General features: G+C 71.2%; 104 protein-coding genes (1 of these 104 only partly in view). 38 read left to right on the top strand and 66 right to left on the bottom strand.

What is annotated here, in order from left to right; genetic code table 11:
- Positions 1-200: 200 nt before the first annotated feature.
- From AB0I15_RS07810 to AB0I15_RS07825, 4 genes are all read right to left on the bottom strand, one after another.
- On the bottom strand, positions 201-1,517 hold the full coding sequence (locus tag AB0I15_RS07810; protein ID WP_358091600.1) for a DUF5719 family protein: 1,317 nt from the start codon (positions 1,515-1,517) through the stop codon (positions 201-203).
- Positions 1,510-4,365: a glycosyltransferase family 2 protein gene (locus AB0I15_RS07815; protein ID WP_358091602.1), complete on the bottom strand. Its 2,856-nt coding sequence runs from the start codon at positions 4,363-4,365 to the stop codon at positions 1,510-1,512. The genes AB0I15_RS07810 and AB0I15_RS07815 overlap by 8 nt, the downstream gene beginning before the upstream one ends.
- A gap of 192 nt (positions 4,366-4,557) precedes the next feature.
- Positions 4,558-4,818 (bottom strand): WhiB family transcriptional regulator, encoded by a 261-nt coding sequence (locus AB0I15_RS07820; protein ID WP_020546325.1) that lies wholly within the window; start codon positions 4,816-4,818, stop codon positions 4,558-4,560.
- Between the two features lie 318 nt (positions 4,819-5,136).
- Positions 5,137-7,383: a hypothetical protein gene (locus AB0I15_RS07825; RefSeq protein WP_358091604.1), complete on the bottom strand. Its 2,247-nt coding sequence runs from the start codon at positions 7,381-7,383 to the stop codon at positions 5,137-5,139.
- A 180-nt stretch (positions 7,384-7,563) separates the two neighbouring features.
- Between AB0I15_RS07825 and cofD the strand changes: the two genes are divergently transcribed.
- From cofD to AB0I15_RS07840, 3 genes are all read left to right on the top strand, one after another.
- Positions 7,564-8,502: a 2-phospho-L-lactate transferase gene (cofD, locus tag AB0I15_RS07830; RefSeq protein ID WP_358091606.1), complete on the top strand. Its 939-nt coding sequence runs from the start codon at positions 7,564-7,566 to the stop codon at positions 8,500-8,502.
- Positions 8,499-9,845: a coenzyme F420-0:L-glutamate ligase gene (locus AB0I15_RS07835; protein WP_358091608.1), complete on the top strand. Its 1,347-nt coding sequence runs from the start codon at positions 8,499-8,501 to the stop codon at positions 9,843-9,845. The genes cofD and AB0I15_RS07835 overlap by 4 nt, the downstream gene beginning before the upstream one ends.
- Positions 9,846-9,935: 90 nt before the next feature.
- Positions 9,936-10,676, top strand: a complete 741-nt coding sequence (locus tag AB0I15_RS07840) for a lytic polysaccharide monooxygenase (protein WP_358091610.1) — start codon at positions 9,936-9,938, stop codon at positions 10,674-10,676.
- 60 nt (positions 10,677-10,736) lie between these two features.
- Here AB0I15_RS07840 and AB0I15_RS07845 read toward each other — a convergent pair whose 3' ends face one another.
- The 7 genes from AB0I15_RS07845 to AB0I15_RS07875 all read right to left on the bottom strand — a co-directional run bounded on the left by AB0I15_RS07845 (position 10,737) and on the right by AB0I15_RS07875 (position 20,182).
- A complete protein-coding gene (locus AB0I15_RS07845; protein WP_358091612.1) occupies positions 10,737-12,485 on the bottom strand; it encodes a substrate-binding and VWA domain-containing protein in 1,749 nt (582 codons plus the stop codon).
- Between the two features lie 81 nt (positions 12,486-12,566).
- Positions 12,567-15,113: a bifunctional FO biosynthesis protein CofGH gene (locus AB0I15_RS07850; protein WP_358091614.1), complete on the bottom strand. Its 2,547-nt coding sequence runs from the start codon at positions 15,111-15,113 to the stop codon at positions 12,567-12,569.
- Positions 15,114-15,162: 49 nt separating this feature from the next.
- A complete protein-coding gene (locus AB0I15_RS07855) occupies positions 15,163-16,059 on the bottom strand; it encodes a DNA-3-methyladenine glycosylase 2 family protein (protein WP_358091616.1) in 897 nt (298 codons plus the stop codon).
- Between the two features lie 69 nt (positions 16,060-16,128).
- Complete coding sequence (locus AB0I15_RS07860) at positions 16,129-17,220, bottom strand: NDP-sugar synthase (protein WP_358091618.1); 1,092 nt, start codon at positions 17,218-17,220, stop codon at positions 16,129-16,131.
- A 20-nt stretch (positions 17,221-17,240) separates the two neighbouring features.
- Complete coding sequence (locus AB0I15_RS07865; RefSeq protein WP_358091620.1) at positions 17,241-18,356, bottom strand: glycosyltransferase family 1 protein; 1,116 nt, start codon at positions 18,354-18,356, stop codon at positions 17,241-17,243.
- Between the two features lie 93 nt (positions 18,357-18,449).
- On the bottom strand, positions 18,450-19,358 hold the full coding sequence (locus AB0I15_RS07870) for a lysylphosphatidylglycerol synthase domain-containing protein (RefSeq protein ID WP_358091622.1): 909 nt from the start codon (positions 19,356-19,358) through the stop codon (positions 18,450-18,452).
- Positions 19,355-20,182: a class I SAM-dependent methyltransferase gene (locus tag AB0I15_RS07875; protein ID WP_358091624.1), complete on the bottom strand. Its 828-nt coding sequence runs from the start codon at positions 20,180-20,182 to the stop codon at positions 19,355-19,357. The genes AB0I15_RS07870 and AB0I15_RS07875 overlap by 4 nt, the downstream gene beginning before the upstream one ends.
- Before the next feature lie 213 nt (positions 20,183-20,395).
- On the opposite strand from AB0I15_RS07875, the gene AB0I15_RS07880 reads away from it, so the two are divergent.
- Positions 20,396-21,355 (top strand): lysylphosphatidylglycerol synthase transmembrane domain-containing protein, encoded by a 960-nt coding sequence (locus AB0I15_RS07880; protein ID WP_358091626.1) that lies wholly within the window; start codon positions 20,396-20,398, stop codon positions 21,353-21,355.
- On the opposite strand, the gene AB0I15_RS07885 is transcribed toward AB0I15_RS07880, so the two are convergent.
- The 3 genes from AB0I15_RS07885 to AB0I15_RS07895 form a co-directional block, all read right to left on the bottom strand.
- Complete coding sequence (locus AB0I15_RS07885) at positions 21,256-22,317, bottom strand: glycosyltransferase family 4 protein (RefSeq protein WP_358091628.1); 1,062 nt, start codon at positions 22,315-22,317, stop codon at positions 21,256-21,258. The two genes, AB0I15_RS07880 and AB0I15_RS07885, sit on opposite strands and share 100 nt — an antisense overlap.
- A gap of 2 nt (positions 22,318-22,319) precedes the next feature.
- Complete coding sequence (locus AB0I15_RS07890; RefSeq protein WP_358091630.1) at positions 22,320-23,213, bottom strand: glycosyltransferase family 2 protein; 894 nt, start codon at positions 23,211-23,213, stop codon at positions 22,320-22,322.
- 99 nt (positions 23,214-23,312) lie between these two features.
- Positions 23,313-25,319 (bottom strand): glycosyltransferase family 39 protein, encoded by a 2,007-nt coding sequence (locus tag AB0I15_RS07895; RefSeq protein ID WP_358091632.1) that lies wholly within the window; start codon positions 25,317-25,319, stop codon positions 23,313-23,315.
- 177 nt (positions 25,320-25,496) lie between these two features.
- Here AB0I15_RS07895 and AB0I15_RS07900 point away from each other — a divergent pair, with 177 nt between their 5' ends.
- From AB0I15_RS07900 to AB0I15_RS07915, 4 genes are all read left to right on the top strand, one after another.
- Positions 25,497-26,990, top strand: a complete 1,494-nt coding sequence (locus AB0I15_RS07900; protein WP_358091634.1) for a hypothetical protein — start codon at positions 25,497-25,499, stop codon at positions 26,988-26,990.
- Positions 26,991-27,134: 144 nt separating this feature from the next.
- Positions 27,135-28,772: an LCP family protein gene (locus tag AB0I15_RS07905; protein ID WP_358091636.1), complete on the top strand. Its 1,638-nt coding sequence runs from the start codon at positions 27,135-27,137 to the stop codon at positions 28,770-28,772.
- Between the two features lie 173 nt (positions 28,773-28,945).
- Positions 28,946-30,193, top strand: a complete 1,248-nt coding sequence (locus AB0I15_RS07910) for an acyltransferase family protein (RefSeq protein WP_358091638.1) — start codon at positions 28,946-28,948, stop codon at positions 30,191-30,193.
- A 56-nt stretch (positions 30,194-30,249) separates the two neighbouring features.
- Positions 30,250-31,212: a glycosyltransferase gene (locus AB0I15_RS07915; protein WP_358091640.1), complete on the top strand. Its 963-nt coding sequence runs from the start codon at positions 30,250-30,252 to the stop codon at positions 31,210-31,212.
- On the opposite strand, the gene AB0I15_RS07920 is transcribed toward AB0I15_RS07915, so the two are convergent.
- Together AB0I15_RS07920 and AB0I15_RS07925 are read right to left on the bottom strand one after the other, a co-directional pair.
- Positions 31,209-32,120, bottom strand: a complete 912-nt coding sequence (locus AB0I15_RS07920) for a hypothetical protein (protein ID WP_358091642.1) — start codon at positions 32,118-32,120, stop codon at positions 31,209-31,211. The two genes, AB0I15_RS07915 and AB0I15_RS07920, sit on opposite strands and share 4 nt — an antisense overlap.
- Positions 32,113-32,574, bottom strand: a complete 462-nt coding sequence (locus AB0I15_RS07925; RefSeq protein WP_358092186.1) for an RNA polymerase sigma factor — start codon at positions 32,572-32,574, stop codon at positions 32,113-32,115. Before AB0I15_RS07925 ends, AB0I15_RS07920 begins: the two co-directional genes overlap by 8 nt.
- A gap of 90 nt (positions 32,575-32,664) precedes the next feature.
- Here AB0I15_RS07925 and AB0I15_RS07930 point away from each other — a divergent pair, with 90 nt between their 5' ends.
- Entirely contained in the window at positions 32,665-33,378 is a 714-nt protein-coding gene (locus tag AB0I15_RS07930; RefSeq protein ID WP_358091644.1) for an acetoacetate decarboxylase family protein, read from the top strand.
- Positions 33,379-33,396: 18 nt separating this feature from the next.
- Here the strand turns inward: AB0I15_RS07930 and AB0I15_RS07935 are convergent, their stop codons facing one another.
- From AB0I15_RS07935 to AB0I15_RS07960, 6 genes are all read right to left on the bottom strand, one after another.
- Positions 33,397-34,281: a glycosyltransferase gene (locus tag AB0I15_RS07935; protein ID WP_358091646.1), complete on the bottom strand. Its 885-nt coding sequence runs from the start codon at positions 34,279-34,281 to the stop codon at positions 33,397-33,399.
- A 183-nt stretch (positions 34,282-34,464) separates the two neighbouring features.
- A complete protein-coding gene (locus AB0I15_RS07940) occupies positions 34,465-35,232 on the bottom strand; it encodes a CDP-alcohol phosphatidyltransferase family protein (protein WP_358091648.1) in 768 nt (255 codons plus the stop codon).
- Entirely contained in the window at positions 35,210-36,250 is a 1,041-nt protein-coding gene (locus AB0I15_RS07945; RefSeq protein WP_358092188.1) for an iron-containing alcohol dehydrogenase family protein, read from the bottom strand. Before AB0I15_RS07945 ends, AB0I15_RS07940 begins: the two co-directional genes overlap by 23 nt.
- A gap of 28 nt (positions 36,251-36,278) precedes the next feature.
- Positions 36,279-37,013: a phosphocholine cytidylyltransferase family protein gene (locus tag AB0I15_RS07950; protein WP_358091650.1), complete on the bottom strand. Its 735-nt coding sequence runs from the start codon at positions 37,011-37,013 to the stop codon at positions 36,279-36,281.
- 103 nt (positions 37,014-37,116) lie between these two features.
- Entirely contained in the window at positions 37,117-37,725 is a 609-nt protein-coding gene (locus tag AB0I15_RS07955; protein WP_358091652.1) for a DUF5941 domain-containing protein, read from the bottom strand.
- Between the two features lie 11 nt (positions 37,726-37,736).
- Positions 37,737-39,152 carry a CDP-alcohol phosphatidyltransferase family protein gene (locus tag AB0I15_RS07960; RefSeq protein WP_358091654.1) on the bottom strand — a complete coding sequence of 472 codons (1,416 nt, stop codon included), beginning with the start codon at positions 39,150-39,152 and terminating at the stop codon, positions 37,737-37,739.
- A gap of 112 nt (positions 39,153-39,264) precedes the next feature.
- On the opposite strand from AB0I15_RS07960, the gene AB0I15_RS07965 reads away from it, so the two are divergent.
- Both AB0I15_RS07965 and AB0I15_RS07970 read left to right on the top strand, forming a co-directional pair.
- Entirely contained in the window at positions 39,265-40,536 is a 1,272-nt protein-coding gene (locus AB0I15_RS07965; protein WP_358091656.1) for a bifunctional cytidylyltransferase/SDR family oxidoreductase, read from the top strand.
- 26 nt (positions 40,537-40,562) lie between these two features.
- Positions 40,563-42,302, top strand: a complete 1,740-nt coding sequence (locus tag AB0I15_RS07970) for a CDP-glycerol glycerophosphotransferase family protein (protein WP_358091658.1) — start codon at positions 40,563-40,565, stop codon at positions 42,300-42,302.
- Between the two features lie 82 nt (positions 42,303-42,384).
- Here the strand turns inward: AB0I15_RS07970 and AB0I15_RS07975 are convergent, their stop codons facing one another.
- Complete coding sequence (locus tag AB0I15_RS07975) at positions 42,385-43,401, bottom strand: glycosyltransferase family 2 protein (protein ID WP_358091660.1); 1,017 nt, start codon at positions 43,399-43,401, stop codon at positions 42,385-42,387.
- 80 nt (positions 43,402-43,481) lie between these two features.
- Between AB0I15_RS07975 and AB0I15_RS07980 the strand changes: the two genes are divergently transcribed.
- The 5 genes from AB0I15_RS07980 (at position 43,482) to AB0I15_RS08000 (ending at position 47,898) form a co-directional block, all read left to right on the top strand.
- Positions 43,482-44,927 (top strand): LCP family protein, encoded by a 1,446-nt coding sequence (locus AB0I15_RS07980; RefSeq protein WP_358091662.1) that lies wholly within the window; start codon positions 43,482-43,484, stop codon positions 44,925-44,927.
- 34 nt (positions 44,928-44,961) lie between these two features.
- A complete protein-coding gene (locus tag AB0I15_RS07985) occupies positions 44,962-45,309 on the top strand; it encodes an STAS domain-containing protein (protein ID WP_358091664.1) in 348 nt (115 codons plus the stop codon).
- A 66-nt stretch (positions 45,310-45,375) separates the two neighbouring features.
- Entirely contained in the window at positions 45,376-46,221 is an 846-nt protein-coding gene (locus tag AB0I15_RS07990) for a GNAT family N-acetyltransferase (RefSeq protein WP_358091666.1), read from the top strand.
- The gene (locus AB0I15_RS07995) at positions 46,218-47,057 is read left to right on the top strand and encodes an LLM class flavin-dependent oxidoreductase (RefSeq protein WP_358091668.1); all 840 of its coding nucleotides are present in this window, start codon (positions 46,218-46,220) and stop codon (positions 47,055-47,057) included. The genes AB0I15_RS07990 and AB0I15_RS07995 overlap by 4 nt, the downstream gene beginning before the upstream one ends.
- Positions 47,058-47,172: 115 nt before the next feature.
- Positions 47,173-47,898, top strand: coding sequence for a DUF4097 family beta strand repeat-containing protein (locus AB0I15_RS08000; RefSeq protein ID WP_358091670.1), 726 nt, complete (start codon positions 47,173-47,175; stop codon positions 47,896-47,898).
- Between the two features lie 92 nt (positions 47,899-47,990).
- Here AB0I15_RS08000 and AB0I15_RS08005 read toward each other — a convergent pair whose 3' ends face one another.
- The 3 genes from AB0I15_RS08005 to AB0I15_RS08015 all read right to left on the bottom strand — a co-directional run bounded on the left by AB0I15_RS08005 (position 47,991) and on the right by AB0I15_RS08015 (position 53,474).
- Complete coding sequence (locus tag AB0I15_RS08005; protein WP_358091672.1) at positions 47,991-48,815, bottom strand: hypothetical protein; 825 nt, start codon at positions 48,813-48,815, stop codon at positions 47,991-47,993.
- A 128-nt stretch (positions 48,816-48,943) separates the two neighbouring features.
- Positions 48,944-50,083: a hypothetical protein gene (locus tag AB0I15_RS08010; protein WP_358091674.1), complete on the bottom strand. Its 1,140-nt coding sequence runs from the start codon at positions 50,081-50,083 to the stop codon at positions 48,944-48,946.
- Positions 50,084-50,195: 112 nt separating this feature from the next.
- Positions 50,196-53,474, bottom strand: coding sequence for a hypothetical protein (locus tag AB0I15_RS08015; RefSeq protein WP_358091676.1), 3,279 nt, complete (start codon positions 53,472-53,474; stop codon positions 50,196-50,198).
- A 387-nt stretch (positions 53,475-53,861) separates the two neighbouring features.
- On the opposite strand from AB0I15_RS08015, the gene AB0I15_RS08020 reads away from it, so the two are divergent.
- Entirely contained in the window at positions 53,862-54,065 is a 204-nt protein-coding gene (locus AB0I15_RS08020; protein WP_358091678.1) for a hypothetical protein, read from the top strand.
- Here AB0I15_RS08020 and AB0I15_RS08025 read toward each other — a convergent pair.
- Together AB0I15_RS08025 and AB0I15_RS08030 are read right to left on the bottom strand one after the other, a co-directional pair.
- Positions 54,052-54,462: a VOC family protein gene (locus AB0I15_RS08025; RefSeq protein WP_358091680.1), complete on the bottom strand. Its 411-nt coding sequence runs from the start codon at positions 54,460-54,462 to the stop codon at positions 54,052-54,054. The genes AB0I15_RS08020 and AB0I15_RS08025 overlap by 14 nt on opposite strands.
- 9 nt (positions 54,463-54,471) lie before the next feature.
- Positions 54,472-55,287: a hypothetical protein gene (locus AB0I15_RS08030; RefSeq protein ID WP_358091682.1), complete on the bottom strand. Its 816-nt coding sequence runs from the start codon at positions 55,285-55,287 to the stop codon at positions 54,472-54,474.
- 250 nt (positions 55,288-55,537) lie between these two features.
- On the opposite strand from AB0I15_RS08030, the gene AB0I15_RS08035 reads away from it, so the two are divergent.
- Positions 55,538-55,906, top strand: a complete 369-nt coding sequence (locus AB0I15_RS08035) for a hypothetical protein (RefSeq protein WP_358091684.1) — start codon at positions 55,538-55,540, stop codon at positions 55,904-55,906.
- Positions 55,907-55,961: 55 nt separating this feature from the next.
- On the opposite strand, the gene AB0I15_RS08040 is transcribed toward AB0I15_RS08035, so the two are convergent.
- From AB0I15_RS08040 to AB0I15_RS08050, 3 genes are all read right to left on the bottom strand, one after another.
- A complete protein-coding gene (locus AB0I15_RS08040) occupies positions 55,962-56,294 on the bottom strand; it encodes a DUF4326 domain-containing protein (protein ID WP_358091686.1) in 333 nt (110 codons plus the stop codon).
- 6 nt (positions 56,295-56,300) lie between these two features.
- A complete protein-coding gene (locus tag AB0I15_RS08045) occupies positions 56,301-56,822 on the bottom strand; it encodes a hypothetical protein (RefSeq protein WP_358091688.1) in 522 nt (173 codons plus the stop codon).
- 743 nt (positions 56,823-57,565) lie between these two features.
- Positions 57,566-58,057, bottom strand: a complete 492-nt coding sequence (locus AB0I15_RS08050; protein ID WP_358091690.1) for an NUDIX domain-containing protein — start codon at positions 58,055-58,057, stop codon at positions 57,566-57,568.
- A 265-nt stretch (positions 58,058-58,322) separates the two neighbouring features.
- Between AB0I15_RS08050 and AB0I15_RS08055 the strand changes: the two genes are divergently transcribed.
- The gene (locus AB0I15_RS08055; protein ID WP_358091692.1) at positions 58,323-58,652 is read left to right on the top strand and encodes a helix-turn-helix transcriptional regulator; all 330 of its coding nucleotides are present in this window, start codon (positions 58,323-58,325) and stop codon (positions 58,650-58,652) included.
- Positions 58,653-58,997: 345 nt separating this feature from the next.
- Here AB0I15_RS08055 and AB0I15_RS08060 read toward each other — a convergent pair whose 3' ends face one another.
- Positions 58,998-60,161 (bottom strand): acyl-CoA dehydrogenase family protein, encoded by a 1,164-nt coding sequence (locus AB0I15_RS08060; RefSeq protein ID WP_358091694.1) that lies wholly within the window; start codon positions 60,159-60,161, stop codon positions 58,998-59,000.
- A 125-nt stretch (positions 60,162-60,286) separates the two neighbouring features.
- On the opposite strand from AB0I15_RS08060, the gene AB0I15_RS08065 reads away from it, so the two are divergent.
- The gene (locus tag AB0I15_RS08065) at positions 60,287-61,600 is read left to right on the top strand and encodes a UDP-glucose/GDP-mannose dehydrogenase family protein (protein WP_358091696.1); all 1,314 of its coding nucleotides are present in this window, start codon (positions 60,287-60,289) and stop codon (positions 61,598-61,600) included.
- A gap of 141 nt (positions 61,601-61,741) precedes the next feature.
- Here AB0I15_RS08065 and AB0I15_RS08070 read toward each other — a convergent pair whose 3' ends face one another.
- The 3 genes from AB0I15_RS08070 to AB0I15_RS08080 are packed head-to-tail and all read right to left on the bottom strand — an operon-like array spanning position 61,742 to position 64,337.
- Entirely contained in the window at positions 61,742-62,623 is an 882-nt protein-coding gene (locus AB0I15_RS08070) for a GNAT family N-acetyltransferase (RefSeq protein WP_358091698.1), read from the bottom strand.
- A 41-nt stretch (positions 62,624-62,664) separates the two neighbouring features.
- Positions 62,665-63,192 (bottom strand): 5-(carboxyamino)imidazole ribonucleotide mutase, encoded by a 528-nt coding sequence (purE, locus tag AB0I15_RS08075; RefSeq protein WP_358091700.1) that lies wholly within the window; start codon positions 63,190-63,192, stop codon positions 62,665-62,667.
- Positions 63,189-64,337, bottom strand: coding sequence for a 5-(carboxyamino)imidazole ribonucleotide synthase (locus tag AB0I15_RS08080; protein WP_358091702.1), 1,149 nt, complete (start codon positions 64,335-64,337; stop codon positions 63,189-63,191). The genes purE and AB0I15_RS08080 overlap by 4 nt, the downstream gene beginning before the upstream one ends.
- Before the next feature lie 403 nt (positions 64,338-64,740).
- Between AB0I15_RS08080 and AB0I15_RS08085 the strand changes: the two genes are divergently transcribed.
- On the top strand, positions 64,741-65,223 hold the full coding sequence (locus tag AB0I15_RS08085) for a GtrA family protein (protein WP_358091704.1): 483 nt from the start codon (positions 64,741-64,743) through the stop codon (positions 65,221-65,223).
- Here the strand turns inward: AB0I15_RS08085 and AB0I15_RS08090 are convergent.
- Complete coding sequence (locus AB0I15_RS08090) at positions 65,207-66,484, bottom strand: ATP-binding protein (RefSeq protein ID WP_358091706.1); 1,278 nt, start codon at positions 66,482-66,484, stop codon at positions 65,207-65,209. The genes AB0I15_RS08085 and AB0I15_RS08090 overlap by 17 nt on opposite strands.
- A gap of 3 nt (positions 66,485-66,487) precedes the next feature.
- Complete coding sequence (locus AB0I15_RS08095; protein ID WP_043620820.1) at positions 66,488-67,156, bottom strand: response regulator transcription factor; 669 nt, start codon at positions 67,154-67,156, stop codon at positions 66,488-66,490.
- A gap of 272 nt (positions 67,157-67,428) precedes the next feature.
- Between AB0I15_RS08095 and AB0I15_RS08100 the strand changes: the two genes are divergently transcribed.
- A complete protein-coding gene (locus AB0I15_RS08100; RefSeq protein ID WP_358091708.1) occupies positions 67,429-68,118 on the top strand; it encodes a GNAT family N-acetyltransferase in 690 nt (229 codons plus the stop codon).
- A 36-nt stretch (positions 68,119-68,154) separates the two neighbouring features.
- On the opposite strand, the gene lgt is transcribed toward AB0I15_RS08100, so the two are convergent.
- A complete protein-coding gene (gene lgt, locus AB0I15_RS08105) occupies positions 68,155-68,985 on the bottom strand; it encodes a prolipoprotein diacylglyceryl transferase (RefSeq protein WP_358091710.1) in 831 nt (276 codons plus the stop codon).
- A gap of 112 nt (positions 68,986-69,097) precedes the next feature.
- Here lgt and AB0I15_RS08110 point away from each other — a divergent pair, with 112 nt between their 5' ends.
- Together AB0I15_RS08110 and AB0I15_RS08115 are read left to right on the top strand one after the other, a co-directional pair.
- Positions 69,098-70,237: a sensor histidine kinase gene (locus tag AB0I15_RS08110; protein WP_358091712.1), complete on the top strand. Its 1,140-nt coding sequence runs from the start codon at positions 69,098-69,100 to the stop codon at positions 70,235-70,237.
- The gene (locus AB0I15_RS08115) at positions 70,234-70,866 is read left to right on the top strand and encodes a response regulator transcription factor (RefSeq protein WP_358091714.1); all 633 of its coding nucleotides are present in this window, start codon (positions 70,234-70,236) and stop codon (positions 70,864-70,866) included. The genes AB0I15_RS08110 and AB0I15_RS08115 overlap by 4 nt, the downstream gene beginning before the upstream one ends.
- 150 nt (positions 70,867-71,016) lie before the next feature.
- On the opposite strand, the gene bfr is transcribed toward AB0I15_RS08115, so the two are convergent.
- The 7 genes from bfr to AB0I15_RS08150 form a co-directional block, all read right to left on the bottom strand.
- Positions 71,017-71,502, bottom strand: a complete 486-nt coding sequence (gene bfr, locus AB0I15_RS08120) for a bacterioferritin (protein ID WP_358091716.1) — start codon at positions 71,500-71,502, stop codon at positions 71,017-71,019.
- A gap of 25 nt (positions 71,503-71,527) precedes the next feature.
- Positions 71,528-71,704: a (2Fe-2S)-binding protein gene (locus AB0I15_RS08125; protein ID WP_358091718.1), complete on the bottom strand. Its 177-nt coding sequence runs from the start codon at positions 71,702-71,704 to the stop codon at positions 71,528-71,530.
- Positions 71,705-71,820: 116 nt separating this feature from the next.
- The gene (locus tag AB0I15_RS08130) at positions 71,821-72,441 is read right to left on the bottom strand and encodes an MBL fold metallo-hydrolase (protein WP_358091720.1); all 621 of its coding nucleotides are present in this window, start codon (positions 72,439-72,441) and stop codon (positions 71,821-71,823) included.
- Positions 72,438-73,526: an S-(hydroxymethyl)mycothiol dehydrogenase gene (locus AB0I15_RS08135; RefSeq protein WP_358091722.1), complete on the bottom strand. Its 1,089-nt coding sequence runs from the start codon at positions 73,524-73,526 to the stop codon at positions 72,438-72,440. Before AB0I15_RS08135 ends, AB0I15_RS08130 begins: the two co-directional genes overlap by 4 nt.
- A gap of 15 nt (positions 73,527-73,541) precedes the next feature.
- Positions 73,542-74,516, bottom strand: a complete 975-nt coding sequence (locus AB0I15_RS08140) for an adenylate/guanylate cyclase domain-containing protein (RefSeq protein WP_358091724.1) — start codon at positions 74,514-74,516, stop codon at positions 73,542-73,544.
- A 69-nt stretch (positions 74,517-74,585) separates the two neighbouring features.
- Entirely contained in the window at positions 74,586-75,098 is a 513-nt protein-coding gene (locus tag AB0I15_RS08145) for a PH domain-containing protein (protein WP_358091726.1), read from the bottom strand.
- 25 nt (positions 75,099-75,123) lie between these two features.
- Positions 75,124-75,945, bottom strand: coding sequence for a biotin--[acetyl-CoA-carboxylase] ligase (locus AB0I15_RS08150; protein ID WP_358091728.1), 822 nt, complete (start codon positions 75,943-75,945; stop codon positions 75,124-75,126).
- A 143-nt stretch (positions 75,946-76,088) separates the two neighbouring features.
- On the opposite strand from AB0I15_RS08150, the gene fdhD reads away from it, so the two are divergent.
- Both fdhD and AB0I15_RS08160 read left to right on the top strand, forming a co-directional pair.
- Positions 76,089-76,925 carry a formate dehydrogenase accessory sulfurtransferase FdhD gene (gene fdhD / locus AB0I15_RS08155; protein ID WP_358091730.1) on the top strand — a complete coding sequence of 279 codons (837 nt, stop codon included), beginning with the start codon at positions 76,089-76,091 and terminating at the stop codon, positions 76,923-76,925.
- Between the two features lie 91 nt (positions 76,926-77,016).
- On the top strand, positions 77,017-78,096 hold the full coding sequence (locus AB0I15_RS08160) for an epoxide hydrolase family protein (RefSeq protein WP_358091732.1): 1,080 nt from the start codon (positions 77,017-77,019) through the stop codon (positions 78,094-78,096).
- Positions 78,097-78,101: 5 nt separating this feature from the next.
- Here AB0I15_RS08160 and AB0I15_RS08165 read toward each other — a convergent pair whose 3' ends face one another.
- The 3 genes from AB0I15_RS08165 to AB0I15_RS08175 form a co-directional block, all read right to left on the bottom strand.
- Positions 78,102-80,723, bottom strand: a complete 2,622-nt coding sequence (locus AB0I15_RS08165) for a phosphoenolpyruvate carboxylase (RefSeq protein WP_358091734.1) — start codon at positions 80,721-80,723, stop codon at positions 78,102-78,104.
- 148 nt (positions 80,724-80,871) lie between these two features.
- Complete coding sequence (locus AB0I15_RS08170) at positions 80,872-82,437, bottom strand: hypothetical protein (protein ID WP_358091736.1); 1,566 nt, start codon at positions 82,435-82,437, stop codon at positions 80,872-80,874.
- Positions 82,434-83,213: an ABC transporter ATP-binding protein gene (locus AB0I15_RS08175; RefSeq protein WP_358091738.1), complete on the bottom strand. Its 780-nt coding sequence runs from the start codon at positions 83,211-83,213 to the stop codon at positions 82,434-82,436. Before AB0I15_RS08175 ends, AB0I15_RS08170 begins: the two co-directional genes overlap by 4 nt.
- Before the next feature lie 36 nt (positions 83,214-83,249).
- On the opposite strand from AB0I15_RS08175, the gene AB0I15_RS08180 reads away from it, so the two are divergent.
- The 3 genes from AB0I15_RS08180 (at position 83,250) to AB0I15_RS08190 (ending at position 86,082) form a co-directional block, all read left to right on the top strand.
- Positions 83,250-84,836: an acyl-CoA carboxylase subunit beta gene (locus tag AB0I15_RS08180; RefSeq protein WP_358091740.1), complete on the top strand. Its 1,587-nt coding sequence runs from the start codon at positions 83,250-83,252 to the stop codon at positions 84,834-84,836.
- A complete protein-coding gene (locus AB0I15_RS08185) occupies positions 84,833-85,033 on the top strand; it encodes an acyl-CoA carboxylase subunit epsilon (protein ID WP_358091742.1) in 201 nt (66 codons plus the stop codon). The genes AB0I15_RS08180 and AB0I15_RS08185 overlap by 4 nt, the downstream gene beginning before the upstream one ends.
- Before the next feature lie 107 nt (positions 85,034-85,140).
- Positions 85,141-86,082, top strand: coding sequence for an NYN domain-containing protein (locus AB0I15_RS08190; RefSeq protein WP_125632505.1), 942 nt, complete (start codon positions 85,141-85,143; stop codon positions 86,080-86,082).
- Here the strand turns inward: AB0I15_RS08190 and AB0I15_RS08195 are convergent.
- Positions 86,040-87,044: a DUF5937 family protein gene (locus tag AB0I15_RS08195; protein WP_358091744.1), complete on the bottom strand. Its 1,005-nt coding sequence runs from the start codon at positions 87,042-87,044 to the stop codon at positions 86,040-86,042. The genes AB0I15_RS08190 and AB0I15_RS08195 overlap by 43 nt on opposite strands.
- 61 nt (positions 87,045-87,105) lie before the next feature.
- Here AB0I15_RS08195 and AB0I15_RS08200 point away from each other — a divergent pair, with 61 nt between their 5' ends.
- The 4 genes from AB0I15_RS08200 to AB0I15_RS08215 all read left to right on the top strand — a co-directional run bounded on the left by AB0I15_RS08200 (position 87,106) and on the right by AB0I15_RS08215 (position 90,636).
- Complete coding sequence (locus AB0I15_RS08200; protein ID WP_358091746.1) at positions 87,106-88,395, top strand: MFS transporter; 1,290 nt, start codon at positions 87,106-87,108, stop codon at positions 88,393-88,395.
- A 114-nt stretch (positions 88,396-88,509) separates the two neighbouring features.
- On the top strand, positions 88,510-89,922 hold the full coding sequence (locus tag AB0I15_RS08205; RefSeq protein ID WP_358091748.1) for an AlkA N-terminal domain-containing protein: 1,413 nt from the start codon (positions 88,510-88,512) through the stop codon (positions 89,920-89,922).
- Positions 89,919-90,431 (top strand): methylated-DNA--[protein]-cysteine S-methyltransferase, encoded by a 513-nt coding sequence (locus tag AB0I15_RS08210; protein ID WP_358091750.1) that lies wholly within the window; start codon positions 89,919-89,921, stop codon positions 90,429-90,431. Before AB0I15_RS08205 ends, AB0I15_RS08210 begins: the two co-directional genes overlap by 4 nt.
- 31 nt (positions 90,432-90,462) lie before the next feature.
- Complete coding sequence (locus tag AB0I15_RS08215; RefSeq protein WP_358091752.1) at positions 90,463-90,636, top strand: hypothetical protein; 174 nt, start codon at positions 90,463-90,465, stop codon at positions 90,634-90,636.
- Between the two features lie 5 nt (positions 90,637-90,641).
- Here AB0I15_RS08215 and AB0I15_RS08220 read toward each other — a convergent pair whose 3' ends face one another.
- On the bottom strand, positions 90,642-91,796 hold the full coding sequence (locus tag AB0I15_RS08220) for an MFS transporter (protein WP_358091754.1): 1,155 nt from the start codon (positions 91,794-91,796) through the stop codon (positions 90,642-90,644).
- Positions 91,797-91,886: 90 nt separating this feature from the next.
- Between AB0I15_RS08220 and AB0I15_RS08225 the strand changes: the two genes are divergently transcribed.
- Positions 91,887-92,318 (top strand): MarR family transcriptional regulator, encoded by a 432-nt coding sequence (locus AB0I15_RS08225; RefSeq protein ID WP_358091756.1) that lies wholly within the window; start codon positions 91,887-91,889, stop codon positions 92,316-92,318.
- A gap of 3 nt (positions 92,319-92,321) precedes the next feature.
- On the opposite strand, the gene AB0I15_RS08230 is transcribed toward AB0I15_RS08225, so the two are convergent.
- The 13 genes from AB0I15_RS08230 to AB0I15_RS08290 all read right to left on the bottom strand — a co-directional run bounded on the left by AB0I15_RS08230 (position 92,322) and on the right by AB0I15_RS08290 (position 102,676).
- Positions 92,322-93,254 carry a hypothetical protein gene (locus AB0I15_RS08230; RefSeq protein ID WP_358091758.1) on the bottom strand — a complete coding sequence of 311 codons (933 nt, stop codon included), beginning with the start codon at positions 93,252-93,254 and terminating at the stop codon, positions 92,322-92,324.
- Positions 93,251-93,844 (bottom strand): hypothetical protein, encoded by a 594-nt coding sequence (locus tag AB0I15_RS08235; protein ID WP_358091760.1) that lies wholly within the window; start codon positions 93,842-93,844, stop codon positions 93,251-93,253. The genes AB0I15_RS08230 and AB0I15_RS08235 overlap by 4 nt, the downstream gene beginning before the upstream one ends.
- Positions 93,841-96,633, bottom strand: coding sequence for a BTAD domain-containing putative transcriptional regulator (locus AB0I15_RS08240; RefSeq protein ID WP_358091762.1), 2,793 nt, complete (start codon positions 96,631-96,633; stop codon positions 93,841-93,843). The genes AB0I15_RS08235 and AB0I15_RS08240 overlap by 4 nt, the downstream gene beginning before the upstream one ends.
- Before the next feature lie 69 nt (positions 96,634-96,702).
- On the bottom strand, positions 96,703-97,119 hold the full coding sequence (locus AB0I15_RS08245; protein ID WP_358091764.1) for a pilus assembly protein TadG-related protein: 417 nt from the start codon (positions 97,117-97,119) through the stop codon (positions 96,703-96,705).
- Positions 97,116-97,508 carry a TadE family protein gene (locus AB0I15_RS08250; protein WP_358091766.1) on the bottom strand — a complete coding sequence of 131 codons (393 nt, stop codon included), beginning with the start codon at positions 97,506-97,508 and terminating at the stop codon, positions 97,116-97,118. Before AB0I15_RS08250 ends, AB0I15_RS08245 begins: the two co-directional genes overlap by 4 nt.
- A complete protein-coding gene (locus tag AB0I15_RS08255) occupies positions 97,505-97,936 on the bottom strand; it encodes a TadE family protein (protein ID WP_358091768.1) in 432 nt (143 codons plus the stop codon). Before AB0I15_RS08255 ends, AB0I15_RS08250 begins: the two co-directional genes overlap by 4 nt.
- On the bottom strand, positions 97,933-98,172 hold the full coding sequence (locus tag AB0I15_RS08260; RefSeq protein ID WP_358091770.1) for a hypothetical protein: 240 nt from the start codon (positions 98,170-98,172) through the stop codon (positions 97,933-97,935). Before AB0I15_RS08260 ends, AB0I15_RS08255 begins: the two co-directional genes overlap by 4 nt.
- Positions 98,169-99,092, bottom strand: coding sequence for a type II secretion system protein (locus AB0I15_RS08265; RefSeq protein WP_358091772.1), 924 nt, complete (start codon positions 99,090-99,092; stop codon positions 98,169-98,171). Before AB0I15_RS08265 ends, AB0I15_RS08260 begins: the two co-directional genes overlap by 4 nt.
- Entirely contained in the window at positions 99,085-99,252 is a 168-nt protein-coding gene (locus AB0I15_RS08270) for a hypothetical protein (protein WP_358091774.1), read from the bottom strand. Before AB0I15_RS08270 ends, AB0I15_RS08265 begins: the two co-directional genes overlap by 8 nt.
- The gene (locus AB0I15_RS08275) at positions 99,245-100,093 is read right to left on the bottom strand and encodes a type II secretion system F family protein (RefSeq protein WP_358091776.1); all 849 of its coding nucleotides are present in this window, start codon (positions 100,091-100,093) and stop codon (positions 99,245-99,247) included. Before AB0I15_RS08275 ends, AB0I15_RS08270 begins: the two co-directional genes overlap by 8 nt.
- Before the next feature lie 3 nt (positions 100,094-100,096).
- Positions 100,097-101,392: an ATPase, T2SS/T4P/T4SS family gene (locus AB0I15_RS08280; protein ID WP_358091778.1), complete on the bottom strand. Its 1,296-nt coding sequence runs from the start codon at positions 101,390-101,392 to the stop codon at positions 100,097-100,099.
- A complete protein-coding gene (locus AB0I15_RS08285) occupies positions 101,389-102,105 on the bottom strand; it encodes a hypothetical protein (RefSeq protein ID WP_358091780.1) in 717 nt (238 codons plus the stop codon). Before AB0I15_RS08285 ends, AB0I15_RS08280 begins: the two co-directional genes overlap by 4 nt.
- A gap of 1 nt (position 102,106) precedes the next feature.
- Positions 102,107-102,676, bottom strand: a complete 570-nt coding sequence (locus AB0I15_RS08290; RefSeq protein ID WP_358091782.1) for a hypothetical protein — start codon at positions 102,674-102,676, stop codon at positions 102,107-102,109.
- A 408-nt stretch (positions 102,677-103,084) separates the two neighbouring features.
- Here AB0I15_RS08290 and AB0I15_RS08295 point away from each other — a divergent pair, with 408 nt between their 5' ends.
- A complete protein-coding gene (locus tag AB0I15_RS08295) occupies positions 103,085-107,794 on the top strand; it encodes an FtsK/SpoIIIE domain-containing protein (protein ID WP_358091784.1) in 4,710 nt (1,569 codons plus the stop codon).
- A gap of 9 nt (positions 107,795-107,803) precedes the next feature.
- Here the strand turns inward: AB0I15_RS08295 and AB0I15_RS08300 are convergent, their stop codons facing one another.
- A complete protein-coding gene (locus tag AB0I15_RS08300) occupies positions 107,804-108,370 on the bottom strand; it encodes a helix-turn-helix domain-containing protein (protein ID WP_358091786.1) in 567 nt (188 codons plus the stop codon).
- Positions 108,371-108,449: 79 nt separating this feature from the next.
- Between AB0I15_RS08300 and AB0I15_RS08305 the strand changes: the two genes are divergently transcribed.
- The 3 genes from AB0I15_RS08305 (at position 108,450) to eccB (ending at position 112,399) form a co-directional block, all read left to right on the top strand.
- Positions 108,450-109,862: a prolyl oligopeptidase family serine peptidase gene (locus tag AB0I15_RS08305; RefSeq protein ID WP_358091788.1), complete on the top strand. Its 1,413-nt coding sequence runs from the start codon at positions 108,450-108,452 to the stop codon at positions 109,860-109,862.
- An 84-nt stretch (positions 109,863-109,946) separates the two neighbouring features.
- A complete protein-coding gene (locus AB0I15_RS08310) occupies positions 109,947-110,855 on the top strand; it encodes a M23 family metallopeptidase (RefSeq protein WP_358091790.1) in 909 nt (302 codons plus the stop codon).
- A gap of 128 nt (positions 110,856-110,983) precedes the next feature.
- Positions 110,984-112,399 (top strand): type VII secretion protein EccB, encoded by a 1,416-nt coding sequence (eccB, locus tag AB0I15_RS08315; RefSeq protein ID WP_358091792.1) that lies wholly within the window; start codon positions 110,984-110,986, stop codon positions 112,397-112,399.
- Positions 112,400-112,407: 8 nt separating this feature from the next.
- Here eccB and AB0I15_RS08320 read toward each other — a convergent pair whose 3' ends face one another.
- Both AB0I15_RS08320 and AB0I15_RS08325 read right to left on the bottom strand, forming a co-directional pair.
- Complete coding sequence (locus tag AB0I15_RS08320; RefSeq protein WP_358091794.1) at positions 112,408-113,247, bottom strand: hypothetical protein; 840 nt, start codon at positions 113,245-113,247, stop codon at positions 112,408-112,410.
- A gap of 6 nt (positions 113,248-113,253) precedes the next feature.
- Positions 113,254-113,310, bottom strand: the end of a protein-coding gene (locus tag AB0I15_RS08325; protein WP_358091796.1) for a hypothetical protein. 1,068 nt of this gene lie beyond the right edge of the window; the window shows 57 of its 1,125 coding nt (coding positions 1,069-1,125); its start codon lies off the right edge, out of view; it ends in the stop codon at positions 113,254-113,256.

The following is a 113,310-nucleotide window of genomic DNA, read 5'->3' on the forward strand; positions in this document are numbered from 1 at the left end:
CGCCTGGCGTCTCGCCGGCCCGCGTGGGGGGGGGGGGGGGGCGGGGGGGGGGGCGGCCCCCCCCCCCCCCCCCCCCACGGGGTGTGGGGGCTTGCCCCCACAGGACGCGGCCCGAGCTTCCATCGCGCGTAGCGCGCCCTCATGGCGAGGACCATGCGGTTTCCCCCCGACCCCACGGGGTCCCTCGGCCCTTGGGGTCGTTAAGGGAGGACGACTCGTTCTGTGTTGGTGAGGGGTGGGAGCATTGTCCACATTCGGGCCGGGGCCAAGGGCTGGGTGGTGAGCAGGGTGCCGGATTTGAGGCGTTCCTCTATCACCCTGCCGCCGTACACCTCCCCCGACACCGGCGTGACCACCACCGCGAACTCGCCCTTCGCCTTCAGCTTCACGTCTCTCGTCCGGCCCGCCGGCACCTCGACCTCGAACGGCTGCTCCGCCGTCCCCTTCCCCGGCACCACCTGCACCTGCACCTTGCCCGGTCCCCCGAGTGCCGTCAGGACGAGGTGGGAGCCGGGGCCGTTGCCGGCGACCGCGCTGCCCAGGCTCAGGCTCGGGGTGCCCGCCGTGTACGCCACGTCCGATCGAGGACCCGTACCCGTGATGGCCACGGCGGCCACGATCGGGGTGGGTGAGGTGAGGACCAGGGCCGCGGAGGAGCCGGCCACGCCCGTGGTGACGTCCACGGACACCACGGCGCCCGCCGGTACGTCCACCGACTCCCGGCCCTTCATCGCGTACTCGGCGTCCTTGCTCACCGCCTTCAGCGTCACCACCGCGTCCGTCTCCCCCGGCGCCGCCACCAGGAGCTCGCGGCGGCCACCGCCCCCGGGTACGCCGGGCACGACCACGCGGGTGGCGGGCGGCGCGGCGGGCGGGAGCCAGTCGACGCCTCCGGTCTCCGGGGCCGAGCCGGCGGCCACGGCGACGCGGCCGAAGATCGTGGTGACGCTCACCGCCATCACGTCGGCCGAGGGGGCGAGGGTCGTGAGGTCGATCTCCCGGTGCTCCCCGGGGGCGATCTCCAGGCCGACGCCCTTGTCGCCGGAGATCGGGCCCTCTGCCGCGTACACCTGTACGTCCACCAGCGCCGGCGCCTTGTCCGCGTTCGTGAGGTGCAGGCGTACGTCGGCGTTGGCCGGCCCCGGGCCCAGCATCCAGGTCGTGGCGGCGGGCTCGGTGCAGCGGACCCCGGCCAGGCCCCGGGCGGCGCCCTTGGTGGCGCGGGTGAGGTAGCCCGCCTCCAGGCCGGCGGGGCCGTTGGTCACGTACGGCTTCCCGTCCTCCATGGACTCGCCGTTGAGGGAGCCGGGCAGGTACACGCTGACCTGCTCCCCCTTCGTCCCTGGACAGACCGCGGTGACCGTTTCGACCGCCACCTTGCGGGGGCCCTGCGGAGGCGGCGGGAGGGGGGCGGGCCTGGTGAGGTACGCGAGTCCGTACATGGCCGACAAGGACACGATCACCAGGACGAGCAGTCCGAACCGGTTCTCCACGAACGTCTTCACGGTGTCACGCACCCGCCAGGGCGACGGCGGGCGCCTCGACGACCTCGGGCGAGCGCCGTCCCGGCGCGGCCAGGAGCGCCACCAGCAGGACCAGCGCGCCCTGGGCCCAGAGCCACGGCGTGTGCAGGACGCTCACCGGCTGGGCGGGTACGCGGGTGACCGGTTCGGCCAGGCCCCACAGACCGCCCGCCTCTGAGAGGCTCAGCCGCTGGAGCGAGGGCTGCGAGTCGAGTGTCCTGGCGAGCTGGGGCGAGACAGGCGGCGCCACGGCGATCATCGCGATGCCCTGCTGGGCGAGGGTGGCCGCGTCCCCGCCGCGCCCGCCGACCAGGCCCTGCGCGGCGGTGGCGATCCGGGTACGGCCGTCGGCGGGAGAGGCGGGGAGTTCCGGCTCGCCCAGCAGCGGGGCCCGGCCGTGCAGGATCGTGAACTCCGACCCCTTGATCACCAGTGTTCGCTCGCCGTTCGTGGTGCGGGAGGCAGCCAGCGCCGGAAGAACGTCGGGGGCGTCGGCCACGAGAGGGCCGCTCACTCCGCCGGCCACCCAGTACCCGGCCGCCAGCAGCGGCGTGCTGAACGCCACCGCCACCACCGCCGTCGCGACGAGCCGCCGTAACCCGCCGCCGGCCCGTAACTCCGACAGCCGGTGGGCGGACAGGCCCACGAGCACCACCAGGCCGGTCCCGGCGAAGGCCAGCGGCACGCCGGGCCACACCCGGGCCCCTTCGACGGTGACGCGGCTGACCAGGATGGCCGCCAGGATCCCGTAGAGCGCGACTCCCCAGCCCATGGCGACGATCATGCGCTGCCGGCGCATGAGCAGCGCGGCCAGCGCCGCCGCCACCAGCCCGGCGGTCACCCAGAACGGCGGCAGGCCGGGACCCCCGGGGCTGAGGGTCAGCAGCGACTCCGGGGCGAGGGTGGGGTCCACCAGGGCGGGGTCGTGCAGGCCGGCTTCGAGGAGGAGTCTGCCGGGGTTCGTGGTGATCAGGCCCGCCAGCCAGGGCAGCAGGAGCACCAGCGGCACCGCGAGCGCGATGGCCATGGACGTCACGACGCCGCCCCGGGAGCCGCCGCGCCGCCGCGCGAGCCGTCTGCTCCGAAGGACGCGGGCGCCGCCGCCGCCGAAGGCGACCGCGCCCAGGACGCCCAGGATCGCGAACAGGGGATAGACGAGGGGGACGAACGACGTACCGACCGCCAGGAGCAGGCCCAGCGCCCAGGCGGCGCGGCGGGCACGGCGGGGTTCGGCGGACAGGAGCGTGGCGGTGAGGGAGGCGTACACCGGGACCAGCACGAACACCACCGCCGTGCCCAACCGGCCCGCCGCGATGGCGCCGGTCGCGACGGGCAGCAGCGCGTACGTGCCCGCCGCCCACGCCCGCGCCGGCACCGCCGGGATGACGTGCCGCGTGGCCAGGTACGCCGTCGCGCCCGCCAGCGGCACCGACCCCAGCAGCAGCACCGACACCGCCACCCACGTCTCGCCGAACGCCAGCGTGGACAGGGCGGCGAGCACGGCCACGTACGGCGGCGCCCAGGCGGTGGAGCCCAGCCCCACGTCGTGGAAGCCCTCGGTGTAGAAGGCCCACAGGTCGCCCGCGCCGCCCGTCACCGGGATCAGTGCGCCCCCGCCGAGCCGCTCGCCGCCCAGCAGCGACCGCTCGGCCACGAGCGACACGAGGGTCAGCGCGATCATGAGAATGACCCCGGGGCGGGCGAGGAAGCGCTTGACCGCGCCCGTGTCGGGCGGCGGGGCGTACTCCTGCTCCTCGTCCGGGGCCGCCTGGTGGTGGTGCCGGCCGGAGGAGTCGACCGGGGCCTCGCCGGCGAGGAAGCTCTGGATCATGTCGGTGAGCCGCCGGTAGGCCGCGCCGCGATGGGTCATCAACCGCTTTATGCGGATATATCCCCTCTTGCGGCCGTGGCGACGGGCGCGACGCGCCCGTCGCAGCCGGAACGGGTGCACCAGGATCGAGCCCATGGCCACCATCTCGTCCAGCGCGTTCGCCGGCTGCTTGCTCACGATGAACAGCAGCGTGCGGAAGGCCGAGCCGAGCACGTTCCGCAGCAGCGCCCAGAGCATCGCGGAAAGCGGCAGGTTGGCCATCACCACGAAGATCGCGTTACGCCGGTCCAGGCGGCGCGGATGGTCACCGCTGACCGTGATGCGCCGCCGCCTGCGGGCCGCCGCCTCGGCGTGCCAGGCCACGGCGGAGGTCACGTTCAGGACCTTGTGACCGGCGTTGCGCACCCGCCAGCACAGGTCGAGATCGTCGCGGAACAGCGGGAAGAACGGGTCGAGGCCGCCGGTCTCCTCCCACACCTCCCGCCGGATCAGCATCCCGGCCGTGGACACCGACAACACGTCCCGCGTCCCGTCGTGCTGCCCCTGGTCGAACTCGCGCGGCTCCAGCCCCGTGTCCCTGCGCCCGGTGCGGCCCACGGTCACGCCGATCTCGAGCAGCCGCCGACGGTCGAGCCAGTCGCGCAGCTTGGGGCCGAGCACGGCGGCCTTCGGATCCTGCTCGGCCGCGTGGAGCAGCGCCTCCAGCGCGCGCCTGTCGGGGGTGCAGTCGTCGTGGAGCAGCCAGATCCATTCGTCACGCCCGGCGGACGGCATCCGGTCCAGCACCTCGGCGACCGACTCGCCGAACCCGGTGGAGCGCGGCAGGGAGATCACGTTGCCGGGGCCGAGCGTCTGGACGAGCAGGTCGGCCGAGCCGTCCCTGCTGCCGTTGTCGACACCCGCCACGCGGTCGGGCCGGCGGCTCTGGCTGACCAGCGCGTTCAGCGTCTCCCCGAGCCAGCGCGCGCCGTCGTGGGCGACGACGATCACGGTGACGTAGGGGCGTGCCATGAATGGTGACTCCTGGGGGGATGATCAGGCGCGCCCACCATACTGCGAAAGCCGATCAGGAGATGCGAAAAGGGTCACACGGCTTCCCGTGTGACCCTCCCGCCCCTTATACGAACAAGAAACCCACTGGTCAGACCGCCGCCCATGGCCTAGGCCACGGCGGCTCGGTCACCCAGCAGGGTCCTCGTCGGTCTAAACGGCTTGGCGCTTGATCCGTCTGCGCTCCCGCTCGGACAGTCCACCCCAGATGCCGAACCGCTCATCGTGCTCGAGTGCGTATTCGAGGCACTCGGCACGGACTTCGCACGATCGGCAGACCTTCTTGGCCTCTCGGGTGGAGCCGCCCTTCTCCGGGAAGAACGCCTCTGGATCCGTCTGCGCGCACAACGCGCGCTCCTGCCAGCCGAGTTCTTCAGCGTCAAGCTGATCCTGTGCGATGACCGGATCGGTCACTGCACACCTCCCTGCCGCCCGCCCGCAATGGAGCCCCCCATGGACGCCTTCCTTACTACCCACCCACTGGAAGGCGTAACAACATGGTTGTAATTACACGCGTGTGCCGTACGTGGCGTCAAGCGGCATGCGGGTATCCGGGGAAAGACCAGATCTCGCCCCGGTGTGCTCGGCATGTGATGTTCGCACCACGCCGGCGCCCTGTGCACATGGCGCCGACCTGGGTTGTTCAACGCTGTCAGCGGTCGGAACCGTACCAGGGCGGTGTTGACGCCCGCCCGTGGCCCACCTTCTCTCTAGCCGTTCATTGCCGGTCCGTTACCTGCGTGGCTCGTTGGGGGTGTATATGGCGGTTGGGTCGATCGGGTCGTCTCCGGGACGGCGCTGCTCGCCGCCGAAGCCCGATCCTCCCTGGATGGCGGAGGGGTCGAGCCGCATCGTCGACTCGCCCTGCGCATCCTGCCAGCCCGTCGAAGCCTGGTGGGTGGGCTGGTACTGGCCCTGCTGGGGCTCGTAACCGCCGCTGTGCTGAGGGGCCTGCTGCTGCTGCGGGTGGCCGAACGGGTCGAACGGCCGGCCGGGCTGACCGGAGTAGTCGGGCAGCCGGAGGTCGGGCTGCTGACCGCCATTGGAGTGCTGGTACGTCTCCGCCTGCTGATAGGCGTCCATGAGCTGCTGGGAGCGCGGGTCCACGGGCGGGTCGGGCTCCTGGTACGCGGACGGGGTGGCGTACTCGTGGCCCGAGTACCCCGAGAACGGCTGGCCACCCTGCTGCTGACCGGCCTGCTGCTGCTCGGGCGCGCTCTGGCCGAAGAACGACGGCTGCTGCTGACCGTAGGAGGGCTGGTCGGCCTGCGGGTACTGGACGCTCGGCGTGGTGTCACCCGACGGGTACGACGGGTCCACCGGGGCGGCGAACGGGGCGGCGAAGGCGTTGGGCGCGGTGTCGGCCGGGGGCGCGTACGGGTTGGGCTGGTCGGCCGGCGCGTACGGGTTGGGGCTCGGCTGGTTGTACAGGTTCGGCTGGCTGTCCGCCGGGACGTAGGGGGCGGGGGTGTACTCGCCGGCGGGCGGGGTGGAGTATTCCGGGACCGAGGGGGCCGTGTCGGCGGGGGCGTAGGCCGACGAGCCGAAGCCGGAGTCCTGGCCGAAGCCCTGCGGCGGGAAGGCCGGCTCGGGCTGCTGCTGGTCCGAGGGGGCGGCGGGGAGCGCACCCCTGATCGGCTGGGGCGGCGGCGCGTAGGCGGCCGCCTGCGGCTCGGGCTGCCCGCCGAAGCTCGGCGGCTGCTGGCCATAACCGGGCTGCTGACCCGACGGCTGCCCGAAGGCACCCGGCTGCTGATCCTGCGACCCGAACCCGGACTGGTCCTGCTGGCCGTACGCGGGCTGGTCCTGCCCGCCGAACCCGGGCTGATCCTGACCCCCGAAGCCGGGCTGCTGACCCGTCGGAGGCTGCTGCCCGTAGCCGGACGACTGCCCGTAACCAGACTGCTGCCCGTAATCCTGCTGCCCCGACGGCGGCTGCCGGCCGTAGTCCGGCTGCTGACCCGAGGGCGGCTGCTGGCCGTAACCGGGCTGCCCGGACATGGGCGGCTGGCCGGACATGGGCGGGAGCTGCTGGCCGGAGGGCGGCTGCTGACCGTATCCCGGCTGCTGACCGGACGGCGGCTGCTGACCGTACCCGGGCTGCTGGCCCTGCGGCCCGAACCCGGACTGGTCCTGGGACCCGAACCCGGACTGATCCTGCTGACCGTAGCCGGGCTGATCCTGAGCGCCGTAGCCGGGCTGGTCCTGCTGGCCCGAGGGCGGCTGCTGGCCGTAAGGGGCGGCGGCCTGGTCCTGGGGGCCGAAGCCGGGCTGCGGTTGCTGACCGGACGGGGGCTGCTGGCCATAGCCCGGCTGCTGGCCCGACATGGGCTGCTGGCCGTAGGCGGCGGGCTGGTCCTGGCCGTAGCCGGGCTGCGGGCCCGCCGGACCCTGCTGGCCCGCCGGACCGGCGCCGTAGGGGGACTGGCCGTAGGCGGGCTGGGGGCCGGGCCCCGCCTGCGACTGGTCGGGCTGGCCGTACTGCTGGGGCGGCCCGTCGAAGAACCCGCCGTTCTGCTGGCCGAACTGGCCGTGGTAGACCTGCGCGGCCGGGCGCTCGGGCAGGATCTGCGGAAGGAGGTAGATCAGGGCGATGGCGGTCAGCGCCAGCGTGGGCACGCCAAGGAGCAGGAGCTCGATCGTGTCGCGCACCCCGGCGCCGGCGAAGAGGCCGAGCAGCAGCGACAGCAGACCGAAGACCGCGGCCAGGCCCAGCCCGGCCACCGCCCCGAACATGATCGGCTTGGCCTTGGGCGACGGCTCCCCCACCTTGGTGACGAGCAGCACCGCGCCCAGCAGCAACGCCGTCACGACCGGGTTCGTCAAATCCGAGAAATGAGACGCCGCGCGTTCCATGAAGGACAAACTGGACGTGGCGATCAGGATGCGGCCGATCGCCAGCACCACGGTCAGCAATCCGGTGACGAGCATGATCCAGGCGGCCGGCTCTCTCAGCCGGGCAACGTCAAATTTGCTCACAACTACCCCCATCGGACCCTTTAGCCCGAAGGGAGTTTGCCACATCACCGTCTCGCCCGGCGGGAGTCCCAGGAACCTCTTGCATATCAAAACACCTCATACCTGGAAGTTCTCCCTACTAAATAGGAGAAAACCACTCCCAAGACGGCGTTGTCGGAGCCCGGTGAAAGACTGGGCCGCATGCACATCGTGTCACTCGCCGGCGGCATCGGCGGCGCCCGCTTCCTGCGCGGACTCCGCGCCACCGCACCAGACGCCTCCATCACCGTCATCGGCAACACGGGCGACGACATCACCCTGTTCGGGCTCCGGGTCTGCCCCGACCTCGACACGGTGATGTACACCCTGGGCAACGGCATCGACGAGGAGCAGGGCTGGGGCCGGGCCAAGGAGTCCCACGTCGTCAAGGAGGAGCTGGCCGCGTACGGCGTGGAGCCGCAGTGGTTCGGGCTCGGCGATCGCGACTTCGCCACCCACATCGTCCGCTCGCAGATGCTCGAGGCCGGCTACCCGCTCTCGCAGATCACGCACGCCCTGTGCACGCGCTGGCAGCCGGGCGTGCGGCTGCTGCCGATGACCGACGACCGCTGCGAGACCCACGTCGTGATCGAGGACGAGCAGGGCAAGCGCGCGATCCACTTCCAGGAGTGGTGGGTGCGGCTGCGCGCCTCCGTCCCGGCCCAGTCGTTCGCGCTGGTGGGGGCCGACACCGCCAAGCCCGCCCCCGGCGTGCTGGAGGCGATCGAGCAGGCCGACCTGGTGATCCTGCCGCCGTCCAACCCGGTCGTGAGCATCGGCACGATCCTTCAGGTGCCGGGCATCCGCGACGCCCTGCTCCCCAAGACCGTGGTCGGCGTCTCACCGATCATCGGCGGGGCGCCGGTCAGGGGCATGGCCGACGCCTGCCTGACGGCCATCGGGGTGGAGACGACCGCCCAGGCCGTCCTGGAGCTCTACGGCGCCGACCTGATCGACGGCTGGCTGGTCGCCGAGGAGGACGATGGGGTCGCCCTCGACGGCGTGCGCGTGCTCGCCCGCCCGATCCTCATGCACGACGCCGACGCCGCGGCCGACATCGCCCGCACCACCCTCGACCTGGCCCAGGAGCTCGCCCGATGACCGCCCCACGTCCCGGGGCCCACGCCCCTGCCACCCCTCAGCGGATCGAAGTGCTCGCCGTGACCGGCATCGGCGAGGTGCGGCCGGGCGACGACGTGGCGGCACTGCTGACAGCGGCCGCCACGGGCACCGGCGCGGAGGCTGACGCAGCGGCCGGCGTTGGGCTGCGTGACGGTGACATCGTGGTCGTCACCTCGAAGATCGTGAGCAAGGCCGAGGGCCGGGTGCGTCAGGCCCCCGACCGCACCCAGGCGATCATGGACGAGACCGAGCGCGTGGTCGCCCGGCGTGGCGACACGGTCATCTCCCAGACCCGCCACGGCTTCGTCATGGCCGCCGCCGGCGTCGACGCCTCCAACACCGACCCCGGCACCGTGCTGCTCCTGCCCGAAGACCCCGACGCCTCGGCCCGGCGCATCAGGGCGGGGCTGGGCGGGCGCGTGGGGGTGATCGTGTCCGACACGTTCGGGCGGCCGTGGCGCAACGGGCTCACCGACGTGGCCATCGGCGCGGCCGGGGTGCGCCCGCTCGACGACTTCCGCGGCACGTCCGACACCTACGGCAACCCGCTCAGCGCCACGGTCACGGCGCTGGCCGACGAGATCGCGGGCGCGGCCGAGCTGGTCAAGGGCAAGCTCGACGGCGTGCCCGTGGCGATCGTGCGCGGGCTGTCCCACCTGGTCACCGAGGACGACGGGCCCGGGGTCACGCCGCTGGTGCGGCCGGCCGACGAAGACCTGTTCCGCTACGGGTCGCGCGACGTGGTGTTCGCCCGCCGGACGATCAGGGAGTTCGCCGACCGGCCCGTCGATCCCGAGGCCGTCCGCCGGGCGGTCGCGGCGGGCATCGCGGCGCCCGCGCCGCACCACACGACGCCGTGGCGGTTCGTGCTGCTGGAGTCGCCGGAGACCCGGACGAAGCTGCTCGACGCCATGCGCGAGGCGTGGATCGACGACCTGCGCGGCGACGGCTTCGGCGAGCAGTCGATCGCCAAGCGGGTCAAGCGCGGCGACGTGCTGCGCGAGGCGCCCTATCTGGTCGTGCCGTGCCTGGTCATGGAGGGCTCGCACACCTACAGGGACGACCGGCGCAACGCCTCGGAGCGGGAGATGTTCATCGTGGCGACCGGCGCCGGGGTGGAGAACTTCCTGATCCAGCTCGCCGTCGAAGGGCTCGGTTCGGCGTGGGTGTCCTCCACGATGTTCTGCCGCCCGATCGTCCGCGAGGTGCTGGATTTGCCCGAATCGTGGGATCCGATGGGCTGCGTGGCCGTCGGGCACGCCGCCGCGCCGCCGCGCGACCGGGCGCCGCGCACGCCGGAGGATTTCATCCTGACGCGTTGACTCCGTGCTAACCGGCGGTCAATCGGGCGTTTACCGTTAGGAAAGTTTCCTTTACATTCGAAGCATCCCCCCATGTAAAGGAGCAACTCCATGCGAAGGATGCTCACGTTAGTCACCGTGGTGGTGATAGCGGTCGCCACCACGGTCTTCAACACCGCGCCGGCGTTCGCTCACGGGTACGTCAACTCGCCCCCGAGCCGCCAGGCCAACTGCGCCCAGGGCAGGGTGGCCAACTGCGGCAACATCATCTACGAGCCGCAGAGCGTCGAAGGGCCCAAGGGCCTGCGGAGCTGCCACGCCAACCTGGGACAGTTCGCGCAGCTCAGCGACGAGAGCAAGCCCTGGCCCCGGGCCTCGGTGGGCACCACCGTGACCTTCAACTGGACGTTCACCGCCAGGCACGCCACCTCGAACTTCGAGTACTTCATCGGCAACACCAAGGTGGGCTCGTTCGGCGGCAACAACCAGCAGCCGCCGCCGACGGTCTCGCACACGGTCAACCTGTCGGGCTTCTCGGGCCGGCAGAAGGTGCTGGCCGTCTGGAACATCTCCGACACCGCCAACGCCTTCTACTCGTGCATCGACCTGCAGATCGGCGGCGGAGGCGGCGGCAACCCGACCCCCACGCCCACTCCGACGGTCACGCCGACCCCCACCCCGACGCCGACCGTGCCTCCGACCACGCCTTCGGGCACGTGGCGGGCCGGCACGGCGTACGCGGTCGGCAACACGGTGACATACAACGGCGGCACGTACCGCTGCCTCCAGGCGCACACCGCCCTCGCCGGGTGGGAGCCGCCCAACGTACCGGCGCTGTGGCAACGCGTGTGAGACAGCTCGGATGAGAACCGAAGGGGGCGCTTCCTGGCGCCCCCTTCTTCGCTGGGCGCGTCAGGCCGTCGGCTTGCAGGTCGGGTGGCAGAGCCTGCGGGCCAGGGCGGAGAGGAAGACGTCGATGATCTCGCCCGGCTCCTGGGCCTCGTGCAGCGAGCCGTTGGTCGCGGCCGTGATCTGCGACAGGCTCGCCCGGTCGACGCCCTTGCCGAACGCGATCACGATGATCTGGACCGGGCGGTCGGGGTTCCACTCACGCCGCAGCCTGTCCAGCAGTTGCGGCAGGTTCGTGCCCTTGCCGTCGTCGCGGCCGGCCGTGATCACGAGGAGCGCGTTGTTCATCTCCTCGCGGTATTCGTCCGAGACCTCGCGAAAGCCGCTGAGAATGGCGTCGTAGAGCGAGCTGTCCAGCTTGGGGTGGGCGGCGATCGTGCTGGTCAGCTCGTCGAGGCGGCTCCTGCGGATGATCTGCCCGGTCTCCGGCTCGGTGATCGGGCCGAGGCCGACGCGCTGCTGGTAGCCCTTGATGCGGCCCACCTTGTCGGCGAACTCCCACAGGCCCATGTGCGTGGAGTCGGGGAAGAGCTGGAGCCCGATCTTGGCCGCGTCGAGCGCCACGCTGACCCTGGTGGTGCCGTTCATCCGGTCGGCCATGTGCTTGGAGGTGTCGGCCAGGACGAGGATGTTGGTCGGCGGGGCCAGCCGGCTCCAGGCGCGCAGGGCCTCGTCGATGTCCTGCGGCGAGACCGACGACCTGGTCTTGGGCGTCTCGGACGGGATCTGCGGGCCGGGCGAGATCGGGCCCTGGCCGCCGTCGCCGGACCTGAACCCGGCCCGCCGCACGATCTCCTGGGCCTGCGCGCCTCTCAGCCAGCTCGCGAACACGGTGGACGCCTCGGCGACCGCGGGATCGGTGGCGGTGACGACGTAGGGGTAGTCGAGGTTGATCGTGCCCTCGCGCGGATGCAGCGACACGACCGGGTCCGCGGAGGGGCGCAGGTTGTGGTTCCACACCGACTGCTCGGGGACGATGACGACCGGGCGCTGCCAGAACGTACGGTCGTCCACCGCGGCCAGCATGCTGCGGTAGTCGGGCGCCGAGCCGGCCTGCGCCCACCGTACGAACGCGGTCAGCGCCTTGTCGGCGTCGGGCCCGGTGCCGACGACGTCGCGGGCGGCGGCCACGGTCGCGATGCCGGCTCCGGCCAAGGACGGGTCCGGCACGCGTACGACGTCGGGCTCGTCGGCGGTGGGCGTCAGCCGCCCGCGCACGGTCGAGGGGAAGACCATCCGCCAGTTCATCTCGGTCTTGCCCACGGAGAAGCGCTGGGCCAGCGACGACCGGGTGGCGAACACCAGCGGCGACGTGGCCACCACGCTCTCCCCCGCGGGCAGCGCGCTCGCGCCCTGCTGGCGGGCCAGCCGGATCCAGGCCGACGAGTCGGCGATCCAGCCGTCGGGCCGCTCGCGCAGCACGCCCGCCCGGTCGCCGATCAGCGTGCGTAAGACCGTGGCCGGCGGCTGCTCGGTCACCTGGACGAGCACGCACCGGCCGCCGGCCGCCGTCTTCGTCTCGTTGAACCGGTCGGCGGCCTCCATGACCGCCGGGGCCACGTCGACCGCGGCGGCCACGTTGACCAGAACAGGCTCTCGCGTGGTGCACAGCACGCCACCGCCGCCGAAGAGCACGACGAGCCCGGCCGCGACGATGGCCACGGCCGTCAGCCCCGCCAGCATGCCGCGCCGCAGCGCCTTCTTGCGCCGCTGCTCCGGGGGCAGCGCGGCACGGTGCCGACCCAAGCGCACGGTGAACCTTCCTCCAGGGGGAGTGATGATTCTTCCAGCGTCTCCCATAGCGGGCGCAAGCCTTGTTAGAACATGTTATAACTACGCCATCGGCAGCACTCGCCTGACGCTCTGGCAGACGCCGTCGCTGGCCTCGGAGGCCCGCAGCCGCTCCTCGCCCGGGACGCCGTACTCGGTGGTGCGCTGCCTGACCGGCCTGCCGCTGACCTCGACCATCGCGCGCAACTCGGTGATGGTCTTGTACGAGCCGTTCTCGGAGCCGGCCATCCTGCTGATGGTCTCCTCCATCAGCGTGCCACCCAGGTCGTTCACCCCGCCCTGGAGCACCTGGCGGCACAGGTCGTCCTGCAGCTTGACCCACGAGCACTGGATGTTCTTGATCGCGCCGTGCAGCAGGATCCGGGCCAGCGCGTGCACGGCCCGGTTCTCCTGGGCCGTGGGGCCGGGCCGGGCGACTCCGGCGAGGTAGATGGGCGCGCTGGTGTGCACGAACGGCAGCAGCACGAACTCCGAGAAGCCGCCGGTCTCCTCCTGCAGCCGCCTGATCAGCTTGATGTGCTTGACCCAGTGCAGGTGGTTGTCGACGTGGCCGTACATCATGGTGGAGGTCGTCGGGATCCCGACCTTGTGGGCCGTCGTGATGACCTCGATCCACTCCTTGGCGGGCAGCTTGCCCTTGGTCAGCACCCAGCGCACGTCGTCGTCGAGGATCTCCGCCGCCGTGCCGGGCAGCGAGTCGACGCCGGCCTCCTTGGCCGCCTCCAGCCAGTCGCGGACGGACAGGTTCGTCCGGCTGGCGCCGTTGATGACCTCCATCGGCGAGAACGCGTGCACGTGCATGCCGGGCGTCCTGGCCTTCACGGCCTTGGCGATGTCGAAGTACGCCGTCCCGGGCAGGTCGGGGTGGATGCCGCCCTGCATGCACACCTCGGTCGCGCCGGCCGCCCACGCCTCCTCGGCCCGGTCGGCCACCTGGTCCAGGCTCAGCGTGAACGCGTCGGCGTCGGTCCTGCGCTGGGCGAAGGCGCAGAAGCGGCAGCCGGTGTAACAGACGTTGGTGAAGTTGATGTTCCGGTTGACGACGTAGGTGACGTCGTCGCCCACGGCCTGTCTCCTGAGGTCGTCGGCGATGGCGGCCAGCTCGTCGAGCGCCTCCCCCTCCGCGCCGAGCAGGGCCACGGCCTCGTCGTCGGTCAGGCCCGCCGGGTCGGCCCCGGCCCGCTTGAGCGCCTGCCGGACGTCGCTCGGGGTGGCGGCGGCCACCGTGCCGAGACGTTCGCGCAGGGCGTCCCAGTCGCCGTAGACGTGGTCGAAGTCGTCCCTGCGGTCCTGAGCGCGACCGGTGGTGTCCACCTCGACGTGCAGGTCCACCCGTCCCGTCGCGGCGAACCCGCCGTCCGGCTCTTGCCAGGGGCGGCCTTCGAGCACGGCGTCCTCGCGGGCCAGGCCGGTGGCCGGATCGGCCAGGGCGGCGACGTGCCCGGTCAGGCGGGGGTCCAGCCAGGGCTCGCCGGCCAGCACGTACTCGGGGTAGATCGTCAGGCGTTCCCTGAGCCGGAACCCGGCCTGCCGCGTACGGTCGGCGAGGTCGTCGATCTGCGGCCAAGGGCGTTCGGGGTTGACGTGGTCGGGGGTCAGCGGTGAGACCCCGCCCCAGTCGTCGATGCCGGCGCGGATCATGAGTTCGTACTCGGCGTCGACCAGGTTGGGCGGGGCCTGGAGGCGTACGCGGGGGCCGAGCACGAGGCGGGCGACCGCGATCGTGGCGGCGAGCTCCTGCAGGTCGGCGTCCGGCAGGCCGCGCATGGCCGTGTCGGGCTTGGCCCGGAAGTTCTGCACGATCACCTCCTGGACGCCGCCGTACTCCCTGGCCACCTTGCGGATGGCGAAGATCGACTCGGCGCGGTCCTGGACGGTCTCGCCGATGCCGATCAGAACGCCGGTGGTGAACGGCACGTTCGTCCGGCCGGCGTCCTCCAGCACGCGCAGCCGTACGGCGGGGTCCTTGTCGGGCGAGCCGTAGTGGGCCTGCCCCTTCTCCTCGAACAGCCGCCGCGACGTCGTCTCCAGCATCATCCCCATGGACGGCGCCACCGGCTTGAGCCGCTGGAAGTCACGCCAGCTCAGCACCCCAGGGTTGAGGTGCGGCAGCAACCCGGTCTCCTCCAGCACCCTGATCGCCATGGCCCGCACATAGGACAACGTGTCGTCATAGCCGTGCGCGTCGAGCCACTCCCTGGCCTGGTGCCAGCGGTCCTCCGGCCGGTCCCCCAGCGTGAACAGCGCCTCCTTGCACCCCATCGCCGCGCCCTGCCGGGCGATCTCCAGCACCTCGTCGGGGCTCAGGAATGGCGCCGGCAGCTTGTGCGGCGCGGTGGCGAAAGTGCAATAACCACAACGGTCCCGGCAGAGCCGGGTCAACGGGATGAACACCTTCCTGCTGTAGGTGATGACCCCCTCGCGGCCGGCCGCCTTCAGCCCGGCGTCGCGAACGCGGGAAGCGTGTTCGAGTAGCGTGTCGAGATGCTCGTCCCGGGCGTGCAGGAGGACGGTCGCCTCGGTGACGTCAAGGGTCTTGCCGTCCCTGGCGCGGGCGAGGGCGCGGCGGAGCGCGGAGTCAGAACTCATGGAAGCACAGTACGTCGGGCTGAGTTCGCCACGCGCACCCAGGGTCGGGTCAGAACGACCTGTAGTCGCGCGCCGCCATCCGGGGCCCCCGCGCCGGCGGGCGCAGCCCCGTGAGCCACACGAGCACCGTGGCCCGGTGCCGATGCCCCGCGTACGGCTCCAGCAGCCGCATCATCCCGAGATCGTCGGTCTTCTCCCCGGTCAGCGCGTAACCGACCAGTTTGGCCAGGTGGAAGTCGCCCACGCTCACCGCGTCGGGGTCACCGAACGCGCGCTGGCGCACCTCCGCCGACGTCCAGACCCCGATGCCGGGCAGCGCGCGCAGCAGCCGGTCGAGCTCGCGCGTGGTCGTGGCGGCCTCCAGCTTGTCGGCGTGCCAGGCGGCGTTGGCGATGGTCCTCGCGCGCACGGCCTCGGCGCCCGCGCGGTGCCAGTGCCAGGTCGGGATCTGCCGCCACACCGAGGGCTCGGGCATCACCCGCATGCCCTCGGGCGCGGGTCCGGGCGCGGTCTCGCCGTAGCGCTGCAGCAGCCACCGCCAGGCCCGCCATGCCTCCCGCCCGACGACCTTCTGCTCCAGCACAGCAGGGACGAGGGCCTCCATGACCCGCCCGGTCCTGCCGATCCGCAGCCCGGGGTTCTTCCTGACAGCCTCCGCCAGGACCTCGTGCCGCACCCTGAAACCCGAAATATCGTCGTCAGCCCCCACCAGCCCCGGCAACATCTCCAGCGTCCACTCCGCGCCGGGCCCCCACGCCTGCCCGCGCACGCAGCCGTCCTGGACGCTCACCCGGAGCGTGCTCGGCCCGTCGGGCGTCCTGGACGTGCGCCACACGGCGCCGTCACCGGTCTGAGCCCAGGTGGGATCGCCGCCGCCGCGTTTGTGCGGCTGCAACGCCAGCCCGAGGTCCAGCGGCCCCTCGGGCACCCACCTGCGCTCCCTCACCCGTCCAGTCTGCCCGCGCCGAGCACCTGGTCGAACCGGGCCCGGGGCACACACCTGACCGGACCGGGATCAGACGTCGCTCGAGTAGCGCAGCGCCCGCTCGGGCAGCTCGATGCCCGGCCAGATCCGGACGCCGTTCTGCAGTTCGTTGCCCGGCCCCACGATGGCACCGTCGCCGATCACCGCGTCGCGCACCACCGTGCCGGCGCAGACCCGCGCGCCCCGGCCGACCACGGAGTCGGTCACGGAGGCGCCGGCCTCGACCACGCAGTCGTCGCTGAGCACCGAGCCCACCACCGAGGCACCGGCCTCGACGACGGCCCGCGCGCCGACCGCCGTGCCGCCCCACACCTTCGCCTCGGGCGAGACCTGGGCGCCGTCGAGCGCCAGGTATTCGCCCGCAGGACCGGGCAGCGCGGGCGAGCCGAGCCGGCCCAGCACCAGGTCGCGTGAGCCGCGCACGAACGCGGCGGGGGTGCCGACGTCGAGCCAGTAGGTGCGGTCGGCGTAGCCGAGCACGAGCCGCCCCGACTCGATGAGCCCGGGGAACGTCTCCCGCTCCACCGACACGACCTCGCCTCGCGGGATCGAGTCGATCACCGAGCGGGTGAAGACGTAGCACCCGGCGTTGATCCGGTTGGTCACCGGGTTGGGCGTCTTCTCCAGGAACGCCGTCACGCGCCCGGACTCGTCGGTCGGCACGCATCCGAACCGGGAGGGATCGTCGACTTCTGTCAAATGGAGCGTTACATCGGCACGCCGCAGGCAATGCTGTCGCACTTGATCGCCGATGTCGTGGCCGGAGAGGATGTCACCGTTCAGGATCAGGACGGGGTCGTCGGAGCCGGACGTGAGCGCCTCGGCGGCGTTGCGGATCGCCCCGCCGGTGCCGAGCGGCGTCTCTTCCGTTATGTATTCGAGCGAGAGCCCGAACGCCGCCCCGTCACCGAAGGCCGGCTCGAACATCGCCGCTTTGTACGAGGTCGCGAACACGATGCGGCGCACGCCGAAAGATCGCGCCCGAGCCAGTTGGTGCGCCAGGAACGGCACACCGGCGGTCGGCAGCAGCGGCTTGGGCGTGCCCAGTGTCAGCGGACGCAGGCGCGTGCCCTGCCCTCCGACCAGGAGGATCGCCTCGAGGTCTGGCAAAGAGCTCTCCATCACTCCGTGAGATTACCGAACTATTCGATCGCGCGTTGATAAGAGCTGAGATGCGCCTCCGCGGAGGCGTCCCAGGTGAACTCGCGTGCTCTGGCCAGCCCGGCCTCCTGCAACTGCCGCCTGCGCCCTGAGGAGGCCAGCAGCTGACCCAGCGCCGTGGCGATGCTGTCGGCGTCCGGCTCGGTGTAGGCGACGGCGTCGCCGCCCACCTCGGGCAGCGAGGTGCGGTAGGTGGTCAGGACCGGGGCGCCGCAGGCCATGGCCTCCAGCACCGGCAGCCCGAACCCCTCGCCGCGCGAGGGGAAGGCCACCACGAGCGCGCCGCCCAGGAATCCGGGCAGGTCGGGCGCGCGCAGGTAGCCCGGCCGCACCACTCTGACCGTGGCCTCGACCTCGCGGCAGGCGGCGTCCACGTCGTCTTCGTGCACCCCGCCGCCGAGCACCAGCGCGGGCGGCTTGTCGAGCCGCTTCACGGCGGCGGCGAAGCCGCGGATGAGATTGGGAACGTTCTTGCGGGGGTCGAGCGCGCCAAGGAAGGCCACGTAGGGCTGGCCGTGCAGACCGCAGCGCAGGGCGGCCCGGCGGATCTCCTCCTCGCTCGGCGGGTGGAACTGGGCCAGGTCGACGCCGTGGTAGGCGACGTCGATGCGGGTGGGGTCGGCGGCGAGCACGCGGACGAGCTCGTCTCTGGTCGCCTTGGACGGCACGATCACCCGCCGCGCGTGGCGGACGGCGGTGCGGGTGGCCGAGCGGAAGAACGACGCCCGCGGCGTCTGCTGGTCGGACTCGGTGAACCAGGTGGCGTCGTGCACCGTCACGACGGTCGGCAGGCCCGAGCTCAGCGGGATGGAGTAGTAGGGAGCGTGGATGACGTCGGCTCCCGCCTGGCGGGCGAGCAGCGGCAGCCCGGTCTGCTCCCAGGCGAGCCTGGCGGCCCTGTTGGTGATGGCGACGGGCCCGGCGATGACCCGGGCCGAGGGCGCGAGGCGGCGATATCGCTCCGCCTCGGACCGCTGGCAGACCACGGCGAGGTCCGCACCGGCTCGGTGGAGCGCGGCCACCAGCCCGTCCACGTATCTGATCAAAGCACCGCGGTCCGCGGGGACCGCCGCCGCATCGACGAGCACTCGAGGCATACGAAGATCTTCTCCCCTCAAGATCAACGTGGGACTGGGCGTCCCCCTCTGAAGTTCAGCTTATGACCAGCCTCCCCTAAATCGTGGGCCAAATCACACCGAGTCGCGACGCGCCGCAATTCCCGCCAAGCCTGCGCAGATCAGATCCCCAATGATGATGACAATGCGGGACGAAAGAGCCACTGCAATTGCGGCGCCATGGTCCAGATGAGGCGCCAGCACCGCAACCATGGCAACTTCGCGCACTCCGGCACCCGCGGGGACGACAAAGGTCAGAATGCCCAGGCACCACGACATCGCGAAGGCGCCGACGGCGAAGAGCAGGCCCCCCTGGGGGGCGATGAGGTAGAGGTGCACGCCGTAGGCCGTCCAGCCGGTCAGCGCCCAGGCGAGCGCGGTGAGCATGCCGCGCCGGGTCAGGGGGCGTTCGAGCGGCTCGCGCTTGAGCCTGCGCAGGACGTAGCCGATGAGGCCGTTGATGACCTTGGGTTCGAGCAGGACCAGGAGCAGCGGGAGGAAGAGCAGCAGCCAGCCGTACCGGTCCCAGCCGAGCGTGATGAGCGTGACCAGCAGGCCGGTGGCGAGCTGGACGGGCATCGTCAGGAAGAAGGCGGCCGCGCTGCGCGCGCGGGGCACGCCGAGCTCGCGGCCCATCTCCATCTGGGCGAGCATGGGCCAGACGGTGCCCGGGATGTATTTGCCGAGCTGGCCCACGAAGAACACCTTCGCCGCGGGCCGCGCCGGCAGCGGCGAGCCGAGGTCGGCCAGCAGGGTGCGCCAGGTGAGCATGGCCCCGAGCAGCGCGGCGACCACGGCGACCAGCGATCCGGCCAGCGCCTGCCACGACAGCCTGGCGAACCCGGCCACCACGGCGTCCCACTGCCCCGCCACCGCGTAGCCGCCGAACCCGAGGGCGACGGCCAGGAACCCCAGGCGCAGGAGCCTGCGCGGCCACGACCGCCGGGGGATGGCGGCCGGCTCCTCCACGACGTCCTGGCTCACAGCGGGCGGACCCGCTCGGGCGGCTGCGGCAGCGCCGCGCCGACCGGCCGCCGCGGGGTCTTGGTGGCCACCCACAGGTACGTCGGCACCACCGGCAGCAGCAGCCTGAGCACCTCACGCGGCGTCCGCGACAGCACGGCCTTGACCACCCTCCCCGGCAGCCCGGGGAACAGCTCGCCCCCCGCGAACTTCGTCGGCGTGGCCAGCACCGGGAAGGTGTAGTCCCACACGTGGAAGGCGCGCAGCATCCTGCGCAGCCCGCGCCGCGTCCTGAACCGCTCGTAGTAGTGGTCGGCCCGCCCGAACGCCCGCACGTAGCGGTCGGCCAGCGCGGGCGGCAGGTACGACAGGAACGGCAGCTTGTAGTGCGGCTCCATCACGCCCAGCCGGTTGCCGAGCCCGAGGTAGAGCACCCCGTCGTCGGACAGCACCCGGTGCATCTCGGCCACCACCGAGTCGGGGTCGACCACATGCTCGTAGATGTGGTTGAACACCAGCACGTCGACCGAGCCGTCGGGGAACGGCAGCGCGGTGCCGTCACCGCACACGAACGCCACCCGCTCGCCGAACCTGTCGGCGGCCTTGCGCAGCCCCGGCACGTCGATGTCGATGCCCAGCGTGTGCTTGGCCCCGGCCAGCGCCAGCTCGTCGGCGATGAATCCGGCGGAGCAGCCCACGTCGCCCACGGTCAGGCCGGCGAGCGGCCCGTGGAAGTGCTCGAGCACCGCGATGATCTTCGCCGCCTTCCGCCTGCGCTTCTCCTCGTCGAGCATGGCGGACTGGAACTCTGAGTATTCGAGCTGCGCGACCCGTTGCTTCACCACGCTTCCCAACCGTACCGACCTCTACGCCCATCCGACGTCAAACGGCTTTGGTACGGTGGCCGACCTGGCGATACAAGGACGGACGGGACGAAGCGGCCGCACGGCGCCCGTCCCCGCGGCGTCACCGAGATCGCCTGCGCCGTGCTCGCCACGCCGGCGCTGGTCGCGGCCGTCGTCTGGCTTTACCAGGCGTACCGCGCGTAACCTGAGCCAATGCTCCGCCGCCTGTTCCGCGTCGTCCTCGCCCTGGTCGCCGTCGGTTTTCTGGGTTACGGCCTGGCCGCCAACTGGCACGAGACCACCTCGGCCGTGACCGCCATGTCGCCGTGGGCGGTGCTCGGAGCCTTCGCCGCCGTGCTGCTCGGCCAGTTCTTCATGCTGGTGGCCTGGCGCGAGATCCTGGCGGGGCTGGGCACGCGGGTGCCGTTGCGGATCGCCGGGCGGATCATGTTCGTGGGGCAGCTCGGGAAATACATCCCGGGGGCCGTGTGGGCGTACGCGGCGATGATGGACCTCGGGCGCGACCACGGGAGCCCGCCGCGGCGCACGTTCGCGACGATCTCGCTCGGGCTCGTGATCAACATCGGGGTGGCGATCTCGATCGCCGCGGCCACCCTGGGCACGCTCGACGCCGTACGCGAGGCCTGGTACCTCGTCCTGCTGGTGCCCGCGATCATCGTGTGCCTGCATCCCAAGGTGCTGACCTGGGGGCTCAACCTGGCGCTGCGCATCGCCCGCAAGGAGCCGCTGGAGAGCGTGCTGCCCGGCCGTACCGTGGTGGTCGCGGTGGCGTGGACCGCGCTCGGCTGGCTCGTGTACGGCGTGCACATCTGGCTGATCGCCGGCCAGAGCGACCTCTATGTGATCGCCACCGGCGCCTACGCGTTCGCGTGGGCCACCGGCATCCTCACGGTCGTGGTGCCGGCCGGTGTCGGCGTCAGGGAGGGCGCGCTGGTGCTCGTGCTCGGCCCGATCATCGGCACGCCGACCGCGCTCGCCGTGGCGATCGTGTCGCGGCTGGCGTTCACGCTGGCCGACGCGGCGGCCGCGGGCATCGCGTTCCTGCTCGGCCGTCAGACCCCGAGCAGCGCTGCCGCGTACGCCGACCAGAACGGCTCGGGATCGACCGCCTTGACCCCCGACCGCAACCTCTCGGGCTCGCCGGAGACGTAGAACCGCTCGAGCGCCCGGCGCAGCGCGCCGACGTCGTCCGGCTCGACCAGCAGCCCGTCCACGCCGTCGGTGATGTGATCGGCCAACGCGCCGACGCGGGTGGCGATCACCGGCACGCCGTGCTCGTGGCCGAGCCAGACGTTCTGGCTGGCCGTGGCGTTGCGGTAGGGCAGCACGAGCGCGTCCGCCCCGGCGAACAGCTTCGGCACGTCCTCGGCGGCCACGTAACCGGGCCGCAGCTCCACCCGGTCGCCCAGACCCAGCTCGCCGATCAGCGCCTTCGTCTCCTCCAGCCCGCCCCAGAACTCGCCCGCGACCGTCAGCCCGACCCCCTCGGGCAGCGCCTTGAGCAGCACGTCCAGCCCCTTGTACGGCCGCACCATGCCGAAGAACAGCAGCCGCCGGTGCACCACGGCGGACTTCTCGGCGGTCGTCGAGGGCAGGTGCGGCGGCAGCGCCGCCACGATGACCGGCTTGACGGTCAGCCCCCTGGCCAACGCGGCCTGCTGCTCGGAGTGGGCCAGCACGCCGTCGACCCGCTTGAGCAGGGCCTTCATCAGCGGCTGGTCGTAGGGCTTGCGCTCGTGCGGCAGCACGTTATGACAGAGGGCAACAGTCCTGACTTTTCGCCCTATCCCGTACAAAATCCCCAAATAGGCGGGGACCTGTACCGGGCTCAGCACCGCCAACACCACCAGGTCAGCCGACCGCAGCCGCCGGCCCGCCGCCACCCACCCGTCGGGCCGCCGCCAGTCGAGCCGCCGCACGGTCTTCGGGAACGGCGTCCCCTCCGGCGCGGAGATCGTCTGCTGCCCCGGGTACAGGAACGACGGATACTGCGCCCGCCACGACTCGATCACCACGTCGTGCCCCAGGGCGGCGAGCCGGTGCGCCAGCTCGGTGGTGTGCTGGGCCCCGCCCCCCTTGTACGGATAGGTGGGGCCGACGATCGCGATCCGCAACGTCACTCTCCCCGCGAGCGCACGATCAGGTCCGCCAGCAGGGCCACTGAGCCGATGAGCAACCCGGACAGGAAGATCATGACGGTGTTGGCCGGGAAGTAGAACGGGTGCTGGATCATGTCCCAGACGCCCTTCACGAAACCGATCCCGACCAGCCACAGCGCGGGCGGCATGAGCACCTTGAGCGGGTTGAAGTACATGATCATCCGCAGCACCTGGAGGATGTAGCGGTAGGCGTCGGAGACGAAGCTGAACTTCGACTTCCCGGCCCGCTTGGCGTATTCGGTCGGCAGGTAGTAGACGTCGTGCTGGTTCGACAGGAACGAAAGTGTGATCGTCGTCACACACGAGAACCCGGGAGGCAGCAGCCGCAGATAGGGCCTGGCCACCGACTTCCTGAAGGCGCGCAGGCCGGAGTTGAGGTCGGGGATCTTCTGCCCGGCCAGCATCTCGGCGACCTTCCTGATCACGAACTTGGCCGGCACCCGCAGCAGCTTGTGCGAACCCTCCTCGCTGGTGCGCGCGCCGACCACCATGTCGACGGTCGAGTCCTTGTCCAGGATCTGCACCAGCTCGGGAATGCGCTCGTTGGCGTAGGACATGTCGGCGTCGGTCCAGACGACGATCTCGCCCCTGGCCTCCTGCGAGCCGATCCGCCGCACGGTGCCGGCGCCGCCGTTGCGGTGGAAGGCGCGGATGCGCAGGTGGGGATAGTCGGCCGCGGCCTCCTGGAGCTTGGACAGCGTCGAGTCGGTCGAGCAGTCGTCCACGGCGACGAGTTCGTAGGTGTAGCCGCTCGAGTCCATCGCCTTGGTGATGCGCTCCACCTCGTCGATGACGTGATTCTGCTCGTTGTAGCAGGGCAGGACGATCGTGACGTATGGCGCTTCATCCACGGCAGTTCCACTCTTGGGGGTCTCAAGCGTGCTCACGGGCCTGAAGGTTACTCTGCCCCGCTTAAAGACGAGTCCACATCGCTTCATGTTCGAAGATCATTACGGGCCGGGAATCGCCATCCACACGTTCATCCGCAGCGTCCACGTGCCGTTGGGAGCCTCGGTGAGCGAACGCTCGTCCTGGCGCGCGACCAGCGCCATGACCTGCGACGGAGAGCCGTACGGGGCCACCTGGGCGGCCTCGGCGGCCAGCACGACGGGGACGCGGCCCGCGGCGCGCACCCGCTCGGCCAGACGGCGCACCTCCGGTTCGGACGCGACGTCGGACTCGCCCGGACGGGCCACCTGCGCCGCCGGGCGGTCGCACATGCCGCGTACGACCTGGGTGAAGCGGTCGCCGGTGACCCGCTCGACGATCAGCACCGAGGCGTCGGGAGGCAGCTTGGCGCACATCGCCTCGACCGCCGCCGCCTCGCCCCGCTCGATCGGCGTGAACGCGGTGCCGATCGAGGTGATGGCCGGGGGCACGAGCACGAGCAGCACGACGACCGCGTTCCCCCACAGCCGCGAGCGCGGGCCGTGCCGGTCGAACGCCGCCCCCAGCCGGGCCAGGGCGTAGGTCGCGATGAGGATCAGCCCCGGGATCACGACGGGGACCAGGCGGCGGGCGGCCCACGGGTGGTCGGGGGTGATCTCGGGCCGCAGCAGCGTCGTGACGGTCGTCCAGCCCACGATCGCCAGGGGCAGCAGCCACTCGAACGGCGCGCCCTTGAGCAGCAGTTTGCGGACGAGCACGGCGGCGGCGATCGTGGCCAGCACGACGACGGGGACGCCGACGTACCAGGTCACCCAGTGCAGGGAGTCCTCGAAGTAGAGCCGGGTGCCGTCCACGGGCAGGCCGTTGGCGCGCTGGATCTGCTCGATCATCTGGAACGTGCGCCGGTCGTCGGCGTTCTGGGGCAGGCGGGTCACCGTCTGCAGCCAGGGGCGGACGTACAGGGCCGTCATGACCAGCACGACCAGCCCGCCGGCCGCCGTGGGCAGCCATCCGGGAAGCCGCAGGCGGGCGAGGGCCGGGGCCGCGACCGCGCCGATCAGGATGAGGACGAGCACGGCGGCGCCGATGAGCAGCAGCGGCTCGACCGAGCCGGACAGATAGGACAGATAAGGACGAGCCAGCAGGTACGCCGCGAGCATCCCGATCCCGCCCCCGGCCAGCAGCCCCACCAGCAGCGGCGGCCCCACGGCCCCCTCCGGCCTCCTGAAGCGCCGCAGGGCGACCAGCAACCCCGCGAACGCCAGCACCGGCAGCACGTCGCGCAGCCCGTCGATCCTGACCAGCACGGCCAGCCCGAACACCAGCCCCGCGAGCAGCCCCCGGCCCCACCCCGGCCTGGCCAGCGCGTCGTACGCCAGCGACATCCCGCCGAACAGCAGGATCAGGGACGGGATCTCGCTGAACGTCGTGCGCGAGGTGTAGAGGATCGGCAGGCTCACCGCGAGCGCCACCGCCGCCACCACCGCCCACCGCGCCCCGGCCAGCCGCACCACCACCCCGGCCAGCGTGAGCACGGCCAGCGCGCCCAGCAGGGCCGGGATCACGAAGGGCGCGCCGAGCCAGTCGCCGATCGCGAACAACATCGGCGGGCCGGGCATGAACTGCGGCACCACCGACCCGTCCACGTCGTAGAAGCCGACACTCTTGAAGATCAGTGAGGGGTCGGCGCCGCCGAACGCCTCGGCCCGGACGGGGATGGGCAGCGAGCCGTGGCCGGCGATCCAGGCCGCGTACTGCGCGTAGGTGGCCGGGTCACGCCTGACGGCGATCTGCTCGCTGTGCATGATCGCGTTGACCACGCCCGAGACCGCCGCCACCGCCACGACCCCGGCGACCTGCCGCCCGGTGGCCTCGACCGCCTTGCCCAGGCCACGTGTGCCGGCCCAGCCCAGCGCCGCGGCGGCGGACAGGCCGAGCAGCGCGGCGGGCAGGGGGGCGTACCGGCCGAGCAGCAGCAGCGGCAGCCCCGCGAGCAGCCAGCCCGCCACGGCCAGGGCGGGGAGCACGGAGAGCGCGGCGAGCACCCGGCCGGATCGATCGAGTTCCATCGGTGAGCGAGCGTATCCAACCCCCGCCGTCAGAACGCACACCCATGCCTCCCGGCCACTCCGCCGCCTCTGTGCGGTCGCTGTGCAGTCGCTGTGCAGTCGCCGTGCAGTCGCTGTGTCGTCGCCGTGTCGCCGCCGTGTCACGGAGTCCGCGCGAGGGCGGGTAGCGTACGCGACGTGCCGGAGAAGCAGGAGGGTGTGCGGGTGATGGAGGAGGCTCGCACAGAGGCCGGTCGCGGCCGGCGCCGCCTGCCGCGAGACCCGCTGAGCTGGGCGCGGCGGCACAAGTGGTTCCTCGTGGTCCTCGGGCTCGGCACGGTGCTGCGCGCCCTGGCGATGCTCGGCTACCGCCCGGCCCTGTGGTTCCCCGACTCCTACACCTACATCGTCACGGTCTTCAGACCGCGCCCCGACCTGGTGCGCCCGGCGGGCTACTCGCTGTTCCTCAAGCTGCTGGAGCCGCTGCACGCGTTCGGCGCGGTCACGGTGGCCCAGCACCTGCTCGGCCTGGCCACCGGGGTGCTGATCTACCGGGCCGCGCGCCGGGCGCCGAAGTGGGCGGCGACGCTGGCCACCGTGCCCGTGCTGCTGGACGCGTACCAGGTCGAGCTGGAGCACCTGCTGGTCTCCGACACGCTGTTCATGTTCCTGGTGGCCGCCGCCGTGGCGCTGTGCACGACGCAGCGGCCCGCCACGGTCGCGGCGATCGGGCTGCTGCTGGCGGCCGCCACGCTGACCAGAACGATCGGCCAACCGCTCATCGTGGTGCTGGCGGCCTGGTTCGTGCTGCGCCGGCGGTTCAGGCTGACCGCGGTGCTGCTCGCCGCCGCACTGGTGCCGGTGATCGCGTACGGGGCCTGGTTCTACGCCTCCTACCAGCGCGTCGGCCTGGTAGGCGCGAACGGCGCCTTCCTGTACGCCCGCACGATGTCGTTCGCCGACTGCGCCAGGATGAACCCGCCGGACGACCTCAAGGTCCTGTGCGACCCGCGCCCGCCCGAGCGGCGCCCGCCCTCCCAGGAGTACATCTGGGCCAAGGACTCCCCCTTGGTCCTGCTGCCCGGGATCACGTTCACGAAGGAGAACGACGACCTCGCGGCCAGGTTCGCGACGCTGGCGATCACCACGCAGCCGCTCGACTACGCCGCCTCGGTGCTCGACGAGCTGGCGCGCACGTTCCGGTGGGACCGGCCGATCTATCCCGACGCCGAGATCTACGGCTATTACCAGTTTCCGGTGACCGAGCCCGGACCACCTGGGCGCTATCCCGCGCAGGTCGGCGCCGAGTATGCCAAGCTCTACGAGCAGGGTGCGATCGGCACGGAGATCGTCGAGCCTTACGCCGGATGGCTGCGGGCCTACCAGAGCATGGCGCGGATGCCCGGCCTGGTGCTCCTGGGGCTCCTCCTCGTGCCCCCGGTGGCGGCGATCGTCCGCAGGCGTGCGGGAGTGCGTCTCTCGGGACCTCCGGCCTGGCTGGTGCCCTGGTCAGTGGCCGTCGTGCTGCTGATCACACCGGCCGCGGCCGCCGAGTTCGACTACCGGTACGTATTGCCGGCCGTACCCCTGGCCTGTTTGGCGGCGGCCCAGTGCATCAGGCCTGACAAGCTCCAACGGTCCGGCAGCAGGAAAGAGTTTGGCGATGATATTCCACCCAATGTCCGGCTCTGAGTATGCTGTGCCGCGGAAACATCACGCCCGGGTCACGGTCGTTAACCGCGATCACGGCCCGAGCCACGCCGAACGTGACCTAGTCTCGTGGCGCGGCGCGACCAAGCCAGCGCGTCAGGCGCGAGGAGTGAGGCTAGCGGACGTATGACCGACTACAGGAGCGGGCCGGTAGTCAGCTACAGGGAGACCCCCACCCAGCCGGGCAGCAGGATGGCGCGCCGGGCGGCCGCCGCCGCGGCCCCGCCACCGCCTCCGCCCGGCGACCGGCCCCCGCACGGCCACCGCTCCGGCGGCTCGGGCGGCGGGCAGGCCAAGATGCGGGTGCTCGCCTGGGTCAGCATCGGCCTGACGGCGGTGATGGTGGCGGGCTCGCTGACCGCGTACACGCTGTATCGGGACGCCTTCGGCAACATCAAGGAGAAGAGCGTCAAGGACGACATCATCAACCCGCGTCCTCCGGAGACGGGCGCGCTCAACGTGCTGCTCGTCGGGTCCGACACCCGCGCCGGCCAGGGCAACGCCAGGTACGGCCAGCAACTGGCCCGGCAGGCCGACGCGGGCGGCAAGCGCACCGACACGATCATCCTGATGCACATCTCGCCCAACCGGGACAAGGCCCGCCTGATCAGCTTCCCACGTGACTCGATGGTGCAGATCCCGCGGTGCAAGAACGAGGCCACCAAACAGGAGATGCCGCCCCGCCGCGACATGATCAACTCAGCGTACAACTCGGGCGGCATCGCGTGCACGATGTCCACGATCGAGACCCTCACCGGCATCCGCGTCAACCACTTCGTCGAGGTGGACTTCAGCGGCTTCAAGAACATCGTGGACGCGCTCGGCGGCATCGAGATCTGCCTGAAGTCCGGCGTCAACGACAAGGCCTCCAAACTGGTCCTGCCGCCCGGCAAGAGCCTGCTCAACGGCGAGAAGGCCCTGGGCTACGTGCGCCTGCGCAAATACGGCGACGGCAGCGACATCCAGCGCATCAAGCGCCAGCAGATCTTCCTGAGCAAGGTCGTCTCCAAGGCCACCAGCAGCGAGCTGCTCACCGACGTGGGGCGGCTCAGAGACTTCATCGCCGCCGCGGCCGGCTCGGTCACCATGGACCCCGAGCTCGCCAACGACACCGAGCAGCTCATCCAGATCGCGACGAGCGCTAGGGAGATGACCGCCGGCGGGGTCAAGTTCACCACGGTGCCGTGGGGCCCCGACCCCGCCGACGCGAACCGCGTGGTCTGGAAGGAGCCGGACGCCACCGAGCTGTTCACCTCGATCAAGACCGACACCGAGGTCACGGTCTCGACGCCGACGGCCAGCGCGAGCGCCAAGCCGAAGGTGGCCCTGAAGCCGGAGCAGGTCAAGGTCCAGGTCCTCAACGGCACCAAGACCGTGGGCAAGGCCCGCGAGGTCGCCGACGAGCTGGCCAAGCAGGGCTTCAACGTCGTCGGGGTGGGCAACTACGAGGCCCCTGACGGCGCCAGCATGGCGAAGAGCGAGGTCCACTACGCCAAGACCATCGAGTCGGCGCCCGACCACGCCGACGCGCTGGCCGTGGCGGTCCTGCCGAAGCCGACCGCGGCGGCGGGCAAGGTCGCGGCGACCAACGCGCAGCCGTACACGTCCACGCTCACCGCCACGGCGGGAGCCGCGACGAAGGGCACTCCGGTGATGCAGCTCGTCGTCGGCGAGGACTTCGAGTCGGTCAAGGTGACCAAGCTTCCCGACAGCGTCAACAACAGTACGATCACCGCTTCCGAGCAGAAGAACGTGTGCACCTGAGGCTCCAAGTTCCCTGTGTAACCGGGCTTCTGGGCCGTCACGGGGGACAGGACCCATGAGGGCGGGATAGTCTGTTCCGGGTCGGCGACGCAGCGCGACACGGAGTCGCAAGGCCCCGTTGCTCGTATTGCCGTCGTGTTCCCCGGCCCCGAGCGAAGCTGAGCGACTCCCCTGTGTCTGACACCAGATCTTCACCTCCGGTCACGACCCCGCGGAGCCCTGACGAAGACGGGCCCGCCAACACGGGGGCCCGCTGGCCGCTGCCGGAGGAGACCTTCTGGAGCGAGGCCACCGATCCGCACGGGGTCGCCCCCGGCGAGCGGACCGAGCCTCAGGGCGACGTCGCCCAGAGCCCGGCCAAGGCCGAGGCGCCCGCCGAAGGGCGTCAGGAGCAGCCGGAGCCGCAGCCCAAGCCCGAGCCGGGCAAGCGCAAGCGCGATCCGTTCCTCGACAACGTCAAGTTCGTCCTGATCGCGCTCGTGGTGGTCGGCCACTCGCTGGTGCCGACGCTCTCGGCCGACTCCTCCAGGGCGCTCTACATCTTCATCTACGTCTTCCACATGCCGCTGTTCGTGCTGATCAGCGGCTACCTGTCCAGGAACTTCTGGAACTCCAACGCGAAGACCAACAAGCTGGTCGACACGTTCCTGGTCCCCTACGTGATCGTCGAGGTCGGCTACGCCGCGCTCCGCTTCTCGCTGGGACAGAAGTGGAGCCTGACGATCATCGATCCGGCCTGGCTCAACTGGTATCTGCTGGCGCTGCTGTTCTGGCGGCTGTCCACACCGGTGTGGAAGCGGATGAAATATCCGGTCCCGGTGGCCATCGCGATCTACCTGTTCGCCGGGTTCTCCCAGATCGAGGGCGACTTCAGCATGGACCGCTTCTTCGGTCTCATGCCGTTCTTCGTGATCGGCCTGGTCATGCAGCCCGAGCACTTCGAGATGCTCAACCGGCGCTGGATCAAGATCGTCTCGGTGTTCACGATCCTCGGCGCGGCGGCGGTGGCGATCTACATCGCGCCGATGGCGAAGCTGGGCCCGTTCTACTACAAGAACAGCTTCCAGGACCTCAACCAGTCCTGGTACATGGGGCTCGGCCTGCGCGCCGGGCTGCTGGTCTGCGCGCTCGCCATGTGCTTCGCCGTGCTGGCGCTGGTGCCCAGGGGCGAGACCTGGTACTCCGATCTCGGCACCCGCACGCTCTACTGCTACCTGCTGCACGGCATCCCGGTCCTGATCGCCAAGGAGATGGGCTGGCTGGAGCTCCCGTGGCTCCACGGGCCGCTCGGCGTGCTGGCGATCGCCTCGAGCTGCTTCGCCCTGGCGATCGTGCTGTGCCTCCCGGAGACCCGCACGATCTTCAAGTGGGTCCTGGAGCCTCGTCTGGTCTGGCTCTATCGCCGCCCCTCACGAAGTTAAGCGGCCGTTCCACCCGCATTAACGCCTTTGACCTGGTAGGCGCGGAGCATCAACACATGCGCGCATGTGTCGCCACCACCGTCCATCATCCCGAGGACGCCCGGATCATGCACCGGCAGATCCGGGCGCTGCTCGACGCGGGCCACGAGGTGACCTACGTCGCGCCGTTCACCTATTTCAACGTGACTCCGATCATGGGGCTCACCGCGGTCGACGTGGCCCGCCACGCCTCCCTCGGCCGGGCACGCGCCGCGCTCAGGCGCGGCGTGCGGGGCGCGGACCTGCTGATCGTGCACGACCACCGGCTGCTGCGGGCGCTGCCCTACCGGCGCCCTCCGGTCGTCTGGGACGTACGCGAGCAGGTCACCCCCCGCAGGCTCGCCCGTGCCGGGCGGCGTCACCAGGTGGTCACGCCCGCCGTGGTCCCGGAAGCGACCCTGGTGTCGTCCAGCCCGCCTCCTCCCGGCGACACCAGGGTCGTCCACATCGGCCGCCTGTCCGCCGAACGCGGCGTGACCGAGCTGATCGGCCTGGCCGAGCGCCTGGTCCCGCACGGCATCCGGCTGGACCTGGTCGGCGCCGCGGCCCGGGACGTACGTCCGCTGTTGCGCGACGCGCAGCGGGTGGGCCTGCTCGACTGGTTCGGGTACGTCCCCAACCGGCACGCCCTGCGCATGGCCGAGGGCGCGCTGGCCGGCCTGTCCCTGGCCGACGACACGGTCAGGACACTGCCCACGAAGATCATGGACTACATGGGCCGCGGGCTGCCCGTGATCACGACCCCGCAGGGCGCCTCGCTGGTCGAGGGAGCCGGGTGCGGGGTCGTGGTGCCACTCGACGTGGACGCGGTGCTGAACGCCGTACTGGATCTGAAGGAGAACCCGGCGCGGCGGGCGAAGCTGGGCGCGCTGGGCTACGCGGAGGCGCGCCTGCGTCACCACTGGCCGGACCACGCCGAGTCCTTCGTGCGCCGCGCCGAGTCGTGGGCGGGTGTCACCAGGCACGCGCTGGCCGTCTAGGGGCGGTCGAGGTCGAAGGCGACGTCGGCCAGCCGGACCGTGCGCACGCGCGGGTCCTCGATGAGCGTGCGCAACTCCTCGATCGTCTGGAGCTGGTCCACGTAGGCGTAGGCGAGGCCGTCGCCGGCGGCCTTGCGCAACCGGGCCAGCGAGAGGTCGAAGCTGCGCAGGTTGGCGTCGTCGTGGTCACGGAGCAGGGAGACCCAGGAGCGGAAGTTCGCCAGGCCGACGCCGCAGCCGTCCTTGCCCTCGTTGAACGCGCCGCGATCCCACGTGATCTCGCCCCAGGTGATCGGCACCGAGCCCGTCCTGCGCTCGTAGACCACCTTGTCCGCGCACGTCTTGTACTGCTCGAGGAAGCCCTTGAGCTCGGGCTCCTTGAGCGGTGCGGCGAACTCCACCACCGCCAACGCCATGAGCCTGTCGGGGAGCCTGGCCAGCACCTTGCGGACCTCCTCCTTCTGGGCCAGTGTGCCACCGACGGAGTAGAGCGAGATCGAGAGCCGGGTGTTGGCGGTGTTGCCCAGGGGCAGGTGGCCCACGCGGCCGAAGAAGCTCTGGCTGATCGTGAAGGTGTCGTGGCTTGAGGACCGCTCGGCGGCCGGCTCGACAGGGATCGCGGAGACCTTGAAGGACATCGACAGCGGCGTGGTCTCGCAGCACTCGCCGGTGGCCACCGTGTAGCCCGGGTTGTAGAGCTTGAAGGCCGTGCCCAGCACGTCCATCATGCGCCGCTCCCGGCCGCCGCGCTCCTGGACGAGCGTCGAGCCGACCGTGGCCACCAGTACCAGCGTCAGCAGCACCGCCAGCACGTACGAGGTCGTCCTGAGGAGCCCCCGGCGGACGGCCCGCCTGGCCAGCTTCGGGTCGAAGTCCGGCATGTCCATCTCGGGAAAGTCATCACTCATGGGGCACTCCGTAAACGTCGGCGAAGGCGGCTCTGGCCCGCCACACTGCGGTCTTGATCGAGGCGTGCTTCCTGCCGGTCATCGCGGCGACCTCCACGAGCGAGAAGCCCTCGAAATAGACCAGTTCGAGCAGCCTGCGGTGCTGCTCGGGCAGCCGGTCGAGGGCGTCGCGCACGCCGAGGGCGTCCACGTGCAGCGGGGGCGCTCCGAGCTCGTCGGGCTCGGGCAGGGGCAGGTCGCGGCGGGCACGGCGCACGTGGTCGATGAGCACGTTGCGCGCGATCGTGAGCAGCCAGGCGGCCGGATTCTCGCCGCGCCAGCCCAGCAGGGCCCTGGTCGCCTTGACGAACGTCTCCTGGGCCAGGTCCTCCGCGAGGTGGGGATCGCGGGTCCGGCGCAGGAGGAACCCGCACACGAGCGCCCAATGCTCGCGATACAGCTCCTCGATGATGATGCCCTCCGCGGTCTTTGGATTGTCACATCACACCTAGACGGCACCGGGGCGGGAATGGTCACACGGCTTGCCGGTTGATGTACTTGGCCTATGGCATCGCATCTGATCCAGGGCCGGACGGTGAGCATGCCTGTACGGGTGCGGGACGCTGAGATCTGCAGCGCCTTCTACCCGGTGCGTGCCGACGCCGCCAGGGCGGTGATCGCGTACTCCGGCCTCGACGTGGCCGAGGTCCTGCCCGGCAAGGCGGTCTGCGTGCTGCTGTTCGTGGACTACCGTGACGGGGACCTCGACACCTATCACGAGTTCGGCATGGCCTTCCTGGTCCGCCCTCCGGGCGCCACCGGCTCCACGGGGCCGGCCGACCTGCGGCAGGCCGGGGTGTTCGTGCACTGGCTGCCGGTCGACCGGTCGTTCACGCTGGAGGCCGGGCGGACGTTGTGGGGGTTTCCCAAGGAGCTGGCGGACATCGAGCTGCGGCTGACGTCACCGTACAAGAGGTGCATCCTGCGCAAGGACGGGCGGCTCGTGCTCGACCTGCTGATCAAACCGGGCCTGCCCACGCTGGGCGCCACGGCCATGGCGCCGCTCGACGCCTACACGCACCGGGACGGCGTCACGCGGCGCGTCCCGTGGTCCGTGCGCGCCCGCGGCACCAGGATCCGGCCGAGCGGGGCGCTGATCCGCCTGGGCAACCACCCCATCGCCAAGGAGCTGAGCGAGCTGGGGCTGCCCAAGCGGGCCATGTTCAGCACGACCGTCTCGCGCGCCGCCATGACCTTCGGCGAGGCGTGGGAGGCCTGATGCCAGGACCTCCCCGCCTCAGACGATCGGGGGGCGGCCGAGCTTGACCATGCGCCAGGCCGTGCGCCAGGCCATGGGGCGGCGCTCGCCCGCCGGGGTGCGCAGGCCCTCGAAGAAGCCGGCGAACCAGGCCTTGAGCGGCTTGCCGGAGGCGCGCTCGCGGATCACGGTGAGCACGACCCAATTGGTCAGGTAGAGGAACGCCAGCGCCCACGGCAGGTTACGCCGGGCCAGCCAGACCCGGTTGCGGGCATTGAGACGGTAGAACTCGGTGTGTCTGGTCGGCGGCACCTGCGGGTGGTACATCACCGTCTCGGCGTCGTATTCGATCCGGTAGCCCTCCCCCAGCAGCCGCCAGGCCAGGTCGGTCTCCTCGTGCGCGTAGAAGAAGCGCTCGGGCAGGCCGCCCACCTGGAGGAAGGCCGAACGCCTGATCGCCGAGGCGCCACCGAGGAACGTGGTGACCGGCGAGGAGCGCTGCGGGTCGCCGGCGCGCAGGCGCGGGACGTGGCGCCGCTGGCCGATGCCGCCGTCGGGGTCCATCACGCGGAAGGAGATCACCGCGAGGTCCGGCTCGGTGGCGAAGCGGTCGCGTACGTGCGCCACGACCTTCTGGCTGGCGTACCAGCCGTCGTCGTCGAGGAACAGCACGACGTCTCCCGAGCACTCCTCGACGCCGCGATTGCGGCCGGCGGGGATGCCCGTGTTCTGATCGAGCCGGATCGATTTCACGACCGCGGCCGACCCCTCGGGTGGCGTCGCCGACACCTCGGGCACGTCGGCGCCATTGCCTACGATCACCACCTCGACGTCGCCGTCGATCTGGTTGAGCGCGGACTCGACCGCCCGGTTCAGCTCCGCGACCCGGTTGCCCATGGTGAGGATGACGCACGAGATCTTCAACGAATCACAATCCTGACGCGTTGAGAACACGAGCGGAGCATTCTTTCATGATCACCGAGTCTGCTAATTCGCATATTGATATGAGTGAAGCCAAGCGTATCGGAACCGGGAGTGAACCCCCACCGAACGGCGGACGTCCGATCTATACGACGGACGAGAAGCCCAACCGGTTCCGACATGAGATCACGCCAGCCGTCTCGACGCGAGAATACTGACCAAATGCAGGACGACCTGTAGGCAAGCCGCGACGACGCAGGCGTAGAGCAGCACCCGCGTGGCCGTGAGGTCACCCAGCGCCAGGTCGATCACCGCGGTCGCCAGCGCGAGCAGCGACAGCTCGATCGGCTGCACGATCCGGTGGAACTTCGTGGCCCCCAGGATCCGCCTGCCCAGCCCCAGCAGCCCCGAGCGGAACTGCCCCACGGACGCCTCGGTGGCGGCCGTCAGACCGCCCTTGGCCCGCGCGACGTCCACGAGGTCGGTCTCGGCCTTGATGAGGATCGCGCCGAGCGCGCCGGCGAAGCCCAGCACCGTGTGCCAGTCGGGCAGGACCTCGGACGCGCGCCAGCCCAGCCCGGCCAGCACCGCGGCCTCGGCGAAGTAGGCGCCGACCCGGTCGAGGTAGACGCCGGTCAGCGAGGTCTTGCCGGTCCAGCGGGCCAGCTCGCCGTCGGAGCAGTCGAGCAGCAGATAGACCTGGATGAGCAGGGCGGCGACCACCGCGGCCCACAACCCCGGCAGGGCCAGCACGACCCCGGCCAGGATCCCGGCCACGGTCATGATCCAGGTGAGCTGGTTGGGCGTGACCGGCGTCTTGGTCATCAGCCAGGTGACGTAGATGGACAGCCGGCGCATGTAGAGCACGCCCGCCCAGTGCTCGCCGTTCCTGCGCTCGAGGTGGCCGGCGGGCTGGGCGACCCGCCGGAGCTCAGCTACCGAAGGAGCGGACATAGTCCCCCACCCGATCGCGGATCTCGGAGTCCTGCATGCGCAGGTGCTCCAGGATCGTGTAACGGCCGGGACGGGTGGCCGGGGCCAGCGCGACGACCTCGGCGAACTGCTCGGCGGTCAGCCCGATGTCGCCGGGGACGACGGGCAGCTCGTGGCGGCGCAGGCAGCCGACCACCTGCTTGACCCGGGCCTCGTCCTCTCTGAGGAAGAAGCAGAAGGCGGCACCGATCCCGGCGAGCTCGCCGTGGTTGGAGGTGCCGGGGAAGAGCTGATCCACGGCATGAAGGATCTCATGGTCTCCACCGCTCGCGGGCCGGGATGAACCCGCCACGACCATCGACATGCCCGACAGGATCAGCGATTCGGCCAGAACGGTCAGGAACGCGTCGGACTCGATGGAGTCGGTGCGGCCGATGAGCGCCTCGGCGGCGGTGCGGGACATCGAGCAGGCGAGCCCGTCGATGGGCTCGCCGCGCTCGACGTTGCCGAGCTGCCAGTCCTCGATCGCCGACAGGTTGCTGACCACGTCGCCCACGCCCGCCCTGACCAGCGACTGCGGCGCGTTGTGCACGAAGTCGAGGTCGACCAGGATGGCCAGCGGCATCGGCACCCCGAACGTGCCCTTGCCGCCCTCGTAGAGGAGGGAGGCGGTGGGCGAGCAGATGCCGTCGTGGGACAGGTTGGTGGCCACCGCGACCATGGGGATGCCCGCGAGCGACGCGGCGTATTTCGTCGCGTCGATCGTCTTGCCGCCACCGACGCCCACCACGACCTCGTAGGCGCCCTTGCGCAGGTCGGCGCCGAGCGAGACGGCCGCGTCGACCGACCCGTCGGCCACTCTGAACACCTCCGCCTCGCCCAGCGTGGGGGCGATCAGGCTCTCGATGTGGTCGCCCTGGCCGGGACCGACGGCCACGGCGACCCGCCCTGAGGTCGCCACGCGGCTGTCGGCCAGCAGAGCGCCGAGCTGCGCCACCGCACCCCGCCTGACCTCCATGGTCAGGGGAGCCGGCAGCATCCTCGCTAGAAGCGGCATCCGCGCCCCCTCAGTAGCGAACGGCTATGGTGCGAGCCTTCGCCAGGTCGTCGTGGTTGTCCACCTCGACCCAGTCGACCTCGCCGATGGGCGCGGCGTGGATGACCTCGCCGCGCGCGACCATCTCCTGATAGCCGTCCTCGTAGTAGAGCTGCGGGTCGCGCTCGAACGTGGCCTTGAGCGCGTCGGCCAGCCGCTCGGCCGCGCCCGGCCTGATGAGGGTGGCGCCGATGTACTCGCCGTAGGCCTCGGCCGGGTCCATCAGCTTGGTGATGCGCCGCAGGGAGCCGTCGGGCGAGAGCGTGACCTTCATCTCCTCCTCGGCCAGCTTCTTCACGTTGTCGACGGCCAGCAGGATGTCGCTGGTCTCGGGGGCGGACAGCAGCGTCTTCTCGACCGAGACCGGGTGCACGGTGTCGCCGTTGACCAGCAGCGCGCCCTGGGCGAAGTAGTCGCGCGCGCACCACAGGGAGTAGGCGTTGTTCCACTCCTCGGCCTTGTCGTTGTGCACGAGGGTGAGCTTGACGCCGTGCCGCCGCTCCAGGGCGTCCTTACGCTCGTGTACGGCCTGCGCCGCGTACCCGACGACGACCACGACCTCTCGCAGGTCCACCTCGGCGAGGTTCCTCAGCGAGATGTCCATGATCGTGGTTTCGCCGTCGACCGGCACGAGCGCCTTGGGCAGCGTGTCGGTGTACGGCCGCAGGCGTCGTCCGGCCCCAGCGGCCAGAACCATTCCCAGCAACGTGCACTCCTCAGTCGAGCAAGTTTCGGCGATGGGCGGTCGAACACGCCCACCGTAAGCCCAAAGAGTATTCGTCTTTGGGCCGGGCGCGGGCAATCCGGCGTTAGTCTTGCGTTCCCGTATCGGCTGCTTCCAGCCCAGATCGGGGCGCGGCCAACCAGCAGGTCAGACTCTCCCAGAGGAACAGCCCCCACAGGTAGAGCGCGAGCAGCACGTAACCGCCGGTCACCCAGCCCGACAGCGCCGCCAGCGAGACCACCATCATCCGCCCGTCCCAGCCGAGCCCGAGCGTGGCCAGCCACGGGGGCGGGTAGACGTGCTGCCGCAACCGGTAGACCAGATCGTAATGATGGAAGCCCAGCGCGCCGAGCAGCAGGAAGATCACGAGAGGGTGCATCTGGTGGGCGAACCCGCACGCCGCGATGAAGGTGTACTCGATGAGGCGCAGGATCGGCGGCACCAGCCAGTCGACCCGGCCGTCGTGCGGATGCGTGCTGCCCGGCCCCGCCAGCAGCAGCGTCACGGCCGGCGCGAACACCGCCAGCCCGTCGGCCCCGGCCACGCCGATCAGCAGGAGCACGCCGGTGACGAACGTGCCGGCCAGCACCGGCGGCAGCGGCGGGAGCTGCCCGGCCACGAGCAGGCCCATGGCGCGCGAGAGCGGCCCGTCGTCGCGGTAGGCCACGACGGTGCTGCTCGGGACGGGGGTCATGTGGACCGAAATCACCTTGCCGACCTCGCGATCCGTCCGGTGAGCTGATAGAGGGCCGCCACGCCGCCCCAGCAGAGCAGGGCCAGGAACGTCACCCGCGCGTTCCAGCCGGCGGCGGTGACGGCGATCAGCGCCGTGCGCTCGCCGATGGGCAGCACGATCATCTTCTTCAGCCAGCGCGCGAGCGTGTCACGCTCGAGCCGCTGGGCCAGGGAGAGCATGCCGTGATCGCGGCGGGCGTCGTGCGACTCCAGCAGGGAACGGACGGGGCTGCCCCACATGGCCCCGACGCGGGAGGCGTCGGCGACGGCGCCCGCGTACGAGTAGTCGATGGCGTGCCGCACGACCTGGAGCACCGTCGCGGCCGCCGCGAGATACCAGATCTCGGTGCCGCCGAAGCCGATGGCCAGCCCGATGTAGACGAGGTATTCCTTCAGCCGGTCGGACATGCCGTCGGCCCAGGCGCCGAGCGGCGAGAACGTGCGGGTGTAGCGGGCGACCTGCCCGTCGAGGCAGTCGAGCGCGAACGACAGGTAGAGCAGCGCGGCCCCGCCCAGCCGCCCGCCCTGGGTGCCGGCCGAGAACCAGACGGCCGACAGCAGCGCCAGCCCCACCGAGATCCCGGTGACCGTGTTGGGGGTGAGCTTGAGCCGGACGGCCGGTTTGATCAGGTGGCGCGACCAGCTCGACACGAAGAAGGTGGCGAAGAAGCCGTCGTCCTCCTTGACGGAGGTGTCGAGCTTGACGCGCTCCTCGTCCACCTCGGCCAGCTTGATCACGGCGTTGTCGGCGGCGAGCTGGCCGGTCACCCGGTCGGCGTGCAGCGGCCCGATGCCGGCGGCCCGCACCGCCACACCGGATCTGACCAGCCCGACGAGCAGCAGGTCCACCGCCTCGACGGGGGTGACGGGGCCGAGCTTGCCGGTCTCGGCCAGCTCGGCCAGCTCATCCGCGACGTCGGCCAGCGAGGCCAGGTCGGCCTCACCGGCCTGCAGCACGCCTCTGAACGTGGCGTTCGCCTCGGGGACGACGTGGAAGGAGCTGCCGGCGGCGACGATCCTGCCGCCTTCGACGCGTACGGGGGGCCGCAGCGGCGCGGCGGCCACGTCGTACGAGACCAGCGCGCCGGTGTCGTGCGCCGGGTGTTCCAGCAGCAGCGCGAGAGCCTCCGTGTGGGCCACGAGGTCGGCCGGGAGCACGGCCACGGCGCCCGAGGAGGTACGCGCGATCTTGGCGACGCCGCGCAGGTCGGCCCCGAGGCCGCCGCCCGGGGTCACCACCTGGACGTCGCGGACGGGCAGCACGGCGAGCTGGTCGCCGATCCGGTCGAGCAGGGTGCCGTCGCCGCTGGAGAGCCTGCAGGCTGGAGTCGTGGCGAGCAGCACGACCGACGTGGTCGTGCTTTCGCGGGTCAGTGAGTCGGGCAAAGCGCAGGTCTCCTCCCGGTCGGGGTGGAGCACACGGACTTGGGGGGTACGTAGACACAGCGTAGCGACAGGTCAACGCGATATCACGGAACAGGACCGTTACGCTCGCGGTATGGATTCACGTCTGCGGTCGGTAGGGGTGCTCCTCGCTGGGGGCGTGGGGCAGCGGGTCGGCCTGGGCACTCCCAAGCAGCTCATCGAGGTCGCCGGGCGGACGATCATCGAGCATTCGCTGGCGGTGTTCGAGGCCGCGCCCGAGATCGACGAGATCGTGGTGCTGATGACGCCGGGCTACGCCGGCCGCGTGCGCGAGATCGTGGCCGAGGGCGGCTACCGCAAGGTCGGCAAGATCGTGGACGGCGGCGCGAGCCGTACGGAGAGCACCTGGCGGGCGTTGCAGGCCCTGGGCACCGAGGAGTGCAACGTCCTGCTGCACGACGCTGTACGCCCCCTCCTGGAGCCCCGGATCATCACGGAATGTGTCAGGGCGCTGGAGACGCACACGGCCGTCAACGTGGCGATAGCGAGCTCGGACACCGTCCTGGTGGCGGAGCCGGGGCCGGACGGCGAGGTGATCGGCGAGGTGCTCGACCGCTCGCGGCTGCGGCGCAGCCAGACCCCGCAGTGCTTCCGCCTGTCGGTGATCCGGGAGGCGTACGTCCGGGCCCTGGCCGACCCCGGGTTCGCCGGCCGGCCGGCCACCGACGACTGCGGCGTGGTGCTGCGTTACCTGCCCGACGTGCCGATCCACCTCGTGCCGGGCAGCGAGCACAACATCAAGGTCACCCACCCGGCCGACCTGCACATCGCCGACCTGCTCTTCCGGCTCCCGCCCCCCGTGCCCGAGGGGGACGCCGCAGCGCTCGGTGGCCGGACGCTGGTCGTCTTCGGTTCTCCGGAGCTCGCCACGCTGGCCGCCGCCCGGGGCGCCCGGGTGCACGCCCTGTCCACGGCCGACGGCGTGCGCGTGGAGGACTTCGACTCGGTGGCCAAGGCGCTGGACGACGTGGGCGCGGCCGACCACGTGGTGTACGCGGCGGGTGCGGGTCACTCGGGGGACCTCGGCCGGGCCACCGGCGACGCCGTCACGGAGGCGGTCGGCGGGCACCTGGGCGCGCTCAACGTGGCCCGCGCCGCCCGTCCGCACCTGCGCGGCAGCCTGCTGCTGCACATGCCGCCGGGCTCGGGCGCGCTGCACGCGTCCGTGTCCGCCGCGTTGGCGGGGCTGACCAGGGGGCTGGCCCGCGAATGGGCGTCCGACGGCATCCGGGTCAACTGCGTCAATACCGGCGCCTCTCCGCTCCTCGTCGCGCAGACCTCGCTGGACATCCTCATCTCCGGCCTTTCCGGGCACGTCATAGACGTTCGCGTGGACGGCCCTTGACCTGAGGATTGTTACCGTGCGATCACATGGGGAGACTCATCGTGATCGTGGCGTTGCTCGGCTGCTACCCGGCGTTGCTGGTGTCGGCGCTCTGGCCGGCGCCGGTGCTGTTCGGGTTGGTGGCCGTGGCCTCCTACGCCGCCGAGTGCGCGGCGCCGCGCGTCGCCAGGCCGCTGCCCGATCTGCTCGGCAAGGTGCACCTGGGGATCACGCTGCGCTTCGCGGCCAGGGAGACGATGGCGCTGCTGCTGGTGGCGCGGTCGTCGGGCCCCGACTCGCCGTGGTTCGTGGCGCTGGCGGGCGGCGTGCTCGCCATCCACGCGGTCAGGGCCGCCCACACGGGGCTGGCCATGCGGCTGCGCCAGACGCTCAGCCAGATGCCGGTGACCACCCGCAACCTCGACGTCTCCGCGCTGCGCATCCCCAAGATGCCGCCGCGCTCGCTGCGTGACGCCCGCAGCGTGCCCTTCCTCTACCTGGACGCGCTGCCGGTGCTCGGCGCGGTGGCCGGGGTCGTGCCCGCCACGCTCGGCGCGGGCCTGGCGCTCGTCGCGGGCCTGGCCGGGGCGCTCGCGCTCATCCCGTACGTCCGCCGCGCCACCCCGCTCACCGACGCCGCCAGGGTCATGGAGGTCGTGGGCGAGCAGGTCGAGCGGTACCGGCCCGAGGTCATCCTGTACTTCTCCGGCGCCACCGCCGCCGCCTACCAGGCCAGGATGTGGCTGCCCACGCTGGAGCGCCTCGACCGGCGGGCCATCGTGGTGCTGCGCGAGCGCGGCATGGCCGCGCACCTGGAGTCGACCGGCCTGCCGATGGTGTGCATCCCGTCGTCGGCCGACCTGATGAGCTTCCGCGCCCTGTCCAGCGCCAAACTCTGCCTGTACGTCGCCAACGTCGGCAGGAACGTCCACATGCTGCGCATCCCGTCGCTGCGCAGCGCGTTCCTCAACCACGGCGACAGCGACAAGGAGGCCTCGTTCAACCCGTTCTCCCGGGTGTACGACGAGGTGTGGGTGGCCGGGCCGGCCGGCCGCGACCGCTACCGGCGGGCCAAGGTGGGCGTCAGGGACGAGAACATCCACGAGGTCGGCAGGCCGCAGCTCGAGGGCATCTCGACGGAGGGGCCCGGACTGCCGTACCGGACGGTCCTGTACGCCCCCACCTGGGAGGGCTGGAACGACGACCTGTTCCACACCTCGCTGACCACCATGGGCCCGCGCATCGTACGGGCGCTGCTCGACCACCGGCCGCCGCTGCGCGTGATCTACAAGCCGCACCCGCTCACCGGCCACCGCGACAAGAGGGCCACCCGGGCGCACAAGAAGATCGTGACCATGATCGAGAACGTGGAGCTGGCCAAGTCGAAGGCCCGGCACCCGTCGCGGGCGGTGGCCGGGGAGTCGCCGCGCATCAGGCACCTGATCGTCACGGGGCCGGAGCCGCACCTGTACGACTGCTTCGACGAGTGCGACCTGCTGATCAGCGACATCTCCAGCGTCGTGGCCGACTTCCTGGCCAGCGAGAAGCCGTACGCGGTGACGAACGTCGCGGGCCTGCCCGAGCGCGCCTTCCACGAGCGCTACCCGAGCACCGAGGCGGGCGTCCTGCTCGGCGAGGACCTGTCGGGGCTCGCCGAGTTCCTGGACGGCGAGGACACGCTGGCCCGCGCCCGGATCAAGCTCAGGAGCTATCTGCTGGGCCCGGAGTACCCGGACGCGCTGGCCCGCTTCAACGCCGCCGTCGAGCGGGTCCTCTCCGGCACCTGACCGCGCACGTCCCCGGACCTGAGAAGGACCTCCGCCGGGGTACGGCGAAGGTCCGTGGTGACGGGCGGGGGGTCGGGGCGGCTCAGCCGGGTTGTCGGGCCAGTTTCTTCGGGCTGGTGAGGAATCCCCACCCCCACGAGCAGTGCATGGTCGCGTAGACGATCGGCAGCCGCAGCTTGACCGCCGCCGGCAGCCCGCTGCCGGTCAGCGCCGAGCCCGCCACGATGGCCACCGCGTAACCGCCGGGGACGATCAGCGCGAGCGGGAAGAACGGCGAGACGACCAGCCCCAGCACCATCGCCAGCACGGCGGCGGGCGGCGCCAGGTAGCGCAGGTTGATCGTGCCCTCGTGCGTGCGCGCGACCACGCGCCGCCAGCGGCCGTAGTGGAAGTACTGCTTGGCCAGCGCCTTGACGTTGGGGCGCGGCCGGTAGGAGACCCGCATGCGCGGCTGGAACCAGACCAGGCCGCCGCTCTCGCGGATGCGGTGGTTCATCTCCCAGTCCTGGGCGCGCTGGAAGTGCTCGTCGTAGCCGCCCACCCGGTCGAGCGCCGAGCGGCGGAAGACGCCGAGGTAGACGGTGTCGGCGGGGCCCGCCGTGCCGCCCACGTGGAACGCGGCGGCGCCCACGCCGATCTTGGACGTCATGGCGCGGGCCACGGCCTGCTCGAACGGCGAGACGCCTTCGGCCGCCATCACCCCGCCCACGTTGTCGGCGCCGGTCTCCGCCAGTGTCTCGACCGCGACGCGCAGGTAGTCGGAGGGCAGCATGGCGTGCCCGTCGACCCTGGCGATGATGCCGTTACGGGAGGCGGCGATCGCGGCGTTGAGCGCGTTGGGGGTGCGGCCCGTCGGGTTGGGCACCACGGTCACCCGGGGGTCGGCCGCCGCGATGGCGTCGGCGACCTCCTGGGTTCGGTCTTGGGACGGACCCACGGCGAGAACGACCTCGATCTCACCGGGGTAGCTCTGGGCGAGGACCTGGTCGACGGCCTCGCGGAGGTGCCGCTCCTCGTTGAGGACCGGCATGACGACGGAGATGGGGGGCCAGCCGCGCGTCTCCGCGGGCGCGTGCGGCGAGTCGGGGAACTGCTTCATGGCGGGGCTCACGCTACTGTACGAGCGAGGGAGGAGGGCAATCGAAGGCCCGAACCTCCGGGTGACAAAGGGGGGACGGCATGCGCGACCCGGGCGAGGAGGACGCCGGAGTGCTCGTGGGCGGCGACGCCTACGGCGGCGTCAAACTCACCCCCGCCCGCACCCGCAGGCCGCCGCGCAGGAGTGCCAAGGCCCGCCGCCGCAACGTGCTGATCGCCGGCTTCCTGTCCACGGGCGTGCTGGTCACCACCGGCGTGGTCTGGGCGACCCCGCGCCAGATCGGCACCGTCGACGCGGGCGTGACCGCCCCCGCGGCCCGGGGCGGTGCCGAGAACATCCTCCTGGTCGGCGTCGACAAGCGCGACGACCTCACCCGCCAGCAGCAGAACCGGCTCAAGCTGGGCCGCGAGTCCGGCCAGCGCACCGACACCATGATGGTCATCCACCTGTCGGAGGACCACCGCAAGGTGACGGTGGTGAGCCTGCCTCGCGACACTTGGACGACGATCCCCGGCAAGGGCGACCACAAGATCAATTCGGCGTACCAGTTCGGCGGGCCCAAGCTCGCCAAGCAGACCGTCGAGGCGGCCACCGGGCTGCAGATCAACCGCTACATCGAGGTCAACATCCTCGGCTTCATCGACGTCGTCGACTCCCTCGGCGGGGTCACGGTCTGCACGCCCGTGCCGATCAACGACACCAAGATCGCGCTCAACCTGCCGGCCGGCACGCACCAGCTCGACGGCGTCCAGGCGCTCGGCTACGCCCGCACCCGCGCCACCGCCCGCTCCGACCTCGACCGCATCGACCGGCAGCAGCAGGTGATCTCGGCCCTGCTCAACCGGGCGCTGAGCGCCGACACGCTGGCCAACCCGGGCAAGCTGGCCTCGTTCGTCAACACCACGCTCAGCACGGTCAAGGTCGATCCCGACGACGGCCTGATCGGGCTGGCCACCCAGCTCAGGGACGTCTCGCTGGAAGACGTGAAGTTCGCCGAGGTGCCGCTGGCCAACGTCGACTTCAAGGCGCCCACCGGCGAGTCGGCGGTGCTGTGGGACAAGACGGCCGCCCGCGACATGTTCACCAAGATCAACGCCGACCAAGACCCCGCCAAGGCCACGCCGACCGCCACCGCCAAGCCGTCGGCGAAGCCGACCTCGATCAGTCCCGGCCAGATCACCCTCAAGGTCAAGAACGGCACGATGATCACTGGCCTGGCCGCCCGCGCCAAGACGGCCCTGGCCGACTACGGGTTCAAGGTCCCCGGCGAGCCCGGCAACACCACCAAGAAGGACTACAAGAAGACGATCATCCGCTACGGCGAGGGCCTGGAGGCTGCCGCCAAGGCCGTGGCCGCCGCCGTCCCCGGGGCGGAGCTGCGCAAGGACGACGTCAAGGGGATCGAGCTGATTCTCGGCAGCGACCAGCCGAAAATCGGGAAACAGCAGACCACGGCCACGCCTACCGCCAAGCCGAGCGTTACACCAACCACCAAAACGGCAATGCAGAACATATGTAAGAAATAGGTATAACTATCTGCGGTTCGGGCAGGTGAGGCCCATGGTGGTCAGGTATTGGCGGGAGGAACCCTGTACGGTGCTGCATCTCGTGGGAGACCTCGACGTTGCGGGCGCTCCCCGGTTGCGGGCGGAACTCGAGCAGGCCCTGGCCGCCGCAGACCCGCTCAACCTGGTGGTCGATCTGACCGAGGTGCCGTTCTGTGACTCGGTGGGGCTCGGGGTGCTCGTCGCCACGCTCAACCACGTACAGGAGCTGCGCGGCCGGATGATCCTCGTCCTCGCCCCCGGAATGATCCGTCACCTGCTGACGATCACCAACCTCGACCGGCACTTCGAGACGAGCGGCTCCCTGAGCGAGGCCCGCACGGCGCTGGTCAACGCGGCCTGAGCCGCGAGAGCATGGTGAGGTAACCGGGGGCGCCCTCTCACAGACGGTGAAGGGTCCTCCTGAAGCGTGGAGGCCCTCACCTTGTTCGAGCAGTTCCCCGAGCCCGCGCGCTCGCAGTTGCGCTCCGCCCTCGACGAGGGCAAGACGCGGCCCGAGTGGTGCTTCGCGGAAGGGCAGGCCCGCCTGGCGTTCTGGGCGCCCTTCGCCGGCTCGGAGCCGGTGATCGTCTGGCAGTTCGACCCGGGCCCCGACCCCGTGGCCGCCGCCGGCCTGCTGCGCCGCGGCCTGGCCGAAGCGGAACTGACCAAGATCATCTACGACATCTCACTGCCTCCCGGGCTCACGCCGGTCGTCGATCGGGCGGTCGCGCACGAGGCCCTGCTGGGGGCCGGGTTCGCCATGGAGGTCGAGCGGCTGATGCTGGAGTGGGTGGCGGGCACGGACATTCCCGCAGATCCCGGGCGGCTCACCTACCGCCCGGGACGCCCCATGGACCCCTCCGAGGTGATCGACCTCCTCGTACGCGTCTCCGAGGGCTCCCTCGACTACGACACCCAGGTCGAGGTGGCCGCCGGCGGCGCGGAGAAGGAGGCGCGATGGATGTACGACGACCTGATGAGCCGCAAGGCCAAGCCCGACTGGTTCGTCATCGGCCACCTCGGTGACTCCCCCGTCGGCCTGGTGGCCCCCGACGACCACTCCATCGCCTACATCGGCGTCGTGCCCGAGCACCGCGGCCATGGCTACGTCCACGACCTGCTGGCCCACGGCACCCGCACCCTCTCCGAGGCCGGCGTGCGGCGCGTCGTGGCGGCCACCGACGTCGCCAACGTCCCCACCGCGAACGCGTTCCTGCGTGCCGGATACTCGGAGACCGGCCGAATGTTCCGCTATTACTGGAGGGCATCGTGAGACTCGGAGTCATGTTCGACCGGGAGCTGCCGCCCGAGCAGCTCATCCCGTTCGCGAAGGCGCTCGACGAGACGGCGGTCGACGACCTGTGGGTGGTGGAGGACCTGGGCTGGACCGGCGGCGTCTCCGCGGCCGCCACGGCGCTCGCGGTCACCTCCCGGCTGCGCGTCGGCATCGGCATCACCCCGGCGCCGCTGCGCAACCCGATGCTGCTGGCGATGGAGCTGGCGAACCTGGCGCGCGTGCACCCCGGCCGGCTCGCCGCCGGCATCGGGCACGGCGTCGGCGAGTGGATGCGCCAGGTGGGCGTCGCCCCGCCGTCGCCACTCGCCCTGCTGGAGGAGACGATCACGTCGGTACGCGCGCTGCTGCGCGGCGAGACCGTCACCCTTGACGGCAGATCGGTGCATCTGGACGGCGTGTCGCTCGTGCACCCGCCGGCTGAGCCGCCGCCCGTCCTCGCGGGCGTGAAGGGGCCGCGGTCGCTGGCGCTGTCGGGCCGCGTGGCCCAGGGCACGATCCTGCCCGAGGGCATCGGGCCGGAGCAGTTGCCCGAGATCCGCGACCAGATCGGCGGTGACGAGGACCACGAGCTGGTGGTCTTCACGTTCCTGCACACCGGCCCCGGCACGGCCGAGGCCACCGGGGCGGCGGTGGCCGGGCAGGCGGGATACCTCGGGGTCACCCCCGAGGAGGTCGTCATGGCCTCGGGGACGGCGGAGGAGGCCGCGGCGCGGGTCAAGAGCCTGTGGGCGGCCGGGGCCGACACGGTCGCCGTACGACCTCTGGGCGCCGACCCGCTCTCCCACGTCGCCGCCCTGCTGTCCGCCCTGTAGGCCCTTTCCCGTAGGCCCTTTCGCGTCCGGCGGGCGGAGACCGGCCGAATGGTCGATGGGCCGTCGGCCGGATGGCCGATGGCCCGCGGGCGGCGCTCGGCCACGATCGGGTGTCATGAGGCGAATCGCGGCATCAGCGGCCTGCGCGGCCGTCGTGGCAGTGGCGACCGGCGGTTGTGGTGTGGACCTGGACGCCGAAGAGGTCCACACCACCCAGTCGTTCCCCTTCGCGGGGAGCGGCCTGACGATCAGATCCAGTTTGGGCGGAGTCCGCGTCCTGCCCGGCACCGGCGGAGCCGTCCAGGTGGAGCGCTGGGTGCGCGGCAAGGCGGCCGACGACCCCACCTGGTCGCTCCGCGACGGCACCCTCCGCCTGGGCGCGAACTGCAGCATGGTCTTCGGCGACTGCGGCGCCCGCTACCACGTCAAGGTCCCGCCCGGCGTGCGGCTGTCGGTGGACGCCGCGGACGGCGTCATCCTGAACGGCCTGGCCCAGGACGTGGACGTGGTCAGCAGGGACCGCATCCAGGTGACGGGCGTCTCGGGGCGGCTGCGGCTGCGCAGCGAGGGCCCGATCACCGGGGAGGGCCTGAAGTCGGCGTACGTCAGGTGCCGCACCTCGGACGGCGCGATCGACGTGACGTTCGCCGACCGGCCCACCACGCTCGACCTGGAGTCCGGCGACGGCAGGGTGACGGCGACCGTGCCCACCGGCTCGTACGCGGTGACGGTCAGGAGTAAGGACGGCAGCGAGCGCTCCGAGATCAAGCACGACCGCGAGAGCGCCAGCACCATCGTCGCCCGCAGCACCTCGGGCGACGTCCGCGTCCTGGCCAAGTGACCGGTGGCATCGTGGCGGGCGGCCCCCGCATCCGCTCTTCTGAGCGGAGGGCCGCCCGCAGCCGCTCTTCCGGGCGGCCCGTCCCGTCCGGGCTACTCCCAGATGGCGGCGTACCTGCCGTTCTCGGCGTTGACCTGCACGGGCCGGAACCCCTTGCCCTTGAGGTCGTCGAACCGCTTCTGGTAGCCGGAGGCGCTCAGGTCGACGTAGTGGGCCCAGTCCTCGACCCCGTCCTTGCGCCACACGGCGGCGTACGTCCCGTCGGGTGCCACGGCCACCTTGACCGGCCGGTAGCCCTGGTCCTTCCTGGCGTAGAACTCGGCCTCGTGCTGCCGCCTCGTCTTGCCGTAGGTGAAGGACCAGGCGTCGCCGGAGCCGGCGCTCCACACGCCGACGTAGCGGACGTCGCCGGCGGTGCCGTACGCGTCGATGGAGGTCAGCGTGAGCCCCTGGGAGGCGGCCCTCTTGCCGGCGGCGGCGAAGCGCGGCCCGGTGAGGCCCGACTTGGCCAGGAACTTGCCGCTCCTCTTCTCGAAGATCGCGGTGAACACCGGCGAGCCGGCCGGCCCGGTGGCGGAGACGGAGACGGGCCGCACGCCCGCCTTCACCCCGGCGTCGAACCGCTTCTGGAACGCGCCGGCCGACATACCCTGCCAGATGCCCCACTTCGTGGCGGCGCCGTCCTTGACCCAGACGGCGGCGTACCGCTCTCCGTCGGAGACGTTCACCGTGATCGGCCGGTAGCCCTGGGCCTTGAGCCGCTTGACCCGCGCCGCGCTCTGCCCGGCGCTGACGCCGTGGTAGGCGACCCACGCCGGCGCCGTCCGCGCACCGGCGGCGGGCGCCGCCGCCACCATCGGCGCGGCGGCCCCGGCCAGCACGGACGCGACTAATGCGATCTTCCCTGTGGTCCGCATGACCCTCCCATGCAGGGGTTCTTTACTCGTTCAAAGCGGGATAACGGATGACCTTAACGCAGTCACTCGCCTCCCAGCCGACCGCAGGGCCACCGTCCGGACTTACCGGCCGGACTTACCGGCCGGACTTACCGGCCGACCTGCTCGAAGGGCGTGGGCGTCTGGCCCGTCCAGCGGTAGAGCTGCGCCTGGCCGGTGTGCTTGGAGACGCCGTCCTCGGTGACCGTGCCGGCCTTCGAGACGTAGTAGCGGCCCTGGCCCAGCGAGATCAGGCCGTACTCGCCGGTGAACTCCCAGCCCCGGACGCCCGTGGCCGCGTGCTGGAGGCCGCCGGGGGCGAGGGTCAGCAGGTCGCCCTGCTCGCCCGGCTGGGGCTGGCCGACGATCTCGCCCTTCCTGGGCTGCGCGCCGCCGTCCACCATGAAGAAGGAGTAGTTGGGGAACTGCGGCTTCTTGCCCTTGTACACGGCCATCATCCAGTTGCCGGTGTGCTCGTCGTACTCGAGGTTCTGCACGCCGTAGGTGGTGTTGCCGGTGTAGGCGAAGTACTTGCCGTCGGGCCGCTCGGGGCCGCTCTTGTGCGGGGCGCTCTCGGTGAGGGGCTGCTCGAACCGCTTCCAGCGCTGGATGTCGTACTGGAGCAGGACCTGGTGGTCGTTGTCCTGCCTGGTCACGTTGGAGTAGATGCCGTAGGCGACGGTCAGCTTCTGCTTGCCGCCCTTCTTGCCGAACTCGGGGCCGAAGGAGACGCCGTCGATGCCGCTGCACCCGTACCGGTGGTCGGGGGTGTTGGCGATGTTGCCGTCGAACCTGCCGTCACCGTTCATGTCGGCGGCGTAGTCGGCCACGACCTCCTTGAGGTAGACGGTCTTGACGACGTCGCTGGTCTGGGCGTCCATGTTCATGCTGGTGACGCGGTCGACGTCGAAGATGGCGATGTAGAACGACTCCTGCTCCTTGTACTCCAGGGAGCCGTACACGCGGCCGTCCTGGGCGTTGAAGTCCAGGTCTCCGAGGTGGCCGGTGAAGCCCGTCACCGAGCCGACCATGTTGCCCTTGAGGTCGGTCTTGACCAGGAGGTTGGTGAAGGAGAAGTACATGAACCCCTTGCGCTGGTCGATGGCGATGCCCTGGACATGGCCCGCGGTCCAGGCGCCGCCGTCGATCGAGGCGGGCAACTCGAAGTCCGGGCGGTCGGCCAGGGCCGGGGCGGCGAGCAGGCCGAAGGAGGTGGTGGTGGCGAGGGCGAGCGTCAGGAGTTTGCGCATGGTGCGATACCCGTTTTCTGGTATTCGGTTAAGACCGAAACCTGACGCTATACCGACCTCGTGATGATGTCTGACAATTGCCTGAACTAGCGGTGAAGTCCCGCAAAACTACTCATTCCTCGGCTGTTCGGACACGTAGCGCCTGGTGGGCGACCTCGGGGAAGCCGCTGGCGCGTACCCGCCGCAGCAGTTCCCGCCACGGCTCCGCCCACCCCGACCGGGGCCCGCACGACGCGACCAGCGCCGTAGCGAGCAACGCGCCCGCCTCGCCCTCGGCGGCCAGCCACCGCGCGTGCCGCAGCACCCGCTCGACCGGTACGAGCCGCGCCGACTCCGCGAGGGCCTGCCCCACCTCGACGGCGGCCAGCACTCCCCCGATCGACGGGAGCAGCCGCGCCAGCACGGCGCGCGGGGCGTCCCAGTCCACGGTGGCGGCCAGCAGCTCGGCCGCCAGGTTCGCCGGGAGATCATGGGCCACGTTCGGCACCGGCTCCCGCTCGATCCGGTGCCACAGGCACAGGCCCGTCACGACGGCCTCCAGGCGCTGGGTGGCGGGGCGGTCGCGGCCGGCCCCGGCGTCGGGCTCGGCGGGCGCGGCGTTGAGGGTGCGTACCGCCCGCCTCAGCTCCTCCAGCCCGAACCCGGAACACGCCCCGGTCACCAGCCCGCGGACGGCGGCCCGCCAGTTCGCGCTCTCGCCCAGCTCGCAGACGATGTCGGCCAGCCGCGCCATGCCCTCGGACGCGTAGGCGGCCCAGTGGCGCAGCGCCTCGACGGCGGCCGAACGGGTCAGCAGGTCCCCGGAGCGCGTGGCGGTGACGATCAGCCCTCCGTACGCGCTCCGCCACCGCTCCGGCACGCTCAGCGGAGGCGTCCGGAGCACCGGGGCCGCCAGTTCGCCGCCCGCCGCCACCGCCTCCTCGAGCAACTGCCAGGCCCCGGGTTCGGCGAGCAGGTCCAGGACCGCCGACACGATCGCCGCCCGCACGTCCTTGTGCTGGCCGTCGACGTCCCACAGGCCGCGCAGCACCCACATGGCGTCGGGGGCGCGGTGCCGGGCGAGCAGCCGGACCGCCTCCTTGCGCGCGGTGACCTTGCCCTCGGCCAGCACGGGCTCCAGCGCCGCCGCCAGCTCGGCGGGCCGCACGAACCGGGCCGCCCGCACCGCCGCGTACACGGCCACGTGCGCGTCGTCCCCGCCCGCGTGCGCGAGCAACTCGGCCAGCACCTCCTGCGGGCGCGCGGTCCACGGCAGCGCGGTGAGCGCCGCCCGCCGCAGCAGGGCGTCCCCCGACTCCAGGTAGGGCCGCAGCCGCCCGGCCTCGACCGCGGGCACCTCGCCCATCCTGCGCACGGCGTCCGCGCGGTCGAGCGCGGGCAGCGCCGTGTTCCCCGCGACCCGAGCCATCAACCGCAGGTACGCCTCGCGCTGCCGCGCCGTCCACCGAGCCACGGCCTGGCGGGCGGCGTACCGCAGTTGCCGCACACCGCTCCTGGCGAACCGGCCCACCGGGTCCGGCCCTTCCAGCACGGCCGCCAGCAGATCCGTACGCTGCCACGCCAGCACGTGGAACACGCCGCCCAGCACCACCACGGACGGATCCGCCGCCAGCAGCGCCGCCACCCGCTGCCCCCGGGTGCGCGGCGGCGCCAGCCAGTGATCGATCGCCCGGAGCGCGTCCCCCTCGCGGGTCGCGCCCAACGCGCGCTCCAGCGCCCGCTGCAGCTCCGGCAGGTCATGGCCGCGCCGGTCGAGGGCCGCGGCGAGCTGGAAGGCCAGCTCGTGCCGGTCGCGATCGGCCTCCGCCTCCAGGTACGGCGCCAGCCTGCGGATCAGCACGTCCTCCTGGCCGCGCCGCAGCACGTGCGGCAGCCGCCCCAGCGAGACCGACCCCACGTGCCCGGTCAGCCGCTCGAAGACCCGCATGCTGTAGTCGAGCAGCGCCCCGTCGTCCCGCCTCGCGCCCTCCTCGAAGACCTGGGCCGCCAGGCGGGCGAGGGCGAGCCGGGTGGGGTGGGAGCAGTCGCGGGCGGCGAGCGCGTCCTCGACCAGCCGGTCCAGGGCGGGCACGTGGGCGGCCCGGAACAACTTCGGCGGGATCTCGGCCAGCGCCCCGATGACGGTCTGGCGTACCGGGTCCTGCTCGTTGCGCAGCCGGTCCAGCGCGTCCAGCAGGCGGGTGAGCACCTCGGGGTCCCGGTCGCGTCCGGCGCAGGCGATCAGCTCGCGGTAGCCGCCGGCGCGGTCGAGCGCGTCGGAGCGGCGGGTGGCGGCGCGCAGGACGGGCTCGGCCTCGGCGTACGGGAGGAAGGCCGTGGTCCCCAGGACGCGGTACGGGCTCTCGGCGACGAGCCGCAGCCCGAGCATGCGACGCGCCTCGGCGACGCGGCGGCGCAGGGGCAGGATGTTCAGCAGGTCCTCGGAGTGGATCGCCTGCGACAGGTCGACGCCCGCCATGGCCGCGGTGAACACCGCGTCCCTGCGGCCGGGCGGCACCGCCCGCAGGAGGTCGATCACCGCGTCCTCGTCGTCGCGTACCGCCTGTCCCAGCTCGCCCAGCTCGGCGTCGGTGAGCGCGGCCAGCCGATCCCGTACGGCGCGCCGCCCGAGCAGCCCCGCCAGCCGCGACTGCCGCCCGGGGGCCAGGTAGAGGGCCAGCGTACGCACCGGGTCGGCGTCCAGGAGCAGGCCCGCGCAGCGCCAGTCGCGGTCGATCCAGTGCCGCTCCAGCAGCGCGATCACCCGCTCGGGCGCGTGCCGGGCGGCGGCCTCGACACCGGGGCCGAGCGCGAACCACCACGCCCGCCGGAGCTGGCGGGGCAGTCCCGGCAGCACCGACTCGGCGTGGGCGAGCACGAGCAGCGGGTGCCGCCTGCCGAGCGCCTTCCAGTTCGGCACCGCGTGCGCGAGGCCGGCGAGCTCGTCCGCCACCACCTCGGCCGGGCACGCGCCGAGCAGGCTCGCGGCCTCACGGTCGCCCCACCGCTCGCGTACCTCGTCGATCAGCCGCTTGGCCAGATCGCTCCGGTGGTTGCGCCTGATGGCCTGGTAGGCGACCGTGCGCTGGGCGACGGGGGCGGTGCGGGCGATCTCCAGGACGGCGTCGTCGGGGGCGCCGAGCCTGACCGCCTGGCCTATCGCGTACCGGGCGATGTCGGGGTCGGGGTCGGTCGTGGCGCGCGTGACGTACGCGACCTCCCGCGCCATCGCGGCCAGCCGCACGCCGAGAAAGCGTTCGTACTGGCCGCGCTCGGCCAGGCCGTCCAGCAGGGCCGGCAGCTCAGGGTGCCCGGCGAGTTCCTTGGCGTACCCGGCCAGGCGACGGCATCGCTGCCCGTGGGACAGCGGTTCGACGTCGTTGAGCAATCCGTCTACCGAGAGAGGGCGCATAACTGCCTCATTATGGTGATGCGAACTCGCCCGGTCAGTCCATTTCCGGCTATCTGCGGACATGGCAGGCAGCCAAGTCACCCAGGCAGGCCGTCGGCTCGAGTCACCCGGCCGGTCGGTCGGTGGAAGCGTGTGAGCGACCACCCCGTGCGCCATTCGAGGACGGCCGGTCAGGCCTTTGGGTCCTGGCAAGACCGGTTCCCGTGGTTATCGTGCGAGGCGGGGAGGTGAGCCGTACATGATCGCGACCGTCGGGCTCTGGCTCAGCGTCATCGCCGCCGGCCTCTGGTCCGGCCTCCTGCTCACCCTGACCACGATCCTGCACCCGACGTTCGTCCGGCAGCCGGCCCGGCGTTCATCCTCGGCGTCCTGGGCCTGGCCGCCACAGTGGCCGGCCCGCTGCTCACGTCCCGATTCCTGGCCGAGCCGAACTACGACGTCATCCTGAGCTGGAACCCCGACGCGATGCCGGACGACTGGCAGGCGGCGCAGCGCCTGTGGACACGCCTGAACTGGATCCGCGCGGCGCTGACCTGGCTGGCGTTCGCCCCCTTCGTCCTGGCCACACACGCCCACCTCACGTCCCGATAGCGACCAGCTCCACCTCGAACCCGTCCTCGTCCTCCAGGTAGGCGGCGTAGTGCCGCTCGCCGCCCGCGTACGGGTGCCGATCGGGGAACATCAGCGTCCAGCCATGCGTCGGAGCCCGCTCGACCAGCGCGTCCACCTGGTCACGTCCGCCGACGTGGAAGGCCAGATGGTTCAGCCCCGGGCGGCGGCGATCGTGCCGGTCTCCGATGAGGGCGGGCGACCGCTCGAACACCAGGTACGTCGCCCCCAGCCGCCAGCTCCGCCCGCCCTCCCAGTCCTGGTGGAGGGTGTAACCGAGCGCTTCGAGCAGCCACTGCCAGCTCCCGACGGCCCGCTCCAGATCGGGGACCCAGATCTCGACGTGATGCAACGTTCCGGGGACGGGCTCGTCGGTCATGGCGGCACCCTACAACTCCGGTTTGTCGTCCACCGTCCGATCCGGCTCCGGGCCGGGGGAACGCTCGGCGAGGACGATGGCCTGAATCATTCTGTCTATCGAGGCGTCCTTGCTGCCGTCCGACAAATGCGCGAGCAGCCGTTCCGCGGCCAGATACCGGAAGAACTCCTTCGGCTGGTCGAAGTAGGAGCGGAGATGACTGGCCGCGTTCTCCTGCGATCGCAGGAAAGTGCGCCCTATGTAGGCCGACAGCGCGCCCCCAAGACCTCCGAGCAGGCCGATGGTGATACTCGCCGTGCCGGACTTCGCGTTGAAGGCCAGCAATGATGCGGCGGCGATGACCACGAACCCGAGCGAGATGGCCAGTTGGGCGCTGACGAAGCTCACACCGGCCTGACGTGTGGCGATCTCATGGTAAATGCGCAGCCGGGCCTCGGTGAGCCCCCAGAGCCGGCCCAGCTCCAATTCATTCGAGGCCATCAACCTCGCCTCTTCACTTCCGATCTGCGCCGATCGGGCGATGAGATATCGGTCGATGAAATTCCGCCTCCTGGCGATCAGGTAGAGGGCGCCCAGGATCGGTGCGATCAGCCCGGAGCCGACGATGACCGCCGTCAAGAGCGTGAGCGACGGCCCCGCCGCCACAGCCGACAGGCACGCCTGCTCACCGGCTTCGTTCATGTCGGCCATCTCCGCCGGATCCAGGCCTTCGACGGTGAGAAACTCCGCGCAGCGACTCTCGATACCGGCCGTCACATAGGAGTGGTAGCTGAAAGCGAACATCCAGAGTGCGACCGCGAGCGCGACCGAGAACGAAACGACCACTAACGCGGTTCTGCGTTCTCTGGAGCCGGACCAGGCGTCCCGGCCATATGCGCGGCCAGGGTCTATCGCGACGGCTGCGTCCCGCGAGGATCTGTCTTCAGGTGACTCGGCCCGTCCCGCCATGACCGCCAGTCTCCCCTACGGGATTGCGCGTCTCCAGTGCGGCAGGAACAGATCGACAGGGCCGGACCCTCCGTACGCGACTCCTGGTCGACGGCCTTGACCGCGTCACGCCCGATACGCTGGGCCGGTGTCCTGGACGCTCGAAACCCCCGACGGCCGGTCCCTGAACGTCAACGCGTGGAACTGGCGGCCGACCCTGGAACTGCTGGAGAGCTCCGGCGTTCTGGACGCCGACACCGCCGAGTTGCTCGGGTACAACATCCTGGTCGAGCTGAGCGGCGAAGACGCCCAGCGGATCGCCGCCTTCCTGGAGACCTACCTGGCGACCGCTCCCACCGGCGGACGGGTCATGCTCGACGGCTCGGTCACCACCGAACCCGACACTTTCGAGTTCCACCGGGAAGACCTCGCCCGCAACTACGCGGCGACGGTCGAATGGCTGACCCGTTTCCGCGACTTCTGCCTCACCGCGACAGACGGCTTCGCCTGCTGCTGACCGCCCCGTTCCAGAGGACTATGAGACCGCTGGATCCGCATACCGGTCACCACCCTCAGGGCTCCGCTCCCGCGACCACCCCCAAGAGCACCTCGGCATGACACTCCTGCTCCAGCGAGCACCAACACGCCAGGTCCGTGCCGCCGAGCTCCTCCCGCGCCCGCTCGACCAGCTCAGGATGCTGACGCAGGTGTTCCCGGTAGAGCTCGATCACCTCATGCCGCTCATGGATCCGCCCGCCACAAGCCCGGCATCCTCGTCCCCCAACGCTGTGCGGGCTGCTGAACGGACTGGCCTTCAGACCCGGCGCGGCCCTGCCGACATAGACCGCACCCTCAGGAACACGCCCGTGATACCTGTCACCCTCGACCTTCACCCGGCGCGCCATACGACGTCACCCCTCCCCTCCCCCTGGTCCGGCCGAGCGCTCGACGCTCGCCGGCCACTCATCCCGGACAAAAGGCTTCGCTGCGCGAATGAAGTCATAGATCAAGGCTCTGGAAGCCGATCTGGCCTGACTCATTTGCGCGCTCTGATCCGTACAGTCCATGCCATCGATCGCACTCAGAGCCGCCCGCCCCTTGTCGATCAAAGTCTCGTCATCGGTCAGGAGCTCCACCCGGAAGAGCGCCTCAAGAGCCGCCGACCGCAAGCGTTGTTCTTCCCGGCGGAGCTCCACCAAATCCGGCCGGTCGGGATGATCGTGACGCGTGAACCAGAGATCCATCTGGGCCCGCCGGTAGTTGGTGAGAGCGCCGCCAAGCGCGCAATAGGCCTCTATGCGCTCCGCTCGAAGCCGCTCACTCCGCGCGGAAAGATCGGCCTGCCTGGCCGTTCGCCGTTCTAACAGATGATTCAGGGCCGCCCCCAGAAGGGTGCCCAGCACGGCGACCACGCCTGCGGCGACAGCTTCCATGGCCCCATGAAAACACGGCGCCACGACCATTCCCCGGATCCGCCCGGCACCCTCACAGACCCCGGCGATCTCCGGCCCTCGATACGTCCACCAGCGAAAACAATTCGATCACCGGAGTGAGCAACGGCTACCCTGGCGGGCGTCTCGCATCACCTCTCGCCGCTCCCGGTGCTCCCACGGAAAACGGCGACGGACGAAGAGCGGAGCTTGGAGGCAACCGTGGCCATGCCGAAGAAAGGCTCGCGGCTCATCACCGTCGACGGCGCCGCCTACCGCTGGCGCGTCAGCCACAGGCCGGACCACCGCCCGAGCAACGACCGGAAGCCTCTCACGTTCGCCGTCGAGCGAGCCGAGAAGCCGGAAGGCGTGCTCATGGTCTCGCTCCCCTGCGCCCGGCCGGACAACACGGTAGGAGAGCGAACGATCGTGGTCCGCCCCGTCCTCGTCGCCGGATGCGTCCAGCGGGCTCTGGACCAAGGATGGAACCCAGGACACCGGGGCCTACGTTCACCCTCACCATCGCCGAAGACGAACTGCCCGCGCTCCTGGGCGGCCCACCCCGATACCTGATCCCCTTCCTCTGGGGCATGATCCCGGAAGGCGGCAGCATCAGGGATCTCCCCCGAGCCACCCAGATCTGGAGCCGAGACGAACCGGGCACCAACCAGACCCCTTCCACACCGTGAGGAGGAGGCCGGGAACGGGGACGGCTGCCGTACCGCAAGGTCCGGGACCGCGCCGGATCAGTGAAGTTGTCCGCTCTGGTGGAGCTGATCGAAGATGATCTGGTCGACCGGAGCCACACGGTCGCGATCGGCGTAACTCAGCCAGACGACTTCCTCGATCTCGCTGCTGGGCGTGGGCACTCCGTGATGGTCGGCGCTGTAGCAGGTCATCTGCACGGTGACGCCGTCGGTGTGACCGTGCGCTTGAGCCTGATACGTGCCCACATGAGTGGCGCTGGCGGGGTCGATGGTGACGGATAGCTCCTCGTCGATCTCTCGGATGAGGGTGTCGAGGTCGCTTTCACCGGGCTCACGCTTGCCACCCGGGAGGTAGTAGACGCTCTTGCCCCGTGACCGGGTGCTGAGAATCTTGCCGTTGTCCAGGTGGATCCAGGCGATCTTGTCGATGATGCGGCTCACCATGTGCTCCTCGTCGTTGGGGACGTTCGAGAATTTTCCCATCGATGAAGATCGCCATAGCGCGAACACGGGCGACCAGACGAGATGCATTGACCATGCACCCAGAACGCTCGACGACCGTTCTCTGAGCGCGTCCGGCGCCGAGCGCCGGTTACGAAGCGCCCAGGCTCGCGGAAGCGAACCGAGATTAGAATCGTGTTCGTCTTCGATCCGGACAGGAAGCCATCTTCCTTGTAGCCAGCGACAAGGCCGGCAGATGGTCGCGCTGGTACGAGGAGGCGATCCCATTGGCCAAAGCACGCTACGCCGAGTACCGCGCCGCGAAGTCGGCTGAGACGAAGAGGGAGGACAAGCGATGAGCCCAGGACGCAACTGGCGTGAAGTCAAGGCGGAAGCGCACCGGTTGTACCCCGAACTGGCCGACCCGCAGCGGCAGGCTGTCGCCGATGCGCAACTGGATGCCTACGTCGCCGGCCACCATCTGAAGGAACTGCGCAAGTCTGTCGGCAAGACGCAATCCGAGGTGGCGGCTGCTCTTGGGATCTCACAAGCACGCGTCTCTCAGATAGAGAACGGTGATCTGGACTCGATGGAGCTCGAGACCATCCGCGCCTACGCAGCTGCTCTCGGTGGCCACGTCGATGTGACGATCAGCGTCGGACCTCACTCGGTACGGGTCGCTTGACCATGAACCGACCGTCGATCGGCATGCGACATCCCTCGGCCTCTAGCGTTGTAGGTGATCCGTCCTGTGGTTCGAATAGCCAGAACCCGACACTCTGCTCCGTCCTGACCGCACACGTACTGGTTCGGCCCACTCCGCTGGCCTCGGCACGGACGAACACCGGGGGAGGCTGCCCCAGAGCCTTCCAAGAGCGCTGCGTTAGCAAGAGTGTGTGCAGTAGTCCTGACGAACAAAGAAGCTCAAGATCACGGAACAGGGACGGAACAGGCGGACACCGAAGATCAGCCAGCGTTTCAGCAGACCCGGCCCACCACTCCAGGAGGGCCGGGTTCAGCATGTCAACGCCTACTTGAGGAGCTGGCGGGCCATGACCATGCGCTGGATCTGGTTGGTGCCCTCGTAGATCTGGGTGATCTTGGCGTCGCGCATCATGCGTTCCACCGGGAAGTCCTTCGTGTAGCCGTACCCGCCCAGCAGTTGCACCGCGTCCGTCGTGATGTCCATTGCCGCGTCCGAAGCCGCGCACTTCGCCGCGCTCGACAGGAACGTCAGGTCCTTCTGGGGCTTGCCGTTCATCGCGAGTTCCGACTTCGCCGCCGCGTGGTACGTGAGCTGCCGCGCCGCCTCGAGCTTCATGGCCATGTCGGCGACCATGAACTGCAGGCCCTGGAAGTCGGCCACCGGGCGGCCGAACTGCTTGCGTTCCTTGACGTAGCCGATCGCGAAGTCCAGTGCCCCCTGCGCGATGCCCAGGGCCTGGGCGGCGATCGTGATGCGGGTGTGGTCGAGGGTGGCGAGGGCCGTCTTGAAGCCGGAGCCCGGGGCTCCGATCATGCGGTCCGCCGGGATGCGGACGTTGTCCAGGATGACCTGGCGGGTGGGTGAGCCCTTGATGCCGAGCTTCTTCTCCTTGGGGCCGAAAGAGACGCCCTCATCCGACTTTTCCACGACGAAGGCGGAGATGCCGCGGGCGCCGGCCGACGGGTCCGTCACCGCCATCAGGGTGTAGTACTCCGAAACGCCGGCGTTGGTGATCCACATCTTGGTGCCGTTGAGGACGTACGCGTCCCCGTCCGCCACCGCGCGCGTCTTCATGGCCGCCGCGTCCGAGCCCGCCTCCGGCTCCGACAGCGCGTACGAGAACATCGCCTCGCCCCTCGCCACCGGCGCCAGATACCGGGACTTCAGTTCCTCCGAGGCGGAGAGCAGGAGCGGGACCGTGCCCAGCTTGTTGACGGCGGGGATGAGGGAGGACGAGGCGCAGGCGCGGGCCACCTCCTCGATGACGATCACCGTGGCCAGAGCGTCCGCCCCGGCGCCCCCGTACTGCTCAGGGACGTGTACGGCATGCACGTCGGCCGCCACGAGCGCCTTGTAGACGTCCCAGGAGAACTCCTCGGTTTCGTCGATCTCGGCGGCGTGCGGGGCGATCTTGTCGTCGGCCAGGGCGCGGACCGTCTCCCTGAGCATGTCGTGCTCTTCGGCGGGCGCATAGAGAGGGAAGCTCATGCATCGAATACTAGGACGTCCGACCATCTTGTTACCAGCCGGTACGGTTTGCGAAGAGAAGCAGGTGGCACGTACGAGGTAGCGAAGGCCGGTAGCATGCCTGCGCGATCGAAAGGAGCTCACTCGTGCCATATCGCCTCACGGTGATCGGGACTGGATACCTGGGCATCACTCATGCGGCCTGCATGGCGGATCTCGGGTTCGACGTCCTGGGCCTCGATATCGACGCTGACAAGATCCACCGGCTGAACGCGGGTGAGCTACCCATCCACGAACCCGGCCTCGAAGCGGTGCTCCGCCGCGGACTGGCCAGCGGCCGGCTGCGCTTCACCACCTCGTACGAGGAGGTCGCCGCCTTCGGCGACGTGCACTTCGTCTGCGTGGGCACACCGCAGAAACGTGGCGAGTATGCCGCAGACGTTACTTATATGGACAACGCGTTCGAGTCCCTGGCCCCGTACCTCGATCGGGCGTGCCTGGTGGTGGGCAAGTCCACCGTCCCCGTGGGCACCGCCGAGCGACTCTCGGACAAACTGGCGCGCCTGGCTCCGGCCGGCGGCGAGGCCGAGCTGGCCTGGAACCCCGAGTTTCTGCGCGAGGGTTTCGCCGTCCAGGACACCATGAACCCTGACCGCATCGTGCTCGGCGTACGTTCGGAACGTGCGGAGAAGGTGCTGCGTGAGGTCTATGAGCCGCTGGGCGACGTTCCGATCGTGGTGACCGACTTCGCCACGGCCGAGCTGGTCAAGACGGCCGCCAACGCGTTCCTGGCCACCAAGATCTCCTTCATCAACGCCATGGCCGAGGTCTGCGAGGCCGCGCACGCCGACGTCCAGCTCCTGTCCCAGGCCCTGTCGTACGACGACCGCATCGGCGGCCGCTACCTCAACGCCGGGCTCGGCTTCGGCGGCGGCTGCCTGCCCAAGGACATCCGGGCCTTCATGGCCCGCGCCGGCGAGTTGGGCGCCGACCAGGCGCTGACGTTCCTGCGCGAGGTCGACGCCATCAACATGCGCCGCCGCGCCCGCATGGTCGACCTGGCCAGAGAGCTGGCCGGCGGCTCCTTCCACGGCTGCACCGTGGGCGTGCTGGGGGCCGCGTTCAAGCCGAACTCCGACGACATCCGCGACTCCCCCGCGCTCGCCGTCGCCGTCGCGATCGGGCACCAGGGCGGACAGGTCACCGTGTACGACCCGATCGCGCTCGACAACGCTCGTAAGGCTCATCCCGAGCTGCACTACGGCGAGTCGGCCATCGAGGCGGTTCGCGGGGCACATGTGGTGCTGCTGCTCACGGAGTGGCAGGAGTTCCTGGAGCTCGACCCGGAGGAGCTGGGCGAGGCCGTCGCCACCCGGCGCATCGTCGACGGGCGCAACGCCCTGGACTCCGAGGTCTGGCGCTCCGCAGGCTGGCACTACCGCGCCCTCGGCCGCCCATAAAAGCCCCCGCAAAACCCCGCAAACCCCACAAAGCCCGCGCATGGCCCCCGCAAAGCTCTCCGGGTCAAAGCCCCACTGAAAGACTCCGCAAAGCCCCTCTGGAAGCCCCCGTAAGAACCGGAAAGGCGTGCGAGCCGCTCCTCAGCCCAGGTGGCGTACCCACTGGGTGACCAGCGGGCGGTAGCCCCGGCGTGCCCAGAACGGGGTCGAGAGCGGGTTCGGCAGCGCGTGGTGGAGCACCATTGACGACACGCCCTGCGCCGCCGCCTCACTGTGGGCCACCTCGGTGAGCGCGGCGCCGACGCCCTGGCCGCGTACGGACGGCTCGACGTACATGACGCCCAGGTACGCCACCGGCGCGTCGTTCACCGACCGCCCGATCCACCCCGACCGCGCCGGCGGCTGGACGATCACGCACCCCACCGGCCGCCCGCCCGATTCGGCCAGCCAGCACCATTCCAGCGGCAGCACCTCGGCCGCCACCGACTCCCGGATCCGCTCCTCGGTGGACGCGCGCACGGCCACCCAGCCGAACTGCGCGTCGTAGGCCACCAGCCGCGTGTACATCCGCACCACGGCCTCCAGGTCGTCCCCGCTGGCCCGGCGCACGGTGGCGGTCGTCACCGCGTGCTCGCCCAGCCGCCGTACGGCCGCCACCGCGACCGGCGCGAACCCCCGGACGGCCAGGGCCCTGACCGGCGCGGTGTCCAGGCTCGGCCACGACACGCTCAGCGCCTGCCCCGGCTCGTCACGGCGTATGCCCGCCAGCCATCGATCGAGCAGCCCGCCGAGCGCGGCCTCCGGGTCGGGTCCGCCGGCCCGCGCCTGGAGCCGGTGGACGACCAGCGGGGACCAGGAGGCACGCATGGAGCCGGGGTCGATCCGGTCCACGGCGGCCAGTCCCACGGCGTGGCGGGTCTCGATCAGCGTCTCGACGCCGGACACCGGCAGTTCGTCCTGGCCCGCGACGAGGGGGTCGGCGGCGCGTACGCGGGCGGCGTGACCTCTGATCGGATCGTCCATCCCGGCACCCTAGCCGCCGGGATGGACGTGAAAGAAGGGCTTCAGAGCTGGGCGGCCTCGGCGCGCAGCCGCTCGCCCTTGGCGTACGCCTGCTCCTTCAGCCGCTCCTGGAACTCCTCCATGCGCTCGCGCAGCGCGGCGTCGGAGGCGCCGAGGATGCGTACGGCCAGCAGCCCCGCGTTGCGGGCCCCACCGACCGCGACCGTGGCGACCGGCACCCCGGCCGGCATCTGCACGATCGAGAGCAGGGAGTCCATGCCGTCGAGGTATTTCAGCGGCACCGGCACCCCGATGACCGGCAGCGGCGTGACGGAGGCCAGCATGCCGGGCAGGTGGGCGGCCCCGCCGGCGCCGGCGATGATCACCTTGATGCCGCGCGCGGCGGCCTGGCGGCCGTAGTCGATCATCTCGGTGGGCATGCGGTGGGCCGAGATGACGTCGGCCTCGAACGGCACCCCGAACTCCGCGACCGCCTCGGCGGCGGCCTTCATGACCGGCCAGTCGGAGTCGCTCCCCATGACGATGCCGATGCTCGCCCGCGTCCGGGAGTCCCCACTCGGATCGATCATGCGTATTCCCCCGTGGTCAGGTAGACGGCGGCGTGGCGGGCGCGGGCGCGTACCTCGTCGAGGTTGGAGCCCAGGGCCGTGACGTGGCCGATCTTACGGCCGGGGCGTACTTCCTTGCCGTAGAAGTGCAGCTTGATGCCCGGGTCGTGGGCGAGCACGTGTTCGTAGCGCTTGAACAGGTCGGGGTCGTCGCCGCCGAGCAGGTTGGCCATCACCACGATCTGGGCGGTCATCTTCGGCGTGCCGAGCGGCAGGTCGAGCACCGCCCTCAGGTGCTGCTCGAACTGCGATGTCGTCGAGCCCTCGATCGTCCAGTGCCCGCTGTTGTGGGGGCGCATGGCCAGCTCGTTGACCACCAGCCCGCGCGCCGTCTGGAACATCTCCACCGCCAGCAGCCCGGTCACCCCCAGCTCGTGGGCGATCTTCAGGCCGATGCGCTGGGCCTGCGCGGACTGCTCCGCGTCGAGGCCGGGCGCGGGTGCGATCACCTCGACGCAGATGCCGTCCTGCTGAACGGTCTCCACGACCGGATAGCTCACGCCCTGCCCGTGCGGCGAGCGGGCCACCAGCACCGCGAGCTCCCGCTCGAACGGCACGAACGCCTCGGCCATCAGCTCGACCCCGCCCGCGAACGCCTCGGCCGCCTCCTCGGGTGTCCGGCACACCCACACGCCACGGCCGTCGTAGCCGCCGCGCACCGCCTTCAGCACCACCGGCCAGCCGTTCGCGGCCGCGAAGGCCGTGACGTCGTCCACCGAGGACACGCGGGCCCAGGCCGGGCAGGGCACGCCGATCGCGGTCAGGCGCTCGCGCATCACGGCCTTGTCCTGGGCGTGCACGAGCGCGTCGGCTCCGGGGTGCACGACGTAGCCGTTGGCGGCCAGCGCCCTGATGTGCTCGGTCGGCACGTGCTCGTGGTCGAACGTGATCGCGTCGCATCCTTTGGCGAAGTCGCGGAGGTCGCCAAGATCGCGGTAATCTCCAATGCGCGTGTCGACGATCACCCGCGCGGCGCTCTCGTCAGGGGTGTTGGCCAGCACCCGGAGCTCGACGCCGAGCGCGATGGCGGCCGGCTGCGACATCCTGGCCAGTTGACCAGCGCCGATGATGCCGACGACCGGCCCGATGGGACTGTAGGAACTCACGCCAGGTGAGCTTACCGGGACGGAGTGCCTCTCTCCGCCGCGCATCGGGCGGCGAGGGCCACGTGCCGGCCACGTGACAGCCACGCGATAACCACGTGAGGTCCCACGATGACCACGTGACAGCCACGCGAGGTCCGCACGAGGTCCACGCGGTGGCCGGGTAAAGGACCGTTCGAGGGCTGGACGGCCGTTCCGGGTCGCCGATGGGCACGACCGTCCAGCGTTTCGCGCGCCCTCGATCTGCCACCGCAGCGTAACGCCCGCCTTTGGGAAATACCTGACATAGCCGATATTTCGATGGATGGTCTTCGAAGGGTATGTTCGTCGGGCTGACACCGGACGTACATCATGGCCGGTACGCTGGGGCGGACAGGCTTGACGAGAGAAGGGACCGAACAGAGACGTGGACTTCGCCAAACGCCTCCACGAGCGGTTCCGGTCTCTGGTGCACGAGCTCGCCAAGTTCGGCAGCATCGGGGCCGTCGCGTTCCTGATCGACCTCGGGCTGCTCAACCTCTGCAACCTCGCGCTGGGCTGGGGTCCGCTCACGTCCAAGGTCGTGGCGACGACGATCTCCACCACGTTCGCCTACATGGGCAACCGTTTCTGGACCTTCCGGCACCGCGAGCAGAGCGGGCTGGGCCGCGAATACTTCCTGTTCTTCCTGCTCAACGGCATCGCCCTGCTGTTCGGCATGCTGACGATCGGCTTCACCACCTACACACTCAACCTGCACGACACGCTCAGTTTCAACATCGCCAACATCGTCGGCGTGGGGCTCGGCACCCTGTTCCGCTTCTGGTCCTACAAGAAGTGGGTGTTCCTCGAGGCCACCGAGCCGATTCCGGTCGAGCTGCCCGAGGCCGGGGTCAAGCAGGACCGCTGACCACGCGGCCCCTGCCGTCGTCCTCGGCCGGGCGCAGGAAGATGGCGAACGTCGCCGGGCGGCGACGCACCAGTTCCAGTCTCCCGCCGTCGGCCGCGGCCAGCGCGCGGGCCAGGGTGAGCCCGAGCCCGGTGCCTCCGCCACCGCTGACGTTCCGCTCGAAGATCTTGGGCGCGATCTCGTCGGCGATCCCCGGGCCCTCGTCGGCGACCTCGATGACCACGTAGTTGTCACCACTGGTGGTGGTGACGGTGACGGCTCCGCCGCCGTGGCGCAGGGAGTTCTCCAGCAGGGAGGCGATCACCTGGCCGAAGCCGCCGGTGGTGGCCATCGCCTTCAGGCCGCGCGTTCCCTCCAGCCGCAGCGTACGGCCCGCGTCGCGGAAGACCGGGTCCCACTCCCTGATCTGCTGGATGAGCACGTCGTCGATCGCCGTCGGCTCGGCCTGCGCGTGCCGCTGGCGGCGGGCGGCGGCCAGCAGTTCGTCGATCACCGCGGTGAGCCGCTCGGCCTGCACGATCGCGGCCTCGCCCTCCTCGCGTACGACGTCCGGCTCGCCCGAGGCGGCCACGATCTCCTCCAGGCGCATGGTGAGACCGGTCAAGGGGGTGCGGAGCTGGTGTGAGGCGTCGGTGGCGAACTCGCGCTCGCGGGTGAGCAGGTCGGAGATGCGGGTGGCACTGCGGTCGAGCACCTGCGCCACGCGGTCGAGCTCGGGGATGCCGTAGCGGTGTTTGCTCGGCCGCGCGTCGCCGGAGCCCAGCCGGTCGGCGATCTTCGCCAGGTCCTGCAGGGGCAGCGTCAACCGGCGTGACTGCACCACGGCCAGGCTGACGGCCACCGCCAGGGCGGCGACGGCCAGGGCCACGATGAGCAGCAGGCGGGCGCGTACGTCCTGTTCGACCTGATCACGGTCGCGACTTATCCGGACATATACGCCGGTGTTGGTCTGGGCATCCTCGGTCATCAGGTGACCTGACGCCGGGGGGCTGCCGACGACGGTCACCCTCAGGGGGGTTCCGCGTTCCCAGATCTGGATGTATCGGCCCGGGTATTTCTGCTCCAGTTGCTGAGGGTCGAGCGGCGTCTCCTGGACGCGGGCGTACTCCACCTCTCCCACGAGACGCTTGGCTTCCGCCCCGAGCTCTTGAGCCGCCTCATCGACGATCAGACGGCTGACGACGACGCCTAGGGGGACCCCCAGCAGCAGGACCGCGATGACCGCGACGACCAGGGTGGAGGAGAGCAGTCGGCGGCGCATCTCCTACTCGCGCTCGAACCGGAAGCCGACCCCCCGGACAGTGGTGATGTAGCGAGGCTTGGCCGCGTCGTCGCCAAGCTTGCGGCGCAACCACGAGATGTGCATGTCGAGCGTCTTGGTCGAACCCCACCAGTTCGTGTCCCAGACCTCTCGCATGATCTGCTCGCGGGTGACGACCTTGCCGGCGTCGCGAACCAGGACGCGCAGCAGGTCGAACTCTTTGGTCGTCAAATGCAGCTCCTTCTCCCCCATCCAGGCGCGGCGGGAGTCGGCGTCGATGCGCACGCCCTGGACGACCGGGGTCTCGGAAGTGCCCCGGCGTAGCAGCGCCCGCACTCGGGCGAGCAGCTCGGCCAGCCGGAACGGCTTGGTCACGTAGTCGTCGGCGCCGGCGTCGAGCCCGACGACGGTGTCGACCTCGTCGACGCGGGCGGTGAGTATCAGAACCGGAGTGCCGTGGCCCTCCGCGCGAATCCGGCGGGCCACCTCCAGGCCGTCCATCTCAGGAAGGCCAAGGTCGAGAACGATGAGATCGATGCCGCCCGACAGGGCCCTCTCCAGGGCCTGCGGGCCGTCGGGACTCACCTCAACCTGATAGCCCTCGCGGCGCAGCGCACGCGCGAGTGGCTCGGATATCGAGGTGTCATCCTCGGCGAGAAGTACGCAGGTCATAAAGCGATCGTAGGACCTTAGGCGATCGTTTCCCGGGCACAGCGCGCGGTTTGACTCGTCGTTGACCTATCCATTGACCTGGGCAAACACGACTAAAATACGGTTGGTCGTGATTAAATTACCGCCGTTTTGGGCCCGGGGATCATCGGCTGATCATGCCCAGCCGCGAAAACGCTCAACCCTTTGCCCGGGGAGAGCCGCCGATCGAATTCACATTTCGCCGAAAAATACGCCGTTGCCGATGAATAGCGGGATGCTGCGATCATGATGACATGTCCTCCAACGCCCTGGATCGAGCCCGCGAGATGTGGGCCGTCCTCACCCGTGTCCCTGCCGTCTTCCCCGAGCGGGGCGGCGTGTCGGTGGTGGTCGCGCCGGAGTCGCGGCTGTGCCCGCCGGGATGGGCGGGGGTGGTCGTGCTGGACGGGGGCGCCCTGGCCAGCGTGCCGAGCTCCGACCTGGCCGAGCCCTTGCGCGACCGGCTGAACGGGCAGAGCCGTCTTGCTGACCTGGGGCCGGCCGCGTCGGAGGTGCTCGGGCCGGCGTCGCTGGCCTACCTGGACGCGGACGACTTCACGCAGGCGGGGGCCGAGGCCGAGCGGCTGCCTGCGGGGCATGCCGACGTACGGGCCCTGCTGGCGGCCGTGCCGGAGGCGGAGGCCGAGGAGTGCGGTCTCGCGGACGCCACCTCCACGGTGTTCGTGAGCCGGGTGGGGCGCGAGGTGGTGGCCGCCTCCGCGTACTCCGTGGTGGTGGGGACGGGGGCGCACATCTCCGTACTGACCGCGACGGCGCACCGGGGGCGGGGGCTGGCCCGGAAGGTGGCGTCGGCGGCGGTGCGGGACGCGCTGGGGCGCGGGCTGCTACCCCAGTGGCGGGCCCGTCCCGAGGCGTCCAAGCGGGTGGCCAGGGCGCTCGGGTTCCGTGAGTACGGGGAACAGATCAGTCTGCGGATGGACTGACGGTCCGGGGCTCCGGGCTCGGCCCGCTTCGTCCCGTCACGCGTGTCCAGGAGGAAGCCCGCCGCCGGGCCGATCCGCCGGGGCGGCCTTTCGCGTGGCGACCAGGTAAGTGACCGCGGCCGTGAAGCCGAGCAGCGCGGTCCAGACGTTGAGGCGCAGACCGAGGATGTGGTGGGCGGGGTCGATGCGGAGCCACTCGATCCAGGCGCGACCGGCGGTGTAGGCGGCGGCGTAGAGAGCGAAAGTACGGCCACGGTCGAGCCGGAACCGCCGCTCGGCCCAGAGCACGAACCCCGCCACGCCCAGGTTCCACAGCGACTCGTAGAGGAAGGCCGGATGGTAGGTGGCGGTGGACTCCATACCGGCCGGCCGATGGGCGGGGTCGATCTCCAGCGCCCAGGGCACGGTCGTCGGGCCGCCGTACAGCTCCTGGTTGAACCAGTTGCCCCAGCGGGCGATGGCCTGCCCGAGCGCGATCCCGGGCGCGACGGCGTCGGCGAAGTCGCGCAGCGCGATGCCGCGCCGGCGGCAGGCCAGCCACGCGCCCACCGCGCCGCCCGCGACGGCGCCCCAGATGCTGATCCCGCCCTCCCAGATCGCGAACGCGCGCAGCGGCTCGTTGCCGGGGCCGAAGTACTGCTGCCAGTCGGTGGCCACGTGGTAGAGCCGGGCACCGACCAGGCCGAACGGCACGGCCCAGGTGGCGATGTCCCCGACCGTGCCGGGCTCGCCGCCGCGGGCGACCCAGCGGCGCCGGGTCACCCAGATGCCGACGAGGACGGCGAGCAGCATCAGCAGGGCGTAGGCGCGGATCGGGAGCGGGCCGAGATGCCAGACGGCCTGGCTCGGGCTGGGGATGGCGGTCACGCCGTCGAGTCTGGTTCCGGCACGGCGGTGCCCGCATCGAGCGGAATGCCGATTACGCGATCAGTCGACTGGTTGATGCCGAATGGACGGGTGGTTGATTATCGTCGGCGGTGTGGAGTCCTGGGAGCGGTCGCGGCGCCGGTGGCAGCACGCCTTCTTCGCCTCATGGCTGGTGCTGACCTCGGCCGGACCCCTGACGGAGACGGGCCAGGTGCTCCCGGTGGTGCTGGTGGCCGGGCTGGCCGCCTGGTACGCGATGTGGTTCGTGCTGCGCACGCCGCCCCCGGACGACGTGCCCCTGCCGTACGTGCTCGGCGGTGGGCTGCTGTGGCTGGGGCTGTTCGCCATCGACTCCTCCTTCCTGGTGGTCGTGCTGAGCGTGCTCGTGCCGTACTGCATGGACGCCGTGCGGGTCGGGCTGGTCGCGGTGGTGTCGTGTGCCGGGGGCTGGCTGTGGCACCGTTTCCACATGACCGGGTCGATCACCTGGGACGAGATCGTCATCGCCCCGCTGATCGCGATCAGCGGGGCCGCCGCGGTCGGGTACATCAGCTCGGTGTCCCGGCAGAGCGCCGAGCGCAAGCGGCTGCTCGACCGGCTGCAGGCCGCGCAGGAGGCGCGGGCGGCGGCCGAACGGCAGGCGGGCGTGGCGGCCGAACGGCAGCGGCTGGCCCGCGACATCCACGACAGCCTGACCCAGGGGTTCGCCAGCGTGGCGATGTTGCTGGAGGCGGCCCAGGCGACCCTGCCGGAGAACAAGCACCTGACCCAGGCGCTGCGGGCGGCACGGGAGAATCTGGCCGAGAGCCGCCGGGTGGTGAGAGCGCTGCGACCCGGCCAGCTCGACGAGTGCGGCCTGCCGGAGGCCCTGCGTCGGCTGTCCGGCCGGCTGTCGGACGAAACCGGCATCGACGCGCACACCGTGATCACCGGCAAGCTCCGGCCGCTCGAAGCCCAGGCGCAGGCGGAGTTGCTGCGCGTGGCGCAGGAGGCGGTCGCCAACGTTCGCCGCCATGCCCGCGCCGAGCAGGTCACGCTGACCCTGTCGTACATGGAGGATCTGGTCGTGCTCGATGTCCACGACGATGGCGACGGCTTCGACCCCGGGCGGGCCGCCTCCGGGCACGGCCTTTCGATCATGCGGGAGAGGATGGAACAGCTCGGCGGCACGCTGCTCGTGGAAAGCGCCCCGGGCGCGGGCGCCACGGTGGTGGCCAGCCTCCCGGTGGCGGCTTTGAGCGGGGCACGATGACCGTCCGGGTGCTGATCGCCGACGACCACCCGGTGGTCCGCGACGGCATACGGGCGATGCTCGGCACCCAGGACGACCTGGAGGTGGTCGGCGAAGCGGTCTCCGGCGCGGACGCGGTACGGCTGGCGCGCGACCTGCGGCCCGACGTCACCCTGATGGACCTGCAACTGCCCGAGATCGACGGCGCGACGGCGATCGGCCTGATCCGCGAACACGACCCCGACGCCAAGGTGATCGTCCTGACCACCTACGACACCGACGGCGACATCTCCCGCGCCATCGACGCGGGAGCCATCGGCTACATGCTCAAGGACACCGGCCGTGAGCAGTTGTTCGACGCGATCCGGGCGGCGGCGCGAGGGGGCAGCGCCCTGTCGCCGGCGATCGCGACCCGCGTGTTGTCATGGGCGCGTGCCGATGCCCCCGACGCCCTCAGCGGCCGGGAGGTCGAGGTCCTCGGCGCGGTCGCCCAGGGGATGAGCAACAGGGCCATCGCCGCCCACCTGTGCATCAGCCAGGCCACGGTCAAGACCCACCTGCTGCACATCTTCGCCAAGCTCGGCGTGGACGACCGCACCGCCGCGGTGACGGTCGCCGCCTCCCGCGGCATCATCAGGCTGGGCGGTTAGCCCCTTCAGCCGAGATCAGCGACGAGCCGGCTGCCGCCGGTTCCAGCCAACGGGGTGGGATCGGCGTCTTTCGACATTCGGGCCCCAAAGTGGGGGAATCCCACGCGTGCGGCGGGTGGGCGGAGGTCGGCTCACCCGCCCGTGCGCGGGTCAGTCGTCGACCGAGGGGGGTTCGGCGTAGCGGGCCAGGTAGAGCTGCTCACCCAGGCTGCGGATCAGGTCCAGCTCCGTCTCCAGGTAGTCGATGTGCGTCTCCTCGTCCTCAAGGATCTCCTCGAAGATCCGGGCCGAGGTGACGTCGCCCTTCTCGCGCATGAGCTGGATGGCCGGACGCAGGCGCTGCACCACCGACAGCTCCACCTCCAGGTCCGCCCGCAGTTGCTCCTCGACCGTCTGGCCGATGTGCAACGTGCCCAAGCGCTGGTAGTTGGGCAAACCCTCCAGGAAGAGGATGCGATCGGTCAGGCGCTCCGCGTGGCGCATCTCGTCGATCGACTCGTCGCGGGTGTGCTTGGCGAGCTTCGTGTATCCCCAGTTCTCCTGCATCTTGGCGTGCAGGAAATACTGGTTGATCGCGGTGAGCTCAGCGGTCAGCTGTTCGTTGAGCAGCTCGATGATCTGCTTGTCGCCCTGCATGAACGGGCCCCTCGTCGCTATCCGGCTATGCGGTCGTCAGTTCTTCCGACCGTTTCAGGATGGCACAGATCTTCCGTACACAACGGGCACAGTCCCCACCAGCACCAGTGGTGTCGCGGACCTGCTTCGCACTCTTCGCCCCGGAGGCGATGCAGTCGTGGACCTCATTCTCGGTCACAGCACGACAAACGCATACGTACATCCAGGGATAGGCCTCTCACGAAGGGCGGGCACCATTAGGTTAGGCACACCTAAGGTAACCCACTTTGGTAAGGCTTGCCTACGTTGCGTGGGTCACAATTTTCTACCGTCCCCCCGTCAGTGGCCTCGCGCGATCCATTCCTCCAGGTGGGGAGCCTCCGCGGCGATCGAGGTCGAGTCACCGTGACCGGTGTGAACGACGGTCTCGGCGGGCAGGGTGAGCAGCCGGTCTCTGACCGAGTCGATGATCGTGTCGAACGAGCTGTAGGACCGGCCGGTCGCCCCGGGCCCGCCCTTGAAGAGCGTGTCGCCGCTGAACAGCACGTTGAGGTCGGGGGCGTGCACGCAGACCGCGCCCGGCGCGTGGCCGGGCGTGTGCAGCACCTGCAGCGTGATGCCGCCGACCGCGAGCTTCTCCCCGTCGGCCAGCGGCTGGTAGGGCACCTCGTCGCCGTACTGCTGCTCCCACAACACCTGGTCGCCGGGGTGCAGCCGGATCGGCGCCCCCGTCAGCTCGGCCAGCTCACGCGCGGCGTTGATGTGGTCGTTGTGCGCGTGCGTGCACACGATGGCCAGGACCGTGCGGCCGCCCACCCGCTCGGCGATCGCCCTGGCGTCGTGGGCCGCGTCGATGATCACGACCTCCCGCGCGTCGCCGACCAGCCAGATGTTGTTGTCGACGTCCCAGGTGCCGCCGTCGAGTGAGAACGTGCCCGAGGTGATGACCCGGTCGATCACGGGAAGACCACCACCGAGCGCAGCACCTCGCCGCGGTGCATCTTCGCGAACGCCTCTTCGACCTGGTCGAGCGCGATGGTCTCGCTGACGAACTTGTCGAGGGGCAGCCGGTTCTGCAGGAACAGGTCGATCAGCATGGGGAAGTCGCGCGAGGGCAGGCAGTCGCCGTACCAGGAGGACTTCAGCGCGCCGCCGCGGCCGAACACGTCGAGCAGCGGCAGCTCCAGCCGCATCTCCGGCGTCGGCACCCCGACCAGGACCACCGTGCCGGCCAGGTCGCGGGCGTAGAACGCCTGCTCGTAGGTCTCCGGCCGTCCCACCGCCTCGATGACCACGTCGGCGCCGTTGCCGCCGGTCAGCTCGCGTACGGCCTCGATGGGGTCGTTCTGGCGCGAGTTGACCGTGTGCGTGGCCCCGAAACCGCGCGCCCACTCCAGCTTGCGGTCGTCGACGTCCACCGCGATGACCTTGGACGCGCCCGCGAGCGAGGCCCCCAGGATCGCGGCGTCGCCGACGCCGCCGCAGCCGATGACGGCCACGGTGTCGCCGCGCGTCACCCCGCCCGTGTTGATGGCGGCGCCGATGCCCGCCATGACGCCGCACCCGAGCAGGCCCGCCACCTGGGCGGGCGCGTCGGCGGACACCTTCGTGCACTGGCCGGCGGCGACGAGGGTCTTCTCCAGGAACGCGCCGATGCCGAGCGCGGGCGACAGCTCGGTGCCGTCCTTGAGCGTCATCTTCTGGCTCGCGTTGTGGGTGTTGAAGCAGTACCAGGGACGGCCGCGCAGGCAGGCGCGGCACTGGCCGCACACGGCCCGCCAGTTGAGGATCACGAAGTCACCGGGCGCCAGCCCCGTGACGCCCGTTCCGACGGCCTCGACGACGCCCGCGGCCTCGTGCCCCAGCAGGAACGGGAAGTCGTCGTTGATGCCGCCTTCCCGATAGTGCAGGTCGGTATGGCAGACCCCGCAGGCCTGGACGTTCACCACCGCCTCGCCCGGCCCCGGGTCGGGGACGATCACCGTCTCCAGCGAAACTTCCTGGCCCTTGCCTCGGGCGATGACGCCCTGCACTTCGTACGGCATGCCAGCCATCTTGGGTCAGGAGGTTGATCTCCGCAAGACATAGGGCTGGACCACGCCGAGCCCTCTCGCCGGACGGCGCCTGATCTTGTGCAGCACGTAGCCGTCGTGCCCGTCGAGACCCGCCGCCAGCTCGGGGTCGACCAGGATCGTGCCCGCCTTCGCGATCGCGGTGAGCCTGGCCGCGAAGTTGACGGTCGTGCCGAAGACGTCGCCCATCATGGGCACCACCGGCCCGTACGCCAGCCCGACGCGCAGCTCGTCCGTCTCGACCAGGTCGAGCGCGATGGCCGCCGCCTGGGCCGGGGTCGGCGCGGTGAACAGCACCTCGTCCCCCAGCGTCTTGACCAGCCGGGCGCCGTGGGTGGCCACGACGTCGGAGGCCCGCGCCTCGAACCCCTCCACCAGGCGGGCCAGCGCCTTCTCGTCGAGCTCCCTGGCCCGCCGGGTGAACGACACCAGGTCGGCGAACCCCACCGCCATCGGCACGCGGGTCGGCACCGGCTCGTCGCTGACGTCGGCGATGGCCAGCAGCCGGGTGCCCGCGGCGGCGAGCTGGTGCCGCCAGACGTGGACCAGCACGTGCTCGAAGTCGGGCATCAGGATCTGGGCCGTCTCCAGCACCGCGTCCACGTCGGCCTCGGCCGGCTCGTCGGGCAGCATCGTGCCCATCATGATCTCGGCCTGCCACTGCGCCAGCCGGGCCGTGGTCTGACCCAGCGCGCGGGCCATGCGGATGACCGTCGGCTCGTCGAGCAGGCCGCCCTCGATCATCCCGCGCACCCGGCGCAGCGCGCTGACGTCGGCCTCGGTGAACGCCACGGCGTCGTCGGCCCGCTGCGCGAAGCCGAGCGCGCGCCAGATCCGCTCGGCCAGCTCCTGCGGCACGCCGGCCTCGGCCGCGACCTCAGAGCGCGTGAAGCGGGGCGCCTGGCCGACGAGCAGCCGCTCGATCTCCTCGGCGCTCGGGCGGCCGGGGCGGGGTTCGGTCACGCAAAGGAGGCTACTTCAGCGACTCTCGGCCTCGCCGCCCGGCGTGAGGAGGCCGCGCGGGAGGCGACGTCAGCGGCCGTCGACCTCGCCGTCGGACACGTCCTCGACGAGCCTGAACAGGTCGGTGCGGACGTCCTGGATCCTCGGGATGTCCTTCAGCACGATCTCCCCGCGGTCTCCGGCCGACTCGACGGTCAGCGTGCCGCATCCGAGCATGCGCTCGGCCAGCGTCTGGTCGGAGCTCACCGTGTTGACCTTGGCGATCGGGATCTCGTCGGTGGACTTGTTGAGCACGCCCGTGCTGATCGTGAAGCGGTGGGTGGTGAGCACGTAGCCGGTGTTCTTCCACTGCAGATAGGGCACGAACGACCAGATCGTCAGCAGGATGAGGCCGATGACGACGGCGGCGATCCTGGCGTAGCCGGCGTAGGCGAAGTCGTTCGGAATGAAGTACAGCGCCGCGCCCGAGGCCGCGGCGATGAGGATCAACGCGAGGAAGGGGACGATGAGCCGCTTCCAGTGGGGGTGGAAGGATCGGACGCGCCGCTCACCCTGCGTCAGATGGTGGTCGGGAAGGGTCATGGGCAAATGGTGCCACCATCGCCACCTAGTGCACAGCCCGTACGTGAACCACGTCGCCCGCGCTCAGCGTGTAGGTCTCGCCCGCGGCCTCCACCTGCAGATGCCCGAACCGGTCGATACCCGTCGCCTTCCCGGTCAGCGACTGCTGCCCCGGCAGCTCGACCCTGACCTGCCGGCCCACCGTGGCGTTCGCCGCGAGGTAGGCCGAGCGCAGCCCGGACGCCTCCTCGTCGCCCCGCACGGCCGTCCACTCGCGGTAGTGACTCTCTATCTCCCGCAGGACGGCCCGCAGCAGCGGATCGCGGTCGACGCAGGCCGCCTCCTCGATGCCCAGCGACGTGGCGGTCTCGACCGGCAACTCCTCCTGCCGGAGCGACACGTTGAGCCCCATGCCGATGACGACGGCGTCATCCGCCCGCTCGGCCAGCACGCCGGCCAGCTTGCGCTCGCCGATGAGCAGGTCGTTGGGCCACTTCAGGCGTACGTCCACCTCGGCCAGGCGGCGTACGGCCGAGGCGGCGGCGACGCCGTACAGGAGGGACAGCCAGCCCTGCGCGGTGACCGGCACGTCGGGCCGCAGCAGGATCGAGAACGTCAGCCCCGAGCGGGGCGGCGCCGACCAGGAGCGGCCCAGCCGGCCGCGGCCCGTCCGCTGCTCCTCCGCCACCAGCACCGTCCCCTCGGGAGCCCCGCCGCGGGCGGCTTCGGCCAGGTCGGCGTTGGTGGAGCCGGTGCTCTCCACGACCGTGATGCCGGTCCACAGCGAGCCGGGCCGGACGAGGGCGCGGTTGAGCGCCGCCTCGGACAGTGGCGGACGGTCAAGATCGGAATAGCGCGAGTTGGGCATCTCCCCATCTTCGCCGATGACCGGCCGGTCTTCGCTGGTGGCCGGCTCTGAGCACTCGTACGGGAGAGCGAAGATGGGGGAATGAGCAAGCGTCTGGACCCCAGGAACCGGGCTTCGTGGCGGCCGTTCGGCCGGCGGGCGCTGTGACCACGCGACCCGGGCCGACGACCCGCGTCCGGATCACCGAGATCACCGGCTCCACAGGCCGGGAGCGCCGCGACGACCTGGCCACCGAGGAGCCGCTGGAGATCCGCCTGACCGCCGCCGACGGCTCGCGCCGGACCGCGGCCATCACGATGCGCACGCCGGGACACGACTTCGAGCTGGCCGCCGGGTTCCTGCACGGCGAAGGGCTGGCGCGGGCGGGTGACATCGCCGCGATCGCCTACTGCACCGACGAGGACCTGCCGCCCGAGGCCCGCTACAACACGGTGACCGTACGCCTGCGCGGCCCGATCCCCGATCTGCCCGTCCTCGACCGGCACTTCCTCACCTCCAGCGCGTGCGGCGTCTGCGGCTCGGCCAGCCTGGAGGTGCTGCACGACCGCTGCACACCCCTGCTCCGGGGGCGGCTGGAGCTGACCCCCGAGACCCTCTACGCGCTCCCCGACGCGCTCCGGGCGGCACAGGGCGTGTTCGGCAAGACGGGCGGGCTGCACGCCGCCGGGCTGTTCGCGGCGGACGGCGGCCTGGTGGCGGCCCGGGAGGACGTGGGCCGGCACAACGCGGTGGACAAACTCGTCGGCTGGGCGGCGCTGACCGGGCGGCTGCCGCTGGCCGAGCACGTGCTCATGGTCAGTGGGCGGGCCAGCTACGAGATCATGCAGAAGGCGCTGGCGGCCGGGATCCCGGTCGTGTGCGCGGTGTCGGCCCCGTCGTCGCTGGCGGTCGAGCTGGCCAGGGAGTTCGGCATGACGCTGGTGGGCTTCCTGCGCGGCGAGCGGTGCAACGTCTATGCGGGAATCGAGCGCATCTCATGATCGAGCGCCGCGCATAGTGGAATAAAACGTTCCGTTCTGTTAGAGTTGGAACAGAACAAGCCGTTCCGCTCTCTCGTCCGAGGAGACCCCCATGAGCATCAAGCCCTTCCGCATCGAGATCTCGCCGTCCGACCTCGACGACCTCCAGGCCAGGCTCGCGCTGACCCGCTTCACCGACGAGATCTCCGGCGCCGACCAGGGCGTCGCCGTCGAGCGGGTCAAGCGTCTGGTCGCCCACTGGCGCGACGGGTTCGACTGGCGGGCGCAGGAGGCCAGGCTGAACGCGTACCCGCAGTTCACCACCGAGATCGACGGGCAGAACATCCACTTCATCCACGTACGCTCCGACAACCCCGACGCGCTCGCCCTGATCCTCACCCACGGCTGGCCGGGCTCGATCGCCGAATACCTCAACGCCATCGAGCCCCTGTCGCGCCACTTCCACCTCGTCATCCCGTCCCTGCCCGGCTACGGCTTCTCCGGCCCGACCCGCGAGCTGGGCTGGGACAACCTGCGCATCGCCAAGGCGTGGGCCGAGCTGATGGCCCGGCTCGGCTACGAGCGCTACGGCGCGGTCGGCAACGACGCCGGCTCGATGATCTCGCCCGAGGTCGGCAGGATCGACCCGGAGCACGTCGTGGGCGTGCACGTCACGCAGCTTTTCTCCTTCCCGTCCGGCGACCCGGCCGAGTTCGCCGGGCTGAGCGAGGAGGAGCAGGCGGGGCTGGCCGTGCTCGACTGGTTCTGGAAGGAGAAGGGCGCGTTCAACGTCCTGCAGTCGCAGCAGCCGCAGACGCTCGCCCACGCGATCGCCGACTCCCCCGCCGGCCTCGTGGGCTGGCTGGCCCAGCTCCTCGACGAAGACCTGGACGACGACTTCGTACTGACCCACGCCGCCATCTACTGGTTCACCGGGACGGCCGGCTCGGCGCTGCGCCTCTACTGGGAGAACGCCCGCGCCGAGCAGCCGAAGGAGCCCACGACCGTGCCGACGGCGCTGGCCATGGGCGAGGGCGACTTCGCCTCGATCCGCCGCTTCGCGGACCGCGACCACGCGAACATCGTCTCCTGGAAGACGCTCCCGACCCCGGCCCATGGCCACTACACCGCGCACACCGCCACGCAGGCGCTCACTTCCGACGTGATCGCCTTCTTCGACGGCCTGCGCTGAAACCGTCAGCCGGTGTTCTGCAGGCCGGCTGCCACCCCGTTGACCGACAGGAGCAGGAGCGTGGACAGACGGTCGCGCTCCTGCTCCGACGGGTTTCCGGTGCGCAGCGCGCGCAGGGCCCTGAGCTGGAGGTGCGACAGCGCGTCCACGTACGGATCGCGCAACTGCACGGCCCGCGAGAGCACCTTGCGGTTCTCCAGCAGCCTCGTGTGGCCCGTGACACGCAGCACCAGGTCGCGCGTCCTGTCGTACTCCTCCAGCACCTGCTCCGTGAAGTCCTCCCTGCCGCCCAGCGCCAGGTAGCGCCGGGCGATCGAGCGGTCGGTCTTGGCCAGCGACATCTCGGCGTTGTCCAGCATCACGTTGAACAGCGGCCACTCCGCGTACGCCGCCCGCAACTCGTCGAGCGACCCGACCGAGGCCAGGCCGGTGCCGAGGCCGTACCAGCCGGGCAGGTTGACCCGGGTCTGGGCCCAGGCGAACACCCACGGGATGGCCCGCAGGTCGTCGAGCGAGCGGGGGGCGCCCAGGCCGCGGCGCGCGGGGCGCGAGCCCAGGCGCAGGGTGCCGATCTCCTCCAGCGGGCTGACCAGGCCGAACCACTCAGGGAAGCCGGGAGCCTCGGTGAGCCCCCGGTAGGCCTGCTCCGAGGCCGTGGCCACCTGCTCGGCCAGGCCACGGAAGCGCTCGGCGGCCGTGGCGCCGCGGGCGGCGACCGTGGGCGAGGAGGCCAGCAGGACGGCGTTGGCCACCTGCTCCAGATGGCGGCGGGCGATCGCGATGTGACCGTAGCGGGCGAAGATGACCTCGCCCTGCTCGGTGACCTTGAAGCGGCCCGCGACCGAGCCGGGCGCCTGGGCCAGCACCGCGCGGTTGGCCGGGCCGCCGCCACGGCCGAGCGCGCCGCCGCGGCCGTGGAACATGCGCAGCCGTACGTCGTGCTCGGCGGCCCAGGCGGTCAGCTCCTCCTGCGCCTCGTAGAGGCGGAGCGTGGCGGCCGCGGGGCCGAGCTCCTTGGCCGAGTCGGAGTAGCCGAGCATGATCTCCATGCGCCGGCCGTTGTCCGCCAGCCGCCGCTGCACCTGCGCGATGTCGAGCATGCCGGTCAGCACGCGCGGGGAGTTGGCCAGGTCCTGGCCGGACTCGAACAGCGGCACCACGTCGAGCACGGGCGCGCGGTCGCCGAGCGCGTGGTGCGCCAGCTCGTGGACGGCCGCGATGTCGTCGGCGGAGCGGGTGAAGGACACGACGTAGCGGGAGCAGGCCGTGACGCCGAAGCGCTCCTGGATCCAGCCGATCACCCGGATCGTGGCCAGGACCTCCTCGGTGCGCTCCGACAGCTCGCCGCCTGTCCGCAGCTCCTCCAGGGCCGCCGCGTGCACCTGGGAGTGCTGGCGCACCTCCAGCTCGGCCAGGTGGAAGCCGAACGTCTCCACCTGCCAGATGAGGTGCTGCAGCTCCCCGTACGCCTGCCGCGGCGCCGAGGCGGCCAGCGACTCCTGCGCCAGCCGGAGGTCGGCCAGCAGCTCGGCGGGCGAGCGGTAGGCCAGGTCGAGGTCACGGCGGTGGGTGGCGGCGATGCGCGTGGCCACGAACAGCAGCCACTGCCGGTGCGGCTCGCGGGGCGAGCGGGTGGCCAGCTCGGAGACGACCTCGGGATGGGCGTCCACGGCCGCCGACAGCGCCGCCTTCAGCCCGGCCGAACCCGGCGCGAACTGGGCGGAGGCGGTGAGCGTGCGGGCGATGCGGGTGCAGGCCGTCTCGAGGGCGGTCAGCACGTGCTCGGACTGGATCTGGATGGTCTCGCGGGTGACCTTGGAGGTGACGTTGGGGTTGCCGTCGCGGTCGCCGCCGATCCAGCTCCCGTAGCGGATGAAGGGCCTGGCCTGCGGCGGGCGGGTGCCGGTGCCGTCGTCGAGAGCCGCGTCCAGCGACCGGTAGACCTGCGGCACCATGCGGAACAGCGTCTCGTCGAAGGCGGCCATGGCCGTGCGCACCTCGTCGAGCGGGTCGAGCTTGGTGGAGCGGAGCTGGGCCGTACGCCAGAGCAGGTCGATCTCCTCCAGCAGGCGCCGCTTGCTGTCGGCCCGTTCGGAGGCGCCGCGGCCCGGCGCGTTGTACTCGGTGAGCTGGCCGCTGATCCGCTGGATGGCGGTCACGACGGCGCGCCTGCGCGCCTCCGTGGGGTGCGCGGTGAGCACCGGGTGCAGCTCGAGGCCCTCGAGCAGCTCGGTGACCCGCTCATGGCCCAGCTCGTGTACGGCCTGGGCCAGCGACTCTCGCTGCACCCGGCCCTCGGCGTCCCGCTCCCGCAGCGTGCGGATGCGGTAGTGCTCCTCGGCCAGGTTGGCCAGGTGGAAGTAACAGGTGAACGCGCGGGCGACCTCCACTGCCCGTTCGATCTCCCATGCGGCGACCATTTCCGTGATCACATCGGCCGAGATCTCGCCCTTTCGTGCGGCGATGACGGCCTTGCGCAACCGTTCGACGTCGGCCAGCAGGTCTTCGCCACCCTGCTCGGCGAGCACCTGCCCGAGTAGCTTGCCGAGAAGGCGCACATCGTGGCGTAGCTCGTCCGGCATCTCGGTCACGGCGCTACTGCGACGCTCGAGCCCCTGGTCAATCATGTTTCGAAGGGTATCGACTCGCTTCTGGTGACCGAAGACCGGTCTCATCAATTGGACTAGACCACTGCGAGGGAGCTGCCGTCGCCTGGAGGAGCGGCGGCATCGAGGGCGTCCGAGCCGCCTCACGGGGTGAGGCCATCAACGCAGGTCAGGTGGGTTTTGAGACGGCCGCCAACAGCTCCGGCATTCTGGCGAAGCCGATCCTCGCGGCCAGGCGTCGGCCGAGGACTTCGGCCAGCAGGCCGTAGAAAGGGGCCGCCACGCTGACCCAGAAGAGCCCGAACAGCAGGGGTACGACGAACGGCAGCGTGAGCAGCGCGATGCCCGCCGTCGCGCCCATGGCCGAGGCGAACGCCTGCCCGCCCTGCCCGGGAGCGGCGCCGGTGAAGGCGTTCATCCGTTCGGGCACCGTGTACGGCAGCACCACGCTGGTCACCGAGCCCACGCCGAGCCCGAGCCCGAGCGCGCCCCAGCCGGTCAGCGCGGCCGGCAGGATCATCGCGGGATGCCCCGTGAACAGCCCGGTCGCGACGGCGATGGCGACGAGCAGCGGCAGGGCGATCAGCGCGTTGGCCAGGTGGCGCCCGGCCAGGTCGACGGCCAGGGCGCGCTCGGAGCCGAACGTCACGGCGTTCATCCAGAGCGAGCGTCCGTCGATGCCGAACGCGTTGCCCGACTGCAACGCGATCATCAGCGCTCCCACGCAGGTCAGCACGATGGGCACGCCGGGCCCCGCCCCGCCCTCGCTCGTGCTGCCCAGCGAGAACGACAGCACGACGGTGACCACGATGGCGCTGAACCAGCCCACCCGGAACCGGGGTTCGCGCCTGATGTACTTCAGCTCCTTCGTCACCACCGCCGCCAGCGGCCCGTCCGGCAGGAACCGGTCGATCAGCCCGCTCTCCCTGCGCACGGACGCGGCCTGGGTGGAGACGTCGGGGGTGACCAGGGCCCGGCTCAGCGCCTTGATCCACAGCCAGGCGAGCCCGATCACGAGCAGCGCCACGAAGACGATCTCGGCCAGCCCCACCAGGCCGCCGTCGGCGATGGCGTGCGCCATCATGCCGGGCGGGGTCCACCTGAGCACGGCGGCCATCTGGCGCAGCATGCCCGCCGGATCGCCGAACCCGGTGTTCATCAGCAGGTTCGGCAACTGCGCGAGCACCACCACGAGCAGCGCGGCCACGGCCAGCACGTCACGGCCGCGCCTGGTGCGCAGCGCGCTGGAGAGCGAGGTGGTGATCAGCCGGGACGTCACCACGCACAGCGCGAACTGCACCAGCACGGCCGGCACCCCGAGCAGCCACCCGCCGAGATTCGAGGCCAGCCCGACCAGGGCGCCGAAGGTGACGATCAGCATCGCCAGCGGCCAGACGCCGGTCACGGAGGCGGTGAACATGCCGACCGCCAGCCGGCGCGTACGCAGCGGGAACAGCGACAGCTTCGCCGGGTCGAGCGTGTCGTCCAGGCCGAACGCGAGCAGCGGCACGATCATCCAGGCGATGAGGAAGAACGAGAACGCCGTGATCACGAGCGAGGAGGCGATGTCGGCGGGCGCCAGCCGGAGCAGGCTCATGAGGAAGAAGCCGAGCGCGGCCAGGCCGGTGGCGATGACCAGGGTGAAGATGAACCCGAGGCGGCGCTGCAGGTCGCCGCGCAGGTTGCCGGCCAGCAGCCGCAGCTTGAGCTGCGCGAAGAGCGCGACCGTGCTCACTGCTGCTCCTCGGCCCGCTGCACGCCCAGCCAGGTCAGGCCCGCCTCACCGCCGTTGGGCGCGCGGCCGACGAGCTCGAGGAACGCCTGGTTGAGCGTCCGCCCGCCGCGTACGTCGTCGAGCGGGCCCTGCGCCACGATGTGGCCGGCGCTCATCACCGACACCCAGTCGCACAGCCGCTCGACCAGGTCCATCACGTGGCTGGAGAAGATGACGGTCGAGCCGGAGGCGGTGTAGCGCTGGAGCACCTCGGTGAGCGTGTTGGCGCTGACCGGGTCGACGCCCTCGAACGGCTCGTCGAGGAAGAGCACCGACGGGTTGTGCAGCAGTGCGGCGGCCAGGCCGATCTTCTTGCGCATGCCGGTGGAGTAGTCGACGACGAGCTTGTCGGCCGCGTCGGCCAGGTCCATCACGGCGAGCAGCTCTCCGGCGCGCTGCTCGACGTCGGGTTTGGGGATGCCGCGCAGCCGGCCGTTGTAGAGCAGCAGCTCACGGCCCGACAGCCGCTCGAACAGCCGCAGCCCCTCGGGCAGCACGCCGATGCGGGCCTTGACCTCCACCGGATCTCGCCAGACGTGGAAGCCGTCGACCTCGGCGGCGCCGCCGTCGGGCCGGAGTAACCCGGTGATCATGCTGAGTGTGGTGGTCTTGCCCGCCCCGTTCGGGCCGACCAGTCCGGCGAAACTGCCGGCGGGAACGACAAGATCGACCCCGGCGACCGCGATCTGCTGGCCGTAGCGCTTGAACAGGCCATGCGTGCGAACCGCATCCGTCATGGATCCACCTTAGGAGGAGGGACTAGCCTTGCGCGCATGAGCGCTGCCGAGGCCGTACCGGAGAGGCCGGACATTCACACCACCGCGGGGAAGATCGCCGACCTGGAGCGACGGCTCGACGAGGCCGTGCACGCGGGATCCACGACGGCGGTGGACAAGCAGCACGCCAGAGGCAAGATGACGGCCCGTGAGCGGGTGCTGGCGCTGCTGGACGAGGGCTCGTTCGTGGAGTTCGACGAGTTCGCCAGGCACCGGTCCTCGATGTTCGGGCTGGACAGGCGGCGGCCGTACGGCGACGGCGTCATCACCGGGCACGGCACGATCGACGGCCGGCAGGTGTGCGTGTTCTCGCAGGACGTGACGGTGTTCGGCGGCTCGCTCGGCGAGGTGTACGGCGAGAAGATCGTCAAGGTGCTCGACCTGGCGGTCAAGACCGGGTGCCCGATCATCGGCATCAACGAGGGCGGCGGCGCGCGCATCCAGGAGGGCGTGGTCGCGCTCGGCCTGTACGCGGAGATCTTCAAGCGCAACGTGCACGCCTCCGGCGTCATCCCGCAGATCTCGCTCATCATGGGCGCCGCGGCCGGCGGGCACGTCTACTCCCCCGCGCTGACCGACTTCGTGGTGATGGTGGACCAGACCTCGCAGATGTTCATCACGGGGCCCGACGTGATCAAGACGGTGACCGGCGAGGAGGTCACGTTCGAGGAGCTCGGCGGGGCCCGTGCGCACAACACGAAGTCGGGTGTGGCCCACTACCAGGCCACCGACGAGGACGACGCGCTCGAATACGTCAAGGCGCTGCTGTCCTACCTGCCGTCGAACAACCTCGACGAGGCCCCGCTCTACGAGGCCGCCACGGACCTGGAGCCCGATCCCGAGCTCGACGGGCTGATCCCCGATTCGGCGAACCAGCCGTACGACATGCACCAGGTGATCGAGCGCGTGCTGGACGACGGGGAGTTCCTGGAGGTCCACGCGCTGTTCGCGCCGAACATCGTGGTGGGGTACGGCCGGGTGGACGGCCAGCCGGTCGGTGTGGTGGCCAACCAGCCCATGCATTTCGCCGGATGTCTGGATATCAACGCATCAGAGAAGGCTGCCAGATTTATTCGAACATGTGATGCGTTCAATATTCCAATCCTGACTTTTGTTGATGTACCGGGATTCCTTCCTGGGACCGATCAGGAATGGAACGGAATCATCCGCCGGGGCGCCAAGCTCCTGTACGCCTACGCCGAGGCCACCGTCCCGCTGATCACGGTCATCACCCGCAAGGCCTACGGCGGCGCCTACGACGTCATGGGCTCCAAGCACCTCGGCGCCGACGTGAACCTGGCCTGGCCCACCGCGCAGATCGCGGTCATGGGCGCGCAGGGCGCGGTCAACATCCTCTACCGGCGCGAACTCGCCGCCGCGGGCGACCCGGAGGCCGAACGCGCCAGGCTCGTCACCGAGTACGAGGACACGCTGGCCAACCCGTACATCGCGGCCGAGCGCGGCTACGTGGACGCGGTGATCCGGCCGTCCGAAACCCGGTCCCAGGTCGTCAGGGCGCTACGGGCGCTACGGAACAAGCGGGCGACGCTCCCGCCCAAGAAGCATGGGAACATCCCGCTATGACGGCCCATCTGCGTATTGTCCGCGGCGACGCCACGCCCGAAGAGATCGCCGCCTTGGTGGCCGTGCTCGCCACGCGCCCCACCGCGCCGGAGTCGCCTCCTAGATCAAGAAGCCAAACATGGCGAAACCCGGCTAGAGGTATGCGTAAGCCTGTCGCCTCAGGGAAGTCGGCATGGCGGATGAGCGCTCTACCCTAGATAGATCCTGGGAATCGGGTGTCAAGTTCTCCGGGAGTTGGGACTATCTAGAGAAAGTAGGCGTATATAGTCAGCCGATCAACTAACACCGCGGCCTGGAGGACGACATGGCCATCCCAGACCTCATGCCGCATCCTGTGGCAGCCAAGTACGCCGTCCTAGTGGATGTCGGTTATCTGTACGCTGCGGCAGGTGAAGTGCTGCTCGGCGCGAAGGAGCGCAAGGAATATCGGGTGGCCGCCGATGAGCTCATCCAGAGTCTACAGAAACATGCAGAGGAACGTATTTCGGGCGAACTTCTGCGGATCTATTGGTACGACGCAGCCCGTGACCGCGTGCCTACGGTCGATCAGCGGGTCATCGCCCAGCTCCCGTGGGTCAAGGTGCGGCTTGGCAACCTGAACGCCCGTGGCCAGCAGAAGGGCGTGGATGCGCAGATCCGGAGTGATCTGGAGGCGCTGGCGAGGCATCATGCGGTCACTGACACGATCCTTCTGGCAGGCGACGAGGACATGGTCCCGGCGGTCGAGGCGGCGCAGGCGTACGGCGTCCGCATCCATCTGTGGGGCGTCGAACCTCCCTATGGCACCAACCAGGCCGAACGCCTGGTGTGGGAGTCCGACACCGTCGAAGTGATCTCCGCTGATTTCCTGAGGCCCTTTTTCAGCCGTGCTCCCCAGCCCGTACCGGTCACTCCGCCCGCCGCGGCCCCGTCGCCCGCCCAGGTCTTCGCCGGGCGCGCGCCCGTCAAACCGCACGCCAAACCCGGCCAGGTCGCCAAGCTCGGGCCGAGCCGCCCGCGCGTGGAGGACGTGGGCGAGCACGTGGCGCAGAAGTGGATCCTCACGCGTGGCCGCGACAACATCCGCGACCTGCTCCCCGGCCCCATCCTGCCGACCGTGATCGACACCGAGCTGCTGATCGAGGCGGAGAAGGAGCTCGGGCACTCGCTGCGGCCCTACCCGGAGGCGCGGGTGTGGCTGCGTGACGGGTTCTGGGCGCGGGTCTACCGGGAGTTCGACCTGGGGGTCGGGGTCTCGTCGAAGTAGCCCGTCAGGAGGGTCTCGGCCGTCGCCGTGCGGGCGTACAGGACGTACCGCCCCGTACGGTGGGCCGTGCACAGCCCCGCCCGGCGCAACGCCGTGAGGTGCTGGTTCACGCCCGGCTCCGACAGGCCGGCGCGCTGGGCCAGGTCGCGCGTGGAGGCCGGCTGGTCGAGCTCGGCGAGCAGGCGGGCGCGCGTGCGCCCGAGCACGGCCGCCAGCGCCTCGGGCGGGTCCAGTTCGCGGCGCTCCCAGAGCGTGGCGAGGCCGCGCGGCGGGTACCGCACGGTCGGCTGGTACGGCGGCGTCGTCACCGAGAACACCCGCGGCGAGGCGAACACGCACGGCACCAACAGCAGCCCGAGGCCGCGCAGCGAGCGGGTGCCCGAGGTGTACCGGTGCCGGAGGCTCAGCGTGCCGTCCCGCCAGGTGACGGCCTCGTCGAGATCCGCCAGCATGCGCTGGATGCCGCCCTCCGCCAGCAGCCGCGCCCGGTGGAGGATCTCCCCCTCCAGCAGCGACCTGAGCCTCGGCCAGTACGGCGCCATCGCCGCCCGCCAGTAGCCCGACACCTCGTCGGCCAGGCGCTCCAGGCCGCGCTCGGGGTCGTCGTAGAGCGCCTGGACCCGTTTCGTCCGTGGACCTGGAATCCCGTCCAGATCTGAGCGGACCCGTCCGGCCGCGCCCCGCATCGTGGCCAGCTCCAGCTCCAGGTCCGGCAGGGACGTGGCGGGTGGGGTGCAGGTGAAGCCCGCTATCGAGATCGTCGGCACGGGGACCAGGTCGGACAGCAGGCGCCACTCGGCGTCCTGGAGGCGGCGGCGGACGCGCTCGGCCCAGGGACGCAGCAGCGGGTGCGCGGCCGGGTCCTTGACCACGCGCACGCTGGCCACGACCTCGCCGAGCGGGGAGATCGCGAAGCGGGTGTTGGCGATGTCGTGGGCCGTGAACGTCAGGTCGAGCGTCATTGGATTCGCGTGTCACTTAATCGATGGCGGTTCTTGACGACATTTCAGCATCGTGGGCGTCATGTCGGCAACTTCGGTGGACGAGCCGCTCCTGCGGCTTCGCGCGTTTCGCAACCTGTACGTCGCCGGGGCGGTGAGCCAGCTCGGTTCGCAGATCAGCTACGTCGCGCTGCCCCTGCTCGCGGTGACCGCCCTCGGGGCCGGGGCCGGGGAGGTGGGGCTGCTGTCGGCGCTCGGGACGCTCACGGTGCTGCTGGTCGGGCTGCCCGCCGGAGCCTGGGTGGACCGGGTGCGGCGGCGGCCCGTGATGATCGCCTCGGATGTGCTGCGGGCCGCCGTGCTGCTGTCGGTGCCGGTGGCGTGGTGGGGCGGGTTCCTGTCGATGGGGCAGCTCTACGCGGTGGCGGTGCTGGTGGGGGCCGCTTCGCTGCTGTTCGACGTGGCTTCGCTCAGTCTGGTGCCGGGGCTGGTCGGGCGGGAACGGCTGACGTCGGCGAACTCGCTGCTCGTGAGCACGTGGGCGGGGATGGACGTGGCCGGGCGGAGCGTGGCCGGGGTGCTGGTGCAGGTGGCGGGGGCGCCGGTGGCCATCCTGCTGGACGCGCTCAGCTACCTGTGGTCGGCGGCCTGGCTGCGCGGCCTCCCCGAACCCTCCCCCACGACCGCTGCGGCGGGAATGCGTGAGCCTGGCGCGGCCGGGGTGCGGGAGCCGGTCGGGCGGCCCGCTGCGGCGGGGGTGCGGGAGCCGGTCGGGCGGCAGATCGGGGTCGGGGTGCGGTTCCTCTTCGGCAACGCGATCCTCGTCGCGGCCCTGGTGCAGGGCGCGATGGCCAATCTGGCGTTCCCGCTCTGCTCCGTCCTGTTGCCGGTGCTGATCGTCGAGCAGCTCGGGTATCCGGAGTGGGTGCTGGGGGCGTACCTCGCGGTCGGGGGGCTGGGCGTGCTGGCCGGGTCGTCGGCCGCCCACCTGATCGGCCGGCGGTTCGGCACGGGCCGGGGAGCCTGGCTCGTCAGCCTCGTGACCGCGCCCACCGCGCTCGTGATCCCGTTCCTGGACCGCGGCCCGTGGTTGTGGGCGGCCGCGGCGGCGTGGTTCGTGCTGACGTTCCGTACGGGGGTCAACAACGTGCTGCTCGTCAGCCTGCGGCAGCGGGTCACGCCGGACGACCTGCTGGGCCGGATGACGGCGACGATGCGGCTGCTGCTGATGGGCGCGCTCGGGCTGGGCGGGCTGCTCGCGGGCGGCCTGGGCGAGCTGTGGGGCGTGCGCGCCGCTCTGTGGCCGGGGGCCGTGATCATGGCGTTGAGCTGGGTGCCCTACCTCGCCTCGCCACTGCGTACGCACCGCTGAACGATCACGTCCGATTCCCGCCAACCGCCCACTCTGACCTGCTGACCTGCGCTTTGACGGTGGGGTCCGATTTCCGCCAGTCAGCACCTGCGGCGAACGCATAATGTCGGAGGCATGTCACCACTTGAGCTCGACTTCGACTCGTGCTACCGGGCCGTCTCCGCCAGGGACTCCCGGTTCGACGGTCGTTTCTACACGGCGGTGACGACGACACGGATCTACTGCCGTCCGATCTGCCCGGCCCGTACGCCGTCGTCCCGCAACGTGCGCTTCTACCGGCACGCGGCGTCGGCGGAGGCGGCCGGGTTCCGCCCGTGCAAGCGCTGCCGTCCCGAGCTGTCGCCGGGCGATCCCGGCTGGGACGTGCGCGGCGACCTCGTCGGCCGGGCGCTGCGGCTGATCGACGACGGGGCGGCCGACGAGCAGGGTGTGGCCGGGCTGGCCAAGCGGCTGCACATCACGGAGCGGCACCTGCACCGGCTGTTCGTGGCCGAGCTGGGCGTCGGGCCGCTGGCGGTCGCGCGGACGAAACGACTGCTGCTGGCCAAGCAGCTCCTGACGGAGACGGGGCTGCCGGTCACGGAGGTGGCGTTCGCGGCGGGGTTCGGGAGCGTGCGGCAGTTCAACGCGACGATGCGCGAGACGTACGGGTTCACGCCGAGCGAACTGCGCGCCACCGCGGGGCGCCGGGCGCCCGAGCCCGGGGCCGACGACGAGGCCGGGCCCGTGACGTTGCGGCTGCGGCTGCACCGGCGGGAGCCGTACGACGTGGACGGCGTCTTCGCGTTCCTCGCCTCCCGGGCGATTCCCGGCCTGGAGGTGGCGGACCGAACCTCGTACGCCAGAGCCGTACCCGGCGGGACGATCACGCTCACACCGAAGCCCGACCACATCGCGCTCGACGTGGCCGTGGACGACACGCGGCAACTCGCTCGCGTCGTGGCCCGCTGCCGCCGCCTGCTCGACCTGGACGCGGACCCGGAGGCCATCTCGGAGATCCTCGGCCAGACCTCGCTCGGCCCCCTCGTGGCGGCACGGCCGGGGTTGCGGGTGCCGGGGACGTTCGACGGGTTCGAGCTGGCCGTACGCGCGGTCGTGGGGCAGCAGATCTCGGTGGCGGGCGCGCGTACGCTGCTCGGCCGCATCGTCGCCAGGGCCGCCGCGCCCGGCGGTCTCTTCCCCACCCCCGCCCGGCTCCTGGAGAGCGACCTCACCGGGCTCGGCCTCACCAACCGCAGGATCGACACCCTCAAGGACCTGGCCGCCCGCCTGGCCGAGGGCCACCTCGACCTCGACGGCGGCCAGGATCCGGCGGAAGCGGTGGCGGGGCTGCTGGAGGTCCGCGGCATCGGTCCGTGGACGGCCGGCTACATCGCGCTGCGCGCGCTGCGCGACCCCGACGCCTGGCCCACGGGCGACCTCGTGCTCGACAAGCGCATGGCCGCCCTGGGCATCCCTCAAGACCACATCGAGCGGTGGCGCCCGTGGCGGGCGTACGCCGCCCTGCACCTCTGGAGTTCCTCATGATCGCAGCTCAGCTCGTACCGACCCCGATGGGCCCGCTCGCCCTGCTGTCGCGGGAAGGGGTGCTGGTCGCGGCCGGCTTCACGGCCGAGCCCAAGGAGATGTTCGTCCGGCTCACGGCAGACCTGCAGGCGGAGGGGTTGGAGGTCGTGGACGCCCACGGCCCCGCGACGGAGGCCGTCCGCGCGTACCTGGACGGCGACCTCGACGCCCTGGACGCCATCCCGGTCTCCCAGCCCGGCACCCCGACGCGCAAGCGGCTGCACTCGGCGTTGCGCGAGGTCAAGGCGGGGACGACGGTCTCGTACGCGGAACTGGCCGCAGCGGCCGGCCTGCCCAGAACGGCGGCCAGGGCGGCGGGGTCGGCCTGCGCCCAGAACCTGATCGCACCCTTCGTACCGTGCCATCGGGTGCTGCCGAGCGGCGGGGGGTATGGCGGGTATTACTACGGCGTACCGGTAAAAGAGTGGCTCCTCGCCCACGAATCCGGGCAAATGATCAACCCTAAGTAATATAGCGACTGCGTTCGGCAATGTTTTCGACATGCCGACGAAGGAACACGAGTACCTCATAGAACTCGTGCGCAACCGCCCATCCCTGGTCACGTCACTGCTGGCCGGGGTGGGCATTTCCATCCCCTCCTTCGACGAGGCGCAACTGGGCGACTGCGACGACGCGGCATACCGACGACCGCCGAGACACGGACCCGCATTCTGAAGGCCTCAGGCCGGCACCAGGCGGCGAGCCTGTACGCCCGCCGCCCCCGCCACCCCCAGCCCGACCAGCCCCAGCACCGCGGCCGTCCAGGCGGGGGCCGTGTAGCCGAGGCCGGCGTCGATGGTCAGGCCCGCGGCGAAGGAGCCGATCGCGTTGCCCAGGTTGAAGGCGCCGATGTTGGCGGCCGAGGCGAGGGTCGGGGCGCCGGTGGCGGCGTCCAGGACGCGGGTCTGCAGGGGCGGGACCGTTGCGAAGGCGGCCACCCCGAACAGGGTGATCATGATGATGAAGGCGGTCTGGTTCGCCGCCACCACGGCCACGCCCGCCGCGAGCGCCGTGAGCAGGGCCACCGAGCCGTAGATGCTGGGCATGACCGCCCGGTCCGCCAGTTTGCCGCCGATCAGGTTGCCCACCACCAGGCCCACCCCGAACACGGCCATCACCACCGGCACCGCCCCCGGCGAGAAGCCCCCCACGCCGGTCATGATGGGGGCGATGAACGTGATGACGGCGAAGACCGGGGCGAAGCCGAAGACGGTCATCGCCAGGGCCAGCCAGACGCCGGGCTTGCGGAACGTGGCCAACTCCCGCAGCACGCCGCCCCCGGCGGGCCGGGGCTGACGGGGGACGAGGGCCAGGACGCCCACGAAGCCGGCCACGCCGATGACCACCACGGCCCAGAACGTGGCCCGCCAGCCGAACGCCTGCCCGATCCACGTGCCCAAGGGCACCCCGAGCACGTTGGCCAGGGTCAGGCCGGTGAACATCAGCGCGATCGCACTGGCCCGCTTCTGGGGTGCCACCAGGTCGGCGGCCACCACCGAGCCGACGCCGAAGTACGCCCCGTGCGCGAAGGCCGACAGGAAGCGGCCGACCATGAGCACCCCGTACGAGGGCGCCAGCGCCGACAGCAGGTTGCCCGCGATGAACAGCACCATGAGCGACAACAGCACGGTCTTGCGCGAGAATCGCCCGCCGAGCATGGTCAGCGGCGGCCCTCCGACGGCGACGCCCAGCGCGTAACCGGAGACGAGCAGGCCCGCGGCCGGGATCGTGACAGCGAAGTCGGCGGCCAGTTCGGGCAGCAGCCCGTTGATGATGAACTCCGTGGTCCCGATGCCGAAGGCGCTGATCGCGAGGGCGAACAGGGCGAGAGGCATAGACTACTCCTCAGACGACGTTAGTAAGCGTAGACATTATTTGCACGCGCTGACTAACCGACCATACAACCATGCCGAGGAGGCTGTCACATGCCCATCGCCGATGACGCCGTCGAAGCGCGCGCCCAGGGCTGGCGCACCCTCGCGGCACTGCACGCGAAGATCGAGGACCGGCTGGAGAAGGCCCTGCAGAAGGAGCACGACCTGAGCGTGAGCGAATACACCGTGCTCGACGTGCTGGCCAGGCAGGACGGCTGGCACATGCGCATGCAGCAGCTCGCCAGGGCCGTGGTGCTCAGCCAGAGCGCGACCACCCGGCTGGTGACCCGGCTGGAGAACCGGGGGCTGCTGCGGCGCTACCTGTGCGAGGACGACAGGCGCGGCATCTACTCCGAGGTCACCCCGGCCGGGCGCGAGCTGCTGGAGCAGGCGAACCCGGTGCATGACGAGGTGCTGAAGGAGGTGCTGGCCGAGGCGGCGGAGCAGCCGGAGCTGGCCCCGCTCGCCGCGGTGATCACCTGACGGCTACGGCCGTACGTTGCTCTGGATCTCCCCTACCGCCACGTCCCGGGTGGTCACCGACTCCACGGGCGCGAACTGGAACGGGACCGCCTGGCCCTGCCCCTGGATGTCGACCGGCCACACGGTGGTGACGGTGAGCGTGTACTTCTCGCGCGGCCGGTCGATCGACGAGCGCAGGTAACGCACGCCGCAGGAGAACGTGCCGCCCTTGGTGTACGGCCTGCCCGCGGCCCCGCAGCCGGTCTCGGTGACCTCCGCCCGGTCGGACGTCGTACCAGGGTCGATCTTGATCTCTTCGAGGGTCGCGACCAGGGTCACGCTCATGACGCCGGGCAGCTCCGCCGTGACCGTGCGGCGTGGCTGGCCGAGGCCCTCCAGCCAGACCCAGGTGGGCAGGTTGACGTAACTCTTCGCGTCGGGGTTCAGCTTGACGGTGGGCTCGGGCACGGTCAGCGCGGCTCTGGCGATCTGCGCCAGTTGTTCGATCGTGATGCCGGAGGGCGGCGTGGTGCCGGTGGGGACGAAGACGAACTGTTCGAGGTTGGTCCAGCAGGCCACGCCGTTGGGGTCGGCCTCGTTCAGGCCGGGCAGCCACCAGCGCCCGTCCTTCCCGATCTTGTCCTTGAACTGCTGGATGAACGCCTGGTGGCTCTCCTCGTCGATGCGCGCCCGGTTGGCCGCGTCACGGCCCTCGCTGCGCTGGCGGAGCATCTCCTCCGGGGTGGGGCCGGGCTCGTACCAGCACGGGCGCGGGATGCGATAGCCGTCGCCCCTACCGCCCCTGACGTCGCCGGAGACGTTGATGTTGGTGTGTTTCCCCCGCCAGCCCACCGTGTTCCCGGACTCGATCTTCTCCTGAGTCGTCTCGCCTCCGGGACCGGGGGTGGGGTCCAGGAGCAGCGGTGCCATGAGCACGGCCGCCAGCCAAGATTTCATGGAGTGCATCTCTCTCTGGAGGTGACGTAGGTCCTGATGCGCCACACCCCGTCGTCGCCACGGCGAGCGGCCACGCTCTGGCCGTAGGGGGCGCGCAACCAGGCGGGCTGGGGGCTGATGGCCTTCCCGGTACGGGAGGAGACCATCCGGATCCCCGACTCGTCGACGCACGCGTCGATCTGGGCGCCCTTGCCCACCCGCGCGCTGACCCGCAGGTCGTAGAGCCGCCCGACCCCGCGCATCGACCACTGCTCATCGGCGAAGGCCGCCACCCAGTCGCTCGCCTGGACGGCCGCGTCGAGTTCGAGGCCCTGCTTGTAGACGCGCCGCCCCTCGACGACGGCCTTCCTGGTGCCGACGTACTGATCGACCAGGACCTTCAGCAGCGGATCCGGGTCCGCCGGCCACTCGATGCGCGCCCGCAGGCCCTCGGCCACCTCGACCGTCTCGGGCCCGGCGGCCACCTGCGTCTCTTCGGCGGGCGCCGCGCTGCTCCTCGCGGGCGGGGCCTCGCGGGGCACGTACGGCCGTTCGGCCGCGCCGCAGCCCGCCACGAGCAGCAGGCTCAGTGCGATCGCCGCAGGTCTCATGCCGACGACTCCCTCACCACATGAATGCGCCACGTGGGCAGCAGTTCCTCGATCAGCGCCTCGGTCTCGGGGGCCATGCCGCCGCCGTACGGGTGCGAGGCCGAACGGCGGGTCAGGCCCTCGACGACGGCCCGCAGGCGGACGGTGTCCTCCGTCGCGTGCGTGGCCCGCAGCAGGTCGCGCCAGAGACCCTCGTCGTCGGCCGCCAGCAGCAGCGCCGCGCGGACGGCGGCCACCGCGGCGTCCGGCTGCCCGTGGGCGAGCCTGATCTCGCAGAGCTGGTGGGCCGCGTCGGCCACCGCGGCGGCCACGTCGTACTCCAGGTCGTCGGCCGCCAGCCAGGAGTATCTGCCGGCCTGGCGGCCGGTCAGCAGCGGGCCCCTGACCAGGCCCAGCGCCTTCTCCAGCAGGACGGCCCGGACCGTCGGGTCGCCGTGCGAGCGGCGGACGAGCTCGCGGAAGAGCGCCCAGTCCGTACGCACGTCGGGCCCCAGCCGAAGCCGGCCCGCCTCGTCGGTGAGCAGGTGCTCGGGCCCCAGCCACTGCGCGACCCTGGCGATGGTGGCGTCCCTGACCATGTCCTGGACGCCGCGCGGCCACAGCACCCCGCCGAGCACCACGGGATGCACGCCGCCCGCGTGCGTGGCCAGGTAGACCAGCAGTTCGGTCGCCAGCGCCATCCGGCCCTCCTCCAGCGGGCCGAGGCCGGCGACCTCGATGGGGCCGAGCATCCTGATCTCGACCGCGGGCGGGTGCAGCCCCTCCAGCGCCTCGGGCTCGGGGACGGGCTCCCCGTCGAGGCGGCCGGCCGTACGGAAGAGGTCGATGAGGGCGCGGTAGTGGCGGCGCGGCAGGAGCTGGGCCTCCACCTCGAAGCCCAGCTCGGCCATCCTGGCCTTGCCGTCGTCGCCGATCTCCAGCGTCCAGGTGGCGTGCGGGACCTCGCCCGCCAGCACGTAGCCGGCGGTGTCGCGGCGGGCCAGCAGCGCCAGGCGGCGGGCCTCCTCGTGCGTGGGCGCGACCGAGGACAGCAGGTAGTGGGCGCGGCGCGGACCGCCGGCGATGCGCCCGGTCAGCACCTCCCCGCGCGGCGCGGCGTTCGCCTCCAGTTCGGGCAGCACCTCGGCCAGACTGCCGACCGCCTTGATCCGGTCGGGCGCGATCACGGTCAGCTCGTCGCCGAAGCCGACCAGGGTGACGCGCATGTGGTCGGACCAGCGGTTCGTGGCCAGCTCGACGGCGAGCGCGGCCAGGGCGGCCGTGGTCTGCGGCCCGCGGATGTTGATCAGGCCCTGCGCGGCCTCCAGGTCGATGAGCACCCGCCCGCCGTCGTCCGTGCCGATCGAGACCAGCCCCGGGTACGGCGCCCCACCCGCCTGCTCCTCCAGCAGCCGGCCCTCGTGGGCGGGCAGCCGCCAGATCTGGCCGCCGTCCTGGGCCGTCCACGGCGCGGGCGGGTCGTCGTCCGGCGGATGGATCCACAGGTCGAGCGTGCGCGGCGACAGATGGGCGCCGTACACGGTGGGCGGGGTGCGGCGCTGCGCGGCCAGCTCGGCGCCGAGCAGCCGCAGCCCGATGTCGAGGATGCGGGCGCCCGGGGCGTCGCCGCCCAGCCGGAGCGCCACCTCGGCCTGAGCCGCGTCGGCGCGGGGGCGGACGATCCGGCGGCCGGACACGCGCCGCCAGAGCTGCTCGCGCCGCCTTACGGCCAGCACGAACAGCAGCCCGGCGGCGGCCAGCGAGGCGGCGGCGAGGTAGTCGGTCAGGTCACCGTCGTGGCTCTCCAGGACGGCCGGGGGCCGATCAGCTCCGGCGCTGCCCTGCTGGTCCGCTCTGCCGCTGCCCTGCTGGTCCGCTCTGCCGCTGCCCTGCTGGTCGGGCTGGCGGTGCTTCGCCTCGGGCCGCTTCGCGGTCTTCTGGTCCTTCTCGTCCTTTCCATCCTGCTGGCCCTCGACCGCCCGGGAGTCCCGGTCCGCGTGCCGGTCCGTTGGGCGGTCCACGTGGGCGCGGCCGGGGTGTTCGCGTAGCGTCTGCTCGCGGGCCTGGTCGGTGGGGACGATGTGGACGTTCCTGGCGTCGTCCGGCATGTCGAGCACCCAGCCGGGCCTGATGAGGTCGGCCATGCGCAGGCGGGTGCCGTCGGGCTGCTCTTTCGCCTGATTAAGTCGGTAAATTTCGGGGTATCGGCGGCCGTCTCCCAGGCACTTCTCGGCGATCTCCCACAGGCTTTCGTGGTGGCGGCCGTGCGGGGGCTGCACCACGTACACCTTCTTGGTCTTGGGCGTCTCCAGCGTCTGCTCCACGATCGGCGCCGAGTACGCCACCGCCGTCACCGGCGGAGCGGCCGGCGTGGGCGCCAGCTTCGCCAGCGGCACCACCATCGCGCCCGCCGTGAACAGCAGCAGCACGGCCGAGACCAGTTTGTTGGCCAGGAACTGCGTGCCGCCCGAGAGCGGCACCCGGGCGGGCATGCCGACCCGGCGGACCCCGGCGTACACCTCGACCAGCACGCACACGAAGAGCTGGAACCAGGCCAGCCACACCAGCAGCACCAGGACGGCGATGATCGTGCTCGGGCCGACGGAGTCGGTCAGCACGTCGAGGTCGAGCAGCTCGGGCCTGAGCGGCGGCCCGACGAACATGAGCAGCGCGTACGGGACGCCGCCCACGAGCGCCACCAGCACGACCAGCGCCCCGATCCCGGCGAGCACGTCGGCGGCGCGCCGCCTGGCCGGGACACGCACGGGTACGTGACGTCCGTGAGAACGCGCGGGCTCTCGCGTCGGCATCGCCTCTCCCTTCTCCGGTCAAGCGTCGTGCCTCATGGGTCCCGCATCCATCGAGTGGCGGGATTCGGTCTATCTCGCTTCGGGCGCGGCGGTGGCCTCCCCGCGCATCTCGGAGCCGGGGAACCCGAGCGCGCTCAGGAAGAACGCCTCCCACCGCACCGACACCGTGACCGTCACCTGCGCCTGACCCTGGCCGACCGAGCACTGTCCGGCGCTCACGTCGTCACCGCCCTGGGCCGCGACGATCTCGTCGGCCCTGGCGCACACGCGGTCCTCGCCCAGCAGCCGCGTACGCCCCGTGGCGCGCAGGTGGTCGACGTCGAGCTGGTCGGCGCCGGCCCGCGCGGCCTGCTCGGCCACGTCGGCGGCGCGCAGCCGGGCGTTGATCGCCGAGCCGCCGTCCACCAGCAGCCCGGCCAGCAGGAACACGACCACGGAGAACAGCACGGTGAACACCGACATGGACCCCCGCTCGCCGGCCCTCATTCGACCCTCCTGAACTGCTCCAGCGGCACCACGGCGGTCCCCTTCAGCTCTTTGGTGCCGCCGAACCCCAGGAAGGCGAGGTCGAGCTCGCAGGTCACCTCGGCCTGGACCTGGCCGCCCTGCTCCCACGCGGACCCGTCCAGGGAGACCGCCGAGGACTGGCAGCGGCCCTCGAGCAGGCCCGTGCCGATGGCCTCGGCGGCGGCCTCCGCGTCGTCGAGCGAGCGCTGCACCGACGCGGCGCGGGCGGCGTCGCGGGCGGCCCCGTTGACCCGTCCCTGCGACTCGACCAGCACCCCGGCGCCGACCAGGAACATGAGGAACAGCAGGAAGACCGGCGCCAGCATGACCGTCTCGACCGCCATCGACCCCCGCTCCCCTGGCTTCATTCGCAGTCCTCGCCGCCGTTGTCGGGGCGGAAGCACTCGACGGGGCCGCCCGCGGTGGCCGTGATCGTGAACGCGAGGTCGGGCAGCAGCGGGATCACCTGGACGGCGCTTCCGGTCACCGTGACGAACCGCTCGTCGGGCTCCTTCTCCGACGTCGTGGCGGTGGCGCTGCCGAGCAGCCGGGGCCCGATCGCCCGGACGATGTCGGTGGCCTTCGTGGTGGCCGCCCCCTCCCAGTCGCCCGAGTCGAACGGCGCCGCCCTGGCCACGCGGGCGCCCTCCCTGGCCGCCGCCTCGGCGACCTGCCGGGCGTGGAACCAGAACGCGACCTGCACGATGAGCAGCGCGGTCGCCAGGATGACCGGCATGAGCATGGCCAGCTCGATCACCGTCACGCCGCGCTCGTCCCGCCGCGGCCGGGCTCTCACGGAGTGCCACCACCACCGCCGTCGCCGCCACCGCCCCCGAACGTCTGCTCCAGCGACCCCTGCTGGTTCTCGACCAGGGTCTTGATCAGGGTGGCCAGGCCGAGCGCGACCCCGGCGATGATGGCGGTGATGATCACCCATTCGACGGCGGAGGCGCCCCGGGTGGGCGCGGTGCGGGCGCGGTGGACACGATCGCCCAGGTACGCGGTGAGATAGCTGATCCAGGGATGGTTCATGAGACCCCCAACATCTTCATGGCGGCGGGATAGCTGAGAAAGATCACGAAGCCCGCGCAGAGCAGGAGCTGGGCCACGAGCATCGACTGCGATCGCTCGCCCGCGCGGCCCTCGATCTCGGCCAGCTCACGGCGGCGCAGCGTGGCGGCCCTGGCCGTGAGCGAGGCTCGTACTTTGGCGCCGTCGTCGGCCACGAGGCCGAGGGCGGCGGACAGGTCACGCAGCTCGTCGACGTTGATCTCCTCGCCGAGCTGGCCGAGCGCCTGCCACGGGGTGATGCCGACGATCCGGGCGCCGCGCAGCGCGTCCCGGATGCGGCCCATCGCCCAGTTCGGCTGTTCGCCGCTGACCGAGACGGCCATCATCAGCGCCTCGGGGACGCCGCGGCCGCCGGCCAGGTTCATGGACACGAGATCGAGGAAGGCCCCGACGACGTGGCGGAAGTCGCGCCGCTTGGCCGCCGCGTCCTTCTTGACCTGCAGGTCGGGCAGGAAGAAGAACACGATCGCCACAAGGATGGCGGCCCAGAACGGGATGGCCAGGGAGGTGCCCCACTCCATGAGCGCCAGCCAGCCCAGCAGCAGCGGGAAGACCAGCAGACCGCTGGCGGCCAGCAGCACCTTGGTGGCCAGGAACGCCTCGAACGAGCGCCCGAGCAGGGCCAGGTCCGACTTGGCCGACCTGACCTCCCAGCCGCGGGCGCCGTAGAGCCGGGCCAGCCGTACGCCGAGGCCGCGCCGGAACGCGCTGACCTCCTCGTCGGGCAGCACGAGCCGGATGCGGGGGGCGCCGGCGTCCTCGCGGACGGCGTCGAGGGCGAGCAGCCGCGCCACCAGCCCGGGGCGGGCCGGGAAGAGCGCCCTCAGCAGCACGAACAGGCCGAGCCCGAGCGCCACACCGGCCAGCGCGCCTTCAACCACGGCCGCCACCCCCTCCGGCGAGCACCTGCGCGTCCGCGCTCATGCCGCATCCGCCCGCGCGCACCAGCGCGTCCGCGCTCATTCCGCGTCCTCCCGCGCGCACCAGCGCTTCGGCATTCATGCCGCGTCCGCCGGCGTGTGCCGGTGTGTCCTCAGCCATGGCCGTCTCCGCCCATCAGCAGCCGGGTGGGCTTGTCGAATCTGGCCAGCCGTCGCATCCACGCGAAGCCCGCCCCGAACAGCCCGGCCACGACCGCGAGAACGGCCTGGCCGAGGGGCCCCTTGTATTCGGCGACGTATCCCGGGTTGAACAGCACGAGGAGCCCGGCGAACACGAGCGCCGTGATCACCACGATCTGGACGCTGCGCCGGGTCGCGCGGCGCTCGGCCTCGACCCGGCGGCGCATGTCCAGCTCCTCGCGGGCCGAGACGGCCAGCGCGCCCAGCACGTCGCGCAGGCCGGGGCCGCGCAGCTTGGAGTTGAGGATGAGCGCGGCGACCACGAGGTCGGCCGAGGGGTCGTCGAGCTCGTCGGCGAAGCGGGCGAGCGCGTCCGGCAGCGCCATCCTGGTGTGCAGCCGGTCGACCAGGGCCCGCAGGTGCGGCCGCAGCATGGGCGCGGCGGCCCTGATCGACGACGGGATGGCCTGTTCGAGCCCGGCGGCGCCGGCGATCGTGTCGCGCAGCGACTCCGTCCAGGCGGCCAGCCCTTCGAGGCGGCGCATGGCGGCACGCTCCTCGGCGGCGCCGCCCGCCAGGCCGCGCCAGGCGAACACGAGCAGCACGGTGCCCACGGCCATGACCGGCCACTGGGTGATGACCAGCACCAGGGTGGCGGCCACGGCGGCCACCGCCCCGCGGGTGGTCAGCGTCTTGGCCAGATGGCGCTTGGGTTTGGACGGGCGGGGGCGCAGGCCGTAAAGGGACAGGACGAACAGGAACAGGCCGCCGCCCGCCACCGCCCCGGCCAGCAGGGCGAGCGGGTCCAGGGTGATCGGCATCGCTCACCAGCCTCCGGGGTGGTAGCCGTGGGCGGCCAGCTCTTCCAGGCAGGACAGCGGGGCGTGCGGGACGGCGCCGCCGTCGGGACCGGGGATGAACACCTCGCTCGACAGCACGCGGCCGTCGCAACCGTTGACCTCGCGGATGCTGGAGACGTAGCGGCGCAGGCTGCCGCCGAGGTGGTAGTCGTTGCGCTTCTCGACGAAGACCACGAAGTCGATGGCGCCCGCGATGAGCATGTGGGTGGCGTCGATCGGCAGGCGCTCGCCGGCCTGCAGGGCGTACGTCGAGATGCGGTTGAAGACCTCCATGCTGGAGTTGGCGTGGATGGTCGACAGGGAGCCGTCGTTGCCCTGCGTCATCGCGTTGAGCATGGTGACGATCTCGTCGCCGAGCACCTCGCCGACGATGACGCGGCTGGGGTTCATCCGCAGCGAGCGCCTGACCAGCTCGGCCATGGAGATCTCGCCCTGGCCCTCGGAGTTGGGCAGGCGCTGCTCGAAGGCGACCACGTTGGGGTGCAGCTCGGGGAACTGGTCGAGGCCGAGCTCCAGGGCGCGCTCGACGGTGATGAGGCGCTCGCCGGACGGGATCTCGTTGGCCAGGGCCCGCAGCAGGGTGGTCTTGCCCGCGTTGGTGGAGCCGGCGATCATGATGTTCTTGCGGGCGGCCACGGCCGCCGTCAGGAACCTCGCGACGTCGGCGCTGATCGTGCCGTTGCCGGTCAGGTCGGACAGGAAGACCTTGCCGAGCCGGGCGCGGCGGATCGACACGGACGGCCGCACGGTGACGTCCATGACGGCGCTCAGCCGGGAGCCGTCGGGCAGGCGCAGGTCGAGCTGCGGGTTGGCGGTGTCGAACGGCCGGCTCGACAACCCCGAGTACGCGGCCAGGATCTGGATCAGCTCGATCAGCTCGTCGTCGGAGTCGGCCACCGGATCCCGCATGAGCTCCTGGCCGTCGGCGTAGCTCACGAACACCCGGTCGCAGCCGTTGATGTCGATGTTCTCGACCTCGGGATCGTCGAGCAGCGGCTGCAGCCGGCCCACGCCGAACAGCGCCGCGTGGATGCCGGCCGCGAGCGCCTCCTCCTCCTCGACGGTCGGCGGGGTGCGGCCGAGGCCGATCTCGCTGCGGGCGTGCTCCTCCAGCACCTGCGAGATCAGCGCCCTGGCGAACTGGCGCTCGTCCTCGCCGGACATGGGCGGCAGGCCGCTGGCCTGGTCGAGCCGGCGCTGGTGGGCCAGCCGGTCGCCGACCTCCTGCCGGAACCGCTTGACGAGGGAGTGGTCGATCATCGGTGGCTCACCAGCCTTGCCGCCAGGTCACGGGCCGTACGGATGAGGAGCGAGCGGTCCAGCCGGCCGCCCCACTGGCCGCGCAGGAGCTCGGCGCCCTTGATGTCGTAGGCCAGGCCGTGGACGAACTGGACGCTGGGGCCGACGATCCGGCGTACGTCCTCGATGGACGCGCGGTAGCTGCGCGGGTCGGCGATCACGACGACGCCGTGGGCCTTGGTGATCTGGAGGCGTTCGCGCAGGTGGGCGACCTGGTCGAGGGTGGCCCGGGTGAGCAGCACGACCTGTTCGGCTTCGGCCATCAGGTCGCCGAGCTGCGGGTGGGCGCCGAGCCGGCCGCAGTCGGCGATCACGTCGGCGTTGGGGATGGCGGCCAGCGATCTGCCCAGCGGGCCCCACAGCCAGGTGAGGCCGGCCGCCTGCTCGCCGTGCATGATCCCGGCCAGCACGTCGAGACCGCCGATGATCTTCTGGGTGTGCTGCTGGATCTGGGCGGCCTCCAGCCCGCGGCGTGCGGTGGCCCCCAGGGTGAGCAGGCCCTTGCCGGGATTGAGCACGCCGCCGCCTTCGGCGGGCAGCCGGTAGGCCAGGTCGCCGCCGGCGGGGTCGCATTCGGCCAGCAGCACGGGCCGCGGCCAGACCGCCGCCAGGGCCGTGGCCGCGGTGGTCACGCCGGGCGCCCCCTTGTCGGCGGCCAGCACGATCAGCGCCACGTCAGCGTGTCCCCGTGAGCTCGGCCACCGCGATCTCGCCGCTCGAGGCGAACGACACTATTTCCCGCGCCGCCCCGGAATCGACGACCACGGTGATCTGGCCGGAATTGCCGGTGCGTGAGCGGTCGCCCACGGCGAAGACGAACGCGTTGGCGGCCAGCACGCGGCTTTCCCCCTGGCTCGAACGGCTCGGTACGAATATGACCTGAACACGGTCGCCCTGTTTCACGCCCGCCGGCATTTGGCCAGGTTTGAGCGCCAGCCCGATCGTGGCCTTTCCCGGGCCCAGCTCGCTGCTGGCTTTGAGGCCCATCTGGTGGGTCAGCAGGGTGCCGGGCAGGATCGTGACGGCCGCGAAGCTCTTGATCACCTCGTCGCGCTGCGACCAGGTCACGTAGTCGACGCCCTCGGAAGCGATCTTCACTTCTTCGATCGCCTCCTTGGTGAACTGCTGACCTGCGCCGACCTCCTGGGTGACGCGGATGGCGGAGACGCGCTCGCCGCTGCGCAGCACGAGCAGGGTCGTGGCCAGCGCGCCGCCGAGGATGAGCAGGACGGCCAGCGCGGCCATGGCCGGCTTGCGCTCTCGGGGTGGCACAGGGAGCTTGCGCGAGGCCGGGCCGGACAACCCCGCCGCCGCGTTGGCGACAGGCTTTTCACTGGTCCTCATGGGTGGGGGGCTCCCGAAGCGAATTGCGGAATTCACGCCATTATGTGGGGTTTGGCGCGACGGCGGAGGTGGAATTCGGGGACCCATGCTTCTTTCGCAGGTGACTCGATGTCAACCAGAAATAATCGATGCCTATTGTTTCTATCGAGTTGACGCGGCTCGACATTTCCGGCTAGTCGCCACATCCGTAACATTTTTCCCAATTTGCACTTCCGTTACGTCGGGCCATGCCATTGGTGTCAATCCACCCGCCCGGTCCCGTTCCTGGCGCTACGTTGGGCGGCCGAGGTCGACCGAGGAGACGGCACCATGCGGATCATGCTCACCGTGCTCGGCGGGCAGGGCGACCGTGACGTCGTGATCGACGGCGACGACGGCGCCACGGTGGCGACGGTGAGCGAGGCGCTCAGCGATCACGGCCCCCTGGCGGAGGTCGTCCGGCTGCCCAAGTCGCGCGCCCCCTACGGCCTGTCGGCGGCGGCGCACGTGCCCCGGCCACGACGGCCGGAGGGACCGGACGCGACGCGGGCCTACCGGCCACACGGCACGACGGGCCCCACACCGGGCCCCACACCGGGCCCCACACCGGGCCCCACACCGGGCCCCTCACCGGGCGAAACGCCGGGTACGGCGCGGCGGCTCACGTTGTGGCGGGACGGTCGGCCGCTCGACCCGCGGGCGGCGGCCGTTTCCGTGCTGCGTGACGGCGACAAGGTCACGCTCGACGCCCACCTGGCCCGCGCCACCGTCGTCGAGGAGCCGGGCGGCGTCGCGGAGGTCCGGGTGGTCGGCGGGCCGGCGGCCGGGGCGGTGCACCGGCTGGGGCTGGGCGTGCACGTCATCGGCTCCGACCCGATGTGCGCGATGGCGGCCGACGACCCGGCGCTGGCTCCGGAGGCGGTGACCGTACGGGTGACGCCGGAGGCGATCACCGTGGAGCGGACCTGGCGGCAGCCGGACGAGAAACCCCGGCTCAAGCTCAAAGGGCGCTGGGCCGAGGAGGTCGCCGAGCTGACGGCGCGGGTCGCGGAGCGGGAGGCGGCCGAGCAGGCCGCCGGCTACGGCGAGGTGCCCGAGCTCGACGGCCGGCCGCTCACCGAGCCGGTGGAGTGGCCCGACCAGGCGGTCCTGACCTGCGGTTCGTCCGTGTTCGTGCTGACCTCGATCGAGCCTCGGGACGCGCACCTGGCGCCCAGGAGCGAGGGCGGCGTGGCCTACAACCGCCCGCCCAGGCTGCGGCGGCCCGAGCCCGAGCGCACGTTCGTCAAGCCCAAGGAGCCCGGCAGGAACGAGGGGCTGCGGCTGCAGTTGCTGGCCGCGTTCCTGCCCGCGGTGCTCGGCCTGACCCTGGCCATCGCCCTGCAGGTCTGGTACTACCTGCTCGTCGCCCTCATGACCCCGGTCATCATGGTCGGCCAGTGGTGGAGCGACCGCCGCCACGGCAAGAAGCAGCACAAGAAGGCGGTCCAGGAGTTCAAGGAACGGCTCCTGGCCTACGACGAGGCGGTGGAGCGGGCCAGGGTGGCCGACGAGGCGGTACGCCGGTCCGACGCGCCCGACCCGGCCCAGGTGCTGCTCACGGCCACGGGGCCGCGCAGGCGGCTGTGGGAGCGCCGGATCCACGACACCGACGCGCTGCGGCTGCGGGTCGGGCTGGCGGACCTGCCGGCCGACCTGGCGCTGTCGGAGGAGCAGGGCGGGCCCATCGAGCCGCCGATCTGCCGCTCCGTGCCGGTGGCGCTGGCCATGCGGCGGCTGGGGGTGGCGGGCGTGACGGGGCCCCGTACCGTGGCGACGAGTCTGGCGAGCTGGCTGGTCGCGCAGGCCGCGACCCTGCACAGTCCCCGTGACCTGGCCGTCGTGGTCGTGTCCGCGCACGCCGACGGCGAGCGGCGGTGGGGCTGGACGCGCTGGCTGCCGCACTGCGCGCCACGGGCGGGCGAGGACTGCGTGGCGCTGGTGGGCACCGATCCCGAGTCGGCCGCTCGCCGGGTGGCGGAGCTGGCCGCGCTCATCGACGAGCGCCAGAGCACCTCCATCCCCGAACTGGGCAAGATCCCGACCGGGTGGGACGACCTCGGCGGCTCCGAGAAGCCCGCGTTCTCCTCCTATGACGTGCGCCCGTACGACGTGCTGGTGATCCTCGACGGCGCCCAGGTGCTGCGCGGCCTGCCCGGCATGCCGCAGGTGCTGCGCCAGGGCCCGCGCTCCGGGGTGTTCACGCTGGCCATCGACGAGGACCAGCGGCTGCTGCCCGAGGAGTGCCAGACGGTGGCCGCGTGCGCCGCCGACGGCCCCGTGCACCTGCGCGGCGGCGGCCTCGACGTCATCGGCCCCGTGCTGGGCGACCTCGTCTCGCCCGGCTGGTGCGACCGGCTGGCCAGGGCGCTGGCCCCGATCCGCGACGTGAGCAGGGACGACTCCGGCGGCAACCTCCCCGACGCGGTACGCCTGCTCGACCTCATGCGCCTGCCCGACCCGTCCGGCGAGCGGCTGGCCGCCCAGTGGCGGGACCAGGGCTCCACCGAGGCCCTGATCGGCATCGGCCCCGACGGCCCGTTCTCGGTGGACCTGCGGCTCGACGGCCCCCACGGCCTGATCGCCGGCACCACGGGCGCGGGCAAGTCGGAGCTGCTGCAGACGCTGATCTGCTCATTGGCCGTGGCCAACCGGCCGGACCAGCTCACGTTCGTGCTGATCGACTACAAGGGCGGCGCCGCGTTCAAGGAGTGCGTACGCCTGCCGCACACGGTCGGCATGGTCAGCGACCTCGACGGCCACCTGACCCAGCGCGCGCTCGACTCGCTGGCGGCCGAGATCCGCCGCAGGGAGCGCCTTCTGCTGGCGGCGGGGGCCAAGGACATCGAGGACTACACGGGCCCGGACCTGCCGCGCCTGGTGCTGATCATCGACGAGTTCGCCGCCCTGGTGGCCGAGTTGCCCGACTTCGTCGCGGGTCTGGTGGACATCGCCCGCCGGGGCCGCTCGCTGGGCATCCATCTGATCCTGGCGACGCAGCGGCCGGCGGGCGTGGTGACGGCCGACATCCAGGCCAACACCTCGCTGCGGATCGCCCTGCGGGTGACGGAGCCGGCCGAGTCGGCCGACGTCATCGACCTGCCGGACGCCGCCCACATCTCCAAGTCCACGCCCGGCCGGTGTTACGTCAGGTCCGGGGTGGGGGCGGCGACGTCCGTGCAGACGGCCCGGGTGGGCGGACGCGGGCCGGGAGCGGCGCGCGCGTCCGGTGGCGCGCTGCGGGTGCTGGACGTGGACTGGTCCGCCCTGGGCCGCGCGCTGCCGCCGCCTCCCGAGCCGGACGAGCAGGACGCGGCGGTCACGGACCTGACGCTCGTCGCCGACGCGCTCATCGAGGCCGCCCGCCTGGTGGGCGTCCCGTCCCAGCCGAGCCCCTGGCTGGAGCCGCTGCCGGCCCGGCTCGTGCTGGACCTCCCCGAGCGCGCGCCGGCCGGTGGTGAGGTGGCGCCGTTGCCCTTCGGGGTCACCGACCGTCCGTGGGCGCAGGACCGGCATCCGCTGGCGCTCGACGTGGCCCACGGCGGTCACCTGCTGATCGCCGGGTCCGCGCGCAGCGGCCGATCGACGGCGCTGCGCACGATCGCGGGCTCCATCGCGGCCGGCGCCTCCCCCGAGGACGTGCACCTGCACGCGGTCGACTGCGGCTCCGGCGCGCTGCTGCCGCTGATGGCCATGCCGCACTGCGGCGCCGTGGTGACCCGCGACCAGCTTGACCGGGTGGAGCGGCTGCTGACCCGGCTGCGCGCCGAAGTGGGCCGCCGCCAGCAGTTGCTGGCCGAGGCGGGGCACGCGTCGCTGGCGGAGTACCGGCAGGCGGGCCATCGACTGCCCTGGCTGGTGTTCATGCTCGACCGCTGGGAGGGCTTCGTCGCCGCCTTCGAGGGCTACGACTACGGCCGCCTGATCGAGGCGCTGCTCCAGCTCCTGCGCGAGGGTCCGGCGGTGGGGTTGCGGGCGGTGGTCAGCAGCGACCGGTCCGGCCTGCTCGGGCAGGTCTCGACGGTCTTCGACGACCGCCTGCTGCTGCGGCTCTCCGACCCCGCGGACTACGGGCTGGCGGGCTTCCCGCTCAAGGGCCTGCCCTCGGTCATGCCCGCGGGCCGGGCCCTGTCGATGGGCGAGCACGGCATCGTGGAGCACCACATCGCGCTGCTGGACCCCGACCCGTCGGGCCCGGCGCAGGTGGCGGCGCTGCAGTCGCTGGCCCGCGCCGCGACCGCCCTCTCCCCGGCCGAAGAGCCCGGGACGTCCCCTCAGGAGGCCAGAGGCGGGTGGCGCTGGAAGGGGGAGCGGCCGCTGCGGGTGGACGCGCTGCCGATGCGCGTCACCGCCGCCCAGGCGCTCGACCTCGATCCGGCGTTCAGCCCGCCGTCGCCGCTGTGGGCGCTGATCGGCGCGGGCGGCGACGCGCTCGCCCCGCTCGGGCTCGACCTGCTGGCCCACGGGCCCGCCGCCGTGATCGCCGGGCCGGCCCGGTCCGGCCGCTCGTCGGTGCTGCTGACGGCCGCCCGGTCGCTGATCGCCCGGGGCACGCCGGTCGTCGCCGTCGCCCCCAGGCGCAGCCCGCTGCGGGAGCTGGACGGGGTGCTGGCGGTGCTCGACGGCAACGCCACGAACCTGCTGGAGGTGCTCGCCGAACAGCGGCGGTACGTGGTGCTGGTGGACGACGCCGAGCTGATCAACCCGGACGCCCCGCTGGGGACGGCGCTGGAGGAGGTGCTGCGCTCCGGCCGGGACGGCGATCACGGGCTGCTGGTCGCCGGGACGACCGGGGATCTGGCCGTGGCCTACCGGGGATTCGTGGCGGAGGCGCGCAAGGCGCGTACGGGGCTGCTGCTGTCGGTGCAGAGCCAGACCGACGGCGACCTGTTCACGATCCGCCTGCCGCGCGGGACGACCGGCGGTCCGCCCGGACGCGGCTTCCTGGTGACGACCGGCACCGTCACGCCGGTCCAGGCGGCGCTGCCCGACGACGGCTGACGACCCTGCTCAGTCCTCGTCGGCGGGGAGGGTGAACAGGCGGACGTATACGGGGCGGGCGTCCGGCGGCGCCTCGCCCTCCGGGTGGTTGTACTTGAGCAGCAGGGCGATGTACTCCTCGTAGAAGCGATCCAGCTCCTGCCTGGTCACCCGGGCCAGCCCGCGCGAGCCACGCGCCCACGCCGGGTCGGCCCGGAAGGCGGCGGGGAAGCGGTCGAACAGGACGCGGTCCTCCTCGTAGCCGATCCGGTGGAACTCCTCCAGCACCGCCCGGTCCTCCGGGGAGAGCTGGTCGGGGGTGGGCAGGCGGATGTCCCTCGGGACGTCGGCGCGGCGGCGCCACCACCGTTCGCGGCCGGACGAGCGTTCGGGGATCTCCTCGATGAAGCCGTACTTCTCGAGCTGGCGCAGGTGGTAGCTGGTGGTGCCGGTCTTGGCGCCGAGCAGCTCGCCCAGCGTGGTGGAGGTGGCGGGGCCGTGCGCGCCCAGGTGGCTCAGCATCCGGCGGCGCATGGGGTGGGCCAGGGCCTTGAGGCGCTCGGGGTCGTCGAGCACGTACGGCTCGTCATCCTTCATGAGGAGCAGGGTAGTACTCCAGAACGATATCTGCAGACACTCCTTTGCCGAGACCTCTCTGCAGAGTAACCTCGGCACCATGCATCGGATCTTCGCGGCTCTGACCGTCGCGTTATTGACCCTGGCCGCTCCCGCGGCGGCCGTCCCTCCCGCCCCGCTCGACGTACCCGGCGACCTGACGGTGACCGAGGTGAGCTTCCGCGGCGGCGGTGACCTGACCCTGCACGGCAGTGTCATCAGCCCGGCCGCCCAGGCGGGCGGCCGGCGCGCCGGCGTCGTGCTGGTGCACGGCGCCGGGACGGGCACGCCCCGGGACAAGCTGCTCGGCGAGGCCGTGGCCTTCGCCCGTCAGGGGCTGACCGTGCTGGTCTACGACAAGCGGTCGGCCGGATATTCGCTGTTCGAGAGGTCGTACGCGACGCTCGCCGACGACGCGCTCGGGGCCGTCGGGGCGCTGCGGCGCCAGCCCGGCGTCGATCCCGGAAAGGTCGGCGTCTGGGGGCTCAGCGAGGGCGGCTGGGTGGCGCCGCTCGCGGCGTCCCGGTCGGGTGACGTCTCCTTCGTGATCGTCGTCGGCGCCAACGCCCTTCAACCGCTGCGGCAGCAGGCCTGGGCGGTGGCGGCCGGGCTGCGCAAGGCGGGGGTGGACGGCTCGCTGGTGGACCGGGCGGAGCCCAACCTGTACCGGGTGATCACGGACGGCGGCATGTTCCCCGAGCCCTACCACGACGCCGAGGCGGTGCTCGCGCGGGTGCGGCAGCCCGTGCTGGGCATCTGGGGCGTGCACGACCTGCTGACCCCGCCCAGGGAGACACCGCCGATCTTCGCCGCGGCGCTCGAGAAGGGCGGCAACCGGCAGTACGCGTTCCGCTTCTTCGCCGGGGCCGACCACGCCGCGCATCTGACGCCCGACGGCGGGGTCACCCGGCGGCCCGAACTGGCCCCCGGCTACGCGGAGCTGGTCGGAAGCTGGGTGGGCGACGCGACGGAGGGCCGGGCGCCCGTGGCGGAGATCTCCGGGCCCGCGCCCGTGCAGGCGGACGACTCCGTCGGCGTGCCGCCCACGCAGTGGTGGGAGTCGGCCGGGATCCAGGCCGCCGCGCTGGTGCTGTTCCTGGTGGCGTTCGGCGGGTATCCGGTGGTGGCCCTGGTCCGGCGGGTCAGGGGGCGGCCGGTCGCGCCGTCGTCGCGGGCGGCGCGGCTGGTGAGCGCGGGCGGGCTGGCCGCCGTGCTGGGCGGGTTCGCCTACCTGTTCTACCTGGTCATGACCGGCGGGAAGCTGGCCACGCCGGGGCCGGTGGTCGCGGAGCGGCCGCTCGTCTGGCTCGCGCTGCAGGCGCTCGCGGTCGCGACCGTGGTGGCCACCGTCCTGACCGGGATGCGGTGGCGGCGATCGGCTCCCCGTGGCGAGAAGGCCCGGCTCGGGATTCTGCTCGCGGGCGGGGTGGCGTTCGTGCCCTGGGCGCTCTATTGGGGGCTCCTGATCCCCTGATATGTCAACAAATATCGGCCATTCGAGTGAACTCTGTGCGAAAGAGCTAGCCGCGGCCGTGATCGGGATGGCACGCTTGCCGCCGTGCACAACAAGATCCTCATGGCGGGCCTGTGCGCCGCCGCCTTCGCACTCCCCCTTGCCTGGACGAGCACCGCGTCGGCCGCCGCCGGCCCGGGGCTGCAGCTCCCGTTCCCCTGTGGCGAGACGTGGGCGGGCAGCAGCAAGAGCTCCGCGCACACCGCCGGCAACGAGATCGACTTCAACGGCAGCGCCGGCGACGGCAACGGAGACCTCGGCAGGACCGTCGTGGCGGCGGCCGACGGCACGGTCGTGATGTCGGAGTACCGCACCACCGACGGCTTCGGCAACGTCATCAAGATCCGCCACTCCGACGGCACGGTCACGCTCTACGCCCACCTGAACGCCCGCTCGGTGGCCAAGGGCGCGACCGTGCGCCAGGGCCAGAAGATCGGCACCGTGGGCAAGTCGTCCGCCAAGTACAAGATGCTCGCGCACCTCCACTACGAGCAGCGCACCGCCTCGGGCGCCATCGTGCCCGCCACGTTCAACGGCGTCCGGTTCGGCTATCCGAACCAGAAGGTGACCTCGAAGAACTGCGGCGGCTCCGGCAACGGCACGCCGCCGCCCGACGGGGGTGGCGGCAGCGGCAACCCGTACACCGCCACGCAGGTCTGCGGCGCGGGCTTCAAGGAGATCGACTCGGCCCCGCTCGGCTCGCAGGGCCGGGTGGCCCTGCTCTACTCCACCTCCAGCGGCCAGAACTGCGTCGTCACGCTCAGGAAGAACGCCTCGGGCAAGGCCGCCATGCGGGCCTACCTGGAGGTCAAGGGCAAGGCGCGGGCCACGGGCGACGGCAGCTTCCAGTACTACGCCGGCCCGGTCAAGGCCAAGGCCCTCCGCACCTGCGTGAAGTGGGGCGGCGCCATCGGCTCCGCCGCGTACGACAGCCCCTTCGAGCACTGCGACTGACGCGCAGGCAGACACCGGCCGGCTCGCGTCCGCTCGGGCCGGCCCGGCCGTTGAATCGGGTGATAGAGGGACGCTTGGTGCGGTAGGGCCTTTATGCTGATGCGCGGGTTTTGTCACGTGGAGGGGCTGTGCAGACCAAGAAGGATCTCTATCAAGCCCATCGGTTGCAGCAGCAGCGGCTCGGCATGGCGCTGCTGCAGGCCGAACCCGACGTGCCCGAATCCCCCATGCGGCGGCAGAACGTGGCCACCTTCGGCGGAATCCTCATCGGCGTGCTCGTCATGGCCGTGTTCGGGATCTGGGGGCTGGTCAGTCCCGGCAACGCAACCAAGCTGACGGACCCCGGGCAACTCCTGGTCGAGGAGGAGAGCGGGGCCACGTTCGTCTACAGCCAGCAGCAGCGGCGACTGCTGCCGGTGGCCAACTACGTCTCGGCCCGGCTCGTGCTGGACGCCGGGGAGATCACCACGCGCAGCGTGAGCGCGGCCTCCCTGGCCGACTTCTCCAGGGGCCCGCTCATCGGGATCTCCGGGGCCCCCGACTCGCTGCCCGTGCGGGAGAAGCTGGTCAAGGCGCCCTGGTCGGTGTGCGTGGTGGACGTGACCGACAACCTGGGTGAGCGCAAGGCGTACACGACGCTGGTCGGCGGGCAGGAGGTCGGCGGGCGGGCGGTCGGCACGGACGCGATGGTCGTCTCCGACGGGCGGCAGAACTGGGTGATCTGGGGCGACCGCCGCATGCGGGTCAACGAGCACGGCGTACGGGCGCTCAACGCCCAGCCCAGGAAGGTGCCGGCGGCCTGGCTGAACGCCCTGCCGGTGGGGCACGACTTCGCCGGCCCCGCCGTACCCAACCGGGGCCGGAAGGTACGGGCGGGCGGCAAGGTCACGGCTGTGGTCGGCCAGGTGTACACGGTGCCGGCGCTGCCGGGCACCCAGGAACGCTGGTACGTGCTGCTGTCCGACGGCCTGGCCCCGATCTCCGCCGTCCAGGCCAGGCTCCTGCTGGAGGACCCGGCCATCAAGAAGGCGTACGGCAACGGCGTGGCCAAGCCCATCGCCATCGACGCCGCCTCGGCCAACGCCTCCCCCTCGCGCCAGACGGTCATGGACACCACCCTGCCCGCGACCATGCCCAAGGTGATCAACGTCTCCGGCACGGCGCCGCTCTGCACGGTGCACGCGAACACGCAGGCCGGATCGGTGGCGGCCAAGGTGACCATCGGCAGCAAGATCGCGATCCCCACCCCGTCCGGCTCGGGCGTCCAGGGCCGCTTCGACCAGGTCCTGCTGCCGCCGGGCAGCGCGGCGGTGGCCGGCCTGCTGCCCGGCGAGGGCCAGCTCGGCGCGGTGAACAGCGCGCTGTCCCTGATCAGCGACCAGGGCGTGCGCTATCCGGTGCCCTCCGCCGAGGTGCTCACCAAGCTCGGCTACGAGGCCGCCGACGTCGCGCCGGTGCCCGCGAGCATCATGCACGCGATCCCGCAGGGACCGGCCCTGGACCCGGCGGCGGCCCTGGCGCCCCTGGCCGTGGGCGGCAGGTAGGAGCCCGTTTACCAGCCGGGCATCATGGACGGCGTCTCGAACTTGCCGGTGTCGAACTGGCTGGCCGGGTCGTCCTCGATGTCCGCGCTGGCGGCGTTGTACATGGCGCTGGCCTCGGTCAGGTTCGGCTTGCTGCCCGACACGGCCTGCAGGCCGAACAGGTCCTTGGCGAACTGGTTGTAGGCGACGCCGGCCACGCCCAGGATGACGGTGGCCTTCGCGACGAGCTTCAGGTGACTCTTGAAGACCGCCATCAAGATGTCGTGCAGCTTCTTCACGACCTGCAGCACCCGCAGCTCGGCGGCCAGCCCCCACGGATTGGTCCTGGCCACCAGGACGAAGAGCGCGAGAGCGTTCAGGATGTAGGCGATCCCGGTGCAGACCGACACGAGCGCGTGGAACGCCTGGGCGGAGCACTTGAGCGTGTCGCCGCAGCCGGCCCTGTTCCTGTCGAGGGTGTCGAGGTGCTTGTCGAGCACCTCGACCTTCTTGAGGAAGGAGTCGTAGGAGCGGCCGTTCCAGTCCTCGGTCTCGCCGATCTCCTTGGACATCCGCTTGAGCTCACTGCGCAGGACGGCCAGGTCGCTGCCACCGGCGCCGGACTGCGAGGAGGGGAGCATCGGCGGGTGCCAGTCCTGCTCCTTCGGCTTGACCAGCGGCACCGGCGTCGCCACGTTGACGGGGGTCTTGTCGAGCCACTGGTCGGCGGCCCGGTCCTGCTCGCCCGGGTCGGAGACGAGCAGCCACATGAGCCCGACGATCGGGTAGGCGTACGGCATGATGGCCGACGCCGCCGTGGCGATGCCCAGGACGACCATGAAATGAGTGCGATCCGATTCGTACGCCACGGCTGACTATTCCTCCCTGCCGAGCACGGCCGGCGCGTACTCGTCGTCCGCGCCCCAGACGCC

The sequence above is a fragment of the Nonomuraea sp. NPDC050643 genome, from assembly GCF_040654715.1.
Classification (GTDB): domain Bacteria; phylum Actinomycetota; class Actinomycetes; order Streptosporangiales; family Streptosporangiaceae; genus Nonomuraea.

Bases quoted from the DNA above. Each gene is read 5' to 3' on its own strand.
- AB0I15_RS07815 (WP_358091602.1), bottom strand. From the start codon at position 4,365: ATGGCACGCCCCTACGTCACCGTGATCGTCGTCGCCCACGACGGCGCG.
- AB0I15_RS08195 (WP_358091744.1), bottom strand. From the start codon at position 87,044: ATGACGCTCGACCTGACGTTCACGGCCCACGACATCGCCAACACCCGC.
- AB0I15_RS07835 (WP_358091608.1), top strand. From the start codon at position 8,499: ATGACCGCCCCACGTCCCGGGGCCCACGCCCCTGCCACCCCTCAGCGG.
- AB0I15_RS07985 (WP_358091664.1), top strand. From the start codon at position 44,962: ATGGTGGTCAGGTATTGGCGGGAGGAACCCTGTACGGTGCTGCATCTC.
- AB0I15_RS08100 (WP_358091708.1), top strand. From the start codon at position 67,429: ATGTCCTCCAACGCCCTGGATCGAGCCCGCGAGATGTGGGCCGTCCTC.
- AB0I15_RS08045 (WP_358091688.1), bottom strand. From the start codon at position 56,822: ATGGAAGCTGTCGCCGCAGGCGTGGTCGCCGTGCTGGGCACCCTTCTG.
- AB0I15_RS07975 (WP_358091660.1), bottom strand. From the start codon at position 43,401: ATGAAGCAGTTCCCCGACTCGCCGCACGCGCCCGCGGAGACGCGCGGC.
- AB0I15_RS07860 (WP_358091618.1), bottom strand. From the start codon at position 17,220: ATGGAGAGCTCTTTGCCAGACCTCGAGGCGATCCTCCTGGTCGGAGGG.
- AB0I15_RS07905 (WP_358091636.1), top strand. From the start codon at position 27,135: ATGACCGACTACAGGAGCGGGCCGGTAGTCAGCTACAGGGAGACCCCC.
- AB0I15_RS08250 (WP_358091766.1), bottom strand. From the start codon at position 97,508: ATGAAGCCAGGGGAGCGGGGGTCGATGGCGGTCGAGACGGTCATGCTG.
- AB0I15_RS07930 (WP_358091644.1), top strand. From the start codon at position 32,665: ATGGCATCGCATCTGATCCAGGGCCGGACGGTGAGCATGCCTGTACGG.
- AB0I15_RS07980 (WP_358091662.1), top strand. From the start codon at position 43,482: ATGCGCGACCCGGGCGAGGAGGACGCCGGAGTGCTCGTGGGCGGCGAC.
- AB0I15_RS08025 (WP_358091680.1), bottom strand. From the start codon at position 54,462: ATGACCGACGAGCCCGTCCCCGGAACGTTGCATCACGTCGAGATCTGG.
- AB0I15_RS08060 (WP_358091694.1), bottom strand. From the start codon at position 60,161: ATGAGCTTCCCTCTCTATGCGCCCGCCGAAGAGCACGACATGCTCAGG.
- AB0I15_RS07880 (WP_358091626.1), top strand. From the start codon at position 20,396: ATGCTCCGCCGCCTGTTCCGCGTCGTCCTCGCCCTGGTCGCCGTCGGT.
- AB0I15_RS08005 (WP_358091672.1), bottom strand. From the start codon at position 48,815: ATGCGGACCACAGGGAAGATCGCATTAGTCGCGTCCGTGCTGGCCGGG.
- AB0I15_RS08180 (WP_358091740.1), top strand. From the start codon at position 83,250: ATGAGCGCTGCCGAGGCCGTACCGGAGAGGCCGGACATTCACACCACC.
- AB0I15_RS07945 (WP_358092188.1), bottom strand. From the start codon at position 36,250: ATGCTGCCGGCTCCCCTGACCATGGAGGTCAGGCGGGGTGCGGTGGCG.
- AB0I15_RS07955 (WP_358091652.1), bottom strand. From the start codon at position 37,725: ATGACCCCCGTCCCGAGCAGCACCGTCGTGGCCTACCGCGACGACGGG.
- AB0I15_RS08205 (WP_358091748.1), top strand. From the start codon at position 88,510: ATGTCACCACTTGAGCTCGACTTCGACTCGTGCTACCGGGCCGTCTCC.
- AB0I15_RS08240 (WP_358091762.1), bottom strand. From the start codon at position 96,633: ATGCCGACGCGAGAGCCCGCGCGTTCTCACGGACGTCACGTACCCGTG.
- AB0I15_RS08235 (WP_358091760.1), bottom strand. From the start codon at position 93,844: ATGAGACCTGCGGCGATCGCACTGAGCCTGCTGCTCGTGGCGGGCTGC.
- AB0I15_RS08245 (WP_358091764.1), bottom strand. From the start codon at position 97,119: ATGAGGGCCGGCGAGCGGGGGTCCATGTCGGTGTTCACCGTGCTGTTC.
- AB0I15_RS08210 (WP_358091750.1), top strand. From the start codon at position 89,919: ATGATCGCAGCTCAGCTCGTACCGACCCCGATGGGCCCGCTCGCCCTG.
- AB0I15_RS08135 (WP_358091722.1), bottom strand. From the start codon at position 73,526: ATGCCGTACGAAGTGCAGGGCGTCATCGCCCGAGGCAAGGGCCAGGAA.
- AB0I15_RS08190 (WP_125632505.1), top strand. From the start codon at position 85,141: ATGGCCATCCCAGACCTCATGCCGCATCCTGTGGCAGCCAAGTACGCC.
- AB0I15_RS07965 (WP_358091656.1), top strand. From the start codon at position 39,265: ATGGATTCACGTCTGCGGTCGGTAGGGGTGCTCCTCGCTGGGGGCGTG.
- AB0I15_RS08055 (WP_358091692.1), top strand. From the start codon at position 58,323: ATGAGCCCAGGACGCAACTGGCGTGAAGTCAAGGCGGAAGCGCACCGG.
- AB0I15_RS08090 (WP_358091706.1), bottom strand. From the start codon at position 66,484: ATGCGCCGCCGACTGCTCTCCTCCACCCTGGTCGTCGCGGTCATCGCG.
- AB0I15_RS07850 (WP_358091614.1), bottom strand. From the start codon at position 15,113: ATGAGTTCTGACTCCGCGCTCCGCCGCGCCCTCGCCCGCGCCAGGGAC.
- AB0I15_RS07865 (WP_358091620.1), bottom strand. From the start codon at position 18,356: ATGCCTCGAGTGCTCGTCGATGCGGCGGCGGTCCCCGCGGACCGCGGT.
- AB0I15_RS08215 (WP_358091752.1), top strand. From the start codon at position 90,463: ATGCCGACGAAGGAACACGAGTACCTCATAGAACTCGTGCGCAACCGC.
- AB0I15_RS08165 (WP_358091734.1), bottom strand. From the start codon at position 80,723: ATGATTGACCAGGGGCTCGAGCGTCGCAGTAGCGCCGTGACCGAGATG.
- AB0I15_RS08185 (WP_358091742.1), top strand. From the start codon at position 84,833: ATGACGGCCCATCTGCGTATTGTCCGCGGCGACGCCACGCCCGAAGAG.
- AB0I15_RS08220 (WP_358091754.1), bottom strand. From the start codon at position 91,796: ATGCCTCTCGCCCTGTTCGCCCTCGCGATCAGCGCCTTCGGCATCGGG.
- AB0I15_RS08225 (WP_358091756.1), top strand. From the start codon at position 91,887: ATGCCCATCGCCGATGACGCCGTCGAAGCGCGCGCCCAGGGCTGGCGC.
- AB0I15_RS08300 (WP_358091786.1), bottom strand. From the start codon at position 108,370: ATGAAGGATGACGAGCCGTACGTGCTCGACGACCCCGAGCGCCTCAAG.
- AB0I15_RS07915 (WP_358091640.1), top strand. From the start codon at position 30,250: ATGCGCGCATGTGTCGCCACCACCGTCCATCATCCCGAGGACGCCCGG.
- AB0I15_RS07840 (WP_358091610.1), top strand. From the start codon at position 9,936: ATGCGAAGGATGCTCACGTTAGTCACCGTGGTGGTGATAGCGGTCGCC.
- AB0I15_RS08270 (WP_358091774.1), bottom strand. From the start codon at position 99,252: ATGGCTGAGGACACACCGGCACACGCCGGCGGACGCGGCATGAATGCC.
- AB0I15_RS07940 (WP_358091648.1), bottom strand. From the start codon at position 35,232: ATGTCCGCTCCTTCGGTAGCTGAGCTCCGGCGGGTCGCCCAGCCCGCC.
- AB0I15_RS08280 (WP_358091778.1), bottom strand. From the start codon at position 101,392: ATGATCGACCACTCCCTCGTCAAGCGGTTCCGGCAGGAGGTCGGCGAC.
- AB0I15_RS08070 (WP_358091698.1), bottom strand. From the start codon at position 62,623: ATGGACGATCCGATCAGAGGTCACGCCGCCCGCGTACGCGCCGCCGAC.
- AB0I15_RS08050 (WP_358091690.1), bottom strand. From the start codon at position 58,057: ATGCATCTCGTCTGGTCGCCCGTGTTCGCGCTATGGCGATCTTCATCG.
- cofD (WP_358091606.1), top strand. From the start codon at position 7,564: ATGCACATCGTGTCACTCGCCGGCGGCATCGGCGGCGCCCGCTTCCTG.
- purE (WP_358091700.1), bottom strand. From the start codon at position 63,192: ATGATCGATCCGAGTGGGGACTCCCGGACGCGGGCGAGCATCGGCATC.
- AB0I15_RS07920 (WP_358091642.1), bottom strand. From the start codon at position 32,120: ATGAGTGATGACTTTCCCGAGATGGACATGCCGGACTTCGACCCGAAG.
- bfr (WP_358091716.1), bottom strand. From the start codon at position 71,502: ATGCAGGGCGACAAGCAGATCATCGAGCTGCTCAACGAACAGCTGACC.
- AB0I15_RS08015 (WP_358091676.1), bottom strand. From the start codon at position 53,474: ATGCGCCCTCTCTCGGTAGACGGATTGCTCAACGACGTCGAACCGCTG.
- AB0I15_RS08200 (WP_358091746.1), top strand. From the start codon at position 87,106: ATGTCGGCAACTTCGGTGGACGAGCCGCTCCTGCGGCTTCGCGCGTTT.
- AB0I15_RS08295 (WP_358091784.1), top strand. From the start codon at position 103,085: ATGCGGATCATGCTCACCGTGCTCGGCGGGCAGGGCGACCGTGACGTC.
- AB0I15_RS08260 (WP_358091770.1), bottom strand. From the start codon at position 98,172: ATGAACCATCCCTGGATCAGCTATCTCACCGCGTACCTGGGCGATCGT.
- AB0I15_RS08275 (WP_358091776.1), bottom strand. From the start codon at position 100,093: ATGCCGATCACCCTGGACCCGCTCGCCCTGCTGGCCGGGGCGGTGGCG.
- AB0I15_RS08160 (WP_358091732.1), top strand. From the start codon at position 77,017: ATGAGCATCAAGCCCTTCCGCATCGAGATCTCGCCGTCCGACCTCGAC.
- AB0I15_RS08010 (WP_358091674.1), bottom strand. From the start codon at position 50,083: ATGCGCAAACTCCTGACGCTCGCCCTCGCCACCACCACCTCCTTCGGC.
- AB0I15_RS08290 (WP_358091782.1), bottom strand. From the start codon at position 102,676: ATGGCCGCGCTGGCCGTCCTGCTCATCCTCGGCGGCGCGCTGGCCACG.
- AB0I15_RS08095 (WP_043620820.1), bottom strand. From the start codon at position 67,156: ATGACCTGCGTACTTCTCGCCGAGGATGACACCTCGATATCCGAGCCA.
- AB0I15_RS07970 (WP_358091658.1), top strand. From the start codon at position 40,563: ATGGGGAGACTCATCGTGATCGTGGCGTTGCTCGGCTGCTACCCGGCG.
- AB0I15_RS08305 (WP_358091788.1), top strand. From the start codon at position 108,450: ATGCATCGGATCTTCGCGGCTCTGACCGTCGCGTTATTGACCCTGGCC.
- AB0I15_RS08040 (WP_358091686.1), bottom strand. From the start codon at position 56,294: ATGGCGCGCCGGGTGAAGGTCGAGGGTGACAGGTATCACGGGCGTGTT.
- AB0I15_RS08150 (WP_358091728.1), bottom strand. From the start codon at position 75,945: ATGCCCAACTCGCGCTATTCCGATCTTGACCGTCCGCCACTGTCCGAG.
- AB0I15_RS08125 (WP_358091718.1), bottom strand. From the start codon at position 71,704: ATGTACGTATGCGTTTGTCGTGCTGTGACCGAGAATGAGGTCCACGAC.
- AB0I15_RS08115 (WP_358091714.1), top strand. From the start codon at position 70,234: ATGACCGTCCGGGTGCTGATCGCCGACGACCACCCGGTGGTCCGCGAC.
- AB0I15_RS08145 (WP_358091726.1), bottom strand. From the start codon at position 75,098: ATGACCCTTCCCGACCACCATCTGACGCAGGGTGAGCGGCGCGTCCGA.
- AB0I15_RS08230 (WP_358091758.1), bottom strand. From the start codon at position 93,254: ATGAAATCTTGGCTGGCGGCCGTGCTCATGGCACCGCTGCTCCTGGAC.
- AB0I15_RS08000 (WP_358091670.1), top strand. From the start codon at position 47,173: ATGAGGCGAATCGCGGCATCAGCGGCCTGCGCGGCCGTCGTGGCAGTG.
- AB0I15_RS07895 (WP_358091632.1), bottom strand. From the start codon at position 25,319: ATGGAACTCGATCGATCCGGCCGGGTGCTCGCCGCGCTCTCCGTGCTC.
- AB0I15_RS08175 (WP_358091738.1), bottom strand. From the start codon at position 83,213: ATGACGGATGCGGTTCGCACGCATGGCCTGTTCAAGCGCTACGGCCAG.